This is a genomic window from uncultured Ramlibacter sp. (assembly GCF_936925435.1).
In the GTDB taxonomy this organism is placed as follows: Bacteria; Pseudomonadota; Gammaproteobacteria; order Burkholderiales; family Burkholderiaceae_C; genus Ramlibacter.
This window is the reverse complement of the sequence record NZ_CAKZHQ010000023.1, coordinates 55043-161138: the sequence shown is the minus strand read 5'-3', so window position 1 is coordinate 161138 and position 106096 is coordinate 55043. Positions and strand designations below refer to the sequence as shown.

Genomic DNA, 106096 nt, shown 5'->3' with positions numbered 1-106096 from the left:
CAGCCTGGCCTGCATCAGCGCGCCGTAAAGGTTGGCCATGCGGTACTCCAGTTCCACGCCGTGCAAGCCCAGGGTCTTGGTGGCGCGGATGTTGTTGCGGATGTCGCTCTGGATCAGGGTGTGGAAGCGCACCTGGCTGCGGATGCCGGCGAACTCGCTGCCGGCCAGTATGGCCTTGGCCCGCACCAAGTGGTTGTGGCGGCCGTCCATGAAGGCGCGCAAGAAGACCGGCCGGCCCGCCGCCGCATAGCCGCCGTCACGCACCGCGCGCAGCACGGCCAGCATCATGGTGTCGCTCAGGGCCGCGGTCGAATAGGCTTCCTTGACCTCCAGGAACAGCATGCGGTCGCTGGCCTGCAGGCTGGCGTTGGCCAGGGTGGCCGCCAGCGTGCCGTGGGCCAGTTCGCTGTCGTTGTGCTCCACATAGACCTGGCCGTTGCTGTGCAGGGTCAGGTCCATCTCCACCAGGTCGAAGCCGCGGGCCAGGGCGATGGCGACCTCGGCGTTGGTCTCGGCCACCGTGTCGCCGTAGCAGTTGTGGCAGGACACGGCGATGGTGTTGCCATGCGGGCTGACCGGCAGGGCCCGGTTCACGCCGGCCCAGTAGGTGCTGGGCGCCACTGCGGACTGCGGCGCCTCCCCGGCCATGGCCGTCTCTGCCGCCGGATCGCCACCGCCACACCCCACCAGGAATGCTGCCGCCAGCAGCGCCACACCCAAAACAGTCCTGTTCATGCGAGCTCCCGGCCCAGAATTGATGGAAGAACGCATTCTTCCGGCGGAATGTGACAGGACGCCCGGTGCGGGCGCCGCCCGGCCGGCCTATTCGGCCTTGGCGCCAGAGAACTGGACGATCTTGGCCCACTTCTCGGTTTCCATCCTGTGCAGGGCCCAGAACTGCTCGGGCGTGCCGGCGATGGGCACGCCGCCGAGTTCGGCCAGCTTGGCGCGCATGCCGGGGTCGGCCAGGGCGGCGTTGATCTCGCGGTTGAGGCGGGCGATGACGGCCGGCGGTGTGCCCTTGGGCGCGCCGGCGCCGAACCAGGCGCTGGCCTCGTAGCCGGCCACGGTGTCGGCCACGGTCGGCACGTCCGGCAGGGCCGGCGAGCGCTGGTCACTGGTCACGGCCAGGGCGCGCAGGCTGCCGCCGCGGATGTGGCCGATGATGGAGGGCATGTTGTCGAACAGCACGTCGACCTGGCCGGGGATGAGGTCGGTGATGGCCGGGCCGGCGCCGCGGTAGGGGATGTGCTTCATGTCGACGCCGGCCATGAACTTGAACAGCTCGCCCGAGAGGTGGACCGAGGTGCCGGCGCCCGACGAGGCCATGTTGACCTTGCCGGGGTTCTTCTTGGCGTAGTCGATGAACTCGGCGACGTTCTTGGCCGGGAAGTTCTTGGTCACCGTCATCACGTTGGGCACGCGGATGATGCCGGCCACCGGCGCCATGTCATTGAGGAAGTTGAACGACAGGTTCTTGTACAGCGAGGCGTTGATGGCGTTGGCCGGGTTGACCAGGAAGATGGTGTAGCCGTCGGCCGGCGCCTTGATGGCGAACTCGGTGCCGATGTTGTTGCCGCCGCCAGCCTTGTTCTCGACGATGACCTGCTGGCCCAGGCGCTGCGTCAGCCAGGTCCCCATCAGGCGGGCAATCAGGTCGGTGGAGCCGCCCGGAGGGTAGGCGACGATCCACTTGATGGGCTTGTTGGGGTAGTCGTCGGTCTGGGCCGTGGCAGCGAGGGCGCCGCAGGCGATGAGCAAGGCCGGAACCAGCTTGGACAGCAGGCGCATGGGTTGTCTCCTTCTATGCTGCACAGGCTAGCGGCAGCCCGATGCAGCGTCATTCAGGTTTGCCCTAGCCCGCCGTCCAGGCGGCACGAGCCCCTGTCAGGCCCTGCTTTGCATCACCTTGCGCAAGGCCAGCTGCGCCACCAGGCCGGCCACGGCCCAGCCCAGCATCTGCCAGGCCAGGTTCACCGGCCCAGCGTGCGGCACCAGGCCGACCACGAAGCCGCCGAGCGCACCGGTCAGTTGCTGCAGCAGACCCGCCACCGCGGCAGCCGAGCCCGCCAGCGCGGGCAGCAGGCCCACGGTGCCGGCCAAGGTGGGCGGCATCAGAAAGCCGTGGCCTATGCCCAGCAGCAGCAGCGGCAGCGACAGGGCCAGGGGCGAATGCACGCCGGCCAGGCCCAGGGCCAGCACACCGGCGATCCCCAGCACCGTCAGGCCGTGGCCCAGCAGCATCATGCTGGCGTCTCCCAGGCGGGAGATCAGGCGCGTGGTCAGCAGGTTGCCGGCGATGTAGGAGATCGGAATGACCATGATGTACAGGCCGATGCGCTCGGGCGGCACGCCGTAGCCGGCCAGCACCAGGGGGGCGCCGCCCAGGAACGCGTAGAAGGTGGCCGAGGTCACCGCCAGGATGGCCGCATAGAGCAGGAAGGCCGGTTCGCGCGCCAGCCGGCGGTAGCCGGCCGCGACCTGGCTCCAGCCGCTGACGGCCGGGTCACGCGGCGGCCGCGGTCCGGGCGCCGGCAGCCAGCGCCAGGCGGCCAGCAGCAGCAGCACGCCCAGCACCGCCATCATGATGAAGTTGGCCTGCCAGCCCAGACGCACGTGGATCTGGCCACCGATCAACAGGGCCGAAGGTGGGCACAGGCCCATGCTCATGCCGACAAAGGCCATCACGCGCGTGCGCTCCGGGCCGCTGAACAGGTCTTGCACCATGGCCCGTCCCACCGCCATGCCGGCGGCACTGCCTGCGCCCTGCAGCACGCGCGCCGTGGTCAGCACCCACAGCTCGGTGGCCAGGGCCGCCAGCACGCAGCCGGCGGTGGCCAGCGCCAGGCCGACCAGCAGCATGGGCTTGCGGCCCAGGCGGTCGGACAGCGCGCCGTAGACCAGTTGCAGGCAGCCATAGGCCGCAATAAAGCCGCTGAAAGTCAGCTGCACGCTGGCTTGGCTGGCGCCGAACAGGCGCGGCCAGTCCAGCATGGAGGGCAGGCAGATGGTCATGGCCAGCAGGCCGAAGGCCAGCTGGGCCACCAGGTTGGCCACCAGCCAGCCGTGGTGCTGGGGCGCCGGTGTGACGGGAATGGATGGCGTGGAAGGCAAGCGACCGATTCTAGGGGCCTGGCCGGCCCCCGCGCCTGCATTTTGAATGAAACTGCCCTCTAGCCCCCGTCGAATGGACCTGAGATGCTATCCAAACGATAGCGATTCAGGTCCCTCTGGTTTCAGTGCAGGCGCGGCTGGCCGGCCAGCAAGGCAAACAGCTGGTTGCGAAAGTGGATGCCCAGGCGGGCGAAGGCGCGGTTGCGGTAGGTCTTGACGGTGGGCAGGCCCAGGCCCAGGTCAGCGGCGATGCCCTCCTGCGTCATGCCGCGCAACAGGCGTGCGCAGACGTCCAGTTCGCGCCCGGTCAGGCCCGCCTCCAGCAGCGCCAGCTTGCGCCGCCAGGCCGCCAGCGGCTCTTCGGTCAGCAGCGGCGGCGCCAGCGCCACATGCTTTTGCACCAGGGCCAGCAAGGCCGGCGCCAGCGACTCGAACTGCGCGATCTGGCCGTCGCTGTACGGCCGCTGGTGCAGATGGCGGTAGAAGTTGACGGCGAACACCACCCCGCCCTGCTGGCGCACCACCGAAACCCGCTCGGCCACGCCATGCGCTTCGTAGACGCGGGCGCGGTGCTCGGCCGGCACTTCGCAGGCGGCGATGTGGCACAGCAGGGTCTCGTCGGCAGCCGCGCTTTCGCGCGCCAGCGTGCGGTCGCCCAGGTAAGGGCCCGAGAGATAGGCTTGCCAGCAGGCCCGGGTGGTGTCGGGCACGCCGCGGCTGGCCGACAGGAACAGGCGCGGCTCGCAGCCGGCGCCGACCTGGTAGACCGACCAGGAGGCGGCCGGCACCAGGGGATGGAGCTGTTCGAGCAGCGCGTCCTGGAACTGCGGCTGGCCCAGCTGCTCGATCATGCCGGCCAGTGCCTGGCCGGGCATGGCAGCCGCGCACGGGCCGCTGGCTGCGTTCCATTTCCTCATCGCACTGTCTCCTGCTGCATGCTTGCGGCTGTCATCTTCAGGGATGACAGCGCCACGGCGCCACGGGATTTACGCTAGCTGCGCCATGAGCACAGCCATCCTCCCCACCCCCGAACTGCTTTTCTTTGCCGACCTGCGCGTGAGCGTCGCCACGCCGCAGGAGGTCGGCGCCACGGTGCACGGCAGGCGCCGCCTCATCCCCATCACCGGCGGCGAGGCGGTGGGCGAGGGCTGGCGCGCGCGCGTGCTGCCCGGCGGCGCCGACTTCCAGCTGATCGTCAACGGCACGCTGGCCGAGCTCGATGCGCGCTACGTGCTCGAGACCGACGGCGGCGACCTCATCTACGTGCAGAACACCGCGGTGCGCAGCGGCCCGCCTGAGCTGATGGCCAGGCTGGCGCGCGGCGAGGTCGTGCCGCCCGAGCAGATTTACTTCCGCTGCTTCCCGCGCTTCGAGACCGCCGCGCCCTCGCTGGCCTGGATCAGCGAGCGCCTGTTCGTCGGCACCGGCGCTCGCCACCCCGACAGCGTGCAGATGCGCTTCTTCGAACTGAAATAACCAAGGAGACTTCCATGCCCTCTTCCACCCTCGGCCGCCGCGCCGCGCTGGTAGCAGCTGCCGCCATGCTCGCCGCGCCCTGCGCCTTCGCGCAAGGCGCGGACGCCTTTCCCGGCGGCAAGCCGGTGCGCATCATCGTCGGCTTCCCGGCCGGCACCGGCCCCGACATCGTGGCCCGCCTGCTGGCGCAAAAACTGTCCGAGGGCTGGAACAACACCGGCGTCATCGTCGACAACAAGGCCGGCGCCGGCGGCCTGATCGCCGCCAGCGAAGCCGCGCGCGCCGCGCCGGACGGCTACACCCTGATGCTGGGCGAGACCGGCCAGCTGAGCATCGCGCCCAGCACCTACAGCAAGCTGCCCTACGACCCGAAGAAGGACTTCGTGCCCGTGAGCCAGGTGGTCAGCGCCGATTTCGCCCTGCTGGTCAATCCGCAGAAGGTGCCGGCCAAGAACGTCAAGGAGTTCGTCGACTGGTCGCGCACGCAAAAGGGCTTGTTCATGGCCACCTTCGGCGCCGGCACGCCGGGCCACTTCGGCGCCTTCATGTTCGGCGACGCGCTCAAGCTCAAGCCTGAAGCCGTGCACTACAAGTCCACGGCCGATGCGCTGGGCGGCATGTTCAGCGGTGACGTGCAGGGCGTGTTCGCCAGCGTCGGCCTGGCCGCGCCCAACGTCAAGGCCGGCAAGCTGGCGGCCCTGGCCACCACCGGCCCCGCGCGCGCCGGCGCCCTGCCCGACGTCCCCACCTTCAAGGAGCAAGGCTATCCCGAGCTGGAGTTCAGCTCCTGGTTCGGCATCGTCGCGCCGGCCAAAACGCCGCCGGCCGTGGTGGCCAGAGTCAACGCCGACATCCTCAAGGCGCTCAAGGCGCCGGACTTCCGCGCCAAGCTGGAGGACGCGGGGTTCCGCGTCACCGGCACCAGCGCCGACGAGTTCAGCCACATCATCGCAGCCGACACCGTCAAGTGGGGCAAGGCGGTGGCGGCGACCGGCTTCAAGGCAGACTGAGGCGGCAGGCTGCGCTGAGCCTAGCCCCGGCGCACGGCCTCGGGGCTGAAGCCGGCCTCGGCCCAGGCCGCCGCGCTGGCGCGGTTGAGCTTGAAGCCCGGCGACACCTTGACCTGGGCCAGCAGCTCACCGGCGGCGTCCGTTGCGCTCAGCGTGGCGCTGGGGTTGTCCTCGTCGGGCTCGATGTCCAGTGCCACTGTCGCCCGGCTGCCGCCGTGCGCGATCTCGATCTGCTGGTGCAGCGTGGCGTGCAGCTGCTGCTCGTGGCGGCGCACGAACTCCGAGGCGGTCTTGACCAGGGTGTTGAAGGCCGCCGTGTCCAGCGGCTTGGGGTTTTTCTTGTCGCGGCCCATGGTCCAGGGGCCCACCAGGGCCGGCTCGGTCTTGCCCTCGGGCGTCATGGCCACGGCCCAGCCGTCGTCGTCCTCGTTCTTGATGACCTGGGCGGTCCAGCCGTTGTCGCGCCAGCGGCGGGGTTCCTGAATCTTTTCGTCGGTGTCGGGGGTGTCGGTCATGGGCTCGGAGGTCTTTAAACTAGGGCCCAAGGCTACAACACCAAGGAACACGGACATGGGCGCGCAATGGAAGGCAAAAGGCAAGGCGGCGGCAGCGGATGCCAGGGGCAAGCTGTTTGGCCGGCTGGCCAAGGACATCATGGTGGCGGCGCGCGGCGGCGCCGACCCGGGCAGCAACTCGCGCCTGCGTCTGGTGGTGGAACAGGCCCGCAAGGTCTCCATGCCCAAGGACACGCTGGACCGGGCCATCAAGAAGGGCGCAGGCCTGACCGGCGAGACGGTGAACTTCGAGCACGTGATTTATGAGGGCTTTGCGCCGCACCGCGTGCCGCTGATGGTCGAATGCCTGACCGACAACGTCAACCGCACGGCGCCGGAAATGCGCGTGCTGTTCCGCAAGGGCCAGCTGGGCACCTCGGGCTCAGTCTCCTGGGACTTCAATCACCTGGGCCTGATCGAGGCCGAGCCGGCCGCCGCCGGCGCCGACCCGGAGTTGGCCGCCATCGAGGCCGGCGCGCAGGACTTCGAGCCCGGCGAGGAAGAAGGCACGACGCTGTTCCTGACCGATGCCACCGACCTGGACCTGGTGAGCAAGGCCCTGCCGGCCCAGGGCTTCACCGTGCTGTCGGCCAAGCTGGGCTACCGGGCCAAGAACCCGGTCGACCCGGCCAGCCTGTCGCCCGAGCAGTTGGAGGAAGTGGAAAACTTCCTGGCCGCCATCGACGGCAACGACGACGTGCAGAACGTCTTCGTCGGCCTGGCGGGCTAGGCGCATTAACCTCCGGCTGTCTCGAAGTCCGTTCGCCTGCTGCTACCCGCAACCAAGGCGAGCCCACCTGACTGACATGGGGCGGCGCCTCGTCCTTGATTGCGTACCAGCTTGTCTGACGCCATTGCGCAACTTCTCACCCGTCTACCCCGCGGGGCGGCTCAGCCTGTCGACCGACCTGAAACGCTCGCGCGAATAGCCCTGCGTTCCGCTCAGTCCGCCGCGGCCACTGGCGCCTGGCGGGACAGGGCTCTCAACTCGGCGAGCGGCAGGTGGAACTCCTTGCTGTCCTTCAGGCGCTCCACCGCGAAATCGATGAACTTGCGCACCCGCCCTGGCATGTTGGTCCGCTTGGCGTAGTAGATATAGAAGCCCATCCGCTCGGAGATATGCCCCGTGAGCAGGGGCACCAGTTGCCCGGCGCGGATTGGCGCAGCGGCGTTGATGCTGTCGATCTGCCCGATGCCCATGCCCGCGGCCACGGCCTGCATCTCCGCATCGGGATCGCTGCAGCAGAAGAACGGCGCCATGGTGTGAAAGACGATCTCGCCCTTCACGTCGAATTCCCAGGGCATGGCCCGCCCCGTGCCCGGCTGACGATAGCCGGTGCAACGGTACCTGTTCAGCTGGGCCAGGCGCGTCGGGGCCCCGTGCACCGCCAGGTAGGAGGGCGATGCACAGACGATCTGCTGGATGGCGAACAGCCGGCGCGCGATGACCTGCACATTCGGCGCGTTGCCGGCGCGAAAACCAACGTCGATGCGCGCCCCCACCGCGTCCGTGACGCCGTCCTCGAGCAGGAGGTCGAAGACGACACCCGGATGGTGTGCAGAAAAATCCACCAGCAAGGGCATCAGCACCTTGCGCCCGGCCGAGCCGCCGGCGCTGATGCGGATGAGGCCTTCCTCGTCGTGCACCGCGCTGCGCGCCCGGTTCACGGCCGCCATCATCGCGTCCAGGTTGCCGCGGACTTCGTTGAACAGCCGCTCGCCTTCCTGCGTGAGCGAACTCTTGCGCGTCGTGCGGTGAAAAAGGCGCACACCCAGGTGTTGCTCGAGCTGGCGGATGGCCTTGCTCACCGCCTGCGGCGTGGTCCCCTGGTCCATGGCCGCCTTGTTGAAGCTGCCTGCCTCGGCAGCGCGCACAAAGGTGGTGATCGCTCGCAACTCGTCCATCGGCGCAATGGTAGCAACGAGGACGAGGAATTGACAACTTCCAGTTGTCAGTCTTGGTGCGGGAAACCGTCTACCCGCAGTCCTTCTCGCAGCCTAAAGTCCGCCCCATCGATTGACTCATTCACCCAGCAAGGAGAAAGCAAATGTCCCATCCACAAGACCTCACCGGCCGCGTTGCCGTGATCACCGGCGCATCCAGCGGCATGGGCCGCGCATCCGCCCTGCTGCTTGCATCGCGCGGAGCACGCGTGGCCCTGCTGGCGCGCCGCCAGTCTGCGCTGAACGACGTCGCCGCCGAAATCCGCCGCGCCGGAGGCAGCGCATTGCCGCTCGTCACGGATGTGACGGATGCCGAATCGGTAAAGGCGGCGGCCGCCGCTGTCCACAGCGAGCTTGGCAGTGCCGATCTCCTGTTCAACAACGCGGGCCTGATGCTGCCCGGCGCCATCGAGTCGCAGCCCTTTGCCGAGTGGCAGCAGCAGATCGACCTGAACATCACCGGGGCCATGCGCGTAATCCATGCCTTCCTGCCACAGCTGGAGTCCGCCGCTGCGAACGGCAAGGTCGTCGACCTGATCAACACCTCGTCGATCGCCGGGCAGTACGTCTACAGCTATTTCGCGGTGTACTCGGCAACCAAGGCCTACGTCAGCCATCTCACGCGGCAGCTGCGCATGGAACTCGGCCCCAGGAACATCCGCGTTTGCATGCTGGAGCCCGGTATCACCGACACCGAACTGCAAGGCCACTTCACCTTCCAGGGCGCGACCGACTGGATCGCCAACGCCCGTAAGAGCATCGACTTCCTGAAGCCGCAAGACATCGCGGCCGTCGTCGGCTTCCTGGCCGCGCAACCCAGGCACGTGAACCTGCAGCAGGTGGTGATAATGCCAACGAAAGAGGGAATGTAGACGCCCGCTGCGCGGCATTCCCGGCATGCATTCTGACCGCCTGCCGATGGGACGCGCTCATGGTGGCGAATGCGAACGTGACCTGCCGGGTCACGGGCTGCCGCTGGCTGCGGCTGGGGGCGCTCCCATCCGGGCGGAATCGAACACACGGGATTTTCAGACCGCCGGCGTGTCCTGCATCAGCACGCCCTGGCTGACCGCCTCGCGGTAGGCCGAGGCCGACTTGCCCACGGCACGGGCAAAAAACTTGCGGAAGTAGGCCGGGTCCTCGTAGCCCAGGCTGGCGGCGATGTCGGCCACCTTCATGGGCGTGTACACCAGCAGCCGGCGCGCCTCCAGCATCAATCGCTCGTGCACCAGCTCCAGCGCGCTGCGCCCGGTCACGCTGCGGCAGGTGCGGCTCAGGTGGTCGGGCGTCACCCGCAACGCATCGGCATAAAAGGCCAGCGGCCTGTGCTCGCGGTAGTGCGTTTCAACCAGGGCGCGCAGGCGCTGCACCAGGGTGTCACGCACCGCGCTGTGGCGCGCCCCGGCCTGCTGCGCGCCGCGGTGCCGCAAGAACCACAGGACGATGAGCGTGGCCTGGGCCTGCAAGGCCTGGGCACGGCCAGGCTGCTCCTGCTGGAACTCGGCGGCCAGGGCCTCGAACAGTGGCGCACAGCCGGCGGCATCTTCCAGCACGCAGGACTGGCCTAACAGCGCCTCGAGCTGGTCGGCGCCCTGCAGAGCCGCATGCAGCACGGCCAGGGGCACGGTGACCTGGTGGCCGGCGCTGTCGGGCGCATAGCGAAAGCCGTGGACCGAACCGGGCGCCAGCAGCAGCACGGCCGGCGCCTGCAAGGCATGCTCGCGGCCGTCGATGGTGGCACTGGCACTGCCCTGGGCCAGCAGCTGGAACTGCACCAGGCCCTCGTGGCGGTGCGCCGGAATCGTCCAGCCATGCAGGCGGCCGCGCACCGTCAGCGGCTCGTAGTGCAGGCAGTCGTCGGGCTGCCAGTGGCGCACCTCGCGGAAGGGAACGAGCAGCAAGGGAGCGGCAGCGGTCTTCATGGCGCCATTGTGGGCCCATGCCGGAAAAGCACCTGTCCATGCCCGCTTCGTGCCTGTTCAAGGCGCGCCGCGCCGGTCACCATGGCGGCATAAAACAAGGAGACAAGCATGCAGACCCGTCGCAGCCTCTTGCAGGGGGCATCCGCCCTCGCCGCCCTGAGCCTGGCCCGCCACGCCAGCGCGCAAAACCCCGGCAACGCCTTCCTGATTTCCGGCTTTCCGGCCGGCGGCATGGGCGACTACGTGGCCCGGCCGCTGGCCGAAAAACTGCGCGGCAAGTACGCCGCCAACGTGCTGGTCGAGGCCAGGCCCGGCGCCGGCGGCCGCATCGCGGTGGAGTACGTCAAGAAGGCCACGCCCGACGGCCTGACCATCCTGCAGATCCCCAGCTCGCCCATGGTGCTCTATCCCAGCATCTACAAGAAGCTCAACTACAACCCCGTCACGGATTTCATCCCCGTGACCACCATGGTCAGCTACGCCTTCTGCTTCACCGCCGGGCCCGGCCTGCCGGCCGAGATCAAGACCGTGGCCGACTACCTCAAGTGGGCCAAGGCCAACCCCAAGCTGGCCAACTACGGCGTCCCGGCGGCGGGCTCGGCCCTGCACTTCGCCGGCATGATGCTGCAAAAGGCCAGTGGCATCGAGTTCAACAGCGTGGCCTACCGCGGCGGCGCGCCCCTGCTGCAGGACCTGATGGGCGGCCAGGTGCCGGTGAGCTTCAACGTGCTGGGCGAGGTGCTGCCGCACATCAAATCCGGCAAGCTGCGCGCCCTGGCCGTGACCACACCGCAGCGCTCGGTCTTCCTGCCCGAGGTGGCGACGATGGTCGAGCAAGGCTACAAGGACATCGCGCTGATGGAGTACCTGGGCCTGTTCCTGCCGGCGAAGACGCCGGTCGACGTGGTGCAGCGCCTGAACTCACAGGTGCGCGAGGCCCTGTCCATGCCCGAGATCATCGAAGGCCTGGCCAAGAACGGGCTCCAGGCCGTGCACCAGTCGCCAGCGGACTTTGCCGTTCTGCTGCGCCAGGACACGGAGCGCTGGGCGGCCATCGCCAAGACCACCGGTTTCACCGCGGAGGAATAGAGCTTGCTGCAATTGACTGGCGCCCAGGCCCTGGTGCGCGCACTGACCGCCGAGGGCGTGCCCTATGCCTTCGGCATCGTCGGCGGCAAGCTGGCGCCGCTGCTGCACGCCATCGCCGCTGAGCCGTCCATCCGTTTTGTCGGCGTGCGTCATGAGGCGGCCGCTCCGATGATGGCCGCCGCCGTCCATGCCGGCAGCGGCCGCATGGCCCTGGCCCTGGGCGAGATGGGGCCTGGCGGCCTGAACCTGGCCTCAGGCCTGGGCGTGGCCTTCAACAACAACCTGCCCCTGCTGGCCATCACCACCAACCAGCACCGTGCGGCCAGCTATCCGCACAGCGGCATGTTCATGGACATGGACACCCGCGCCGTGATCGCGCCGCTGGTCAAGTGGAATGCGGTGGTCAACGACCCGCGGCGGATTCCCGAGCTGGTGCGCCGTGCCTTCAGGGAAGCGCTGGGTGGCCGCCCTGGACCGGTGCACCTGGACATCCCGCAGGACGTGCTGGGCGCGCCCTGCAGCTTTGCCGACGATGAGTTCGAGATCGCGCCCTCGCGCTACCGCGCGACCACGCCCTCGCGTCCCGCGGCCGCTGCGGTCGACGACGCCGTGGCCTTGCTGCGCGGCGCCAAGCGCCCCCTGATCGTGGCCGGCGGCGGCGTCATCGTCTCGGGCGCGGCCGCGCAGGTGCGCGAGATGGCGCAGCGCCTGGGCGCACCCGTCATTCCCACGCAGATGGCCTTGGGCGTGGTGGCCAGCGAGAGCCCGCACTTCATCGGCCACGGTGGCCTGATCGCCGGGGACTCGGTCAAAGAGGCCTTCGCGCAGGCCGACGTCATCCTCAGCCTGGGTTGCCGCTTCTCGTCCTGGATGTGGGACGCGCACGGGCCTTTCGCGCGCCGCAGCCACAGGTTGATCAACGTCAACACCGACCCCAGCGCCCTGGGCCAGCCGGCTCTGCACGAAGTGGCGATGGTGGCCGATGCCGGCCTGGCGCTGGCCGATCTGCTGCAGGCCCTGGGCCCTGAGCCCGCTCTGGCGGTGGAAGCCGACTGGTTGCCGCGCATGCGGGCCGTGCGCGCGGGCTACGACGCGAAGCTGGCCGCCATGGCGCAGGAAACGCAGGAGGTGATGCACCCGGCGGCGCTGGCCGCGGCCATCGGCGACGCCCTGCCGGCCGAAGCGCTGGCGGTCTACGACGGCGGCCACACCAGCTTCTGGAGCAACGACATGACGCCGGTGCAAGAGGTCCGCACCCGCTTTCACGATCCCGGCATGTGCCAGCTGGGTTTCGGCCTGCCTTATGCGCTGGCGCTGCAATTGCAGCATCCCGGCAAGGCGGTCTTCAACATCACCGGCGACGGCTCCTTCGGTTTCACTTTGAGCGAGCTGGACACGGCGCGCCGCGCCGGCCTGCCTGTCGTCAACATCATCCACAACAACGCGGCCTGGGGCATCATCCGCGCCGGCCAGCGCAAGCAATACGACTTCGAGATGGGCACAGGCCTGGAGGGCACGGACTACGCGGCCGTGGCGCGCGGCTTCGGCTGCCACGGCGAGCTCGTCAGCGACGCCGCCCAGGTGGGACCGGCGATTGCGCGCGCCCTGGCCTCGGGCCTGCCGGCGGTGCTGGACTGCCGCACACGCTTCGTGCCGCATCCGGCCGGCCCACTGTTCGGTAGCATGAACCAGTACGGCTTCGATGCACTGACCCAGCCCCCTTCTTCTTCCGCTTCCTGAGAGACCCCATGAGCACCCTGACCCTGGCCCAGGCTAACACCATCATCAGCGCGGCCCTGGCCGCATCCAAAACCGCCGGCTACAAGCCCATGGGCATCGCAGTGCTGGACGAAGGCGGCAACCTCAAGGCCTTTGCCCGCGAGGACGGCGCCAGCATGTTCCGCTTCGAGGTCGCCCAGGCCAAGGCCTGGGGCGCCATCGGCATGGGCGTGTCCAGCCGCACCCTGGGCCAGCGCGCCAAGGACAACCCCAACTTCTTCGTCTCGCTGGCAGCCACGGCCGGCGGCAAGTTCCTGCCGCAGACCGGCGCCGTGCTGGTCAAGGACGCGGCCGGCAATGTGATCGGCGCGGTGGGCGCCAGCGGCGGCACGGGCGACGAGGACGAGGCCATCTGCCTGGCCGGCGTCAGCGCGGCCGGCCTGGCCGCCGGCTAAAGACGGCTCAGTCCGGCAGCGGCGCCTGGCCGTCGCGCCGGTTGACGGCGTGGAAGACGCCGCGCAGCCACTTGTTGGCCGGGTCATGCTGCATGCGGCGGTGCCAGAACTGCTGGACCTCGATCACCGGAGGCCGGAACGGCAGGCCGATGCGGCGCAGCTGGATGTGGCGGCCCACCGCGGTGGCGATGTCGTCCGGCACGGTGGCGACCAGGTCGCTGCCCGGCAGGATGGCCAGCAGGCTCATGAAGTGCGACAGCTCCAGCATCACGCGCCGGTGGTGCCCTTTCTCCTCCAGCCAGCGGTCGAAGGCGTGCTCACGCCCCTCGGGCCGCACCACCACATGGCGCGCCGCCAGGAACTGGCGCAGCGTCATGCGCGCCGGCGCCTTGTGCTGGGCGCAGCTGATGCAGGCGTAGGAGGTCTTGAACAGGCCTTGCTGGAAAAAACCGGCCTTGCGCAGGTCGGGGAAAAAACCCACGGCCAGTTCGGCACCACCGGTTTCCAGGGCCTCGGCCGCCGCCTTGCGCGGCATGGACACCGTGTGCAGGCGCACGCCGGGCGCCTCCTCGCGCAGCCGGCGCAGCACGCCGGGCAGGAAGGCGATCTCACCGATGTCGGGCGTGAGGATGGTGAAGGCGCGCTCGGCATGGGCCGGGTCGAAGGACGCCTGCTGCAGGATGTCGGTGCTGATGGTCTCGACCACGCGGTGCACGGCGGGCGCCAGCTCCAGCGCGCGCGGCGTGGGCTTCATCTCCGAGCCGGCGCGCACGAACAGCGCATCGTCGAACAGGGTGCGCAGCCGCGCCAGGGCGGCGCTGGTGGCCGGCTGGGACAGGCCCACCGCTTCCCCGGTGCGGATCACGCTGCGGTGCCGCGCCATGGCGTCGAAGATCACCAGGAGGTTGAGGTCGACGCTGCGAATATCCATGGCGTGGATTCTAGCTATCCACACCATCGCCTTGGCAAATGGGGGCAGGCTGCCTAGCATCCGTTTTCCACAGGAGACAACGCCGCATTGACGGCGCCAACGGATGACAGCCACCCTCCAATGCCGATGCGGGACCGACGCCCACGCCCATGTGGTGCCGCATGACTTTCCGCGCTACCTGGGCACAGCCGTGCCGGCCGACTGGCCCTCGATGGCGCCGGCCCAGGCCTGCCACCGCAGCGTGATGATCGCCGGCAAGAACTACCGCACCGTCTCCGACAAATGCTGGGACACGGCCAAGCGGCTGGAGGACCTGCAAGCCATGGGCCTGGACCTGCAGGCCGTCTCGCCCATGCCGGAACTGCTGTCCTACTGGATGGGGCCCAAGGATGCCCAGCAGCTGCTGCGCTACATCAACGAGCAGATCGCCGCCATGGTGGCCGACTCCCAACGCAAGCTGATCGGCCTGGGCGCCGTGCCGCTGCAGGACATGGACCTGGCGCTGCGCGAGCTGGAATACTGCGTCAAGACCCTGGGCTTTGCCGGCGTGGAGGTCGGCAGCAACATCAACGGCAAGCCCATAGGCGCGCCCGAGTTCGACCCCTTCCTCGCGGCTTGCGAAGAGCTGGGGGCCGCGGTCTTTGTCCACGCCCTGCGGCCCGCCGGCATGGAACGCCTGGTCGGGCCAGCACCCTTGCAGCAGGTGCTGGGCTACCCCTCGGACGTGGGCCTGGCGGCTGCATCCGTGCTAACCACCAACCTGATGGAGCGCCGGCCCAAGCTGCGCATCGCCTTCAGCCATGGCGGCGGCACCCTGGCCTCGCTGCTGCCGCGCCTGCAGCAGGGCTGGGGCGTGTTCCCCGCGCTCAAGGACAGCATCAGCGCATCGCCGGTCGAACAGGCGCGCAAGCTGTTCTACGACACCCTGGTGTTCGACGCGCCCACCCTCGCCCACCTGGCCGGGCTGTTCGGCACGGGCCAGTTGCTGATCGGCACCGACTATCCCTTCAACTTCCACGAGCGCGCCCCGTTGGACGCCATCGCCGCCGCCGGCTTCGACGCAGCCACGCAGGACCTGCTGCTGTGGGGCAATGCACAACGTTTTCTGGGAGTGCCGCCATGACCAATCGCCGCCAGATGCTTGCAAGCCTTGCCATGCTGGGCGCAGCGGGCCAGGGCTTTGCCCAGTCCGCCTGGCCATCCCATCCAGTCAAGCTGATCGTGGCCAATGCACCGGGCAGCTCGGTGGACACCATAGGCCGCATCGTCGGCGCCAGCCTGGCAACCGTGCTGGGCCAGCCCCTGGTGGTGGACAACAAGGCCGGCGCGGCCGGCGCTGTGGGCATCGAGTCGGGCAAGGCGGCGCCGCCCGATGGCTACACCCTGATCGTGGCGTCGAGCAGTTCGCTGACGGTGGTGCCGCTGCTGCAAAAGGCGGCGCGCTACGACCCGCTGCAGGATTTCGACTTCGTCTCGCTGGTGGCGGTGCTGCCCAACGTGCTGGTGGTCAACGCCGCCCTGCCGGTCAACAGCGTCGCCGAGTTCGTGGCCTACGCGAAGGGGCAAGGCGGCAAGTTCAACATGGCCTCGGCCGGCGTGGGCTCGGTCAGCCACCTGGCCGGCGCGGCGCTGGCTGCGGCGGGCGGCTTCGAGGTCCTGCATGTGCCCTACAAGGGCGGCAGCCAGTCGGTCGGCTCGGTAGTGTCCGGCGAGACCCAGTGGACGCTGACGCCGGCGCCGGCCGCGATGGGCCTGGTCAAGGGCGGGCGGCTCAAGGCCCTGGGCCACAGCATGGCAAAGGGCACGCAACCGCTGGGCGCTCTGCCGGCGATAGCCGAGACGCTGCCTGGCTTCGAGTTTTCCGGCTGGATAGGCATCGTCGCGCCCAAGGGCCTGCCGCCAGCCATCTCGCAGCAGCTGCGGCGCGCCCTGGCCACAGCCTTGCAACAGAACGCGCTGCGCGACTCCTTCGAGCTCAATGGCGCCGTGCCCACCGCCAGCAGCGCCGACGAGTTCCGCAACTATCTGGCGCGCGACATCGACCAGAACCGCAAGGCCATCCGCGCGGCCGGCGTCCAACCCGAATAGGTCCTCTCATGGCAACTCCGTTTCTCTCCTCCCTGCGCAGCGTCGAGATCGGCCTGCCCGACGTCGCCGCCGCCGAAGCCTTTTTCACCGGCACCTGGAACCTGCGCGTGGCAGCGCGCCAGGGCGAGGTGGTCTACCTGCGCGGCACGGGCGCCGACCACCACCTGCTGGCCCTGCACCCCGCGGACAAGCCAGAGCTGCGCATGGTGACGCTGCGCGCACCCTCGCTGCGTGAGCTGGACCAACTGCTGGACGTCGTGCCGACCCACGGCGGCAGCGTGCTCAAGCCCCGCCACAGCGTCAGCGAACCCGGCGGCGGAGAGGCCATCATCGTGCGCGACCCCCAGGGCCGCGTGCTGCGCATCGTCACCGGCGATGCCCGCCACGCCGATACCGCGTCGCACAAGGACAGCCCCATCCGCCTGGCCCATGCGGTGCTTAACAGCCACGACGTGGCCCAGGCCCTGCCCTTCTACGAGAACGCCCTGGGCATGCGGCTGTCGGACCGCACGCGCATCATGGCCTTCATCCGCATTCCGACGCAGCCGCGCGGCGACCACCACAGCATCGCCCTGGCGGACGCCGACAACGACTGCCTGAACCACATCGCCTTCGTCATGCCCGACCTGGAGGCAGTGATGCGCGGCGGCGGCCGCATGAAGGACGCGGGCTACGGCATCGAATGGGGCCCCGGCCGCCATGGCCCCGGCAACAACAGCTTCAACTACTTCGTCGGCCCGGCCGGCTTCGTCATCGAGTACACGGCCGACGTCGAGCAGATCGACGACGCCTACCCGGTGCGCGGCCCCGAGGACTGGAAGTGGCCGGCCGGACGGGTCGACCACTGGGGCATCTCGGCCGCGCCTTCGGCGCGCCTCAAAGAAGCCCAGAAACAGATTGCATTTGCCAATTACCAAGGAGATTGATTCATGAAACTGGTGACTTACCGCCAACAGGGCGCCGTGCGCCTGGGCGTGCTCGATGGCGACAATGTCGTCGACGTTGCGGCTTCCGACCTGGGCGCCGCGCTGGAGCAAAGCGTGGACGTGCTGGCCGCCGCCAAGGCAGCCCTGGCCTCGGGCTCGGCGCGCCTGCCGCTGGCCGGCCTGGAACTGGCCGTCCCCGTGCTCAAGCCGGGCAAGATCGTCTGCCTGGGCCTGAACTACTACGACCACGCCAAGGAAGGAGGCCGCGAAAAGCCCGAGTACCCCTGGTTCTTCTACCGCGGCGCCTCCTCGCTGGTCGCCCATGGCCAAGCCGGCCTGCGGCCGCGCGTGTCGGAGCGCTTCGACTACGAGGCCGAGATGGCGGTGATCATTGGGAAGAAGGTCAAGCATCTGAGTCAGGACGAGGCACTCGATTGCGTCTTCGGCTACAGCGTCTTCAACGACATGTCGGTGCGTGACTACCAGAAGAAGACGCCGCAGTGGACCATAGGCAAGAACTTCGACGCCACCGGTGGCTTCGGCCCGGTGGTGGTGACAGCCGACGAGCTGGCGCCCGGTGCGACCGGCTTGCGCATCCAGAGCCGCCTCAACGGCAAGATCATGCAGGACGCCAACACCACCGACATGATCTGGGGCGTGGCCGAGACCATCAAGCTGCTGACCGAGTGCATGACGCTCGAGCCCGGTGACGTGATCGTCATGGGCACGCCGGCCGGCGTGGGCCAGGCCCGCACGCCGCCGGTGTGGATGAAGCACGGCGACACCATCGAGATCGAGATCGAGAAAGTCGGCCTGCTCTCCAATCCCATCCGCGACGAGGGCTGAGATGGCGCAGGGCGTGTACGACGTTGCCATTGCCGGTTTCGGCCCTTCGGGCGCGGTGGCCGCGGGCCTGCTGGGCGGCATGGGCTTGCGGGTCTTTGTCTGCGACCGCAGCCACGAGGTCTACGACAAGCCGCGCGCCTTCGCGCTGGACCACGAGATCATGCGGGTGTTCCAGCAGCTGGGCGTCGCCGAGCAGGTGCTGGAGTTCACCGAGCCTTTCACGCCCTCGGAGTTCTATGGCGTCGAAGGCCAGCTGATCAAGCGCTTCAGCACGGCGGAACCGCCCTACCCCCTGGGCTTCACGCCTTCGCTGGTGTTCAGCCAGCCCCATGTGGAACAGGTGGTGCGCGAGCACGTCGCCAGCCTGTCCAACGTGGACATCGCCCTGGGCACAACGCTGACCGGCATGGCGCAGGACGCGGATCAGGTGCGGCTGCAGCTGGCCGAGGAAGACGGCACGCAGCGCGAGGTCCGCGCGCGCTATGCCATTGGCTGCGACGGCGCCTCCAGCACGCTGCGCGGCCTGGCCGGCATCGCCCTGGAAGACCTGGGCTTCGACCAGCCCTGGCTGGTGGTGGACGTGCTGGCCAATGAACAAGGCCTGGCCAAGCTGCCCAAGGTCAGCATGCAGATCTGCGAGCCGCAGCGGCCCTGCACCTACCTGGTCGGCCCCAACAACCACAGGCGCTGGGAGATCTCGATCAACGAGGGCGAGGATCCCAAGGAAGTGGCCACGCCGGAAGGCACCTGGAAGCTGCTGTCACGCTGGATCACGCCGGAAGACGCCGTGCTGTGGCGCCAGGCCAGCTACCGCTTCCACGCCCTGGTGGCGGACCGCTGGCGCGCGGGCCGCGTCTTCGTGGCCGGCGATGCCGCCCACCAGCAGCCGCCCTTCCTGGGCCAGGGCATGTGCCAGGGGATCCGCGACGTCGCCAACCTGGCCTGGAAGCTCGACGCCGTGCTGCGCGGCCAGGCCGGCAATGCGCTGCTGGACAGCTATGGGACCGAGCGCAAGGACCATGTCACGGCCCTGACCACGCGCATCAAGGACATCGGCCAGCTGGTGGGCCAGCGCGACCTGGACAAGGCGCGGGCGCGCGATGCCAGGCTGCTCGAAGAGTGCGGCGGCACGGTGAAGTCGCAGCCGCGCCAGAGCGTGCAGCCGGCGCTGGCCGCCGGCCTGCTGTCGCCCCTGGCCCATGCCGCCGTCGGCAGCATCTTCCCGCAACCCTGGATCCTGCGCGGTGGCCGCAAGCACCGCATGGACGAACTGGCCGGCCGCGGCTGGCGCCTGGTGACGCTGGACGGCACGGCGCCGCCTGCAACGCAGGACCTGCGGACCGTGCGGATCGGCACGCCCGACTTCAACGAGGCCGAGGGCGTCGCCGCCCGCTGGTTCGCGCAGCAGGGCTGCACGGCCGCCATCGTGCGGCCCGACCACTACGTCTGGGGCGTGGCCCAGGACGCGGCCACTTTGCAAAAGCAGCTGGAAACGCTTTCACAACAACGACAGCCAGGAGACAAGACATGAAACGCAGAACCTTCACCCAGGCCGGCCTGCTGCTGGCCGCCGGAGCGCCCCAGTTCGCCAGGGCGCAAGCCTGGCCGGAGCGCCCGGTCAAATGGATACTGTCCCAGCCCGCGGGCTCGGGGCCGGACATCCTGGCGCGCTATGTCGCCGACCAGCTGGCGCGCGGCTGGAGCCAGCCCATCGTCATCGACAACCGGCCCGGCGGCCAGAACGTGATCGGCGCCCAGGCGGCGGCGCGCTCGTCGCCCGACGGCTACAGCTTCTACTACGCCACGACGGCAGCGATGGTGACCAACGCCTTCACCTTCAAGACCCTGCCCTACGACGCCGCCAAGGACTTCGTGCCGGTGCGCCTGATCGGGCGCAGCCCCTTCGTGCTGGCCGCGGCGGCGAACTTCCCGGTCAAGGACATGGCCGACCTGATCGCCCAGGCCAAGGCCAGCCCCGGCAAGATCGCCATCGGCACCGAGGGGCCCAAGACCTTCTCGGGCATGCTGGCCGATTCGGTCGCCTCCATGGCCGGCATCAAGCTCACCCATGTGCCTTACACCAAGGCGCCCGATGCCATCCAGGACGTGCTGGGTGGACGCGTGCAGCTGATCTGCCTGCCCGAAGCGGCGTTGATGGTCTACCTGAAGGCGGGCCAGATGAAGGCCCTGGCCGTGAGCTCGGCCGAGCGCCTGGCCGCCCTGCCGGCGGTGCCGCCGCTGGGCGACACCTTCAAGGGCTTCGAATACACGGGCTGGAATGGCCTGTTCGCGCCGGCGGGCACACCTGCCGACGTGGTGCAGCGCGTCAACCGCGACCTCGAGGCCCTGATGCAAAAGCCCGAGGTGGTTCAGCGCCTGCTGGCCCTGGGCTCCATCCCCGAGCCCAGCCAGACGACCGCTGGTTTCGACGCCTTCATGCGCTCGGAGCGCGAGCGCTGGGGCGGCATCGTCAAGGCCATCGGCATCACGCCGGAATAAGGCCTTGCCGCCGCGGGCTCAGACCCGCGGCTTGCTCTCGACCAGTTTGACCAGGGCCCAGAGCACGCGGTTGGCCGGCGTGGCGATGCCCAGCGCCTGGCCACGGCGCACGATCAGGCCATTGAGGTAGTCGATCTCGCTGCGCTTGCCGCGCGCCAGGTCCTGCGCCGTGGACGAAAACTGGCTGGGCATGGTCTGCGCGATCTTGCGCACAGCGGCATGCACATCGCCGGGGAGGGTGACGCCTTCGGCCGCGGCCACGGCCAGGCATTCCGCCACCACGTCGCCCATCACTTCCAGGATGCCCTCGCCCTGCACGTTCTCGCCGTAAGGCCGCTGGGCGATGGCCGAGACGGCGTTGTAGGCGCAGTTGAGGACCAGCTTGGCCCACAGGGCGCCGCGCACATTGTCCGAGATCTCGGTGGGCACGCCGGCGGCCTCCAGGGCCTGGGCGACGGCCCGGCTGCGCGCGGCAGGCTCGATCACCAGCTCGCCGCGGCCGTGGTGTTTGACGTGGCCGGGACCGGCCATCTCGGTGGCCACATAGACCACGGCGGCCGCCACGGCATGCTGCGGCAACACGCCGCGCAGGCGGTCGGCATTGTCCACACCGTTTTGCAGGCACAACACCAGGGTGTCCGGCGCCAGGAAAGGCAGGATCTGCGCGCCGGCAGCCTCGGTGTCGGTGGACTTGACGCAAAACAGCACCAGGTCGGCGCCCTGCACGGCAGACGGCTCGCTGCTGGCTGCCAGGCGCAGCTGCTCGTCGAAGGTCTTTGTCTCCATGCGCAGGCCGGCGGCCTCGATGGCCTGCACGTGCTGGGGTCGCGCAATCAGGGTGACGGCGTGGCCGGCACGGGCCAGCATGCCGCCGTAGTAGCAGCCGACGGCGCCGGCGCCCATGACTGCGACTTTGAGTTGGGATGGGGAGGATGCGCTCATGGGCAAATTCTAGGAGGGCGGCAAAATAGCGGGCTGACCATGGCCTTGCTGCCCACCCTCCTGTTTCTTGCCGTCGTCGCCCTGGCCACGGCGGCGCAAAGCCTCACCGGCTTTGCCTTCGCCCTCATCCTGGTGGGCCTGGCCGGCGTGTTCGAGCTGGCGCCGCTGCCCGATGCGGTCAACGTCGCCACCGTGCTGTCGCTGGCCAGCGCCTTTGTCGCCCTGCGAGGCGCGCGCAAGTGGATCGATCTGCAGATGCTGCGCGACACGTCGATGGGCAGTCTGCTGGGCGTCGTGGCCGGCGTGCTGCTGTTGGGGTGGTTGAGCACCAACGTGGTGGCGCTGCTGCGCGTGCTGCTGGGACTGACCGTGATCGGCTGCGCCCTGGTGGTGTTTCTGCGCAGCGAAGCGCTGGCGCAGCGCTCCCCGCGCCTGTCCTTTGCCGCCACCGGCCTGCTCTCGGGTGTGCTGGGCGGCATGTTCGCCAGCTCCGGCCCGCCCCTGGTCTGGCAGTTCTACCGCCAGCCCCTGGCCCTGCTCGCGATCCGCGAGACCCTGGTCGCCACCCTGGCCGTGGGCGGCGTGATGCGCCTGCTGCTGGTCGTTCCCGCCGGCGGCTTCAGCCGCAACGCGCTGATGTTGTCCCTGCTGGCTGCGCCCCTGGTCATGGGCCTGACCTGGCTGCTGCGCCGCCATCCGCCAGCCTGGTCGCCGTTGGCCATCCGCAAGCTGGTCTGCGTGCTGCTGCTGCTCACCGGCGCCGGCCTGGTGGCGCCGGCGCTGCGCGCGGCCCTCCCATAATCGGCCCCGATGGCCTATGTTGACCTTTCCCAGGACGCCGCAGCGCTGCGCCGCATCTTCGTGGCGCTGGGCCTGGCCAGCGCCGATGAGGATGTGCAGGCCACGGCCCTGACCGGTGGCGTCTCCTCGGGCATCTACCGCGTCGACCTGGCCAGCGGCCGCTACTGCCTGAAGCAGGCCCTGCCCCAATTGAAGGTCGCCAAGGAATGGAAGGTGCCGGTCGAGCGCGTCTTCCATGAGATCGCCTGGCTGCAGGCTGTGGACCGCATCGCGCCCGGCCATGTGCCGCGCGTGCTGGGCCAGGACGAAGCCAGCAAGAGTTTCGTCATGCCCTTCCTCGGCACTGAGTACCGCAACTGGAAGGCCGACATGCTGGCCGGGAACGTCGACGTGGCCACGGCGCAGGCGGTGGGCGATGTGCTGGGACGCATCCATGCGGCCACGGCCGACGATGCGGCGCTGGCCGCGCGCTTTGCCACCGACGCCAACTTCCATGCCATCCGCCTGGAGCCCTACCTGGTGGAGACGGCGCGCGTCCATCCCGCGCTGGCGGCCGGCCTGCTGGCCACCGTGGAGCGCACGGCGGCGACGCGCCGGGTGCTGGTGCACGGTGACGTCAGCCCCAAGAACATCCTGCTCGGCCCGCAAGGCCCGGTGCTGCTGGACGCAGAGTGCGCCTGGTTCGGCGACCCGGCCTTCGACATCGCCTTCTGCCTGAACCACTTCCTGCTCAAGACCGCCCACCTGCCGCAGCACGGCGCCGTGCTGATGGATGCCTACCGGGCCTTCCACCAGGCCTACTTCGCCCATGTGGGCTGGGAGCCGCCGGCTGCGCTGGAAACACGCGTCGCCACCTTGCTGCCCGGCCTGACGCTGGCGCGGGTGGACGGCAAATCGCCGGCCGAATACCTGGGCGCGCCGCAGCGCGATGCCGTGCGCGCCGCAGCCATCACTCTGCTGCAGGACGCGCCCACCACACTCGAAACCATCGCGGCCCGCTGGGCCAGGGAATTTGCAGCATGAAGATCAAGAGCCTCAACGCCCGCCGCATCTGGGATTCGCGCGGCCGGCCCACGGTGGAAGTGGAAGTGACGAATGAGGACGGCACATCGGGCAGCGGCATCGCCCCGGCCGGCGCCTCCATGGGCACGCGCGAGGCGGTGGAACTGCGCGACGGCGGCAGCGCCTTCGGTGGCCGCGACGTGCAACGGGCCCTGGCAGGGATAGAGCGCGAAATCGCGCCGCTGCTGGTGGGACGCGATGTGAGCGACCAGGCCGGCATCGACGCCGCCCTGATCGCGCTGGACGGCACGCCGACCAAGACGCGGCTGGGCGGCAATGCCCTGGTCGCCACCTCCCTGGCCGTGCTGCACGCCGCGGCGGCGCAGGCGCGTCAACCTCTTTGGCAGTACCTGGCCCAGGGCCGGACGGTGCAATTGCCGCTGCCGCAGATCCAGATCTTCGGCGGCGGCGCCCATGCGGGCCGGCGCGTCGACGTGCAGGACTTCATGGTCATCGCCACCGGCGCCAGCTCGTTTGCCCAGGCGCTGGAGATGACGGCCGAGGTCTACCGGGCGGCCGGCGAGATCATGGCGGCGCGCGGTGCCCTGGCCGGCGTGGCCGACGAAGGCGGCTGGTGGCCCAATTTCGCGCGCAACGAGGAGGCGCTGGACACCCTGGTCCAGGCCATCGAGAAGGCCGGCTACACACCGGGCAGCGAGGTCGCCATCGCGCTGGACATCGCCGCCTCCGAATTCGGCAGCAAGGGCCGCTACCGGCTGGCGCTGGAGAACCAGGAGCTGGACTCCGACGGCCTGTGCGAACGCCTGCTGCGCTGGCTGGAGCGCTACCCCATCGTGTCGATCGAGGACCCATTGGCCGAGGACGACGAGGCCGGCCTGGTGGCCTTCACCCGCGCCGCCGGCGACCGCGTGCAGGTGGTGGGCGACGACTACCTGGTGACGAATGCGCAGCGCGTGCGCCAGGCAGCGGCCATCGGCGCCTGCAACTGCGCGCTGATCAAACCCAACCAGGCCGGCACCGTGACCGAGACGCGCGCCGCGCTCGACGCGGCCCGGGCCGCCGGCTACGCCAGCATCGTCTCGGCGCGCTCGGGCGAGACCGAGGACGTGGCCATCGTGCACCTGGCCACCGGCTGGAACGCGGGCCAGCTCAAGGTCGGTTCCTTTGCGCGCTCGGAGCGCATGGCCAAATGGAACGAGGCCCTGCGCATCGAGTCGCGGCCGGGCGCCCCGGCGGGGTTTGCCGGCCGGGCGGCGCTGGCCGGCCGCGCCCCCTGAGCCCCAGGTTTTCGAAGGAAAAAAGAGGGCTAGCCCCCGTCCAATGGACCTGAGCCGCTATCAAAAACAGAGCGATCAGGCGCTGGCAGTGCGCAGAAGTGGCGGCAGCGGCGCCGCCTTTGCCATCTGCGGGAACAGGGCCTGGGCCAGGCGCTGCGACTCCAGGCCGAAGCATTCGGCAGCCGCGGTGGCCAGCAACTGGTCCAGCGCCAGAGTGGGTTGGAGGTCGCGCCCCTGGTACAGCGCAGATGGCCCCAGGCCCGGCCAGTCGGCGATCACGCGGCCGCCTTGCACCGCCCCGCCCAGCAGCATGGCGGCCGAGCCGGTACCGTGGTCGGTGCCGCCTGTGCCGTTGACGGCGGCCGTGCGGCCGAACTCGGTTGCCACCAGCACCACGGTCTGGTTCCAGTGTGGGCCAAAGCCATCGCGCAGCGCCGCCAGCATGGCGTCCAGGTTCTTCAGTTGTGCCGCCAGCCGGTTGTTCTGGCTGCTGTGCGTGTCCCAGCCATCAGTTTCAATCATGGCGATGCGCGGGCCCTTGGGCTGGGTCAGGAAACCGGCGGCCAGCTTGCCCAGGCTGGCGGCGTCCCGGCGCGGGCCGGCCCCAGCCATTCTGGCCAAGCCGCGCGCTTCCAGCGCCGCTGACCACAGGGCGTGCAACTGCGGGTCAGCCGCATACAGCTGCTGCACGCGCAGCAGCAGGTCGTCGCTGGCTTGCGGTAGCGACGACGGCGCATAGGAACTCACCTGCGCCGCGCCACGCAACGCCGCCGGGATGGTGGGCGCGAAGGCGATGGCCTCCCGGTCGCCCTGGGGCAGCAGCGCCACCAGCCGGTTCAGCCAGCCGTCCTTGAGCTGGTATGGCGAAGCGCCGCCGGTTTCCAACACGTTCTGGCCGTCGAAGTGCGAGCGGTTGCGGTAGGGCGAAGCCACCGCGTGCAGGAACAGGGCCTCGCCCGCGGTGAACAGCTTTCGGGTCTCCACCAGCGCCGGGTGCAGGGCAAAGCTGCCGTCCAGCCGTGTCGCCGTCGCCGGATCGATGGCCAGCGCACCGCGCAGGTGCGCATAGTGCGGATCGGCATACGGGATGACAGTGTTCAGGCCGTCGGCAGCGCCACGCTGGATGACGAAGACGAAGCGGCGTTCGGTGGCGGCCTGGGCCAGGGCCAGCTGCGGTGCGGCCAGAACCAGGCCACTGGCGGCAAGGAAGCTGCGTCGTGTGGTGAGCATGGCTACCTCCTGAGGAATTCGGGCGAGACCAGCAGCAGCGCGAGTCCGCTGGCCGGGCTTTCGGAACCTGCCACGGCCTGTGCCGTGGCCTCGCTGAGCGCACCGGGCAGCACCCGCGGTCCCAGGTTGCGGGCGTCGATCCCGACGTCTGCCTGCGCGGCGAAGCGCTGCGCTACTTCCACGCGCCGCAGCAGGGCATCGGGGGCAGCCCAATTGGCGGCGATGTCCTCGTACCCAGCCGGCGAGCCGGGGCGCCACACCGGCTGACCGAGCTGTTGCATCAGCGAGACCAGTTGAGGGCCCCCCAACTCGCGCGCATTCAGGGCGCGAAGGCTGGACACGCCCCACTCCCACGGCGTCTTGAATTTGCGGGCTTCGGCGCCCCAGGCCTCGGGCGAAGCAATCAGCGCACGGTAGACCGCGGGCAGGTCGCCGCCACTGCGCAAAAAGGTATCGGTCAGACGGTCCACCAAGGCCGGTGGCGGCTGGTCGGCGACGAAGTGGCGCGCCAGCTTGGTGGCGATGTGGCGGGCCGTCGCCGGCGCGGCCGCCAGGTCCTTGAGGATGGCCTCAGCCTGGGCCTGGCCACCTTCCGGATAGCTTTTTCCCAGCAGCTTGCGCGCGCCGGGTTCGTGCTGGGTGAGGCGGAAAGCGAACCCGTCGCCCTCATCCATCGGCTTCTCGGCGCCGTTGACGGGCGGACCTTCGGTGCCCCAACCTGTGAGCGCGCGGGCGAGTTCCGTCACGTCGGCCTGGGTATAGCCGCTGCGCACACCAAGGGTGTGCAATTCCATGATTTCACGCGCCAGGTTCTCGTTGAGTCCGCGGCGTTGAGAGGGCTTGCCCTGTGCTGTGCGCTCGCCCAGCTGGCTGTTCGGGCCGATGGAGCGGGTCTGGTCCAGGTACGCCAGCATGGCCGGGTGGCGCACCACCGCCAGCAGCAGGTCTTCGAAACGGGCCAGAACATGTGGTCGGATGGCCTCGGCCTCGAAGGCGCCCGTCAGAATGGCAACAAAGCGCGCCTTGTCGGCCGACAAGGCGAAATGGTTGGCCCAGAAATGAACCAGGCGTTCGACGAATGGCGCCGGCGTGTCCATCGCCACGCCCACGCGGGCCGCGACGGCAGCGACGTAGACCGAACGGACCGCGTCTTCCAGCGCCTTGATCGCCATCGGCCTGCGGTCCGCGCCGGCTTTGTCGACGGCGCTCTGTCGCTCCCTGTAGAGCGCCAACAACGCTGGCGCATTCTGTTGCGCCGCCCAGCCCGGCGACACCGCCGCGTAGCGTTGAAACTGGCTGAGCAGCCAGCCGCGCGGCTCAGCCGGCACGGCATCCTCCGGCCGGGCTCCGAGGCCGAAGCGGTTCAATGCAATAGCGGCGGCATTCATGGTCCGCAGTTTGCACCCTCTGGGCCGCCATGCGTGTCAAGCGCAAGTAAAAAAGGCTGCCAGCAATGGCAGCCTTTCCCGGTCAGGTGCAGGTCAGGCTCAGTCGCTGGAGATTTCTTCCGGCTCCGGCTTGGCCCGGCCTTCCTTCTTGGGCAGGGGCTGGATGTCCAGCAGGACTTCCGACGTTTCCACGCCCTTCTCATCGGTCTTGACCTCGACGTCCACCGTCAGGCGACCGCCGTCGGTCAGGCGGCCGAACAGAAGTTCGTCGGCCAGGGCCCGGCGGATCGTGTCCTGGATGAGGCGCTGCATCGGCCGCGCGCCCATCAGCGGGTCAAAGCCCTTCTTGGCCAGGTGCTTGCGCAACTTGTCGGTGAAGGTCACTTCCACCTTCTTCTCGGCCAGCTGGGTTTCCAGCTGCAGCAGGAACTTGTCGACCACCCGCAGGATGATGGTCTCGTCCAGCGCCTTGAAACTCACCGTGGCGTCCAGGCGGTTGCGGAACTCCGGCGTGAACAGGCGCTTGATGTCGGCCAGCTCGTCGCCCGCTTCGCGCGGGTTGGTGAAGCCTATGCTCGCCTTGTTCATGGTCTCGGCGCCCGCGTTGGTCGTCATGATGATGATGACGTTGCGGAAGTCGGCCTTGCGCCCGTTGTTGTCCGTCAGCGTGCCGTGGTCCATCACCTGCAGCAGCACGTTGAAGATGTCCGGGTGGGCCTTCTCGATTTCGTCGAGCAGCAGCACGCAGTGCGGCTTCTTGGTGACGGCCTCGGTCAGCAGGCCGCCCTGGTCGAAACCGACGTAGCCGGGCGGCGCGCCGATCAGGCGCGAGACGGCATGGCGCTCCATGTACTCGGACATGTCGAAGCGGATCAGGTCGATGCCCATGATGTAGGCCAGCTGCTTGGCCGCTTCGGTCTTGCCGACACCTGTGGGGCCGGAGAACAGGAAGCTGCCGATCGGCTTGTCGCCCCGGCCCAGGCCCGAGCGCGCCATCTTCACGGCGCCGGCCAGCACTTCCAGGGCTTTGTCCTGGCCAAACACGACGCTCTTGAGGTCACGCTCGAGCGTCTGCAGCTTGCCGCGGTCGTCGTTGGAGACGTTGGCCGGTGGAATGCGGGCGATCTTGGCGACGATCTCCTCGACCTCGGCCTTGGTGATGGTCTTCTTGCGCTTGCTCACCGGCAGGATGCGCTGGGCGGCGCCGGCCTCGTCGATCACGTCGATGGCCTTGTCCGGCAGATGCCGGTCGTTGATGTACTTGGCGCTGAGCTCGGCGGCGGCCTGCAAGGCGGCCACGGCGTACTTGACGCCATGGTGTTCCTCGAAGCGCGACTTCAGGCCCTTGAGGATGTCCACGGTCTCCTGCACCGTCGGCTCGACCACGTCGACCTTCTGGAAGCGCCGTGACAGGGCCGCGTCCTTCTCGAAGATGCCGCGGTACTCGGTGAAGGTGGTCGCGCCGATGCACTTGAGCTGGCCCGAGGACAGGGCCGGCTTGAGCAGGTTGGACGCGTCCAGCGTGCCGCCCGACGCCGCGCCGGCGCCGATCAGGGTGTGGATCTCGTCGATGAACAGGATGGCGTTGGGCTTGTCCTTGAGCGACTTGAGAACGCCCTTGAGGCGCTGCTCGAAATCGCCGCGGTACTTGGTGCCGGCCAGCAGCGCGCCCATGTCCAGCGAGTAGACGTTGGACTCGGCCAGGATCTCGGGGACTTCCTTCTGGACGATGCGCCAGGCCAGGCCCTCGGCGATGGCGGTCTTGCCGACACCGGCCTCGCCCACCAGCAGCGGGTTGTTCTTGCGCCGGCGGCACAGGATCTGGATGACGCGCTCGACCTCGTACTCACGGCCGATCAGCGGGTCGATCTTGCCGTCCTTGGCCGCCTGGTTCAGGTTCTGCGTGAACTGTTCCAGCGGAGAAGCCTTTTCGTTCTTCTCGCCGCCCTCTTCAGCCTCGCTGGAGGAGGCCTCGCCACCCTTGGCAGGCTCGGGCGGATCACTCTTCTTGATGCCGTGGGCGATGAAGTTGACCACGTCCAGGCGCGTCACGCCCTGCTGGTGCAGGTAGTAGACGGCGTGCGAGTCCTTTTCGCCGAAGATGGCGACCAGCACGTTGGCGCCGGTGACTTCTTTCTTGCCGTTGCCGGTGGACTGCACATGCATGATGGCGCGCTGGATCACGCGCTGGAAACCCAGCGTGGGCTGTGTATCGACGTCATCGGAGCCGGCGACCTGGGGTGTGTTGTCCTTGATGAAGTTGGACAAGGACTTGCGCAGGTCGTCGATGTTGGCCGAGCAGGCACGGAGCACTTCCGCCGCGCTGGGATTGTCCAGCAGGGCCAGCAGCAAATGCTCCACGGTGATGAACTCGTGGCGCTGCTGCCGCGCCTCCACAAATGCCATGTGGAGGCTGACTTCCAATTCCTGGGCAATCATGTGATTTCCTTTTTGCCTTTGCTACGCATACTAAATCGGTTCGATCCGGATTTATTCAACCGGTTCGCTCACACATTGCAGCGGATGCCCTGCTTGCCGCGCCGCTTCCTGCACCTGGTCGACCTTGGTGGCCGCGACGTCCCTCGAAAAAACGCCGCAGATGGCTTTTCCGTCCAGATGGATCTTGAGCATGATCTGGGTGGCCGTCTCCCTGTCCTTGTTGAAATACTCCTGGATCACCACCACCACGAACTCCATGGGGGTGTAGTCGTCATTGAGCATGACGACCTGGTACATCTGGGGAGGCTTGGTTTTCTGGGTGCGCCTCTCGAGCACCACGGACCCGCCGTCGTCGACTTTGGGCCGCGTCTTGGGCGCGACCGGGGCCGGGGTGGGTGGATTTGTTGCCATGAAATTCATTCTAGCGAGCGCGCTTTCGCTATGTGGTGCCAAGGTGAATTGGTGGCGGATTGGTCACATTCAAGCAACGCCCGCAACGGGCCCTCGGGGCATGGCCCGCCCGCACGCCTGGCGGCAATTGTCCCCGGGCTTGCGATAGCCCGGCCAGCGAAACTTAAGTTCTTGAAATTGTTGACAGCCCCTGCTGGATTCGTGACACTTCGCACAGACAGAGGGAATAAGCTGGGACGAACAAATGACAACGGCCACCGGGACAGTCAAATGGTTCAACGATGCCAAGGGCTTCGGCTTCATCGAGCCCGATGGCGGCGGGGCCGACGTTTTTGCGCATTTCTCGGCCATCGCCATGGAGGGCTTCAAAACCCTCAAGCAGGGCTCCCGGGTGACGTTCGAAGTCGCCGAGGGTCCCAAGGGCCAACTGGCCCAGAACATCCAGGCCGAGATCGGCCCTATCCGCACCGAGCAGGCAGCGCCGGTTGAGCGCCCCCTGCGGCACTCCAAGGTCCGCGCGCCACAGTTCCACGCCACCAGCCACGTGAACACCGGCGCCCAATAGCCGCCGGCCAGGGGGCCCCGCCGTTCGCAGGCGGGGCTTGCTCAGGCCTGCGCCGTGGCCAGCACCTCGTTGAAGGTCTGGCTCGGACGCATCACCGCGCTGACCTTCTGGCGGTCCGGGAAATAGTAGCCGCCGATGTCGACCGCTTGGCCTTGCACGGCGTTGAGCTCGTCCACGATCTTCTGCTCGTTGGCCGTGAGCGCCTTGGCCAGCGGTGCGAAGCGCTTGGCCAGCTCGGCGTCCTGCGTCTGCGCCGCCAGCGCCTGGGCCCAATACATCGTCAGGTAGAACTGGCTGCCGCGGTTGTCGAGTTGGCCGGTCTTGGGCGAAGGGCTCTTGTTGTTGTCCAGGAGCTTGCCTGTGGCCGCATCCAGCGCCGTGGCGAGAATCTTGGCCTTGCTGTTGCCTGTCTTGAGGCCCAGATCCTCCAGGCTCACGGCCAGCGCGAGGAATTCGCCCAGTGAATCCCAGCGCAGGTGGTTTTCTTCCACCAGTTGCTGCACGTGTTTGGGTGCCGAGCCGCCGGCGCCGGTCTCGTACATGCCGCCGCCCGCCATCAGCGGGACGATGGACAGCATCTTGGCGCTGGTGCCCAGCTCCATGATCGGGAACAGGTCGGTCAGGTAGTCGCGCAGGATGTTGCCGGTGACGCTGATGGTGTCAATGCCGCGGACGACACGCTCGAGCGTGTAGCGCATGGCGCGCACCTGGCTCATGATCTGGATGTCCAGGCCCTGGGTGTCGTGGTCCTTCAGGTAGGTGTTGACCTTCTTGATCACTTCCGCCTCGTGCGGGCGGTAGGCGTCGAGCCAGAACACGGCCGTCATGCCGGAGTTGCGGGCGCGCGTGACCGCGAGCTTGACCCAGTCGCGGATGGCGGCGTCCTTGACCTGGCACATGCGCCAGAGGTCGCCCTGCTCCACGTTCTGCGCCAGCAGCACCTCGCCGGTGGCGATATCGGTGATGTTGGCCACGCCGTCTTCCGCGATCTCGAATGTCTTGTCGTGCGAGCCGTATTCCTCGGCCTGCTGCGCCATCAGGCCGACATTGGGCACGGTGCCCATGGTCTTGGGGTCGAAGTTGCCGTGCCACTTGCAGAAGTTGATGATCTCCTGGTAGATGCGGGCAAAGGTCGACTCGGGGATGACCGCCTTGGCTTCCTTCAGGCGGCCGTCGGCGCCGTACATCTTGCCGCCCTGGCGGATCATGGCCGGCATCGACGCGTCCACGATGACGTCGTTGGGCGAATGGAAATTGGTGATGCCCTTGGCCGAGTCGACCATCGCCAGCGAGGGCCGGTCTTCCAGGCAGGCATGCAAGTCGCGCTTGATCTCGTCCTGCTGCGACTGCGGCAGCGTGGCGATCTTCTCGTACAGGTTGGCCATGCCGTTGTTGACGTTCACGCCCAGCTCGTCGAACAGCTTGCCGTGCTTTTCGAAGGCTTCCTTGTAGAACATGCGCACGCAGTGGCCGAAGACGATGGGGTGCGACACCTTCATCATCGTGGCCTTGACGTGCAGCGAGAACATCACGCCGGTGGCCTTCGCGTCCTCGATCTGCTGCTCGTAGAAGGCCAGCAGGGCCTTCTTGCTCATGAACATCGAGTCGATGATTTCGCCGGCCAGCAGCGAGACCTTGGGCTTGAGCACGATGGTCTTGCCGGACTTCGTGACCAGCTCCATCTTGACGTCGCGGGCCTTGTCCAGCGTGATCGACTTTTCGCCGTGGTAGAAGTCGCCGTGCGTCATGTGCGAGACATGGGTGCGCGATGCGGGGCTCCACTCACCCATGCTGTGCGGATGCTTGCGGGCGAATTCCTTGACGGCCTTCGGAGCGCGGCGGTCGGAATTGCCCTCGCGCAGCACCGGATTGACCGCCGAACCCAGCACCTTGGAGTAACGCAGGCGAATCGCCTTGTCTTCGTCGGTCTTCGGGTTCTCCGGGTACTCGGGAACCATGAAGCCGCGGCCGCGCAGTTCGCGGATGGCAGCCACCAGCTGGTTCTGCGAGGCGCTGATATTGGGCAGCTTGATGATGTTGGCATCAGCTTCCAGCGTCTTCTTTCCCAGCTCCGCCAAGGTGCTGGGCGTCTTTTGCTGGTCGTTCAGGAAGTCGGGGAATTCGCCAAGGATGCGGTTGGCCACGGAGATGTCGCTCTCGGCCACTTCGATGTCCGCAGCCGCCGCGAAGGTGCGCACGATGGGCAGGAAGGCGTGGGTCGCCAGGTACGGAGCTTCGTCCGTGAGCGTGTAGATGATCTTGGAAAGGTCGGCAGCCAAGGTGATGCCTCTCAGAAAAAGGTTGATCGGGCACCGCGCGGCAGCACGATGCGATGGCCCATTTTACGCTGTGAGACCTAGGATCTCCGGCCAAAAAAAAAGCCGCCTCGTGGGGCGGCTTTTTAGCAGCCCCGCCTGCGCGGGGATGCCATCGCATTCGTGACCTCACATGTGGTCGATCATCACCTGGCCAAAACCCGAGCACGAGACCTGGGTCGCACCATCCATCAGGCGGGCGAAGTCGTAGGTCACCTTCTTGGAGGCGATGGACTTTTCCAGCGAGCTGATGATCAGGTCGGCCGCCGCGGTCCAGCCCATGTGGCGCAGCATCATCTCGGCCGAGAGAATTTCCGAACCTGGGTTGACGTAGTCCTTGCCGGCGTACTTGGGCGCCGTGCCATGGGTGGCTTCAAACATGGCGACGGTGTCGCTCAGGTTGGCGCCAGGGGCGATGCCGATGCCACCGACCTGGGCCGCCAGGGCGTCGGAGATGTAGTCGCCGTTGAGGTTCAGGGTGGCAACCACGCTGTACTCGGCCGGGCGCAGCAGGATCTGCTGCAGGAAGGCGTCGGCGATCGAGTCCTTGATGACGATGTCCTTGCCGGTCTTGGGGTTCTTGAACTTGCACCACGGGCCGCCGTCAATCAGCTGGGCGCCGAACTCCTTTTGCGCCAGGGCGTAGGACCAATCACGGAAGCCCCCTTCGGTGAACTTCATGATGTTGCCCTTGTGAACGATGGTCACATTGGGCTTGTTGTTGTCGATGGCGTACTGGATGGCCTTGCGCACCAGGCGCTCCGTGCCTTCACGCGAGACCGGCTTGACGCCGATGCCCGAGGTGTCGGGAAAGCGGATCTTCTTGACGCCCATCTCGTCCTGCAGGAACTTGATGAGTTTCTTGGCCTTGTCGGACTCGGCTTCGAATTCGATGCCGGCGTAGATGTCTTCCGAGTTCTCGCGGAAGATCACCATGTTGGTCTTTTCGGGTTCCTTCAACGGCGAGGGAACGCCCTTGAAGTACTGCACCGGCCGCAGGCAGACGTACAAGTCCAGCTCCTGGCGCAGGGCCACGTTCAGCGAACGGATGCCACCGCCCACGGGCGTGGTCAGCGGGCCCTTGATGGAAACAACGTAGTCGCGCACGGCGTGCAGGGTTTCTTCGGGCATCCAGACGTCGGGCCCGTAGATCCTGGTCGACTTCTCGCCGGCGAAGACTTCCATCCAGTGGATTTTCTTCTTGCCGCCGTAGGCCTTGGCCACGGCCGCGTCCACCACCTTGAGCATCACCGGCGTGATGTCCGCGCCGGTGCCGTCGCCTTCGATGTACGGAATGATGGGCTCGTCCGGCACGTTCAGCGACGTGTCGGCATTGACCGTGATCTTCTGGCCCTGGGCGGGCACCTTGATGTGCTGGTACATGGAAAAAACGTCACCGGGTTGGGGGAACAGGATGCAAATGGCTTGCCTGTGGCGAAGCGTTTGAATTCTAGCGCGCAGCTGCTGCGCCGCCGGAGATGGGCGCCCACCCTGTCAACCCCAGGCGATCGGGCCGCGTTGGTTCAGGACCCGGTGGAGCTTGTTCATGGAAATAACCAAGCTCCCGCCGCAGCTACGGCCCCGGCCGCCAGACTGAAGTGAAGAAGGAAGAAGCCAGGAAGTAATTCTCTTGCTCTCCTGAAATGGCCCGCCTTTGGCGGGCTTTTCCGCTTTTGGGCCCGGTCAATCTTTGTGCAAACTCGTCGTCAGGACTGGACCTGCGCCCACCTGCAGGATTTCAACACATAGATTCACCCTGAAAGCCCCACCATGCACAAGCTTCTCGCAGCCCTGATCGCCTCGCTGTTCATCACGACCTCGTTCGCGCAAGCCCCCGCCCCGGCTGCGCCGGCGACCGTCATCAGCCCGGCTCCCGACGCCGCCGCGCCCAAGGCCGAAGCCAAGAAGAGCAGCAAGGCGAAGAAGAGCACCAAGGCCGAGAAGAACTGCAAGGCCAAGGCCGACAAGTCGGCCAAGAAAAAGTCCAAGAAGACCACGACGGCGAAGGCCACGACAAAGAAGGCCACGACGACGAAGACCACGGCCAAGAAGGCCGACAGCAGCGCCGCCAAGAAGGCCTGAGCGGCCAGCCAGCCAACAGATGCCCGCCGCGTGCGGGCATTTGCAATTCAGGGCGACAATTGCTCCATGCAAGTAGCCCACCGCTTTTTCACCGGCCTGGCCATCGCCGCCAGCATCGCCTTGCCTGCCCTGGCGCAGGACGCCCAGATGAACCTGCCGCGCGTCAAACTGTCCGCCGGCATGCACCAGATCGACGCCCAGGTCGCCCAGACCGGCGAGCAGCGCGCCACCGGACTGATGTTCCGCAAGGACATGCCCCAGCACGAGGGCATGCTGTTTGTCTTCGAGCAGCCGTCGATGCAGTGCTTCTGGATGAAGAACACCCTGCTGCCGCTGTCGGCTGCCTTCGTGGCTGACGATGGCAGCATCGTGAATGTCGAGGACATGAAGCCGCAGACCACCGATTCGCATTGCTCGCACAAGCCGGTGCGCTACGTGCTGGAGATGAACCAGGGCTGGTTTGCCAAAAAGGGCATCAAGCCGGGATTCAGGCTGGCCGGCGCGCCCTTTAAGTAACAGACAAAAAAAGGGCCGCACTTGCGGCCCTTTTCCTTGCTGCGCCTGCGGCGGGCGTCAGGCGAAGTTCTTTTCCGCAAATTCCCAGTTCACCAGCTTGTCCAGGAAGGTCTCGACGAACTTCGGACGCAGGTTGCGGTAGTCGATGTAATAAGCGTGTTCCCAGACGTCAACCGTCAGCAGCGCCTTGTCGGCGGTGGTCAGCGGCGTGCCGGCGGCGCCGGTGTTGACGATGTCAACGCTGCCGTCGGGCTTCTTGACCAGCCAGGTCCAGCCCGAGCCGAAGTTGCCGACGGCGGACTTGACGAAGGCTTCCTTGAACGCAGCGTAGCTGCTCCACTTCTTGTTGATGGCATCGGCCAGCGCGCCCGTGGGCTCGCCGCCGCCGGCAGGCTTCATGCAGTTCCAGAAGAAGGTGTGGTTCCAGATCTGGGCCGAGTTGTTGTAGATGCCGCCGGAGGACTTCTTGATGATCTCCTCCAGGGTCATGGCCTCAAACTCGGTGCCCTTTTGCAGGTTGTTGAGGTTGACCACGTACGCGTTGTGGTGCTTGCCGTGGTGGAACTCCAGCGTTTCCTTGGAGTACGCGGGCGCCAGCGAGTCGATCGGGTAAGGCAGCGGGGGAAGGGTATGTTCCATGGTGTTTTCCTCGTGGTTTGTCGCGGGTTGGTGTTGCTTTTGGACGGGCTGATTCTAGGCACTAAATCAGCCGCGGCGGTGTGACAACCAGATCGACCTCGCCGTCGGCAAGGGTGGCGCGCAGGGCCTGACCGGCATGGGTCTGGCCCACGCTGGTCACTGCATGCCCGTCGGCGTCGGCCAGCCAGGCATAGCCGCGCTGCAGGACCAGGCGCGGATCCAGCGCCTGCAGACTCAGCTGGTGGCGCTCCAACCTCTGCTGGGCTTTGTCCACGCGCTGGCGCACCCCATTGCCATGGGCGGAAGCGCTGGCCTCCAGCCGGGCCTGGGCCTGTTGCAGCCGCGTCTGCACCGCATAGCGCAGCCGGTGGACGGCCCGGCCCAGCCGCAACTGCTGCACACCCATGCGCGCCGAAGGCCGACCCAGCCGGGCCGCCGCGCTGTCCAGCCGCTGGCCCGCGGCATCCACGCGGCGCAGCACGGCCTGCCGCAGGCGCTCCTGCGCCAGGTCCAGAGCGCCCAGCCAAGCCTGTTGCGGCTGGGCCGCGAGCTCGGCCGCGGCCGTGGGCGTGGGCGCACGCAGGTCGGCGCAGAAGTCGGCGATGGTGAAGTCGGTCTCGTGGCCCACACCGCAAACCAGGGGCACCGGGCTTTGCACGATGGTGCGCGCCAGCTGTTCGTCGTTGAAAGCCCACAGGTCCTCGATGGCGCCGCCGCCGCGCACCAGCAGGATCACGTCCAGCTGGCCGGCTTGCGCCAGCGCATAGAGCGACTGCAGCGCCCGCACCAGTTCGGCCGGTGCCTGCGCGCCCTGCACCGAGGCAGGCGCAAGCACCACCGGCACATGGGGGGCGCGCCGGCGCAGCGCCGTGACCACGTCGTGCAGCGCTGCCGCGCCGGGCGAGGTCACCAGGCCGATGCCGCGCGGCAACAGCGGCAACGCACGCTTTCGGCCGGCGTCGAACAGGCCTTCGGCCTCCAGCTTGGCCTTCAGGCGCAGGAACTGCTCGAACAGCGCGCCCTGCCCGGCCCGGCTCAGGCTTTCGACGATCAGCTGCAGGTCGCCGCGCGGCTCGTAGACCCCCAGCCGGCCCAGCACCTCGACCACGTCACCGTCGCGCGGCGTGAAGTCCAGCAGGCCTGCGGCGCGGCGGAACATGGCGCAGCGGATCTGGCCCTGGGCGTCCTTGAGCGAGAAGTAGCAATGCCCGCTGGCAGCGCGCGAAAAGCCGGAAATCTCGCCGCGCACCGCGACAGGATTGAAGCGCGACTCCAGAGTCTCAGCAATGGCGCGGCATAACGCGCCAACCTGCCAGATGCGCGGCGCAAATGCTGGGGGTTCAGCTTCGGCCATCAGCAGCGGTGCGCTTTGCGCGCGGTTGACGGGGGCAATGTCATCCACAGTTGGCTTGTAAAGACCGGGTTGTCAGACGACTCGCGCCAAAGCCTGATTTCGTCGAGCAAGTGATTGATTCCATTGGATTTTTCTTTGCTCAATTTGTCATCGTTTTGTCATTGCGCAGCATTGGCGCGGCTTGGCGGGCAATGGGAGCAGGCTTGCGCACAAAGTTATCCACAAGTTCTGTGGGTCAGATCCTACGGTCGCGCAGTCTTCTCCTACAGGCTGAGGAGTACACGATAATCGCCGCACAACAACAGTCGCTTTGGCGCGGAGCCCCCCACTTGTTTTCGATCATACAAGCCGCAGGCTGGCCGATCTGGCCCCTGGTTGCCTGCTCCGTCCTCGCTCTGGCCCTGGTCATCGAGCGTTTCATCAGCCTGAAAACCGCCAAGATCGTGCCGCCGCGACTGCTTGATGAAGCGCTGGCGGTGTCGCGCACCGCGGTGCCCGCCCCCGACGTGGTGACGCAGCTGGAACAGAACTCCGCCCTGGGCGAGGTGCTGGCCAGCGGCTTCCGTGCCCTGAACTCCGACCCGCGCTGCAGCGAGAACGACCTGCGCGCCACCATGGAGAACACCGGCCGCGCAGTGGCGCACCGGCTCGAGCGCTATCTGAGCGCGCTGGCCACCATCGCCTCGGCGGCACCCCTGCTGGGCCTGCTGGGAACGGTGATCGGCATGATCGAGATCTTCGGCGCGCAGGCGCCCGGCGGCGGCGCGACCGGCGGCAACCCGGCCCAGCTGGCGCACGGCATCTCGGTGGCGCTCTACAACACGGCCTTCGGCCTGATCGTGGCGATCCCGGCCCTGATCTTCTGGCGCTACTTCCGCGCCCGCGTCGACGGCTACCTGCTGGCCCTCGAACTGGCCTCCGAGCGTTTCGTGCGCCACCTGCTGGCGCTGCGCAAGTGACGAGGGCGCGCGGCATGAACTTCAGGCCCAGGCGCACGGAGGAACCGGAGATCAACCTGATCCCCTTCATCGACGTGCTGCTGGTGGTGCTGATCTTCCTGATGCTGTCGACCACGTACAGCAAGTTCACCGAACTGCAGCTCAAACTCCCGGTGGCCGATGCCGATGTCCAGCGCGACTACCCGAAGGAAGTGATCGTCGGCGTGTCAGCCGATGGCCGCTACACCATCAACCGCACACCGGTGACCGGCCGCAGCGTCGAGGCCGTGGCGCAGGCCCTGACCGACGCCGCCAAGGCCGGCAAAGACAGCGTGGTCATCGTCAGCGCCGACGGCACGGCGCCCCACCAGGCGGTCATCACCGTGCTGGAAGGCGCGCGCCGCGCCGGACTGAACCAGATCACCTTCGCCGCCCAGTCCTCGGCCAACGGGAGCCGCTGAGTGCCGCTGGGCCGTCCCAAGGCACGAACGCCCCCTTGGAGGGCAGCGAGCCACACACAGTGGGCGAGCGTGGGGGCAGCATGAGCGCGATGGGCCAGACGCTGCAACAGGCCTGGTTGCGGCGCGGGATGGCGGCCCGGCTGCTGTGGCCGCTGGCCCAGCTGTTCGGTCTGCTGGCGGCCTTGCGCCGCCGCCTCTACCGCGCCGGCCTGTTCGCCAGCACACGCATGCCAGTGCCGGTGATGGTCGTGGGCAACGTGGTGGCCGGCGGCGCCGGCAAGACACCGGTGGTGCTGGCCCTGCTGGACCACCTGCGCCAGCGCGGGCTGCGCGCCGGCGTGGTCTCGCGCGGTTACGGCCGCGCCAGCAGCGGCTGCCGCGAGGTTCAGCCCGAAGACGAAGCGCATGCGGTGGGCGACGAGCCGCTGCTGATCCGCCGCAAGGCCGGCGTGCCGGTGGTCGTCGCCGCCTCGCGGGTGCAGGCAGCGCAGGCCTTGCTGGCCGCCCATCCCGCCACCCAGGTCATCGTCTGCGACGACGGCTTGCAGCACCTGGCACTGGCGCGCGACATCGAGATCTGCGTGTTCGACGAGCGCGGCACGGGCAACGGCTGGCTGCTGCCGGCCGGCCCCCTGCGCGAGACCTGGCCGCGTCCGGCGGACCTGGTGCTGCGGCCGCAGGCAGTGGCCGCAGCCATCGCCGGCTTCGGCCTGCGCCGCACGCTGGCCGACCACGCGCAGCGCGCCGACGGCACGCGCATCGCGCTGGCCAGCCTGCGCGGCCAGCCCTGCACCGCACTGGCCGGCATCGCCAGCCCACTGGCCTTTTTTGCCATGCTGCGCGAGCAAGGCCTGCAGTTGCACGAAGCTCTTTCGCTCCCAGATCACTATGATTTTGAGAGCACTCCAGGACCAAAGGACGGGGCCTACAGCCTGATTTGCACCGAAAAGGACGCAGTCAAGCTGTGGCGACTGCGGCCCGATGCCTGGGCCGTGCCGCTGGTGCTGGAGATCGCGCCGGACTTCTGGCAACAGCTCGATGTGCTGCTGGACGCAAAGCTATCATCGGGGCCATGAACCCCCACGCTCCGCACTACGTGTCGTCGCTGCCCCCCGAGGGGGCTTCAGCCTCCTTGAGGCGGCTCGGCGAAGGCTGATATGGATCCCAAACTCCTTGAGCTGCTGGTGTGCCCCGTGACAAAGGGCTTCCTGGACTACGACCGCGAGCGCCAGGAGCTGCTCTCGCGCGCCGCGCGCCTGGCCTACCCGGTGCGCGACGGCATGCCCATCCTGCTGGAAGAGGAAGCCCGCGCGCTCAGCGACGAGGAGCTCGAGAAGCTGCCCGCGCGCACGCCGCTGGCCGGGTGATGGCGGGCGTGGCCATGGCCTTCACCGTCCTGGTCCCGGCGCGGCTGGCCTCGACCCGCCTGCCCGACAAGCCCCTGGCCGACATCGGCGGCAAGCCCATGGTGGTGCGCGTGGCCGAGCGAGCCCGCCTGTCCGCGGCGTCGCGGGTGGTGGTCGCAACCGACAGCACACAGATCGCCCAGGCCTGCGCCCTGCACGGGGTCGAGACGGTGATGACGCGCGCCGACCATCCCTCGGGCAGCGACCGCCTGGCCGAAGCCTGCGCCCTGCTCGGGCTGGACGGCGATGCCACCGTGGTCAACGTCCAGGGCGATGAGCCGCTGATCGACCCGGCCCTGATCGACGCCGTCGCCGGCCTGCTGCAGCAGCGGCCCCAGGCCAGCATGAGCACCGCCGCCCACGCCATCGACAGCCCGGCCGACTTCGCCAACCCGAACGTGGTCAAGGTGGTGACCGACAACCAGGGCCTGGCCATGTACTTCAGCCGTGCCCCCATCCCCTGGTGGCGCGACGGCTTTGTCGATGGCATCGCCCAGCTGCCGCAGCCGCTACCGCTGCGCCACATCGGCATCTACGGCTACCGCGCCGCCTTCCTGCGGCTGTTCCCCACGCTGGCGCAGGCGCCGCTGGAGGTGACCGAGGCCCTGGAGCAGCTGCGCGCCATGTGGCACGGCCACCGCATCGCGGTGCATGTGACGGACGCGGCGCCCGGGCCGGGGGTGGACACGCAGCAGGATCTGGAGCGGGTGCGGGCCCTGTTTGCCGGGGGCGGCGCGTAAGCTCCCGCAAGGGGCGCATGCTATCCTTTGGGCCATGATGCGCAACGGTTGCACGCCAATGGCGGCGCGGCCCGCAGCGCCCGATCTCCCCAATCATCCGAGGACACCATGAGACTGATTTTGTTGGGCGCACCCGGCGCAGGCAAGGGCACGCAAGCGACCTTCCTCTGCCAGAAGTACGGCATCCCGCAAATCTCCACCGGCGACATGCTGCGCGCCGCCGTCAAGGCCGGCACGCCGCTGGGCCTGCAAGCCGACGCTGTGATGAAGTCCGGCGCCCTGGTCAGCGACGATCTCATCATCAATCTCGTCAAGGAACGCATCGCCCAGAGCGACTGCGCCAACGGTTTCCTGTTCGACGGCTTTCCGCGCACCATCCCGCAGGCCGACGCCATGAAGGCCGCCGGCGTCAAACTGGACTACGTGCTGGAAATCGACGTGCCCTTCGGGGCCATCATCGAGCGCATGAGCGGCCGCCGCTCGCACCCGGCCACCGGCCGCACCTACCACGTCAAGTTCAATCCGCCCAAGGTCGAAGGCCGGGACGACCTGACCGGCGAGCCGCTGATCCAGCGCGAGGACGACAAGGAAGAGACCGTCAAGAAGCGCCTGGACGTCTATGCCGCCCAGACGCGGCCCCTGGTGGCCTACTACTCCGGCTGGGCCAACACCGATCCCGCCAACGCGCCCAAGTACCGCATGATCAGCGGCATGGGCAGCGTCGAGGACATCACCGGCCGCGCCCTGAAGGCCTTGAGCGAGTAATCAGGCGGCCATTCACGCTGGACTCGAGCGCAAGGCATAGGCCTTGCCGTCGACAAACAGGTATTCCACCCGCAGCACGGCCTCGCCCTTCTCCTCGGGCAGGGTGAAGCCCACCAACGCCAGCTGGGCGCCGCGCTTGATCTCGGCGACCTTCCAGGCCTCCATGCGCGTCAGCGGCGCCAACTCGATTTCCCACTTGCGGTCCGTGCGCCGCGGCACCACGGCCTTGGACAGGATGGCCTTGGCGTCGACCGGCGCCGACTGCGCCGGCACGCTGCGCGACGCCAGATCGGCCGGCAGCTTCAGGCCGGAGGCCACCTCCAGCTCAAGCTCCGCATGCGGGTTGCGCCAGCGCACCTTGCTGACCTTGCCTTCCAGGTAGATCGGCCGCTCCTGGTCGAAGCTGCTCCAGCCGTGGTGGGCCAGGGCCAGCGAGGGAGCGGACAGCGCGGCGAGAGTGAATGTGCGGCGTTGCATGAGGCTTCTCCTTTGCTCATTGGTAGGCGATCCAGCGGCCGCAGGTGATGACGGCCAGCCAGATCGCGGTGGACAGCAGCATCTGCATTCTGGCGGTCGCATCGAGTCTTGTCAGCGAACCGCGGCCATGGAACCAGCCGGCGTTGCAGCCAGCGGCCAGCAGCAACAGCATCTTCAGGGTGAACGCGCGGTTGGCCAGCAGTTCGGCCGCCTGGCTGGCAAACATCAGCAAGCCCGAGGCCGCGGCCAGGCAAAAGCCAGCGCCGGCCAGGCCCAGGCTCAAGCGGGCCAGCTCGGCCACCGGCAGCGCGGCGCCGCGCCCGAACACACGCAGCTCCAGCAGCACCAGATTGCCCAGCAGCAGCGCGATGCCGCTGATGTGGACCACCTCCAGCGCGGGATAGGCCCAGGGGTGGGACTGCAGCGCGGCAAACATCAGGCCAGCAGTTCCAGCTGCAGGTCGATACGGGCCTTCACCGCTGAGCGCGCATGCATGCGGATGGGCCCGGCTGCATGGCGCACGATGCTGCCATTGGCGCAGCGGCTGGCCAGCAGCAAGGCGACGCCGCCGGCCTGCGCCGCCAGCAGCGCCGCCTCCAGGCCCTGGTGCAGCGTGCCGTTGCCGGTGCCGGCCACCACGATGCCGCGCACGCCGCCCGCCACCAGATCGCGCACCATGGCGCCGCTGGCGCCGGCATGGTTCAGCACAATCTCCACGCGCGGCAGCTGCTGCGCTTTCGCTATATTTTCAATAGCAGAAGGCGCAGTATTCACGGGCGCTACGGGCCAATTTCTCAACAAACGCAGGCGCCCTTCCTCGACATGGCCCAGGGGACCGGCGTCGCCCGAGCCAAAAGCGTCCAGGCGGTAGGGGTGGACCTTGGCCACATCGTCGGCCGCGTGCACGACACCGGCGCAGACCGCCACCACGCCTTGCGCACCCGGCCAGGCCGCCACCGCCAGCGCATCGACGATGTTCTGCGGGCCATCGGCCAGCAGCGCCGTGGCCGGCCGCATGGCGCAGGTCAGCACCACCGGCTTGGCCGGCGCCAGCACCTGCTGCAGGAAGTAGGCGGTCTCCTCCAGCGTGTCGGTGCCGTGGGTGATGACGATGCCCTGCACAGAGTCCTGCGCCAGCCAGTGCGCGCAGCGCTGGGCCAGAGCGCGCCAGACGTCCCAGTCCATGTCCTTGCTGTCGATCTGGGCCACCTGCTCGGCCAGCACCGGCAGGCCCTGCAAGGCGGGAATGCGCGCCAGCAGCTGCTCGATGCCGATCTGCGCGGCGCTGTAGCCCACGTTGTCGCCTGCGCTGGCGGCAGTGCCGGCGATGGTGCCGCCTGTGGCCAGAACCACGATTTTTCTTGCGCTCACTTGCACACTTTCAAAAACTGGTTAAAAATACAGCTACTGGATATGCAAACAGGAGCCGACATGATTGACGCGCCCAAGCTGACCGCCCGCCAGCAACAGATTCTGGACCTGATCCAGAGCGCCATCGCGCGCACAGGTGCCCCGCCCACCCGCGCCGAGATCGCCACCGAGCTGGGCTTCAAGTCGGCCAACGCCGCCGAGGAGCACCTGCAGGCGCTGGCCCGCAAGGGCGTGATCGAGCTGGTCAGCGGCACCTCGCGCGGCATCCGCCTGCAAAGCGAGACCCTGCGTTCCATCCACGAGTCACGCATCAAGCAGTTTTCCCTGCCCCTGCAAAGCCTGGCCCAGCTGGCCCTGCCCCTGATCGGCCGCGTTGCGGCCGGCTCGCCCATCCTGGCGCAGGAGCACGTCGATCAGACCTATTACGTCGAGAACAGCCTGTTCCAGCGCCGCCCCGACTACCTGCTCAAGGTGCGCGGCATGTCGATGCGCGACGCCGGCATCATGGACGGCGACCTGCTGGCCGTGCAGGCCACCAAGGAAGCCAAGAACGGCCAGATCGTCGTGGCGCGGCTGGGCGACGACGTCACCGTCAAGCGCTTCCGCCGCAACAAGCACCTGATCGAGCTGCACGCCGAGAACCCGGACTACCAGACCATCGTGGTCGAGCCGGGCGAGCCCTTCGAGATCGAAGGCCTGGCGGTCGGCCTGATCCGCAACACCATGCTGATGTAGCAAACCCATCGGGCCGCCGCAGGTGGCGGGCGTATGGCGCAAGGCGCCATCACCCTGCGGCATCCCCTTTGTCCAATCCTGCCTGTGTTTCAAGCTCTGAGACTCAAGGAGTTCACATGGGAATCGCACTGTTCACGTTCAACGGATTGTTCGCCCCGCTGCAGGGCCTGGCGGCCTGGCTGGCCGGCGCGGCATTGCCGCAGGCGGCCCCTCGCCAATGCCGCCGCGCTGCAAATTTGATAGCATCCCAAGCCCATTCCACGGGGGCTACAGGCCACAACTGTGCTCATAAGGCACTGACCAGGCCGCTGCGCGTGCTGCGGGTTCTCGACGAAGGCCAACCGCGCGCCGGCGCCGGCCGCATGGTCATCTCCGGCCGCATGGCCGATGTCTGCGCCGAGCTGGACCGGCTGGCCGCGCTGGAAGCCGCTGCCGGCTGAAGGGCCGGGCAGCTGCGGCGCTCAGGCGCCAGCGGCCGCACCCACCAGGTAGTCGGTCTTGCCGATCTCCACGCCGTTGTGGCGCAAGATGGCATAGGCCGTGACCACATGGAAGAAGAAGTTCGGCAGCATCCAGTGGCTGAGGTAGGCCTGGCCCTTCATGGTGCGGGTCTTCTCGCGACCCACCGGGAAGGTGATGTCCTTGTCTTCCCTGCCATCGAGCTTGTCGGCCGGCACCGTGGCCAGCCAGTCCAGCGTCTTGCGGATGCGCTCCTTGAGTTCGGCGAAGGTGGTTTCGGTGTCGTCGAATTTCGGCGCTTCCACGCCGGAAATGCGGGCCACACCGTTCTTGGCGGCGTCGCAGGCGATCAGCACCTGGCGCGTGAAGGGCAGCATGTCGGGCGCCAGCCTGAACTGGGTCAGGGCCGAGGCATCGAACTTGCGCGCGTCCGCATGGGCCTGGGCCTTGTCCAGGATGTGGGACAGATTGCCCAAGGTGGTCTGGAACAGCGGCAGGCAGGCCGAGGACATGGAAATCGTCATGGGGTTTCTCCTTTGTTGTGCGTCATGGCAAAGCCCCTGATGCTAGCGCCGCGCCGGCGGCGTTGCGCGGCGGCAGCGGCGCCCGAGGCACAATGGAGGCAATGAACATTGTGATCCTCGACGACTACCAGGATGCGGTGCGCAAGCTTGCCTGCGCATCCAAGCTCGAAGCCTATCCCGCCAAGGTCTTCACCAACACCGTCAAGGGCATCGGCCAGCTGTCGGTGCGCTTGCGCGACACCGACGCCATCGTCCTGATCCGCGAACGCACCCACATCACGCGCCAGCTGCTGGAAAAGCTGCCACGCCTGAAGCTGATCGCGCAGACCGGCAAGGTCGGCCCCCACGTCGACGTGGAAGCCTGCACCGAGCGCGGCGTCGTGGTCACCGAGGGCACAGGCTCGCCGGTGGCGCCGGCCGAACTGACCTGGGCCCTGATCATGGCGGCGATGCGGCGCCTGCCGCACTACATCTCCACGCTCAAGCACGGTGGCTGGCAGCAGTCGGGCCTCAAATCCACTTCCATGCCGCCCAACTTCGGCGTTGGCATGGTGCTGCGCGGCAAGACCCTGGGCATCTGGGGCTATGGCCGCATCGGCCAGCTGGTGGCCGGCTACGGCAAGGCCTTCGGCATGAACGTGCTGGTCTGGGCGCGCGAAGACTCGCGCCAGAGGGCGGCGCAGGACGGCTACGAGCTGGCCGAGAGCCGGCAGGACCTGTTCAGCCGCAGCGACGTGCTCAGCCTGCACCTGCGCCTGAACGCCGAGACCGAGGGTCTGGTCACGCTCGAAGACCTGGGCCGCATGAAGCCCACCTCGCTGCTGGTCAACACCTCGCGGGCCGAACTGCTCGAGCCCGATGCCCTGATCGCCGCCCTCAACCGCGGCCGCCCCGGCATGGCGGCAGTGGACGTGTTCGAGAGCGAGCCCATCCTGCAAGGCCATGCGCTGCTGCGCCTGGAGAACTGCATCTGCACGCCGCACATTGGCTACGTCGAGCAGGACAGCTACGAGCGTTACTTCGGCGCGGCTTTCGACAACGTGGTCAACTTCATCCGGGGCACGCCGACCAACGTGGTCAATCCGGGCGCGCTGCAGGTGCGGCGCTGACCGGCTGGCGCCTGCCCCACCGCCAATTCCTGGCCTGAGCGCGCAGGCCCCGTCCATGACAAGCACCGCTGCCGGCGACCGCGTCGCCCTGCCCCGCGTCCTGTGGCCCCTGCTGTTCGGCAACTTCGTCATCGGCACGGGGGTGATGATCGTGCCGGGCACGCTCAACGAGATCAGCGCCTCGCTGCAGGTGCCGGTGGCCACCGCCGGCCAGCTGATCTCGGCTGGCGCCCTGCTGATGTGCCTGGGCGCGCCGCTGTTTGCCGCCGTCGTGGCCGGCTGGGACCGGCGCCGCCTGCTGGCCCTGTCCATGGTCTGGTACGCCGTGGCGCACCTGGCCTGCGCTCTGGCGCCCGGCTTTGCCAGCCTGCTGCCGCTGCGGGTGCTGGCCCTGGTCTCGCCGGCCATCTTCACGCCGCAGGCCGCGGCCTGTGTCGGTCTGCTGGTGCCGCCCGCGCAGCGCGGCCGCGCCATCACCTTCGTCTTCCTGGGCTGGTCGGTGGCCTCGGTGCTGGGCATGCCCATCGGCGCCTTCATCGGCGGGGTGCTGGACTGGCGCGCCGCCTTCGCCCTGGTGGGCCTGCTCAGTCTGGCCAGCGCGCTGTGGGTCTGGCGCGCCATGCCCGACGGCGTCAAGCCGCCGGCGCTGTCGGCGGCGGCCTGGCGCGAAACCCTGCGCTCGCGGCCGCTGATGCTGTGCCTGGCCGTGACCCTGCTGTACTCGGCCGGCCAGTTCGTGCTGTTCTCGTATTTCGCGCCTTATTACAAGCAGACCCTGGCCATCACGCCGGGCCAGCTGAGCCTGCTGTTCATGTGGTTTGGCGCTTTCGGCTTCCTGGGCAACATGCTGATGTCGCGCCACATCGACCGCATCGGCGCCGACCGTGCCGTCATGGCCGGCGTCGCCCTGATGGCCCTGAGCCTGCTGTTCTGGCCACTGGGCAGCACCCTGGTGCTGGCTGCCATCGTCTCCATTCCCTGGGCGCTGGGCTGCTTTTCCTCCAACTCGGCGCAACAGGCCCGGCTGGTGGGCATCGCGCCGGCACTGGCATCGGCCTCGATCGCGCTGAACAGTTCGGCCATGTACGCCGGCCAGGCCATCGGGGCGGCCAGTGGCGGCTGGCTGATCGTGCAGCACGGCATGGGTGTGCTGCATTGGGCGGGCTTTGCCGGCCTGGTGCTGGCCATGGGCATGAGCCTGCTGGCCAGCCGCGGCAGGGCCGGTCGGCGGCCCTGAATCAGCTGCGCGGCTTGCGCGGCGCGACCGACTGGGTGTCGACGTCCGGCAGGTCGAAGTCGACCAGATTGGAATGCGAGAAGGCCGGGCCGCTGTCGGCGATCTCGGCGAAGTCGGGCGAATCGGGCGGCGGTTCGTCCAGGTTGATGTCCAGCCCCAGTGAGGGGAAATCGGCGAAGGCCATGTTGCCGTCATCGCTGAAACCGGGACCGGCGACGGGACGCGGGGCCGGCGCGGCCGGCCGCAAGGCCACCGTCGCCAGCGAGGCCGACAGCGGCTGGATCGAGGTGTGGCTGAAGTCCGGCTGCGGCGCTTCCCGGGCAAAATCGAAACGGGGCGCGCTGTCGCTCGCCTCGATCACTTCCTTGCCCACGTTGTGCAGCAGCAGCAGCTCGCGGTAGGCCTCCAGGCTGAAGGCCTCGCCGCCACCCTGGCCGGGCCGGCGGAAGATCGATTCCTCGATGATGTCCAGCACCCGGGGTGAGGGCCACAGGGCGACGATGCGCGACAGGGCCTGCGGATAGCCCTCCAGGCTCTGGCTCTGGTCGCCGTAGGCCTCGAAGGCCGGCACCTCGGCGTTGAAGGCCTCCAGGAACTCCTGGCGGGTGGATTCGTAGTCTTCCCGGCGCTTCAGGCTGTGATAGATCTCCAGCAGGTCCAGCCAGGCGACGGCGCTGGTGCCGGGAAAGATGTTGATGTGGCTGCGCAGCACGTCGATGGCGCGCTCGTGTTCGCCCAGCGACACGAAGAAGTCGGCCTGCTGCTGGATGTCATGGACTTCTTCGGCCTTGACCGCACGCAGGCTGGAGGGCAGGCTGGCCTGGAAGTCGCTGTGCCCGCTGGTGCGCGACCCCGACCGGCTGGGCGGCCCGCTGCGCGCGCTCAGGCTGTTGAGGACGGAGTCGCTGACCCGCAGGTCCAGGTCGGGCGGCCCGGACTTCGGGCCGGGCGTCGATTTGGGAGCCTTGCTCGGCCTGGGCGGTGGCGGCCGGGTCGGCGGCCCCGCGCGGTCGGCATCGAGCACGCTCTGGCCGACGCCCGGGCGCCACCAGTCGCCGCCGTCAGCTGATCGCCTCGAGCGGCCGCGCCGCACCCCATAGACCGCGGCCGCGATGACGGCCAGCAGCAGGCCGGCCAGCGCATAGACCAGGGGATTGGCATAGCGCTCGGACTGGGCCTTCTCGAGCTGGCCGCGCAGGTCGGTCAGGCTGGCATTGTTCTTGTGGACCGCAGCGCGCAGGCTGCTGACGTCGCCCTCCAGCGTCTGCAGGCGCTGCACATTGCGCAGCAATTCTTCCGGCGGGGCATTGAGCGCGGCCCAGAGCGCGGCGGCTTGCGCCCGCTGCTGCGCCGTGGCTTCGGCGGCGGCCGCCAGTTCCGCCGTCGCCTTCAATGTGGGATCGCGCTCGATGCTCAGGTCCAGCGGCTCGAGCTTCAGGCGGGCCCGCTCGCGCGCCGAGGGCGCCTTCGCCGCACGCGCAGCCGCCGGCGCACTGGCAGCTGCGGCAGCGGCCTCCCTGGCCTCCCGCGCCTGGGCCCGGGCTGCACGGCGTGCTTCGCGCTCTTGCGCGGCAGCGGCCGCATCCGGCGTGGACAGGGACGCCGGCGCAGGTTTGGGCCGCGCCGCTGCAGCGGGTGCGGCAACGGGCGCCTGGCCGGGGACCGGGATGGGCAGTTGGGGGCGGGCTGCCGGCGTCTCGGCGGCCCCGTCCCCCGGCTGCTCGGACAACACCACGTAGCGGCGCGTGGTGGCCTGGCCGCAGCCCACACGCAGATAGACCGTGACCACCGGTTCGTCGACCGGCGCGGTCGAGCGCACGCGGGCCATGCGGTTGGCCCCGCTGCCGCCTTCGAGCATGGCGCTGACCCGCGAGCCATCGATCCGGGTGTCGCCGTAGAAGACGTCCGCCTCCAGGCACAACAGGGTCGGGTCCGTCCCGGCATCGAGCGCGAGCTGCACGCCCAGGTCGAGCGGGCGCCCGATCAGGGCCAGGCCCTGGGATCGGCCGAGAGTGAGGGCTGAGCTGCCGAAGGCAGCCACCAGGACAAGTGCACCTACTGCGAGGCGCTGCATCTGAAGGACAGGCTTCATGGGATGCCTGATTCTTGCACAGCATGGGCCTGCGGTGTACGCCGACGCTGCCGGATAATGCCGCCATGCAAACCATCTACAAGACCGTCGGCGTGGTGGGCGCCGGCGCCATGGGCCGCGGCATCGCACAGATCGCCGCACAGGCCGGCAGCACCGTCAGGCTGTACGACGCCCAGGCCGAGGCAGTGGCCAAGGCCATCGAGGAGATCGGCGCCCAATGGGATCGCCTGCAGGACAAGGGCCGCATGGACGCGGATGCGGTCCAGGCCTGCAAGGCGCGCCTGCACAGCGCAGCCGACCTGCAGGCGCTGGCCGGCTGCGAGCTGGTGATCGAGGCCGTGGTCGAAAGGCTGGACGTCAAGAAAAGCCTGTTCGCCCAGCTCGAAGGCGTGGTCGGCGCGCACGCCGTGCTGGCCACCAACACATCCTCGCTGTCGGTGACGGCCATCGCCGCAGGCCTGCAGCGGCCGCAGCGCTTTGCCGGCTACCACTTCTTCAACCCGGTGCCGCTGATGAAGGTGGTCGAGGTCATCGCCGGACTGAAAACCGAGGCCGCCGTGTGCGAGAGCCTGGCGGCCTATGCCCGCCAGATGGGCCACACGCCAGTGCAGGCAGCCGACACCCCTGGCTTCATCGTCAACCATGCCGGCCGCGGCTACGGCACCGAGGCACTGCGCATCGTCAGCGAGGGCGTGGCAGACTTCGCCACCATCGACCGCATCCTGCGCGACCAGGTGGGCTTCAAGCTGGGCCCCTTCGAACTGATGGACCTGACGGCGCTGGACGTCTCGCACCCGGTGATGGAGTCGATCTACACCCAGTACTACGACGAGCCGCGCTACCGGCCCAGCGTCATCACCGCCCAGCGCCTGGCTGGCGGCATGGTCGGGCGCAAGGTGGGCGAAGGCTTCTACAAGTACGTCGAGGGCAAGGCCCAGGTCGCCGCGGAAGCGCCGGCGCCGCAGGTCGCGGACATGCCGCCGGTCTGGGTCTCGAGCCGGGCGGCGCGCCGCTCCGAGTTGTACCAGCTGCTCAAGGATCTGGGCGCGAAGATCGAGACCGGCCAGTCGCCCTCGCCCACTGCGCTGACCCTGGTGGCGCCGCTGGGCTTTGACATCACCACGGTGGCCGTGGTCGAGCGGCTGGACCCGGCGCGCACCGTGGGCATCGACATGCTGATCGACGATGCCGCCACCAGGCGCCGCGTCATCGCCACCAACCCCGCCACCCGCGCCGACATGCGCGATGCCGCCCACGCGCTGCTGGCGCGCGACGGCAAACCCGTGAGCGTGATCCGCGACTCCGGCGGCTTCGTCACCCAGCGGGTGGTCGCCACCATCGTCAACATCGCCTCCGACATCTGCCAGCAGCGCATCTGCAGCCCGGCCGACCTGGAGACGGCCGTCACCCTGGGCCTGGGCTATCCCCTGGGCCCGCTGGCCATGGGCAACCTCTGGGGCCCGACCAACATCCTGGAGGTGCTGTTCAACATGCAGACCGTCTACGGCGACCCGCGCTACCGCCCCAGCCCCTGGTTGCGCCGGCGCGGCGCCATCGGCCTGTCGCTGCTGCAGGAAGAATCGTGAAACTTTGCGGGACAGACCTTTAGCTCTGTCCTCAACTGACTATGACCGCAGAACTCAAAAGCACCAGCCAGGGCGCCACCATGGTGCTGACCCTGTCCAACCCCGAGCACCGCAATGCACTGGGTCCGGAAATTTATGCCGCCGGTGTCGAGGCGCTGAACGTGGCCGAAAGCAACCCCGAGGTGCGCAGCGTGGTCCTGACCGGTGAAGGCGCGCTGTTTTGCGCCGGCGGCAACCTGCAGCGCCTGCAGGCCAACCGCCAGCAGCCGGCCGAGGTCCAGGCCCAGAGCATCGAGGGCCTGCACAGCTGGATCGAGGCCATCCGCACCTTCCCCAAGCCGGTGATCGCCGCGGTCGAGGGCGCGGCGGCCGGCGCCGGCTTCTCGCTGGCCCTGGCCTGCGATTTCATCGTGGCCGCCGACGACGCGGTCTTCGTCATGGCCTACAGCAACGTCGCGCTGTCGCCCGACGGCGGCGCCAGCTGGGCCCTGTCCCAGGCCTTGCCGCGCCAGCTGGTGAGCGAACTGCTGATGGGCGGCGAGCGCATCAGCGCCCAGCGCCTGCATGGGCTGGGCTTGGTCAACCGGGTGGTGGCCACCGGCGATGCGCTCACGCAGGCCCTGGCCCTGGCCGACAAGCTCAATGCCAAGGCGCCCAACGCGCTGGCCAGCATCAAGGAACTCATCAACGACGCCGGCGGCACCGGGCTGAACCGCCAGCTGGCCAGCGAGCGCGACCATTTCGTGCGCAACCTGCACCACGCCAACGGCGGCATCGGCATCGCCGCCTTCCTGGCCAAGCAAACCCCGCGCTACGAATAGAGCGGACGCAGGCAGTCCGGACTGCCGCCGGGCCGCCCCAAGGCAGGCCAGCCCCCTCGGGGGGCAGCGAGGACACGCAGTGCCGAGCGTGGGGGCTCTATGTCCTTCAGGTGACAACCCTGAGCACGGGCCGTGGTCCCGCACGTGACAATGGGGTGCACCTCCAGTCACTCATACGACAGGCCATGGACGACCCCATTCTTACCATCGAGGAACGCGAGGCGATCAATTCCGGTCGCTGGTTCTCCTCCCTTTCCCCATCGCTGCGGCACGACATACTCCGATGCGCCTTCGTCAAACGCTACAAGGACGGCGAGCTGATCGCCGCCCGCGGCGACCCGCCCGACCAGTGGATCGCCTGCGCGCGCGGCGCGGTGCGGGTGAGTTCGACGGCGATCTCGGGCAAGCAGATCACCCTGACCTATGTGGAGCCGGGCATCTGGTTCGGCGACGTGGCGATCTTCGACGGCGACCGCCGCACGCACGATGCCTATGCGCACGGCGACACCACCATCCTGTGCGTGGCCAAGGCCGATTTCAAGAAGATCCTGGCCACCCACGTCGAGCTGTACGAGGCCATGCTGCGCCTGCACGCCCGGCGCATCCGCCAGCTGTTCGGCCTGGTGGAAGACCTCAACACCCTGCCGCTGCGGGCCCGACTGGCCAAGCAGCTGGTGCACCTGGTGCGCAGCTACGGCGTGCCCTCGCTGTCCCATGGCGCCGAGATGCGCATCAGCCTGCAGCTGGCGCAAGAGGAACTGGCCCAGCTGCTGGGTGCTTCCCGCCAGCGCGTCAACCAGGAACTCAAGGCCATGGAGCGAGAAGAAGTGATCCGCATCGAGCCCGGCGGCCTGGTGGTGCGCGACCGTGAGGCGCTGATGCGCATCATCGACACCGAAACCCACTGAGAGCCATGAGCGACAACTACGATCATTTCGTCGGCACCCGCGCGGTTTCCGACAAGCACGCCTTCGACAACGCCGCCCTCACCGCCTGGCTGGAGAGCAATCTGGAAGGCTTTGCCGGACCACTGACGGTGGAGATGTTCAAGGGCGGCCAGTCCAACCCCACCTACAAGCTGATCACGCCGGGCAAGAGCTATGTGATGCGCTCCAAGCCGGGGCCGGTCGCCAGGCTGCTGCCCTCGGCCCATGCCGTGGAGCGCGAGTTCGCCGTCATGCGCGGGCTGGCCGGCACCGGCGTGCCCGTGCCACAGATGCATTGCCTGTGTGAGGACGAGTCGGTGATCGGCCGCGCCTTCTACATCATGGAGTTCATGCAGGGCCGCGTGCTCTGGGACCAGAGCCTGCCGGGCATGGGCAATGCCCAGCGCGGCGAGATCTACGGTGAAATGAACCGCGTCATCGCTGCCCTGCACACTGTGAAGTTCGCCGAGCGCGGCCTGGCCGGTTACGGCAAGCCCGGCAACTACTTCGACCGCCAGATCGGCCGCTGGAGCAAGCAGTACCTGGCCTCCGTCACGCAGCCCATCCCCGAGATGGACAGGCTGATCGAATGGCTGCCGGCCCACATCCCGGCCGGCGCGCGCGATGAAGCCATGGTGTCCATCGTGCACGGCGACTACCGGCTCGACAACCTGATGTTCCACCCCAGCGAGCCGCGCGTGATCGCCGTGCTGGACTGGGAGCTGTCGACCCTGGGCCATCCGCTGGCGGACTTCAGCTACCACTGCATGGCCTGGCACATCCCGCACGGCATGTCGCGCGGCATCGGCGGCGTCGACCTTGCCGGCCTGGGCATCCCCTCGGAAGAGGCCTACATCCGCAGCTACTGCGAGCGCACCGGCCTGGCCACGCCCGAGCAGTTGAAAGCCGACTGGAATTTCTACCTGGCCTACAACATGTTCCGCATCGCCGCCATCCTGCAAGGCATCGCCAAACGTGTGGAGGCCGGCACGGCCTCGAGCGCCCAGGCTGTGAGCTCAGGCGCCGGCGCCCGTCCCATGGCCGAACTGGCCTGGAAGTTCGCCCAGCAGGCCGCCTGACACGTTCCCAAGACCAACCACGAGAGACAGCATGGACTTCGACTACTCCCCCAAGACCAAGGACCTGCAGGCCCGCCTGCTCAAGTTCATGGATGACCACATCTACCCGAACGAGAAGGCCTACAAGGAGGAGCTCGAAGCCAACACCGTGGCCGGCAAGCGCTGGAGCGCGCTGCAGACCATCGAGAAGCTCAAGCCCAAGGCCAAGGCCGCCGGCCTGTGGAACCTGTTCCTGCCGGTGGACAGCGCCTCTGCCTCGGGCTACGAGGGCGCCGGCCTGACCAACCAGGAGTACGCGCCGCTGGCCGAGATCATGGGCCGGGTGCAGTGGTCCAGCGAGGTTTTCAACTGCTCGGCGCCCGACACCGGCAACATGGAGACCATCGCCCGCTACGGCGACGAGGCCAACAAGGCGCGCTGGCTCAAGCCCCTGCTGGACGGCGAGATCCGTTCGGCCTTCGCCATGACCGAACCCGACGTGGCCTCGTCGGACGCCACCAACATCGCCACGCGCATCGAACGCCAGGGCGACGAGTACGTCATCAACGGCCACAAGTGGTGGATCTCCGGCGCCGCCGACCCGCGCTGCGCCGTCTTCATCACCATGGGCAAGACCGACCCGGAAGCGCCCAGGCATTCCCAGCAGAGCATGGTGCTGGTGCCGGCCGACGCCAAGGGCATCCGCATCGTGCGGCCGCTCAACGTCATGGGCTACGACGACGCGCCCCACGGCCACGTCGAGATGTACTTCGACAACGTGCGCGTGCCGGTGTCCAACATCCTGCTGGGCGAGGGCCGCGGCTTCGAGATCGCCCAGGGCCGCCTGGGGCCGGGACGCATCCACCACTGCATGCGCCTGGTCGGCCTGGCCGAGCGCGCGCTGGAGCTGATGTGCAAGCGCGCCTCTTCGCGCATCGCCTTCGGCAAGAGCGTCGCCCAGCAGACCGTGACGCAGGAGCGCATCGCCGAGGCCCGCTGCAAGATCGACATGGCGCGTCTGCTCACGCTCAAGGCCGCCTGGATGATGGACGTGGCCGGCAACAAGGTGGCGCGCACCGAGATCGCCATGATCAAGGTGGTGGCGCCCAGCATGGCCTGCCAGGTGATCGACTGGGCCATGCAGGTGCACGGCGGCGGCGGCATGTGCGACGACTTCCCGCTGGCCCACGCCTATGCCAGCGCCCGCACCCTGCGTTTTGCCGACGGCCCGGACGAGGTCCACCGCAACGCCATCGCCAAATGGGAGTTGGGCAAGTACGGCAGCTACGGCCGCGACGCCCAGGTCCCCGTCACGCGCGGCAGCTGATCACGAAGGGATGTCCGTGTGCAGGCCGCCGATGGCGGTCTCGCAGGCATGGGTGAAGATGGCGGCCGCATGTTGCAGGGTGGGCATGTCGGCCGGCAGGTATTGCATGCGCAGATAGGCCTTGCCGCGCAGCAGCATCAGCATGAAAGGCGTGTCTGCTGCCGGCGCCGGCAGGGGCCAGCGCAGCAGCAGCTGCGCCAGCTGCGGGTCAAGCCAGGCCAGGGCGTGCTCGCGCTGGTCGGCCAGCACGGCGTAACGGCTCCAGAACTCCCGCGGCAGGCTGTCCCAGCCGACCTCGGCGTACATCGCCAGCCAGCGCATCTCCTCGGGCAGGTTGGGATCGGCCGTGGTCTGCAGGTTGTCGGTGTACATGGCGTAGGCCTGCTTCTCCAGCGCCTCCTTGAGCGGCCGGTTCATCAGCAGCACGGCCACGTCCTCGTTGATGCCCAGTTCGGCGCGGGCGCGCAGTTCCTCGCCGCGGATGAACTTGCGGGTCGGCTTGCCCAGCTCCATGCGCCAGCGCTTGTCGCTGACCCGGCCTTCGAGCTGCAAGGTGCCGCCGGCGGCCTGGGTCGAGAAGCCGAAGCCCTGCGTCGCGGCCCATTCGGACAGCGCGCCGCCCAGCTGCGACGGCGCGACGGACTCGGGTTGCGGCGCGGCCTCCCTGGAAAAAGCCTTTTTGATGCGATCGAACATGGAGCGGAGTTTCGCCCTAAAGTCCCATTATTCCCCAACCCAAGTGAAGGACGCGAAGCAATGATCGAGGTGTATTCATGGCCCACGCCCAACGGCCACAAAGTTCACATCATGCTGGAGGAGTGTGGCCTGGCGTACAAGGCCACGCCAGTCAACATCGGCGCCGGCGAGCAGTTCCAGCCGCCGTTCCTGGCCATCAGCCCGAACAACAAGATCCCCGCCATCACCGATCCGCAGGGGCCCGACGGCCAGCCGATCTCGCTGTTCGAATCGGGCGCCATCTTGCTGTACCTGGCGGCCAAGACCGGCCGCTTCCTGCCCCGCACCGACCGCGAGAAGTACGAGGTGCTGCAATGGCTGATGTTCCAGATGGGGGGTGTCGGCCCCATGCTGGGGCAGGCGCACCATTTCCGGATGTACGCGCCCGAGAAGATCGCCTACGCCATCGACCGCTACAGCAATGAGGCCAAGCGCCTGTACGGCGTCATCGACAAGCGGCTGGCGCAGTCGCCCTGGCTGGGTGGCAAGGACTACTCCATCGCCGACATCGCCACCTTCCCCTGGCTGCGCAGCTGGCAGAACCAGGGCATCGTGCTGTCGGACTACCCGCACCTGGAAAAATGGTTCCACACCATCGAGGCACGGCCGGCGGTGCAGCGCGGCGTCCAGGTGATGGCCAGCTTGCGCAAGCCGGTGCGCACCGAGGCGGAGCGCGAAGTGCTGTTCGGCAAGACCCAGTACGAAAGGCGATAAGGGGGCGCGAAGCCTCAGGCCGCCAGGCTGAAGCGAAAGCAGGCGCCCTCGCCCTGCACGCCCTCGGCGCGGATGCTGCCGCCGTGGCGGTGCACCACCCGTTCGATCAGCGCCAGGCCGATGCCCACGCCCGGAAACTCCTCGCTGGTGTGCAGCCGGTGGAACACGCCGAAGATCTGCTGGGCGTAGGCTGGATCGAAGCCGATGCCGTTGTCGCGCACCTCGAAGCTTTGGGCCGCACCCGGCTGCGCCGGGCAGCGGCGCACGCTGATCCGGGTCAGCGCACGGTGGGCGGTGAACTTCCAGGCATTGGCCAGCAGCGCCTCCATCGCCGTGAGCAGCAGCGGCGGATCGGCCAGCACGGTCATGCCGTCCTCGATGTCGAACTCCACCTGGCGCTGCGGCTGCTGCGTGCGCAGGCCTTCGGCGATTTCCCGGGCCACGGCGCTCAGGTCCACCGCCACACGGCGCAGCGAAGCCTGGTTGACGCCAGCGAGCCGGACCAGGCCCTCGCAGACGCTCTCCATCTGCAGGGACGAGGCCATGATGCGGTCCAGGTGGCCGCGCAAGCTGGACCCGGCCACGCCCTGGGCCAGCTTGCGGGCCAGCAGGTTGCTCTGGCCGTTGATGGCGATGATGGGCTGGCGAAAATCATGGGCAACCGAGTGGGCAAAGGCCTGCAGCTGGCTGTTCCACTCCTGCAATTCGGCGTTCTTGGCCTGCAGCTGCGTCGTGCGCTCAACCACCCGGTGCTCCAGATCCTCGTTCAGTGTCCGGAAGCGCCGGTTCAGGTCCAGCAACTGGCCACGGGTCCTGCTGCCCAGATAGCCCACAAAGGCACAGCGCGCCACGATCAGCGAGTAAGTGAGCCAGACCAGCAGCCGCTCCAGCGGTGTCGCGGCCGGCGGGCTGAGGTTGATCTTGGCCGAGGCGATCGCCAGCGCGGTGACGGCGCACAGCGCCAGCCACTCGAAGGTCAGCTGGCGCCAGCCCATGCGCGGCTGATGGTAGCTGAAGCCGAACACCACCAGCAGCATGCTCAGGAAGAAGAACGACAGCTGCGGGAAGATCCAGAGGAAGACCAGCTGCAGGACCACCGCCAGGGCCCGCTGCACGCGGTCGATGTAGGGATCCGCCATCTCCTGCTGGACGCCATTCCAGACCATCCACAGGAACACGCTGCTCATTGCCGCACCGGCCAGGCCGTAGGCCAGGGGCAAGGTGAACGGCACGGTGCCGGCCCAGGCGAACAGGGACAGCAGGACGGTGTCGAGCAGGCGGCTGGCGGCGACGTAGCCCTCCATCCACAAGCGGCGCCGACGCAGACGCGGACCGCGCTCGCCCAGGGGGGCATCGGCCAACGCAGGCGTGACAGGCAGACCCGGCTGCACCAAGGGCATCTCCTTGAAGGGGGCCCCGAAGGTACAGCCGGCCCGGCGCTCAGGCTTAGGCAATTTTCTTAAGCTGAACAGTTGGGAGCCGGTTAGGCAAATGGATGCGTTGGCCTGCCCGACAGGGATCGAACCTGTGACAACCGGCTTAGAAGGCCGGTGCTCTATCCAACTGAGCTACGGGCAGACAGGCAAAAGGCCCCATGGGGGCCTTTTTGGAAATGGTCGGAGCGAAAGGATTCGAACCTTCGACCCTCTGGTCCCAAACCAGTCTGGATGGATAGTGTAGCTGTGAAATCAACGACTTACGGGCGTCCAATCTTTCCGTCGTGCATCACAGTGCCTATGGCAGCGCGGAACACTCGCGCAAAAGTCGCGCAACTTGCTCGCGTTAGCCGTGCCGCCACCAAGCGGAGAAACGCGCCGCAACATAGAGCACGAACCCCAGCGTCCACAGGAGGGCGCTAGCCGGAATCTCCTTCGCCACGCACGAGACAGTTCCTGCCGCGCAGAGCAGCACGGCCACCAGCTGCAGGCCTTTGTACTTTTTTGCAGTCTGCTGGGTTGTAACGACACCTGGCAGGTCAGCTGCCTGCCCGCGCGGCGCGCCACATTTAATGCACGTCGGCGCTTTGTCACTGATCTGGGCACCGCAGTCGGTGCATGCCACGAGAGCCATGTTCTTCTCCTCAACCTCATCTTTATGCGGGGCCGGCCATTGAAGCACGACCAGACGGATAAGTCATCCTTCGTCAAAATGCGGGCATGTGCAACCTGTACGAGTCGACCCCGCGCGACAAGATCAACCTGCGCCACCTGGTCAAGCTGCCGGAGAAGCCCTACCCCGTCACCATCGCCCCGCTCAAGCCGGGCCCGTTCGTGAAGGCCGCCGGCGCCAGCGACGTGGGCCAATGGGGCCTGATCCCGGACGGTTCGCCCAGCCAGCGGCCCATGCGCACGGTGCGCACCGCCGGCGTCGCCAAGCTGGTCCCGATGTCGACCAACAACACCAGGCAGGACAAGCTGACCAACCGCTTTTCCATCGCGGCGCCGATTTGGGCCCGCGGCCAGCGCTGCCTGATCCCGGCCAATACCTTCCAGGAGCCGTACTGGGGGCCGCTCGAGTCGCCCTTTGCGAAGTCCATCGCGCGGCATTTCCGGCGCGCTGATGGCCAGCCCTGGGCCCTGGCCGGCATCTGGAACGACTGGACCGACGCGGAGACCGGCGAGGTGGTGGGCAGCTATTCCATGATCACGCAGAACTGCGACGCCCACCCGCTGCTGCGGCTGATGCACCGGCCCGAGGTCGATCCGAAGACCAAGGCGATCCTTCCGGCCGACCAGCAGGACAAGCGCGCCGTGGTGCCGCTGGAGGAAAGGGACTGGGATGCCTGGCTGCACGGGACCATCGACCAAGCCGCAGCGCTGATCCAGCTGCCAGCGCTGGAAGTCTTCCTGGATAGTCCGACCGACCCAGAGAAACAGGTGGCTCTGCTGCTGTAGTGCTGGACACCCCGCAAGGCTGGCGGGTAAAGGCTGCGCCGGGTTGCGGAGTGTACTGTATGCTTTGACAGTGCAATTGGAGACCAGCATGAAGCAACCCAAGGATCTGAGGATCGTGCAACTGACCGGCGTCGGTATCCTCGACGCAAACACGTGCGAGGTCGGCTATGCCGTTGCCAAGACAGCGGCCGGCACCGAGTGCTCCATCATGGTCCCGGCGCAGATGGCGCGCCATGTGGCCCAGGGCTTCACCATGATGGCCGAGGCGCTGGAGTCCGAAGGTGCCAAGCGCGGCCTGCGGCCTGCCGGTCCGCCCCAGTCACCCCCATCGCTGGTCTATGCCGAAGACCTGACCAACCGGCAAGGCAAGCTGCAGGTCTCGAATTCGGATGGCACCAGCACCGGAATCCCGCTGACCGAGAAAGTGATGCGCGACCTGGTGGCGAAGATGTCGGCCACGCTGCTGGCCCTGGACGCCGAACCCAAGCACTGAGGGCGCCGTGGGCAATGCAGAGATACGGGGTGGCCACCTCCCGGCCGGCTTCCCCATTCCGCCGCCGGCGCACCGCGTGCTGTGGGAGGTCTACAGGCTGCGTGACGACGGCGAGAAGATGCCCGCCGGCATGGCGGCGTTCCCGCCCAAGGTCGGAATGCTGGAGTTCTGGCGCTCGCCCGACGCACCGCACGAGCTCAATGCGAAGCTGTGGGACCCATCCGGCTACCCGGCACTGGAAAGCCTCGAAGACGTGGGGATCGTGCGCAGCCCGCGCGCCGGCGGCCTGCTACTGCACGGCCGCGTGCTCAATGTGAAGTCGGGCAATATCACCACCCAGCCCCAGGCGTGGTGGTGCGTTGTGCACGCGCTGCGGCCCGTCAGCGTTGACCCTGGATGATCCGAAGCCTGTTCGCCATCTTCCTGGTCCTGGCCAGCTGTAGCGCCGGCGCGCGCATCGAGCGCAGCCAGGCCGAGGTCAGGGCCTTCCGGGCTGACAACCCCTGCCCTGCCACCGGCCGCCGGTCGGGCGCCTGCGCCGGCTGGGCCGTGGATCATGTTCTGCCGCTCTGTGCCGGCGGCCCCGACAAGCCGGCCAACATGCAGTGGATCACCGATGCCGACCACCGCTTCAAGACCCTGGTCGACGAGCGTGAGTGTCGGAAATTGCGGCGAGCAATAATCCAACCTGCCGTCCACCGTCAAGGCGATCCGAACCTGCCAGAGCAAATATGAGCATCCTTAACCCTCCACCACCCCGGCCCGTCGCGTTTGAGCACGCGATGGTGTTCATGGATGGCTCAAACATTTTCCCTGACGTTGCCGACAAAGAGCTGGTGGTTCCTAGCTTCCACAAGATTGCGGCCGCCATCATCCACCCTCGGATGCTGACGCGCGCGTACATCTACACCACCGAGCGGAAGGCCGATGATGCAAGAAAAGTTCACGGTGCGTCGTGTTTCGACGGCTGCCGCCTCGTCTATGGACATGTGTCCACGCGAGCCAACGGCTCCGAGACCGAGAAAGGCGTCGACACGTTATTGGCATCGGACCTGATCTACCACGCGGCCATGAAAAACATCAAATACGCAGTAGTCGTCTCCAACGACACTGACTTTGTGTGGCCACTCAAGCGTGTTGAGGACTTCGGCTGCGGAACGGGGGTATTGAGCCTCATCAAGAAGGGGAATGATGTCTTGCAGAACGCCTGCGACGTGTACACGTTCTGGGACGTCGATCAGCTCATTCAAAACGGACTTGCCGAGCGGGCCCAGTAGCAAACAAAAAAAGCCCCTGAGCCCGCGAGGGCCCAGGGGATGAAGTCTTGGCTTTCGGCCAAGAGGAGACAACTGCAATTCAGGGTGGTGTCGTGGCCAGGGTGGCCCGCAGGCTCAGCGAGTCGACACGGCAGGCAATGTAGGCCCGGTTGATGTCGTCGGCGGCGCCGGTGAGCTCGAGAAGTAGTCGTTCAAGCGGCGCTGAAAGTAGCCCGCTGGCTTGGGCTCCGTCTTCACCACCACGGCCGGCGGTTCCGGGATCTTGGGCTTGGGCGCCACCACCACCGCCCCGACATCCGGCTGCATGAGGGTCGCGCAGCCCGCCACCACCGCCAGCGCGAGACTTGCGCAGCAGATCTGCGCGCAGGCCATCGATCGTTTCAGCATTTTTCGCATCCTGTGCCTCCAGTTGAATCTTGGCCGCGCCCAGCTCGCGCTCCAGGCGCAGCACGTTGGCCGTCTCGGTCGCCAGCTTCTTGGCCGCCTCGGCCTTTTGGGCCAGCACAGCCTGCTGCAGCTGCGCCAGGCTGCGCTGGGCGCTGTCCCGGTCGCCAGCTGCGTCCCAGGCCCACCAGGCCAGCACCAGGGCCAGCACAGCCCACACGGCGCCGGGGATGGCGTTGCAAACTCTGATCAGCACCTGCAGGCAGGCCCAGGCTGCGGCGAGCACAGGGCCCAAGCCTGGGATGGCGAAAAGCCAGGCACTCATGCCATCACCTTCCGGCACAGCAGCGCGAGGTTTGCGCAGTGGTCCATGCCGATCAGGCCGCCATTGACGCGCCGGCGCAGCTTCACCTGGGAGCCCAGCATGGAGTCAGGCACCCTGCCCTCCCACCAGGCAATGGCGGCCTCCAAGCCGTAGATCGGGCCCTCGATGAGGTGCGGCATGCCCACCAGGTCCTGCCCCATCTGGTCGCCTAGCAGGATGTAGGCGTCCTTGCCCGTGGCCATGATCGGGCAGCGGCCGCGGTACAGCCAGCCGTCGCCGGGCTCGGTGTTGCCCATGCGGCCGCCGTACACCTTGTTGGCCAAGGCCTCGGGGTTGCGGGCGTAAGGCGCGGCATCGCTCTCACGCTGGAACCGGCCTGGCCACACCTGGCAGATGCGTTCTGCGCTGTAGTTCAGGTTCTCCTGCAGCTTCTCCAGCATCGCGCATTCGTGCAGGATCTGCGGCAGCCAGTCGACGATGTCGGCCATGCCCGCGCTGAACTTGGCCGGCTGGACGGCATTGGCGAACGGCGCCGCCCACTTTGCCGCGGTAAATGGCCGCACGCCCAGCTCGGCCAGGATGCGAAGCCAGTCAGTTTCGGAAATCATGGTTGCTCCCGATTGAAGGAGGACGGTGTGCCGGCCCGCCAATGCCGCGCGGTCGCCAGCTGCACGGAAGCGAACGAAGCGAGCATCAGGACCGTGGCGGCGTGCGGCCGGTAGCGCGGGAACCATGGCCACAGGCCCGATGCCCACGGCGCGATGGCCAGCACGAGGGATGCGGTCGCGGCGAGCACGAACGCCATGCGGATCACGGGGAAGGTGTGCCGCTCGGTCGTTTTGACGAGGCGGCACCAGGCTGTGCCGAAAAGCACAGCGCACAGCACGGTGTGGACCGAGAGCAGGACGATGGTCATTGGCCACCTCCCTGCGCCCCGCGGCCCAACCGGGCAGCAATTGCCTCACCCGCAGCAGCCACCCAGCCTGGCCACTTGTCGGCCAGGAACGTGATCCCGAAGGCGATCACGCCAGGCCATCGGTCGGCCGGGAAGCCCGTGTAGTGCACGATCAGCGCTGCGACGAAGGCCGTCAGCACCACGGCCGCGCCCATCCAGCGCACCATGTAGAAGGCTGCTTTGATCTTCGGCCCACCCATGCCTGCCAGGGTGTCGAAATTGACCTTGGCAACGGAATGCATGGTCCCGATCAGCGCGCCAAACAGGATCAACGCATAAGTCCCGACCTCAGGGCCGAGGATCAGGATGAGCGCGGCAACGATTCCCGTCGCGGCTTCAGCTGGGGTTGCGGGTGCCATCAGTGTTTCCTTTCGAAGATGGTGATGGCCTACGCGCCCGCCAGGGTGACCCCCAGCTGCGGCGCTTTCAGTGAGTAGTAGTCGTACACATCCTGCAGATCGGCCAAAGACAAGCCCCTATGCCAGATAGCGGCTCCGGTAATTTCCCCGCTACCCGCAAGTGACGCCCCGGCTATTCCGGTATAGGTGCCGATCTGGATATTGCGGGGCACGGTTTCAGTAGATGGGGTGGTGTTGGAAGCAGTTGTTGGGGTGCGCCCAACATCGAAAAGATAGGTCTTCACAGCGAACCCGATGCGCGTCATCGCCATCAGGTAGTGTTTCGTCGGATCGAATACGGTCACCGGGATCGTTGCGGAAACAATGGTGCTCGATCCAAACTGCGCGAAGTAGCCGGCGACGCCGCGATTGCCAACAATGGTGCTCGCTCGGTATCCCAAGTGGTTTCCGTTTGAAGCGCTCGTTGACCCACCGTTATTGAGTTCATTGACAAACAGGACCCCGTTCGTTTCGAAGATCGGAACATCGGCCCCCCTTACGAGGGCCGCGTAAGAGAAATCACCAACAGGGCGCGCATAACCGGTATCGAAACCATTTGTGCGACTCACGATTACGCCAGTGTCCACATAAGTCGGCGAACCAGTAACGACCAGGTCGGTTACGCCAGCTTTGTTTCGGGTGGGGGTGGGGCCACGAAACTCGTATAGGCCCAGAAGATCCGTGGCTTGCAGGAACGACACATCAATGAACTTGGTGAAAGTGGCATCGGCCACACGATTGGAAAGTGACATGGCGCCCCCTTATTCGGTGAAAATTTCTTCAAACATCACGCACCAGTTGTGCGCGGCATAGTTCAGACCGGCAGGGTCGAAGACAATGCTGTCTCCCTGTTGATCGCGCAGGTTGCCGCGAGGCCCATCAGTGAGGCCGCTTTCGCCAGATCCGTAGAAGGCGTATTGCAGCTTTGCTCCAGCAGGGATGGTTTCCGCTGCCACGATGCGGATCGTGTCGGGCCCAGTGATGACGACCGAGCTGATGGTGATCTCGGTTCCATCGGCCTTGAAGATGTTGAAGCCCTTGTTGGTGTTCTCAACCACCAACGTGGTGTCAAACATCAGCTTGCCGACAGGGACATGAAAACGCACGGTTGCAACAGCACCCTGCTTGATCTTGCTGATTGGCATCAGAGGGCGCCAGCGCACCCCGTCAACGATGACCCGCTTGTACGCAAGGCCGTAATGGAAGCCAAGCTTCTTCGACGACGCGGGCGTCAGGTGGACGTGATCCACCGCGTAGTACTCCATGTGGTACATCGGAGTGGCGAGAAAAATGTTCTCGTGATCCTTCGACGCCTGTAGCTGCGCCAGCGCGATATTCGGATAGGCAAGCCCGTAGTGCTTGTGGCTCGCCGTTTGGTAGCAGATCATCGACAGCTCGTTGGCGATCCCGGTGATTGCTTGAACTGAGGCCGTAGCATCCGACCGGAGTTGCTCCATCGCGGCCTCGTACACTGCAGATGCCGTTTCAATCGCGTAGTCAGCCTCGCCCTGCGTCCACGTCATTACCGGGCAGGAATAGGTCTTCCCGGCGGCCTGCGCCAGGTTAAACCCAGCCTGAATGCTGGTCACCATGCGGGTGTAGTAGGTGGTGCCTTCGGAGAGTTCAGCGATGGTCCGCCCGCCTTGCCCATCCGCACTCAGGAGCAATTGATATGACTGGTCCGTGTGCGCGATCCCGTCTTCGGACAGGATCAGTTGCTTGACCGCGTGAGCGGTGCCGGCGCTTGGGGTTTCACCGATAGGACCGGAAACGGCGGTTTCGGTCAGAGGGACCAGACTTGTCCTTGGACCACTACCTGTGTCATCAGGTCGCACGCCACCATTGAATTTCAGGCTGTCGTAGGGCTGCGTGGTGCTGATTACGGGTGTCGCCTTCTCTCCCCGGCTCAGAGATTGCCCGTAAGTCAGGATGTGTGCGATGTCCGTGGCGAACCCTTGGGCAACATACGTGCTTAGGACATAGTCGCTCACCGACACTCCATTCAACGTATCCGCACTCAGATCAGTTGCGACCACGGTAATGGCGCTGGCGGAGACAGTGGTGAGTGTCTCCGACGCTATGTCGGTGGCCTCGAAAGTCCCATCGTTGCGAACCCCAATAGCCGCGCGGCCATCTTGGTCCACAACGGACCAGGCAAATCCCAAGGGCGCCTCCGGAACCGTCGCGCTAAGCATGAGTGCAAGGTTCTCGGCGTCCTCTCCGTTGATGGATTCGACGTGCAACTCATCGACATACGCTTCGGGCGCTTCAAAGGCCCCGTCGGTTCGCACGCCGATAGCGGAACGACCCGCAGCGTCATCCACCGACCATGCATAGCCCGGGTGCAGCGTTGTAGGAACCGCTGAATCAAATTCGGACGCAGGAAGCAACGTGTAAAGGGCTTCCTGGGTTGAGGTCCCGGTGCGCTGGTACATCGTCTGGCGAACCAGGATGTTTACGCCGTCTGCATCCAGGCCGCCCTTCTTCACCTGGTAGAAGGATTGCGGGCCGGTGTAAGTGCTTGGGTAGGCGGCCTGCCCAAGAGCAACGCTGTCATAGACGCCCGCCCCGCTCGCGGCGGCTTCGGCGGCCGTGGCGGCGTCGACTGCTACCGTCGCTGAGATGGCAGCTTCATCGGAAGCCGTCTCCGCGAGGTCCTTGGCCTCAATGGCAGCAGCAGCGGCTGGGGCTGCTTCCAATGTGGAGGTATCCAGGGCATTGAGCTGCTCGATGTAGTCTGGCTGGCGCGGGTAGAACTTTTGAGAAGTGGCCATCAGATTTCCTCAATCGAGAGCGCGGTGTTGTAGACAGCGAAGGTCGGCAGGCCCAGCACGCCAGCGCGTGCCAGCTTTCCGTACAGCTGGTAGCTCTGCTCGACAGATGGATCGCCGTCTTCGGGGAAAAGCGAGATGAAGAACGGCCGCGACAGGCCGTTGCCGCGCAGGATTTCGTACATGCGCTGCCGGTCGGCGGGCTCCAGACGGTCAAGCTGGAAAGTCAGCGAGCGCCATGTGCCGCCGCGCGTGGTGCGCAAGTCGCTGGCATCGCTGCGCTCGTGCTTCGACTGGTCATTGAGGCCAAGCTCGACGCCATACGAGGCGTTGAACTGCGGCGACCAGTAGCTGCCGGTCACGACGCGCGCGGCCTCGATGTAGCCGGACGGGTTGTCGGTGTCCACGATGTCCAGCACCAGCTTGCGGATCACCGAGGCGGTGAAGTACACCCGGCCATAGACCCCGCCGGAGTAGCTGAAGGCGTTCACGCCAAGCGCCGCGCCCCATTCCCACAGGCCGAAGGGCTGGTATGCCGAAGCCAGCACCTCACCGGTGTCGACAATGGGGTCGACGTCGTCCACGTTCGTGTAGCCACGCAGGCGGAAAGTCGCCGTGCTGGTCAGGTTGCAAAACGGCAGCGCCAGCATGCTGCACAGTTCCGCGTCGTCGAACTCCAGAGTCAGGGCCGCCGTGGTGCCGGTGGAGCGCCACACCTCGGACTTGATGTCTGTCAGGAGGTTGTCGGCGGCAAGCGTCCCGGAGGTCGTCGACGCGGTGACCGTGCAGCGGTCGGCGGCGTTGTCGTAGAGAAGGCGAAGTTTCGGCATGGATTACCCGCAGACGTAGATGCAAGCCACGGTCTTGATGTCGCCTGGACCGGAGAAGGTGACGGCCTCGCGGCAGCGGGCCACGGTGTTGGCGCGCACGATGTCGTCGGCCTGCTTCATGCCGGTGCCCGCCGTGGAGCTGGTGACGATCAGGTCGCCGATTGCCAGATCACCGCCTTCGTTGCAGACCAGCACCTGGCCCTCGCCTACTGCGTTGATTGCCAGGTGTTCGTAGGTAAAGCAGGCCGCCAGATAGGAAGACTTCGGCGAGGGGTTGCCGTTGGCGTCCGTCCCAGCGGTGAAGTCGATGAAGGCGTTGGGGATCAGCTCGTTGAGCGCCCGCGGCACGATGGAGGCCACGCCGATTGCGCCGGGCTGCCCCGCAGTGGTGGACAGGGCCACTTCGCAGATCGTGCTGCTGATGCCGCCCCTTTCGACCACCGCCACGTCGACAAGGATCTGGCCGACCTGGACGGCCGTCCCGATAGGCACCAGCGCATCGTGCGAGCCGGTGAAGGGGCCGTAGTTCGTGCCGGAGCCTTCGGCGTAGAAGTCGTAACCGTTGGCCGGCCCCACCAAACCGGAGGACCCGTTGGCGTTCTCGCCGCGGACGCCGTGGCCATTGCCGGAGGTGTAGCTGCTGTAACCGTGCACGCCCGGGGCCGATGGGCCTGTGTTGGTGCCCTTGACGGCGCTAGATGCCGTTGAGGCAAGAGCATCGCCGTTGTAGAAGTCCCCGTTTCCGCCTGAAAGCTGAGCGGCATAGGCCAGGCCAAGGCCAGTGACCAGGAAGGCGCCGCTGCCGATGCTGATAGAGGATGCGCCCGTGATGGCGCCAACCACGCTCAGAGTCGACCCGTTCCAGGTCAGCTTGTTACCTGAGGAATTGCCAATCGAAAAACGGTAGGTCGACGAGCTGTAGCCCAGGAAAAACCCAGTCCCGGTGTCGTAGGCTGTTTGCCCGCCCTTGATCGCCCCGCCACCCGAAAGCGTGATGCCGCCGCCGGTGACTGAGATCGAGCCGTTGATGGCGGTGACCGTCACGTCGGCGTTGTTCGCCGGCCTGGTGCCTCCGATGACGTTGGAGAAGTCCACCGGCATGTTCGCTGGCAGCGTGGCCGTGTTCAGCCGGCTGACGGCCGCCTGCAGCAGCACATCCCGCGCGTTGACGATGGTGGCCACTAGACGAGCACTTCCACAGTGACGGTCCCGGTCAGCCAGTTCTTGACCAGCCCGACGATCTGCCCGGTCACGCCCTCGGCCATGCCGAAGCGGTAGTGCGTGATCGTCTGCGCGCCGCCCAGCTCTTCGAGCATCAGCTCAGCGAAGGCCTTATAGCTGTAGATCGTGCGGGGGACGCCGCGCAGCGCAAGGCGGCGCACTGCCTCGGCCTGGGCGTCTGCCGTGACCTGCAGGCAGGTTTCCTGGGCCACGGGAGCCTCGCTGATGCGATAGGCCGCCGCAACGGCGCTGTCGGCCGCGTTGGCAAAGAGCCAGGGCTGCAGGTACAGGTCCTTGTGCTCTGCCGGGATTCCGGTCTGCAGGTTCGCCTGGACCGTGTAGTTCTGGCAATAGGCCAGCTTGACGGCGGCCTGGACCGGCAGGCGCTCGGCCACTTCGAGGCTGTGCTCCTTCATGTTCGCGTCATTCACCTCGGTGGGCGTGCCCGGCGGCGGCAATTCGATCTTGACCAGCCGCAGCTTGCCCAGAGCCGTCATCACGACCGATGCACCGAGGCTCCCGGCCAGCAGCTGGCAGACGGCCAGGACGTTGGCCCGGTCGGACAGGTAGACGCCCACCGGCTGGGTGTTGGCCGCGTCGAAAGCGTCGAAATTGGCGTCGTCGATCTCGGTGGCGTCGTCCAGGGGGTCGGCGCCGTAGGCGGTGGCGATGCGCCGCACGAGGCCGGCGATGGTGTTGCCGTAGGTGGTCGGCTTGTCGCCCTGGACGCTGTTGGTGATCTGGCCGACCGGGGCCTGGTTCAGCACATAGGTGCCGGCCGCCAGGGTGTTGGTCGTGGCAACGACCACCCCGTTATCGCGGGTCTCGATCACGCGCTCGATGGCCCCCTGGTGCACCTGGAACTTCAGGAGCGCCGGGTCGGCCAGCAGCGGCTCGATGTTGTGGACCTCACCGAAGCACAGCGGCTTGAGGCGTTCGGCGTTGGCCGTGGCCCCGCCCAGCTTCGTCTCGGTCAGCGGCGTGTTCAGGCGCTGGCTCTTGTCGCGGACCTTGAGGTTCAGGCGGTCACGGTTGCGCGTGCCGATGTCCTCGGTGATGCCGTCGAACACCAGCCGGAAGTCCTCGCGCGCCCACTGCATGTCGCCGATGTAGACGCGGATCTCGCGGTTGGCCCAGATGTCATCCAGCCAGGTGTCCCTCTCGCCGTCGACGTTGAAAAGCTCGATGTCGCCGAAGGACAGCGAGGGCGTGCCGTCCAGGGAAAGCCGCTCGGTGATTTCCATGCCGGTGGCGATGGCCGGGTGGTAGCAGGTGCTGGCCGGGGTGTCCGTGGGAGCCGTGACATACCCGAGGTTGCTCATGTAGACGGTGGTTTCGACCCCCTCGACCGACGCGACCGCCTCGACCAGGGCGCACCGCAGCGCGCTCGGCGACTTCAGCCAAGCCAGGAATTCGGCGTCGGTCATGCGAGGGCCGGCGCAGCGTTGCGCGTAAAGGTGGCCCGGCTGGCCGCGTCAGTCGTGCCGGCCACGATGGTCTCGGCGCTTTGCTGGGCACTGGCGACGATCCCGGTGACGATGGCGCCGGCGTCCTGGCGGTTCTCCTGGCGCAGCAGTTCGACTTCCTTGCACAGGGCGTCGATCCTGGCCAGCAAAGCGGCATTGCCCTCCCCGCCCATGCTGCTGCGCCAGGCCTGGGCCGCGTCCCGGTTCAGGACAGCCTCGTCGGCGTGCAAGGTGGCGGCGTACCCGTCATAGGGGATGCGGTCCATGCCAGTCGCCAGCGGGATGCCGCGCAGGCGCTTGTACTCCGGCGAATTCATGATGCTGGCGCGGATGTCAGCTTCCGACCGGCCCACGGCCAGCATGCCGCGGAAATACGCCCCGCCCTCTGCATCAGGCGCGCGGCCCAGCAGGTCCTGGTAGGCCTGCGTGACCGGGTCGATTGTCCCGCCGCCCCCGGCGCCGGCCAGCTGGCGCACGGCCTCGGCCACGGTCAGGATCGCCGGCTTCAGGTCGATCAGGCCGGCGACCATCAGGTCCAGCCGGGACAGCTGGTCGCGCGAGGTTTCCAGCTGCAGCTCGGCCAGCGTCTGCATGTTTTCGCTGTCGGCCAGCACCATGGCGAAATCGCGCTGGTATTCGGCCCCGCTGGCGTTGTAGGTTCGGCTGGCCTCCAGGAAGGCCTCGGAGATTTGCGGCAGCTTTTCCAGCGCGCCGACGTCGCCGGCCTGGGCCTGGGCGCGGGTGGTGGCATAGCTGCTGGCCGCCTCGGCGTACTTCTGGCCGGGCGTGAGCGGCGACAGCGAGCCCAGCAGGAGGCCATCGCGGAATGACCTGATCGACTTGGTCAGAGTCTCCAGGCGGGACTTGGTCGACTCGATGGCCTGGCGCTCAGCGTCGTAGGCCGTCTGCAGGTTCGTGCGGGCGCCGCCGACAGCGCGCTGCAGGTCTTCCTGGGCTGCGACCTGGTCGTACAGGGCGCGGTTGCTTTCGTCGATGGCCGCGCGCTCGGCCTCGCGGGCCTTGGTCAGTTTCTGCAGGTCGGTCGCCGTGGTGGCGAAGAGTCGGTCTTCCAGAGATGCGCGCTCGGTCAGGGCCTTGTTCAGCCGGCCCAGGGCCGCATCCAGGGCGCCGCCGCTCAGGGCGTCAATGTCGCCCAGCTCGCGCAGGTAGTCGCCAAGCAGGCCGGGGACGTTGGCGGCCTGCAGGGCCTGGAGGGTGGCCTGCTTCAGTTCTTCGCTGAAGGCGGCATTGGCCTGCTCCGTGGTCATCGAGCCGCGGCGGTTCTGCCAGCCGAAGCCGTCCGCGCCTTGCCCGAATGCGGCGCCGCTGGTCAGCGTGCCGCCGGCGAAGGCGAAGCCCTTGCCCTTCTCGCTGGACTCAAGGCCGGAAACCAGGCCGGCCAGTTGCGCATTGCTTCCCAGCGCCTTGAGCGTGGCGTTGATGGATTCCATCGTGCCGCCGATGGCTTGACGAACCGCCTCACTGCCGATCTCCCCGCCGCTGGGGCCGACCTGGAACTGGGTGCCGTGGTAGACACCGCCCGAGCGCGTCTCGCCCTTGAAGGCGTCCTTCAACAGGGATGCGACCAGCAGCGCGCCCCCGACATAAGGCAGCGCCGAGCCAACGCCGGACAGCGCGCCGCCAGCCGGGATGAATGCGCTGGGGTTGTTGCCAGCGACGGCCGCCGCATTGCTCAGGCCGAAGGCCTGGCCCAGGGAAGAGGAAGCAAGGCCACCGAAGCCGCTACCGCCGGTCAAGCCACTGGTCAGCTGGGAAGCCGCGCCGCTCACGGGGGCCAGCACAGCCTGGATGACCGGGCGCAGCACCAGCGTGCTGAACATGTTCTTCAGCGTGTCGGCGAAGTTCTCGGCGAAGTCCTTGCCATCTTCGAAGCCGCGCAGCAGCGCGTCGGTCAGGCTGGCGTTGATGCTGTCCGTGGTGCGCTGCCACTCGTCCAGGACAGCCTTCTGCGCGACGTTATTCGCCTCGACGAAGGCATTGGCGCGGGCCTGGGAGCGCAGTTCGTCGCGCAGCAGGTCCGCCTCCTTCTTGTCGTCACCCAGGTTCCGCTTCTCGATGTCGGCCAGTTCTTCGGCGAGTTTCAGCTCGACCCGGCGCTGGCCGACGATCTGCTCGCGCGCTTGCTGGGTCTGGCCCAGCAGGCTCAATTCCAGCTGCAGCATCTCGCTGTCGGCGGCCAAGCCCCGGCCGGTTTCGGCCAGCTGCAATTGCTTCTGGCGGAATTCCGATTGCTGCAGGCTCTTGACGTACCGCTCCTGCCACACCACGGCGTTCTGCAGGCCGGCCACGTATGTGGCGCGGAAGCTGTCGCTGTCACTCTCGGCCAGCTTGCTGCGCATCTGCGCCAGCGTGGTCTGCTCGATGGCAGTCTTGCTCTTGCCGAAGGCGGCGTTGACAGCTTCCTGGCCCAGGGCGGCATCGCGCGTGCGCTCGGCTTCCCGGGCGACTGATTCGTCTTGCTTGTCCAGCAAGGCGGCGTGCTCGCGAATGCCCTTCAGTTGCTGCTCCAGCCCGCGGCCTTCCTGCTGCTGGACGACTAGGCCCTCGGCCGCCGCCAGGGACAGCTGCTTCTGCGCGCGCGCCTGACCCGTGATCGTGGTGGTCAGCTCCTGGCGCAGCTTCAGAACCAGCTTCTCGGCCTCGGTGCTCTGCACGTTGTCGGCGAGGTCGCCGCCGGCGATCTGGGCCTGGAGCCGCTGATTCAGCGCGAGCTGCTCCTTGACCTTGGCATTGATGCCAGCGACCTCGCTTTCGCCGACACCGGCCGCGCCGCTTTCCTTGTACTTTTCGCGGATATTGGCCAGGCGCTGATCCAGTTCCTCCTGCGTGATCTTGCTAGCCTTCAGCAGTTCCAGTCCGCGCGCGCGCTCCTTGTTCAGGTCGCGCTCCATTTGCGCGCGCTTCGAGAGGTACTGGTCGCCGTCTTTCTCAAACGCGAACAGGGATTTATTCAGGCGGAGCTGTTCGGCGACGGCTTCTGCATTCGCCTGGTTTGCGGCTTCCGTCCCGCGCAGGGCGGCCAGCGCTGCGCCATCCTGCTGGGTCGCGAGCCCGCCCTTGATCCCCAGGCTGGCATTGCGCGCCTGGCGGTCCTGGAGGACCCGCTCGGCGATCTTGATTTGCTCGCCGAGCGATTGCTCGCGGCCGATGCCGAGCAGCGCATCCCCGGCGCCCTTGATCGCGCCCTTCACGCCGTTCCAGCCGCGCTCGATCAGGCCCAGGTTCTGGATGATCTGCGCGGCGCGCGAGTCCAGCGTGTCGGCGAAGGCTTTCTGGGCAACGTTGGCCGCGTCGGTGGTCCTGCCCTGCTCTTCCAGCGCCTTGATCTGGCGGTAGACCGCTTCCGTCAGGAAGTTGTATTTCTCGTTCAGCTTGACGGTCGCGTCCAGGGGCGACTTGGCCAACTCGGCGAACTGGTCCACGGTCTTGCCCACGGCCTGGCCGGTGGCTTTCTCGAACTTCAGCGCCGCGCCGGCGAAGGCTTCCAGGTTCGTGCGCCCGACCTGGCCGGCCTCGACGAATTCGGCCAGCGCGGCGGCAGCGGCCGACTGCGTGCCCTGGACCGTGGACAGGCTCGCAGCCATGTCCTGCAGCTGGCTGGAGGTGACGCCGGCGGCATTGCCCGAAAGGATGATCGCCTTGGCGTAGTTCTGGGCTTCCTTGCCGCCCTGCATGAAGGCGTAGGTGAGCCCGCCGACCGCCACGGCGGTGACCGTGAGCGGGTTGACCAGGCCGAGCAGGTAGCCGCCCATGGCGCGGAAGGCCGGGCCCACGCCGCCGAAGGTGTCTTTCAGCTGGCCGCCCTGCTGCAGCAGCACGGTCAGGGGCGCCTGACCGGCCTGCAGGCTGGTGATGATGTCAGTGAACTGGGCCGGGACCTGGCGCAGCGCGGCCGACGTAGCCTTCGCGGACATGCCGAGGTTCGTCTGCGCCTGCTCGGCCTGCTTGAGCTTGGCGATGTAGGGTGCGGCGGCGTCACTGATGCCGGCCATAGCAGCGCGCTGCGCCTGGAATGCTGCCTGCCCCTCGGTCGCGATCACAGACCGACGCTTGATGGACTCCAGGATTGAGATCTGCTGCTTGTCCAGCTTCTCGACGGCCGTGTTGAGCCCTTCAACACCCTTGGCCGCGGTGGCGCCTGCCTGCACAACGGCCGTAGCCATCTTGCCGGCGCGCACCTCCACCCGGCCCAAAGCCTCATCGGCCTTGGTCGTGTCGAAGCTAACTTCGCCCTTGATGCTGCCAAGTTCGGACATTGAGGCCCTAGCGTTTCGTGTGGATTTCTTCGAGCGCGGCGGCTTCCATGGCTCGGATGTCGTGCTTCATCCGTTGTCGGTCATCGCCCGACAGGCCAAGGTCGTCTAGTTCGCGGTGCAGGACGCTGAAGTCCAGACCGACCGGCCCGCTCATGCCGTAGCGCCACTGCGTGCCCAGAAAGGCAAACAGGCAGTAGGCTTCCCAGTTCTCTGGCCAGAGCTCCACCTGCTCGTGGGCGAAGTCCTCGGGCTCCAACCCGGCTGCGCGAAGCTCCGCCAGCGAGGGCTGGGGGGCGTACCGCGCGCGCGCAGCCTCGGTCAGTTTCCCAGGCGGCCTTGCTGGGCGGCGACAGAGAACGCCCCCATCAGCGCGGCCGATGCGGCCGGGATCGTGTCGCACAGTTCCTGCAGCGACTTCAGCGAGAGCTCGGCGTCCAGGTCCCAGGCGTGCAGCGCGGCCAGCAGATGCTCGGCGTTCTTGTCGGCGGTCTCGGCAAAAATCTTCGCGTAGTCCAGGGCGCCCTCGACCTGCGCGTCCTTGCTGGCGACCGCGAAGATCTTGTTGAGCATCGCGCCGAATTCCGTGCGCGTGCAGTAGTTGAACGTGGCCTGGATGACGCCCTCGGTGCCGTCGGGCATCTCAAACTTGACAGGGAAAGGCTTGAAGGTTTCAGGGCGCTTGCCCAGGACGATCTTGGTCATGTGGTTCTTTCGCAGGGGGTGGAAATGCCCTTGCCCAGCCCCGCCGCCCTGCGAAGAGCGAACGGAGCCGGGTAGGTGCTAGGGGTGGCCTGGCGGCCGGGGATCAGGAGGCGTAGCGCGTCAGACGGTTGTTGCCGTTGAAGCTGGCCGTGTTGCGATTGATCTGGCCGTCTTGCAGGTTCACCGACTCGTTCAGGGCGACCGTGCAGGGGATGAAGACCAGGGAGCCGGAGCGCATGACCATCTTCAGGCAGGTGTCGGTCTGTACGTCGGTCAGCGTCTTCAGCGCGGTGTAGCCGGCCGAGCCGATGGAGTCGGCGTCCAGCTGCATCGTGTAGCTGGTGGCGGTGAAGCCGTCGTTGATCGAGTACTCGACATCGGACTCGATGAACTTGTAGGTGACGGTCTTGGGTTCGCCGCCGCTGGAAGCCGGCGACATCACACTAGTGATCTGCGTGAAGGCCGTGATCTTGCGGACGCTGCCGATGCCGGTGCCGGCCGGGAAGAACGTGGTGCTGGAGGTGTCGGCGCCTTCCAGGACGAAGGTGTCGGTGGTGACCGTCTTGATGCGGAAGTTGCGGCGATGCAGCCGGCCCCAGCCCGAGGTCACTTCGACGATGTCGCCGTTCGTGAAGCCGTGGGTCGCGCTGGTGACGACGGCCTCGGCCGCGTTGGTCACGATGGTGGTGGTCTTCGCCGCGCCGTAGGTCGACGCGATGAAGAACGTGGTTCCGGTTGGTACTTGAGCCATGGTGAGGGCCTTCTTTCGTAAAAAAGCCCGCATCGCGGGCATTGAGGTTCGCCCTCTCGGGCATGAAAAAGCCGCCTTGGATTGCTCCGCGGCGGCTTGTTTGGGGCGGCGCTATCAGCGCGCGCTGTAGATCGAGAATCTCTGGGTGCAGCCGTACCTCTTGGTTTCCGGCTCGTGGCTGCTGATCGGCTCTGATTGGGGGCTCGCCGTGAAGAGATCTGATGCGCAAAGCGCCTCTTCAACTGCTCGCGCCATTGCCAGCGACGTTTCCCGGTCGAATGCCCAGGAGGCCACTTGCATCAGCGTGTTTCGCTTGTCGGCCGGGGTGTTCTCGACGTAGCGCAGAGACTGGCCGCCCGCGCCTTGATAGACTAGGTAGTCGCCCGTTGTGCCAACCGGCGCAACGTCAGGGAAGACCTTTGGCCGGACCGTCTTCAGAACGGTGGTGAGGTCGGCTTCAAAGGTCATGCTTTCCTCACGCGGCGGAAGAACTCTTCACCCATGGCGTTTTGCGCTTTGCCCGCCTGGCTGTGCAGAGCCGGGCCAAGGAAAGGCTGGGCCGCGGCGCGGGAGGTGCCAAGCTCCACCATGTGCCCGTAAGGCGCCTTCGACCGGTTCCAGCTGATCGAATAGGACGCGAACCCGTCGCCGCTCTTCTTCTCGTTAAAGGCTTGGTAGATGGCGTCCCGCAGGTTTCCTGGCTGGAAAAGGTACTTCTGGCCCGTCGTCTTGAACGATTTGCCGTGAAAAAAGTGCTCGTGCTCGGAAACGGGGGCGTTTGCGCGCGTCACCTCGTAGATCACCTGCATCCCTGCCTGCGCGGCGGGGCGGGCCGCCTGCCTGACCTCCTCCCGTGTGGACGCGATGGAGGCTGCAAAAGACCGCGTGTCCATCTTGATGGTCATGCCAGCACTACCTTGCAGTCCAGGTCCGTGTGCTCCTTGCGCTGTTCGTCGGGCAAAACGGCCAGGATCTCGAAAACCGTCGCCCCCAGCTGCACCCGCATGGCCGTGGTCACGTCGGCGCGGTAGCCGATGCGGATCGAGGCGCGCGCCGTCGGCGTCACTGCATTGGCCTTGATCGACTCGGTGCCGGACAGGTAGCGGACATTGGCCCAGGGGCTCAGGAACGTGGCCCAGGCGCCATTCGGCTGGCCGAGGCCGTCCGTCCCCGCCGCCTGGGCCAGGATCAGCACCTTGCGATTGCGCCGGCGCGTGTCCATCAGAAGCCGTAAATCTTGATGTTGTTCAACATGGAATCCCGGGCCTTCTCGTAGGCCTCCCGCTCGGCCGGCGTGTGCGGGTTCAGCGGGGATTCCAGCTCGATGTGGATCAGCATAGCCTGCTTGGCCGCCTTGGGCAGCAGTTCGGCCGTGTAGCCGCAGACCTGCACGATCCGCACGGAATCCATGACGTCCTGCGTCACCGGCCAGTAGTTGCCGAAGCTTGGCGCCAGGTTGCGCGCCAAGCCGTAGGGGCTCAGGGCGTACTTGATGCTGGCAAAGGTCTGCTCATTGCCGTCCGTGTCCGTGTACTTGATGCTGGTGACCTCGCTCACCGGGCACTTGGGAAGCTCGATCACGCCGTCGTCGCCGGGAAAGCAGTCCAGGGCCGCCTCCAGCGTCTGCGGCGCCAGGCCGTGGCCGGTGTAGTGCTCGGCGTACTCGCGGGCGGTGGTGATCAGGGCCTTCAGGGCGTCGTCGTGGCTCGTGTCGTCGTCATCGACCTTGCATTGCAGACGAGCTTCCGCCAGGCTGACCGGCTCATCTTCGAAATCGACGGGGACGGTGATCTTGAATTGCATGTGCAGTCCTATGCAAAAAGCCCTCCGGAGAGGGCTCTTCACGCAGAAGCCTGGTGATCAGGCGGGCGGGTTGGCGGTCGGCGCGGCTTGGGGGCCGGACAGGACGGCAACCGCAGCCAGGACCGCGGCCGAGGCGTTGGCCACCGGCGTGATGGTCAGGCGCGTGTAACGCTTGCTGCCCTTGTAGCCCAGCTTGCGACATTCGTTGTCATCATCGAACTGGAAGGCCGCCAGGACTTCCGTGCCGATCAGGTCGGCGTCGGCAACCGCGGCCGCGTCGCTCAGGTTGGCGACGTCGCCCTCTTCCAGCAGCACCGTGAAGGTGGCGTCGGCGTCGGCGATGGAGCCCGTGGCGATCAGGTAGGTCAGGCCATCGAAGCCCTTGCGGTCGATGATCTGGCCCACCTGGGCGGTGGTGTCCGCGACGGACACGGGGCTGATGACGCGCTTGACGTCGATCAGGTTCATGAGGTCTTTCATGGCGAATTCCTTGAAAAATTGAGTGTGGGGAGCGCCGCCGGAGAACCCGGCGGCGTGGCCTGATGGATCAGGAGGTGGCGATCTTGAACAGCTTGACGGCCTCGAACTTCGCCACTCCGCCACCGACGCGGCGGCGAGCGAGGAAGCGAACGTGCGGGAAAGCCGTGGCCGGGTCACGCAGGACAGCGATGCCCTTGCGCTCGATCACGTAGTAGGCCTGCTTGAAGTCGCCGAAGGCGATGGGGAAGGCGTTGGCACCGATGTCGGCCATGAAGTCGTCGGTGACGACGTTGTAGCCCAGCAGGGTGCCCACAGCGCCGGCCATAAACGAGTCTTTCGTCATGCCCCAGAGGTAGTTGCCCTGGCCGTCCTTCAGCTTGCGGATCGAGCCCAGCGTGGCGTCGTTCATCAGGAACGAGGCGCCGGCACGGTACTGGCGCTTCAGGCCATGCACCAGGTCGATCAGGTAGTCGGACGGGTTGGCCGCAGCCCAGCTGGAGGCGTGGCCGGAAGCCACGTAGCCGATCTTGCCCCAGGCGTAGGACGCATTGGCGACGTTCTCGTAGTCGGTCAGACCACGGGGGCCGTTGATGCCGTTGCCACCGATGAAGTCAGTGCCTTCCATCTCGGCGAACTCGATGCCCATTTCCATTTCCAGGTCGGCGCCGACGTCTTGCGTGGCGTCTTCCAGGGCTTCGCTGGTGATGCGCTGCTCGGACACGTAGGTGCCCGGCTTGAACTCCAGCTCGGCCCATTGCGGCGAGCCGCCATTGCTGGGCGTGGTGTTCTCGCCGCCGCGCGAGGCGCCGGAGGTGCCGGAGGTCTTCACCAGCTTCTTGTAGCTCGCCGAGCCGATGGGGATCACGCGGGCCACCTGGCGCATGGCGCTGTAGCGGTGCACGACACGGTCGATGCCGGCTTCCATCTCTTCACCGACCAGGAAGCCGCCCTGCGTGGAGGTGCCCACATTGATCGTCTTCTTTTCGGCTTCGGTCAGGCCGTCGATGCCCTTGCGGACATAGGAGCCCCAGGCCGCCTTGTATTCGGCGTACTGGTCGGCCGTGACGGGCGCGAACGACTTGCCGGCTTCCATCGCGTTGGCCTGCAGGCGCAGGTTGAAAGACTTCAGGGAGGCTTCGGCGGCCTCGGCCTTTTCCGGGGAAGCGCCGGGGCGGCCAGCCTTGAGGGCGGCGGCCTTGACTTCATCGGTCAGGCGGGTGATTTCGGCGTTGATCGGGGCCAGTTTGGCCTCGAAGTCGCTGGCGCTGGCGCCGGTTTCGACGGCCTTCAGGCGCTCGTCGTTGGTGGTCTTGAACGTTTCCCAGGCTTTCGCCAGGTCGTCGATCGTCTTGATGTCGGACATGATGGATTTCCTTTACTTGGAGGTGAGTACTGCGATCGCTTGCTGGATCGCCTTGGACTGACCGTCCGAGCCAGGCTCCCCCTGGGCAGACAGCGTTTTGAAGCGCGCAATGAGCGCCTCGGCCTGCGACCGGCTGAAACGACCTGCATCCCGCAGGTAGGTCTCGGCATCTCGCACGGTTTGGATGGACTGGATCGTCTTGATCTCGTCCGGAATTTCGGCGCCGGTTGCAACGGCAAGGGAGCGACTGCGAGGGAACACCTCGAACAGCGACTTGGCCGCAGACATGACGTTTTCCGTCAGCATCCGGGGCTCCATGGGGGTCAGCGTCAGCGTGTCGCGCTTGAGCGGCCACAGCGTGATCTCGCCGTCCCGCTTGCGCATGGTCTTGCCGCGCACCGCCTCGCTGGAATTGCCGACCAGGCCGGCCTCGATCATTTCCACCAGCAGGTCGACGTATTTCGCGCGGCGATTGAGCACGCGCTCGACGAAGACGCCCTTGTCGTCGGCCTTCGCGCTCTTCCAGTCGACCACGCCGAGGACGTGCGAGTCGTCGATGCCCATGTTGTCGGGATCGAGACCGTGCTCGAAGTCGACGTACAGCAGGCCGGAATCGGTGTAGCCGCTCTCAAGGCGGGTGCTTTTGGTGAAAAACTCGCCCGCGAGGTCTTTCCCGCCGAAAAGCACGATGTAGTTGCCGACGACGAGGTCGTTTTCCGTCTTCGACAGGGTCTTCAGGTGGTTGTCCATGGCGGCCTTTCGGGCGTAAAAAAGCCCGCAAAAGCGGGCTCAGAACGTCGTTTTGGGGGCGATTTACGCCGTTTGCGGGGCCGGTTTGGCCTGGTTTTGCAGCGGCGGCAGCTTGGCAGCCTCGCCACCGAACGGATCGAGGTCGTCCAGCGCGCGGACCTCGTCTTGGGACATCCAGGCCGGCGATCCGCCAGAGCCCAGGGCCTTCGCGTAGAAGTCGCCGCGGTCTTTGGCCGACGACGCCATCAGCGCATTCGTGATGAACTTGAAGTAGTGCCCGCTGTCGCGGTCGGCATCGGTGAGCAGGTGCAAGTTGGCCGAGTCCTGCACGCGCTTGTACCAGCGGCCCAGAGTACGCACCTTGTGCGCGTTTTCCATGATTTCGGCGCTTGCGTAGGTGTTCGCTTTGTCGCCGGTGAAGCCCACGATGGTGGGCAGCACGCCGAAAAACCGACAAACGTCCTCCACCTGGTCCTGACGCATCTCGCGGTGCTGAGCATCCACGCTCGTCATGGCCGTGGACAACCATTTCGCAGCCCGATCCAGCACCAAAGGGGTGCCGGTGTTGTTGGCGCCGGCCTCCTTCTTCAGCCAGGCTGTCAGCTGCTTCTGTTGCGTGTCGTTCAGCGTGCCCTCGACCGAGTACACCCCGCTCGGGCGCACACCGTTGGCATGCAACGAAGCCGCACTTTCTTCCAGTGCCATCGACAGGCCCAGCGACTCACGCGCCAGATTCAGCACATCCAGGCCCAGCACCCCATTCCAACTTGGCCCGCGCAGGTGCCAGATCTGGCTGGCTGGAATTTCCTGCTCTTCGCCGGACTTTCCGCGCACAAAGTAGCGAACGCTCCAGTCCTCCTGTTGTTCCGCGCGGCAGCGAGCCGGGTCCAGAAGGAAAACCTCGCCGAGTTTGCCGCGATACATGCCCTTGAAGGCATACGCATTGCCCAGGCTCGCGTGCAGTCCCATTGTTTCGATGAACTCGAAGGAGGTCAGGCGACCGTCCGGGCTGACCGTCATCAGCTTGTATGCCGGATGCTTTCTGGCCGCGCGCTTGCGCTCCAGGCCGCCCTCTTCGTAGTCCTGCATCAGCTTGAACGGAACCTGGGCAAGCCCTTGCGAGATTTCTCGCATGCAAGCCAGTGCGGCCGACACCCTGAAGGCGGAATCCAGCGTGACCGATGGGCCCGCCTTGGACTGGCGGCCCAGGTCCATCAGCTGCACCCAGCGCTCCCAGACATTGCCGGCGCTCTTCTGCTCGGCGACAGCGTCGGCCAGGAACCCCATTACTTGGCGCTCCGCGCGGCCATCCAGCCAGCCACCAGCGAGAACAACCCCGCCACGATCCATCCGGCGGGCACGTACACCAGCCCTGCACCGTAGGAAACGCCCGCGGCGCCCCCCACCATCAGCGCATCAGGCCCCCAGGTGGCCGCCTTCGCTGCGAATTTCTGCAGTTTTTGCTTCATCAGGCGGTTTCCCAGAAGGATTTGCCGGTGGACACCGGATTCAGGGCCATCAGCGTCACGGCATCGACGGCCGCCATGAACGGGTCGATCTTTGCCGTCCCGCTGGCCTGCTTCGTGATCGAAATGGCGTTGCCCTGCTGCACTGTGCGAGCGTTGGCGACGCACCAGGCCATCAAGTCCAGCGCGCCGTGCATCAATTCGCCGCCGGCGACCTTGCGCTCCATGGTCTTGATTGCGCCATTGAGGCGCCAGCCCTGCGAAATGGCGACGATCTGGTCAGTCGTGAATTCCCGGCCCGTCAGCGCGTCCACGATGTCGGCAATGCCGGCGCCGTCAACGCCGATTCCTTGCTTTTCAGGCAGCAGGCCGGCGTCGCGCACACGGCAAACGATGTCCGCAACCCCGTCGACGTCGTCGCCCGGCCTGGCCACTAGGGTCAGCTCGCGCGCCCTGGCGAAGTCCTGCAGCCTCGGGGCGATCTCCTGGCGGCGCTTCAGCACAATCTCATGTGCCCAGGCGTGAGCCCACAGCAGCCACCGCCGGGTGTCGCGCTCGCGCCCTATGACTGCGAGGCCCAGCAAATCGTCCAGGCCGCCGCCGTCGATGCCAATCACCGCCACTTCGCAGTGATCGAGGATGTAGTCCAGCGTGATCTTGCGGTCGCCGGCCGCTTCCCAAAAGTCCACGCCCGCCCACCTGTCCGTCCGCAGGTTCAGCCCGATCTCGACGTTCAGGTGCTTGGCCAGGAACTGCTGGAAGGCGCCGTCCTGCTTGGACTGGTTCTTCCTGAGGTTGTCCTCCAGCCATTCGGCGCTCACGGACCGCCCGATGTTCGGGTTCGTGAGGTGGAAGTTCTTCGGGTCCAGGTAGCCCTTGGCCTGGATGATCTCGTCGGGGAACTCATAGAGCACGCCCAGCGATTTCGGGTCCAGGATCTTGCCGTCGCGCACGTCGCGGAAATACTGGAGCTTTTCCTTGAATACTCCGGCCGGCGGCTCGTCGCTCTGGGTGGTCAGGAAAATGACCCAGCCTTCGTCGCGCGAGACCTGGCCGCCCAGGGCTTCCATGAACATGGCTTCGGCGTTCGCCCGCTTGCCGAAGACCCACAGCTCGTCGACCAGGACCCGGCCGGACTTCTTGCCAGAGACCGTTTCCGTGTCGGCCGCCACCACTTTCAGGGAGGCGTTCGTGATCCGATGGGTGATGGTCCGCAGGTGGTCCTGCACATGGAACAACTCGGCCAGTTCTTCGTCCGCCCGGACCATCGCCGCGGCCGGCTTGAAGCTGTTGTCGGCGACCTCCTTCGTGGGCGCCAGGATCAGGTGCTCTTCCTCGTCGCGCCAGCAGACCATGACCGCGGTCAGCATGATCCCGGCCGCGATGGTCGATTTGGTGTTCTTCTTGCTGATCAGGAGGAAGAACTCCCGGATCAGCTGGTTGCCGGTGTCGGGATCGTTGGCGCCGAAGATGGCCGCCACGAAGTCGAATACCCACTGGTCGGAGCACTCGCCGAAAGTGGGCTTGCCGGGCAGGTCCGTGACCCTCAAGGCCTTGAAAATGTCCAGCGCGCGCGCCGCCTGGTCGACATAGATCGGCGCCGGGATGATGCTTTTGCCGGCCAGCAGCCGTTCTGCCCAGTCCGGGCATGCCGTCGACCAGTCCACCGTCAGCCCTTCTTACCGCCGACGACCGCCAGGCGGGGCGGCACGGCCGGCGCAAACTTGCTGGCCGCCTTCTTGGCCGCGTCCTTCTGGCCTTCCTTCTTGCCCAGCGGCGCCGGCTTGGCGTGCATGTAGGGCGCCGCCTGGATGGCCGCCTGGAGCCTGGCGCTTTTCGATGCACCAGGGCTGCGCATGACCGCCAGCAGGTAATCGAGCGGCGCCAGGCCGGCCCGCTGTTCGTCGGTCAGGCCGTCTTCGGAATCCGGGTCGACAGGCTTGACAGGTTCGGGGGCCGGCGCAGGTGCGGGGGCCTCAGGCGCGCGGCCGAAGGGCCAGTTCTCAGGCGCGTCAGCCGTCTTCGTGCCGTCCGCAGCCGTGAAGGCCTTCTTCTTCCGGGGCCGCTTGGCCTCGACCCCATCTTTTGGCTTGCGACCAGCCCCTGGGCGGGCTCCACCTCGTGCCATGTTTGAATTTCCCTATTGAATTCGCCCTCTGTTCAATTCAAACGGAGGGAAATAATCTGCGCGTGAGGAACCATGTGGTTTCCGGGTCGGAAGGTCGGGAAGATTCGACCCCCCTCCCCCTTTGCGCCAGCGTGGTGCGTCAGGTTGCGCGGTGCTGCCCGCAGTTGCAGGCCCTTGCCATCCAGCCCCCTGCCGCCCTCATGGCCGCCTCGCATGCGCTTTTGGCGTCGTGGTGCGGGGTCTGGCACAGCGTCTGCAGGTTGGCCTCTTCGTCCTTGCCTCCTGCCCACAGGGGCAGCGTGTGGTCGGCGATGCAGCCCTTGGCTGTGACCAGCCCTTCCTTCTCGCACTCCACGCACAGGGGCTGGCGGGCGAGGTGGGCAGCCCTGCGGTTCACTGCCTTGCGGCCCCTCATGCGGTTGTCGCCGGCGGCCGGCAGGCCCTGCAGTGTGGAGCGAAGGCGGGGCAGCGTGCTCTTGAGGGTGGTGAGCTTCACCGGGGGCCTGGCGTCTTGGCGCCACAGCTCGGGCAACCGTCGGCGCGGTAGAAGTGATTGCCGCAGCCGAAGGTGTTGTCCGCCATCTCGTGCGGCTGGCCGTGGTCCAGGATGGACTCAGGGCCTGGCATCGGCACGTCGAACGGGTCAGCCAGGGCGGGGCCGCACCAGCTGGCCACCATGGCAGCGCACAGAGCAAGCACCGATACAGCAAGGCAGGCGGTGTTTGCTTCCATGGCGCGTCCTTGTGGGTGTCCCTGCCCGCCCGCCTGTCCTGGGGAGAGCCAGAACCGCGCTGAGCTACGTCAGGGAATGCAGCCGTTATCTCTGTGCCACTGGAGCTGCGAAGGCTGTAGCCACTTCACCCTATGCCTAGAGGCCTGACGGCCCATGAAGCGGCGTGCTGGGTGAGAGGTGGCGGGATAGGTCGGCGGCCTGCAGTGCAGGAGGCGGCCAGGGCTGGGGCAGTCGGCCGCGAATCCGCAACCCGGGGTTTGCAGGGCTTCCGCCCAATCCCTTGCCATCACCTGACCGGCTACTTCCACCGGAAACGAAAAAGCCCGCGCAGTGGCGGGCTTGGGATTCTTCAGGGCGAGTTCGTCTATCGCAGGTCGACCCGGAATTGCGCCGGCGTCTAGTGTTCGACAGGTTCTGCCCTCATAAGGCGGACACCGGCTCGCGGTGTTGGGCGCGATTGTGCCCCTGTCCGTCAAGCTCTGCAAGCCTTTTGTTGCTGTGCCGTCACGGCTTCTCCACCATGCTCTCGCTCCACCCGTAGGCCGCGCCCGTCTTCACGTCCTGAACGTCAATCGCTCCATTCCCGTGCACGTAGCAGATCTCTGCATCCGTCCAGGTCAGCCTCGCGGCCGTGTGGTACTGGCGGACGATGTCGCCCACCTTGAAGCGCGGCGCGGGCGGCGGCGGCTGCTCGGTCATGTCATCGATGCCCGCTGCGTGGATCGGCTCACGGTCCTCCGGCTTTCGGTCCCAGACCTGCATGCCGTCATAGCCGGAGGTGGTCAGCATGACGCCGTGGCGCTCGCACAGGGCGGCCAATTCAGTGATGAAGGCCAGCGCCTTGGGGGACGCTGGGCCGGTGAAAAGCTGTTGAGTCATGGCCCGATTTTCCTCGGCTTGTAGACGTTGTCCATGCTCTCCCGCGCCACCGCTGCAATGGCCTCGGCCACCTTGATGGACTGCTCCGGCTCGATCTCCCCGCGCAGCCTGTCGGCCATGGGGGTGACTTCGGCCCGGCCGTACATCAGGTTTCCGCGCTGGGCCTTGGCCTTGCCGGCGCAGGCCTTGAGCCAGCTCATGACCCGATCACCGCCGAGCGCCACGGCATAGACGCCGGACCCGTTGCAGGCCGGGCACTGCTTGCAGAGCGCCGGGGCATCCGGCAGTTTCATGTTGCCCAGGCCATCGCACACGGGGCACGCCGGGGCAAGGTAGCGGTACAGCGTGGGGCTCAGGAGGTCGGGGTCGACGTCCCGGCGGATGGCCCACTCGCCCATGATGGCCAGGGCGGCGCCACGGCTGGTCAGGGTCAGGTAGCACTCGCGCAGCGCCCGCGCGCGGCCCGCGATGGCCTGGGCCCGCGCGCGCTTCATGTCCAGCTTCCCCTTGCCATTGAGCCGGGGCAGCTGCTCCGCGATGGCGACGATCTCCTGCTCGCCCAGCTTCGGGGGCTTGTCCGCTGCGGCCCACTCTCCCACCAGGTGGATCAGGATGGATCCCATGCGGTTTCCCACCAGGCCGGCCGCGATCAGGTGGTCAGCCGGGCCCGTGCGGTCAGGATCGACGGTCAGGTCGCTGGCGTTGGTGGCCATGATGTACTGCTCATCGAGGCCTGGGCGGTCTGTGTTTTCCAGCATGGTGAGTCCCGTTTTGTTATAGCTGCTGTGCGTTCTTCGCTATGGTTTTGCTAGCGACTCCAGACCTTCGACCAGAAGCCGGCGAGGCCGGACCAGCGGCGGCCTGCAATCCACGCCAAGGTGGAGAGCGCAGTCCAGATGCAGGCCTGCAGCCTGTCGCCAGCGGCCATCCAGATGTTGGCGACGATCAAACAGGCCCAGAAGGCGGTATTGAGTTGGTTCACAGGTTGCCTTTCTCGGCCTCTTGGGCCAGTAGTTGTTCGGTCTCCGCAAGGAACATCGCCGCGAACTCCTGCTGCTGGCGCAGGATCGCGCGCGCCACCGCCATGTAGGCCCTATCGCAGGCGCGCTGCACCATCCGCAACACGATGCGGCTGCAAAAGCGGCGCATGAAGTGTTCTTGCTTGTTGCGCCCGTAGGCGCGGCGCTTGATCTGGCGCAGGTTCATGGCCGGCCTTCCTTGAGCGCCTTCAGCTTGGCGCGGTAGGTGACCTTCAGCTGCTCGAAGTCGTCTTGCGAGCGCATGGCGGGCGGGTGCGGCCCCTTGAGCGCAGCCAATCGATCGGCACCGATGCGGGCCAGCAAATTCACCTCATAAGCCTGGCTGACGGTGCGGGCCTTGTGCGAGAACTTGCCGCTTCCTGCATTGCAGGACTTGCATTGCTTGTGGCAGTTGTCCTCGTTGAAGGCCAGTTCTGGGTATGCCCCACGGCTCAGGAAGTGCCCGGCATCCCACTGCCCGCCCGGCTTCATCGGCGGGTTTACCGTGCCACAGGAGATGCACGGCAGGAACGCATCGCGGGCGCGCACCCACTTGTTGAACTCATCCTGCGCCTCTGCCTTGGACTTGCTCGGCTTCTTGATGGCCTCCTTGCGGGCGCGGGTTTCTGCCGCCTCCTGCTTTCGCTGGATGACAGGCACCTTCCTTGCGCAGACCATCCCGCAGACCCGCTGCATGGGGCGGGCAGGGACAAATGGCCCATGGCAAACCGCGCAGGGCTTGGTGGCCTGCATGACGGACTTGAAGGCCGTGCGGTTCATTGGGGTGCGGCGAAGCATCAGGGGCTGTCCTTGAATGGGCGGTGGTGCCGGTCCCAGTTCAGCGCCGCCTGCACCACGCTGTGCACTCCCATCTGCTCTCTGACGAGGTGCATGTGCTTTTCAACTGAGTGAAAGCTCAGACCCAGAACCCTGGCTGCGGTCTTAGCGCTGTTTCCAGCGACGATCAGCGCGATCACCTCGCACTGGCGGGCAGTCAGGCCCCAGGGGTTAGGGGTGGTGGGTTTGGTCATTGCTGCTCTCCAAGTGAGGTCTTCGACCAATTGACGCCCTTGTCCGCCCCAAAGGCGTGGCAAAGGTCAATCACTGCGGTCATTCCGCGATGGTCATGTCGCTGGTGTGGCGGCCTTTGGTTAGGCTGATGAAGCCAGTGCCGTCCATGTTGGGCACCAGCTCCTGGCCGTTCAGATGGCCGGTGATGAAGTCCTTCCAGCCTTCCGGGTCCAGCGTCTTTCCGAACCACTGGACTTGCTTGGACAAGTCGGTCAGGCAGGACCACATCAGGGCGTTCTGCTTGATGGAGCGTGTTTCACGGCGAACAACCAGAACCAGCCGATGGCCAGCGGCCAGCATGGACTTGGCCCAGGCCCAGGCTTGCAGGACGGCTTGGTAGCCTTGCTGCTGGTTCCACAGCGGCAACGTGATGCGGTCGTTGCTCATTCCCCGCACCCTTTCCCGATGGAGCCCTTGTCGCGTGCATCGGTGAATTCCTGCCACGGGACCCAACGCTTGGGGCAATGAAAGCCCCAGGTGCGCACCACAGGGCCAGTGATGAAGACGGTCCAGCACGGCTTGCAGATGCCTGAAACGAACGGGGCGGCGTCGAACAACTCAACCCGGTGCGGTGCGCGGCCCCAGCGAAACTTCCAATCCCCGGCCACGCGGACATGCTCATGGCGCACGCCGCCCGCCGCGATGGTGTGCTCCATGTACATGCCGTCGATCAGCCAAGAGGCATTGAAAAGCCACGGGTGGTCGTGCAGCGCCCTGTCGTCATCGCTGCGCAGGAACTCATGAACGTAGATGTTGAAGAAGCGGTTGCGCGGCAGCAGCCAGTGGCGGCGCAGGTACGGCGCGTCCTGCCCGCCGATCACAAAGTCTGGCTGGCGGCCACGGGCCCAACGAAGGATGCTGCGTGCGATTGCATTGCCTCGGTCAGCCGCGCCGGCAGATCCCCGAACATCGGGTCGAGCTTCGCCAGTTCCTGCGCTCGGTGCCATGCGTGCGCCTTCGCCCCCGGCATCCTCGCCATCCAGGCCAGATGCGCCAGCACCTCGGTGAGATAGTCCATTGGTCATCGCGCCCCCAGGCCAGAGAACACCGTGACCAGCGGCGCCCACGACACGCTGTTGCGCATCTTGCTGATGGTCTGCGGGCTCTTGTTGAAGCGCGCGGCCAGGGCCAGGCCGGTCTCGGCCGATTCCCGGACCGCCTTGGCGATGGCGAAGTTTTCCGGCGATTCCTCTGCCCAACGGCGGCGCACAGCAGCGCGGCGCCGGGGGTTGTTCTTCATGACGCCGGCCTGGCGGCACCATGCACCCCACTGCTTGGTGGTGCCGGTTTCGACATGCTCCGGGTTGACGCAGGTCTTGCAGCCGCAAGTCATCCAGGCGCGCCAGCCCTTGTGCATCGCAAGGCCGCCAATCAGCGCGGCGCCGCGCGGCCCACTTACCACGCGAGTTTTGCCGTAGCGGTGATCCCAGATCCACATGCGGGGGTGGCCGTCGCTCAATGCTCCGGTCCAGTGCCAGCAATCCGTGACCTCGTTCACATCGCAGCGGGCCTGCAGGTCAGCAGCCGTCTGCACGCCAGATCCTTTTGCGGGCATTACGCTGCCACTCCCTTGCGCGCCAGCGCCTCTTGCGCCATCTTGAGCGGCAGCGCGTTGACCTTCATGCCCGCATCCTTCTTCGCCACGATGCGGCGGGCCCAGTCCAGGTTCGCATTGCCACCAACAGCCCGAGCGGCCGCAATCAACGGGCGCAGCTTTTCCAGTTCGCTGCGGATGCGGGCCGGGTCGGCCGGCGGCGCCGGCAGTGCCACCGTGTCGGTCGTGGGCGCCTTGCGGCACAGGTTGCGGAACTCGATGGCGTTGGGCGCGCGCTCGGGCAGGTTCTCCAGCGCCCAGGCCACATCCGCCAGCCGGGTGGTGTAGCCGGACAGCTCGTGCGCCCAGGAGGTCTTGATGGCGTTGCTGTCCAGGCCCTCGTACAGGTCCAGGAACTGACGGCCATAGGTGGCGGTCAGGCGGGTAAACAGCCGGTCAACGGCTTGCAAGGGCAACGACATTGCCAGCTCCTTCGTCGATGGTGATGGGATGCGCCGGGGCGCCGGGGGCCTGTCGGGCAATGCCGGGCGCCAGGTCAGCGACCCGCTCGCGCCGGTTGCGCTGCCACGCCGTTTCCCCGGTCTGCTGCGGCCGGCCGCGTTCCTCGGGCTTGAGCCAATCGGCAAACAGGCCCTGCGATCCGCGCAGGCACCAGACCCGCAGGAATTGCTCCAAGGTGAGGAAGGCAAGCGCCGCCTGCTCCCGCGCGCCAGCAACAACCGTCTCCGAGACGTTGGCCTTCTTGCGTTTGCGCAGGTCCAGCCAGTCGGTCCAGGTCTGCTGCTCAACGTCATCGGGGCATGACAGGGGCGATGAGCGCTTGTCGCTCTTACCTACTTTGGCAGAAGTAGGTATCTGGCTTTGGCTTTGGGTAGCTTTCGAGCTGGGTTCGCTCTGGGTTTCCGCTGGGTTATTTTTAGAAACCGGCTGGGTTTCGTCTGGGTTCTGTTTCTTGGGCCTTCCGCCCTTCTTCCCGTTCGCCCTGGCGGCCTCGATCAGAGGCAGAGCTTTGGCGATCACCTCGTCGGCCTTGCTCTGCGTGTAGCCCTCGTGTGAGAGGGACCAGAAGCGAGCCAGGACATGATCTACGTCAGTCCGCTCCTGCTTGTTCATGGCGCGGCAGATGCTGTAAACCTCATCGGGCGCGATGGGTTGCTCGGTGGAAAAGTAGTGATCCAGCAAGCGGTCGTAGGCGCCCATTCGTGACATGGAAAGCCCGCCAGTTTTGGCCGTAATATCGCCAATAAAACGCTTGTAGAAGTTCACGCCCGCACCGCCTCCAGGATCTCGCAGCCGTCGTGCGTCATCGTGGCGCCGTCGTCGGCCTTCTTGATGCGCACCAGGCCGGCCCGGATAAGTTCAAGGCGGCGGCGGTCGATCTGGACAACGCTCAGGCCGGTGAAGTCGAAAAGCCGCTTCGGGCTCATCGGCCCGTGCTGCTGCAGCGCAAGCAGGATGCGGCCGGCGTGGCTGGTGGCGAAGTGCACCGTGCGCCGTGCTGCTGCCTTGCTGGTCTCAGGGTCGCTGTTGCGGGCCTTGTGGTCGGCGTCGAAGTTGGTCGACAGCTGGGCCACTGTTTCAGGGTGTGGCTGGGCTGTTTGGGCGCGGCTGGGCGCGGCGGCGTGGGCGGCGGCGGTCATACCGTCCCCAGGGGCTTGCCCACCAGCCGCGCCCGCTTGTCTGCATCCTTCTGCGCCTGTGCGCCGCTCGGGATGCTGATGGAGCCGCGGTGGCTGGTCGGCGTTGTCATGGGGAAGGCGCGCCAGTTGCGGGGCTTGGGGTGCTTGCTCATGCGACCCTCTGCAGCTTGGCCTTGCCGGCGTCGTGCTTGGCGCGGATGTTGGCGATCATTCGCTGGCCGGCGGCGATGTGCTCACCCCAGGCGCGCTCGATGCGCTGCACCTCATTGGCCGAAAACTCGCCGTCCACAGAATCAGCGCTGATCTCCTGGATCACCTCACCGAACTCGCGCACGGTGTCGCCCAGGTCCTGCATGGTCCCGTTGCCTTCGACCTTCAGGGTTTCAGGCAGCGGGAACACCATGCAGCCGGCCTCGGAGGCGAAGGCATTGAGGATGCGCAGGTCCTTGCTGCGCAGGGTCATCTTCACGGCAGTGCGCAGGCCCAGGACCGCGCCGCCGGTCTCGCTCAGCTGGTGGGCGAACGTCGTGCCGTTCTTGTCGATGTCGGCGGCCAAGGCCTTTGCGCCACTGCCGCCGGCGCCCTTGTAATCCTCGGCCACGTTCTGCGCTGCTGTTTGGACATCCATAGCGAGACTCCTCAATAGTTGTGAAAGACAGGCGGGGGTTCAGCCTGCAAACTGCTTGGCATGAACTCGAAAAGGCGCCCGCCCTCCCCGACTTACGATGGAGGTCTTCACACGACCATCAGCGGAAGGGGCAGACATGGAAAAGGAAGAATTGCCTTTGGCACCAGTCACAGGCTGGGAGCTGGCGCCGATCAGCGCGTATGGGGTTGTCATGTGCCGGCTTTCGTATCTGACGCACCAGACGCAGCGCGTGGAAGACGCCCACCAGTCGCCGCGATATGCCCTGACGTTGCAACAGGCCCGAGAGCTGATCGAGGCACTGCAAAAACAGGTGCGGTATCTGGAGTCCGGACCACAAGAGGGGACGGGCATGCCGAAGCACTGACCATGAAGGGCCAAGGGCGGGCTTCAGCCATGTGCGGCCTGCCCTTCGACCTGCGCGGGGGCAGGCTCGGGCGCGCCGTCGGTGCCGATCAGTTCGGGCCAGATCAGGTGCCAGTCCGCCGGCCGGAAGTGCCAGCGGCGGTATTCGCCCTTGCACTCAGCCTCGACGCCCGCGCAGTACGGGATGGGAATGCCCTTGGTGGGCCATTCGTTGATGGTCTGCCGAGAGAGCGCCAGGCGGCGGCCAAGCCGTGCCTGGAACCCGTCGCGGCGCTCGAATAGGACATTCCATGAGGTCATCTGTGCAGTATGGTTCAACCGGACATTTAATGTCAAGTTGTGCCATACAACCGTTTTTTCATTTGGCCGAGCCTGCTTATGCTCCCCGAATGGCAACTGCCGACTCACAGCTGTCAAACGACACCACGCAAAACAAGAAGCTCGGCTTTGGCGCCAGGCTGAAAGAGGCGCGGGAGGCCGCTGGGCTGTCCGGGACCGCCTTGGGCACGGACCTTGGTGAAACGGCCGGCAAGCACGCTTCCCGCCAGACCATCTCGGACTGGGAATCGGAGCGCCACTTCCCATCCGTTCGCCAGCTCTACCTCTTATGCCTAAAACTTGGAAAGAGCGCGGACGAGCTGCTGTTTGGGTCTAAAGACCCGTTCGGCAATGCGCGGGTCGTCGCCGCAGCCAAAGCGGTGGGCCAGCTGGACGAGCAGCAGCGCGCCGACCTGCTTGCCTTGCTGATGCGGCCAGTGCCACGGGTTCTTCACGATCCGGGCAGCAACCGCAAGCCGGTCAAACAGTAGAGGTAGGAATGGCCATGCTCATTCGCTCAATCGCCGCCACTGTCACCGTGGCGGCCGTCGCCGGCGCCGCTGTGGCCGGCCCACTGGATGACTTCAAGCCAATCCTCCAGCGTTGCAAGACGGCATTCGAGTCGCAATCCCTTGAGCGCGTTTTCTACAATGAGCGCGTGAAAGCATGGGTCAAGGTGGTCTCAGCCCCGAGCGAACTATCCTATGACGTCCGCAAAACAGACTCCCTCGTGTCACCATTTTCAGCATTTGTGCAGATCATTGAGGTAACGGCGAACAGCCGAGCGGAAACCGAAAGCGAGGCCGGCGCGCTCAAGGTTGACATTGCTGAGCGTTCGACACGCTTCACCAGCCGTATTGAGTACCGGTTTCAAGAGGGAAAGTGGGTTACGACAGGAGGGACCGGAAAGGGCGAGTTCAAAGCCAGCGCCAATACCGGCTACGACAAGCCAACCATCTTCCCGTTGGACAAAGACAGCTTCGCCCCCAATAGGGGCCCAATCGCCGCTTGCTCTGCGCCCTAGCTCGCCAACTCAACCCGCTGCGGCGGGTTTTTTGTTGCCCAAATGGATGGGCTATCACGGCCCAGGTACACCGCGCCGGGCGAACAACGCCCACATCATCAGGCACCTGTCTCGCAAGGCCGGCGGCATCACGTCGAAGTACTGCCGCACGCCCACCGCCAGGTCAATGTCCCCAATGCCAAAAATCAGGTAGTCCGTGGACACCCCGTAGAGGGTGGCCAGTTCCCCCAATCGCACCGCGCTGATGCTGGCTCTTCCAGCTTCCCAGCCGGACACCGCTTGATGACTCACTCTGCACTCGGTTGCTACTTCAGTTTGCGAAAGGCGATTTTCTAGTCTGGCTAGGCGCAGGCGTACACCCAATGCCCTGCGCTTGGCTCTTTGGGGCATGAGTAGGACTGTATCCCGGCCGGCTTACGGCCATCGTCAGCCTGCAACTGAGGCTTGCAACGGCGTAAAAACACGATGCCCGCGTTGCAAGTGTCCATTGCAGAGCGCCGGCGCCTCCCACAAACGGGGGTTGGGGTTACCGCCAGTAACACTACTCACTTGTGATGAGGAAATGTCGCCGCTCGCAGCGCGTGGCGACACTGGAGCTTCCTTATTCAGTTTTGTCCGGTTGCGCCGTACAACTTCATGAAAACTTGTTCTAAGCCGAATGTATGGTTTAACTTGACGCTATTGTCTTGTTGAACCAGACTCCCCTCCAAGCCCAATCCCGGGCGCTTGGAGGAAAGATGGCACACAGCGAAGCGACCAGCGGCCAGCCAGGCCCTGTTTACTGCCCCGACGAGTCCGGCCGCATCCAGTGGTCGCAGCCGAACTCGAATACGGTTGAGAACTGGACGACCTTCGGGGGCGGCACTCTCTACTTCGACGGCCTGCGCATCAGCCGCCACGACAAGATCGACCGGTCCATCGACTCGCGGTACACCGAACTCATTGTGATGGGCGCGGCAGCGGCGTTGATGGCAGAAGCTGGCGTGGGCCGCCGCCTCCACAAGGCCGTCACTGACGACTTCGGCTCCCTGGTGGTGGTGCAGTGATGGCCGCGCAGCACACGCCGGCTCCGTGGCGCGTTGAGGCCGACAGCCTTGTTGCCGGCGACCCTGCCGGCTTCTCCATCGTCGGCGGTTGCGGCTGCTGCGGTAGCCCGCGGATCAACGGTGAAGGCGAAGGGGTTGATCAGGCAAACGCCCTGCTGATCGCGGCGGCGCCGGACCTGCTGGCCGCCCTGCAGATCGTCATCGAGCAATGCCATCGTGAAGGCTGCGATGCGCCGGTCGAGGTCGTCGCTGCCATCGCCAAGGCAACCGGGAGCGCAAACCCGCATCCCTCGGGCTCCATGCGGGAGGGCTGGCAGCGCGGCTATGAGGGCCGCCCCATGCTGGCCGCCAAGGGCAGCGACTACGCCCGCGCCTACGCCGACGGCCAGCGTGCCAAGGCCACCGGAGCCGCAGCGTGAGCCCCGCCGACCTCGCCCTGGCGGGCCTGTGCCAGGAAGCCGCTGACGGCATCGGCATCCCGCATGGCCGTCCTTGCGTCGCCAAGGGCAACCACAGAATCGCTCAAAACGACGAGCCGGAGCCCGGCCGCCACCTTGCCATCGTCCGCAAGGCCATTGCTGCGCGATCGCATGAGCAGTCCGCCATTGCCGCCCACCACGCCGAAGAACGGGCGGCGGGGCTGGATTCCTCGCCGAGGTTCGCATGAGCGCCAGCCCTTCTTACGGCGCCACGGTGCGCGCGGCCGGCGGCAGCTGGGACAACGACGTCATCACCTTGACGCCCGACGCGCTGATCCGCCTGTCTGCCGCATTGCAGCGGCCGGCGAATGACCGGGCATGGCTTGCCGCCTCGCGCTTCAACTGCCTCGCCATCGACCGGCCCGCGCTGCCCGAGCGCGCCGCCTTTGCCAGCAATGCCGACTACCTCAAGGCCTGCGAACAGATCGCGGACGAGACCATGGGCCGCGCCCTTGCCCAGTACGAAAGCGCCCGGAAGGCGAGGCGCGCATGAGCCTGCACCTCATCCCCAACAACGCCCCGCCCTGCGTCCCGCCGCCGGTCACGGAAGAGGGCTTCCGCCGCGTCGAGTTCGAGCAGCGCCGGCCCATGCCCATCCAGTTTGCGGAGAGCGAGCCGGAGCCCTACGAGGGCGAGCCCTGGGCATGGATCGACGCGCAGCTCTCCAAGGTGATCTACGCCTGCCTCGCCATGGCCATTTTTGTGACGGCCTGCGCGATTGCGGGATACCTCTGGGCGAGGCTCGGATGATCGCCCGCCGCCCCTCCCTCCCCTGCATCACAGACAGCCCGAAGGCCGCTTTCCTCAATGGATGGTGGTCTGGCATTGGCGTGGGCGCCGTCATTGGCTTCGGCGCGGCCGTGGCCCTGTTTGTCCGCTGACCTCTCAACTTGAAGGAGAAACCCGTGAGCAATGAAGCTGTCCTAGACCTCGTGCCGGTCGCCGAGCGCCCCGCCGCCCCACAACCCTCCGCCGCGCTGGCCCTGCCGCAAAACTCGCCCGCCGGGATGATGCTGGCAGCCATGGCCCAGGGCGCCAGCCTGGAGCAGGTCGAAAAGATGATGGACCTGCAGGACCGCTGGGAGAAGCGCGAAGCCGAGAAGGCTTTCAACCAGGCCATGGCCGACTTCAAGGGCGAGGCCGTGGAGATCATCAAGCGCAAGCAGGTGGACTACCCGTCCAGCAAGGGCGGCCGGGTGAACTACAAGCACGCCGAGCTGGCCGACGTGATCGACGCCGCCGCGCCGGCCCTGTCAAAGCACGGCTTCAGCTGGTCCTGGAAGGCCAAGCAGGACAGGGGCTTTATCGAGGTCGCCTGCATCCTGAAGCACAAGCAGGGCCACAGCGAGAGCGTCACCCTGACCGGGCCCTACGACGATAGCGGCGGTAAGAACGCCATCCAGGCCATCATCAGCGCGAAGACGTACCTGGAGCGCCACACGCTCAAGGCGGTCTGCGGCTTGGCCGAGAAGTCCGAAGACGACGACGGCGCAGGCGCCGGAAATCCCGCCCAAACGACCGCCCAGGACGAGGCCCGGGAAACCGAGCTGCAGGCCGGGCGCGAAGCGGCAATGAAAGGGATGGAAGCCCTGCTGGCCTGGTGGGGCAACCTGGACGGCAAGGCGCGCGGCAAGCTCCAGCGCGACTACCCCGGCCTGCGCAAGGCGGCCGAGACCGCGGACACGGGGGCGGCCGGTGGATGAGCTTCTCTTTCGCTGCAGCTCCATCGGCAAGCTGATGACCGAGCCGCGCAGCAAGTCCGAGGGCCCGCTGTCGGCCGGCGCCAAGACCCATGTGCGCGAGCTGGCCGCCCAGGCGATCTTTGGCGTGGATTTCACGTTCTCCAGCAAGGAGACCGAGAAGGGCATCCAGTGTGAAGACGACTCCATCGCCTTGCTGAACCAGGTGCGCGGCCTGTCTCTGGTCAAGAACACCGAGCGCCGCGCCAACGGCCTGTGGACGGGCGAGTGCGACCTGTTTAACGCGCCCGGCCGCCGTGGCCATGACCTGAAGACTTCCTGGTCGGTCAAGACGTTCCCGATCTGCACCGAGGCATGCGAGGACAAGCTCTACGAATGGCAGATGCGCGGCTACATGGCCCTGTGGGATGCCGACGAGTGGAGCGTCGACTACTGCCTGGTCAACACGCCCGAGCACCTGATCGGCTATGAGCCGCAAACGCTGCACTACGTCGACCACATCCCCGCCCACCAGCGCATCACCAGCTGGGCCCTGCGCCGTGATGCCTCCCTTGAGGCCGCAATGGCAGAGAAGGTGCGCCTGGCGCGCGGCTACTTCCGCGAAGTGATCGAGGAATTCGACCGCACCCACCGCGCTGGCGAACCGTTGCCCATCCCCAGCGCAGCGCCGCGCGTCTTCGTGGCGCCTGCCGCCCTCCCTGAATCCATTTTCTGAGGCACCCATGACCACCGAACTGATCGACACCGCCGAAGTCCGCGACGGCAAAGCCATCGTCACCTACAGCCGCACCGAAGCCGCTCTGGCTGACCTGCGCGACAAGTACGCCGGCGCGACCTATGACCTGACCACCACGGCCGGCGACAAGGCCGCGCGCGCCGGCCGGCTGGAGCTGAAAACCCTGCGCACCTCCCTGGAGGACAAGCGCAAGGAACTGAAAGCGCCCGCGCTGGAGTTCGGCAAGAAGATCGACAGCGAGGCCGCGCGCCTGACCGCCGAGATCATGGCTCTGGAGCAGCCCATCGACAACCAGATCAAGGCTGACGAAATCCGCCGCGAGAACGAACGCCGCGCCAAGGAGGAAGCGGAGGCCGCCCGCCGCAAGGTCCACACCGACGCCATCGCCAAGATTGCCGGCTACGTGGCCCTGGCGACCGACCTGCAGGCCGAGCGCATTGCAAACGGCATCGGCTACCTGGAAGGCCTCGATCTGGCCGGCTTCGAGGAATACCAGACGGAGGCTACCGAGGCCCGCGCGCGGACCATTGAAGCGCTGCGCGCCCTGCATGCGAAGGCTGTCGCGCGCGAGGATGAAGCAGCCCGCCTGGAGGTTGAGCGCGCCGAGCAGGCCCGCGTGGCCGCAGAGCAGGCCGAAACAGCGCGCAAGCTGAAGGCGCAACAGGACGACCTCGACCGCCAGCGCGCCGAGCTTGCCGCCCAGCAGGCTGCAGCCACGCCGGCGCCCGTCGCAGCCACCCCGCCCCCGCCTGCCCCAGCCGCCGCCCCTGTCGTGGTCCCCATGGCCCGCAAGCCCGCCGCCGCGCCAGCCGCTGAAGCGCCGCCCATCCGCCTGGGCCTGATCAGCGAGCGCCTGGGCTTCACCGTCACCGCCGACTTCCTGCACCTGCTCGGCTTCGATCCCGTCGCCACCGAGAAGGCCGCAAAGCTGTACCGCGCTGCCGACTTCCCTCTGATCTGCGCCGCCCTGGTGGACCACATCCAGCAGGTTCAAGAACGGGCAGCCGCCTGAAATGCACCCCACCCCCAGCCAGTTAGAGGCTGAACAACTCATTACAGCGGCCTAGAGAGGCTGGAACAACATGAACGCAGTTGATCTTTTTGCGGGTGCTGGCGGCTTTTCCACGGGGGCGAAGCAGGCCGGGTGCAATGTCGTCTGGGCGGGCAACCACTGGCCCGAGGCGGTGGAAATCCACAGGCAGAACCACCCGGAGGCCATCCATGCCTGCCAGGACTTGCAGCAGACCGACTGGCGCGACGTTCCGGCCCATGACCTCCTGCTGGCTTCCCCGGCCTGCCAGGGCCACAGCAACGCCCGCGGCAAGGAAAAGCCCCATCACGACGCCCTGCGCAGCACCGCCTGGGCAGTGGTGACGGCTGCGGAATGCCACCGCCCGCCCGTCATCGTGGTGGAGAACGTCAAGCAGTTCGCCACCAAGTGGGTCCTGTACCCGGCATGGTGCGCGGCGATGACGGCGCTGGGCTATGCCATTTCGCCCAACGTGATCGACTCGGCTGACCACGGCGTACCTCAGGAGCGCAAGCGCCTGTTTATCGTGCTGACGCGCAGCAAGCACCCGCTGGAGCTGAAGCTGTCCCGCTGCCCGCATGTTGCCGCCCGCAGCGTCATCGACTTCGACGGCGGAACGTGGTCCCGGGTGGCGGACAAGGTGCCAGCAACGCGGGCCCGGGTGCTGCGCGGCCGGCGCGAGCTGGGAGCCAGGTTCGTGATGCCCTACTACGGCGGCGGCTCCGGCCTCACCGGGCGCAGCCTGGACCGGCCCATCGGGACTATCACCACAAAGAACCGCTGGGGCATCGTTGACGGCGACCGGATGCGCATGGCCAGCCGGGAGGAAAACCGCGCCTTCATGGGCTTTGACGCCGACGCCATCCTGCCCGAAGACGTGACCACTGCGACTTTCATGCTGGGCAATGCAGTCGTGCCCAAGGTCGCCAAGGACCTGATCACTTTCATCCGGGAAGCCGCATGACCCCCTCCCTCCATCAGGGCGGTCGAATCAACTGTTCTATCAAGGAAAACCATGCCTGAACGTATTCAGCTTTCACGGGCGAAGGGTTGGAAGATGCCGCCCAACACCGTGAAGGTGGACCGCACCACGCGCTACGGCAACCCGTTCAAGGTGACGGAGGACCGCACCGAATCCGACTGCGCGATGGCCTTTCACACATGGCTCACGGTCGATACGTGCACGGCCGGAATTCGTGAACAAAAGGACGCGTTGCTGGCCGCGCTGCCTGATCTTCGCGGCAAGAACCTCGCCTGCTGGTGCAAGCCTGGCAAGTTCTGCCACGCGGACGTGCTGCTGGAGCTGGCGAATCCCATCCCCACCACCCAGGACCACTTCCATGAATGAACAAGCCGACAAACTGCACGCCGCAATCATGAATCTGCGCGGCAACGCATCCTTCGGCGGTGCGCCCCACTCACCCGAGCACCGTGCATACAGGATCGGCCACCGTGACGCCCGCCACGCTGCCGCCGAATTGGTCAGCGCCTCACTCTCCGCTTCTCCTGCCAGCAATGCAGGGGGAGCGAGTGTGGAAACGGTGATGGCGCTGCACAAAGCCGTGCGCGTGGCCGTCACAGCGCAGTGCATCGACCCGAGCGAGGCGAACATCGCCAAACTGGCGGACGCTGAAAACGCTCTCCGCGCCGAAGTCTCCAGGCTGGCTGCATCTACTCCCTCAGAACAGGGGTGGCAGACCATCGATTCAGCGCCGAAGGATGGTCTTCCGCTGCGCCTGTTCTGCGAAGCCTTCATTGACCCCGACTTCAACCCTGGCGGCTCGGTCGAGGGGCAATGGTGCGACGACCTCGGCTGGGTCGGCGCGGTCTGGAATCCAGAGCAGGACGTTTGGGACACGAACCAGATCGTGCCGACACATTGGCAACCCATTCCCAGCGCCCCAGTCGCCCATCAGGAGAACACATGACCACCAGCAACAGCGGAGAAGATGACCGCGCAGCGTTTGAAGCGTGGGCCCTCCAAGAATTTTCTATTGGCTATCCAGCCGAAGACGCCATTCTGCTCAACCGGTCGGGTGATGGCTACGACGACTCGGAAGTGGATGGCGCGTGGCGCGGCCTACTCTACGCTCGCCGCGCTGCAGTGCCGAGCGTGCAGGCGGCAAGCGAGGTGCTGGTGGACACAGGCTCGTCTGAGCTGAGTCTGCTGTGGAATACGCTGCGCTTTTTCGCCAGTGAAACCAGTTATCAAGGCGAGCGCACAGGCGGCGTCCTGCAAGGGTGCCCGCGTGGCGCACCGCCGTCAGACGCTGAGCTGGCACTGTACGGCCGCAGGGGCTGGGAAGCTCTACATCGCGTGTTGGGTCGTGAGCCGGAAGACTGGCTACTCGGCGGCGCAACGGCCCCCCTCGCCGCTCCTGGCGCTGCTGTAGCGGCAGAGCTGCCGAAGGAACTGCCTGACGATGAGGAAACCCGCTTCATCCTGGGCTTCATGTGCTTCCAGGCAATCCCCATCGTGCAGGTGTTCCGGGCGGCTGGCCACGAAATCGCCACGAAGGCCGAAGCCGAACAGGCGTTCGTGATGCGCAGGATGCTGAACTGCTACCTCGCCCACGGCACGGACTGGCGCAAGGCATTTATTGCCGAACTGGACGCAGCCCGCGCTGCCGCCCCTTCGGGTGGTGCTGGGGAGGCAGCATGAGCGAAGACCGATGCGGCGGCTGCGAGCTGCGCGACAACGACAGCCAGCGATGCCTTGACTGCCCGGACCGCGCAGCCGGTGAAGCGCCAGCAGTGGTGCAGCCGATTGTTCGCCTTGGCGACGCAGGGATGCCGCCGCCTGTCTGGGATGGGCCAGCCGTCGCAGCACCAGCACAAGAGGCGAGCCTGCGTAATGCAATCCTGGTGGATTGGAAAATGGAGCCAGTCAAGCCGGAGGAAGCGCTGGCGCTGATGGACGCCATCGACGCCGAGTACGAAAAGACCAAAGGCAAGCCAGCGCCCGACGCTGAGATGGCCCGGTCCATGAGCAAGGTGCAGATGATGCTGTTCAGCCTGTGGGCAGCGCAGCGCGAGACCATCCGTGCCGCCCTTGCTGCCCTTGCTGCGCCACCAGCACCAGCAGGGGAGGCGGTGCGGTGGCTGCAGCCCGATGACCTCGCCGCCCTGCGCCGGTTCTATGAGACCTGCGAGGACAACCAGCCCTATGACGTTGACGCCGACCAGATGAAGCGGCTGGCCGAACTGGGTGCGGCGAATTTCGAGGGGCGCAGCCGCTACAGCGTCACGGCCTTCGGCGGATGGCTGCTGGACCTGCTGCCGGAAGACTGGCCCAGGCTGCCGCTCAAGACGCACGCCGACCACGACGCCTACTCACGCGAACAGTTCGCCGCCCTCTCCACCAACAAGGACGGCCATGACTGAAACACAAGAGGCGAAGCCTTACCCGGACCTCCTTCCCTGCCCGTTCTGCGGCAACTCACACGCCCTCAGCATTGAGGCGGCCAGCGCCTTGTTCTGGGATGAGGATGACGGCCCCTACCCACACACGGAAAGCTACGCCGTGATCTGCGATGCCCACAAGCCCGCAGGCCCGGGCGGCTGCGGCGGCCAAAGCGGCTTCAAGGCAACCGAGGAATTGGCAGTCGCGGAATGGAATCGCCGCCCTGACGCTACCGTAGCTCTGCGGGCTGCGGCTCCCGATGAAGACGCCATTGAGGCTTTGGTGCAAATCGCCCTGTATGGCGACCGGGGCAACTCACGCGGCATCCGTGCGCAGATCAAGGAAACTCTCGCCGCTATCAGCCAGTCCTCTGGCAAGGAGGGGTGAGCCGTGGCTGAAATGTTGCTGCAGCCCCGATTTGTCCGGCACAAGGATGCGCCGGGCTACGTGGGGGTGGACCGCAACAAGTTCGACGCCGAGTGGCGGCCGCAGCTGACCGAGATCCCGCTGGGCCCAAAAAGCCTGGCCTTCGACCGCCTGGACCTGGACCGGCTGGCGGACGCGTATAAAGAGGCCCATGGACGCCCGGGTCGCAAACCGAAGAAAGGAGAACAACCATGCGAACTCGGACAAGAGGGATCCAGCTCGCCGATGACGGCAGCCGGGTCGTCAACAAGCAGTACCTCGGAGAGCGAATCTTTGAACGGCTCGGGAAGGTCAGCCAGGACGCTGCGGAAGCGTGGCTCAGGAACCAACAGGCAGGAATCGACGCCGAACGGGCAAACAGCCTTCGACGTGGCGATGAACGCCTGTGGGCGGATGCTGCAAAAAAGTACCTGAGCGAGTGCGAGAAGCGCAAGGTGCGCACGCTGGGCATGATCAGCCGGCACGTCGTTGACCTGCTGCCCTTCATCGGCACCCTGCCGATGCGGGACGTCTGCAACGATGCGCTGGAGGGCTTCAAGCTCGACCGGCAGGACGATGGGGTGAAGAACTCGACCATCAACCGCTCGCTGGAGGTGGTGCGCACGACGGTGATCCGGGCCGCGCGGGTGTGGCGCGACGGCGGAAAGCCCTGGTTGGCGACGGCGCCGTTGATCGAGATGCTGGACGAGAAGGCGCGCAAACGGGAGCCTCACCCCATCAACAGGCAGGAACAGGCCCAGCTGCTCAAAAGGCTGCCAGGTCACCTGCAGGCGATGGTGGAGTTCGCCCTGAACACCGGCGCGCGCGATGAGAACGTGTGTGGCCTCCGCTGGGAATGGGAGGTCCAGGTGCCTGAGCTGAAGCGCAGCGTGTTCGTGATCCCGGCCGAGGTCTTCAAATCCGGCCGGCGCCACGTCCTGGTGCTCAATGACGTCGCCTGGGCCATCGTGCAGCGGCAGCGGGACCGGCATGGTGAATTCGTGTTCGTCTACCGCAAGGAGCGCGTGAAGAACCTCGACCTGGCACCGGTGATGCCCTATCGCCGCGTCGGTTCGATGAACAACACGGCGTTCCAGGAGGCGCGGACGGCGGTGGGGTTGCAGCAGGTGCGGGTGCACGACCTGCGGCACACGTTCGGCCAGCGCTTGCGCGACGCCGGGGTGCCGGAGGAAGACCGGAGCTTGCTGCTGGGGCACGCGGTCGAGGGGATGGCCCAGCACTACGCCACGGCCACCCTGGAGCGTTTGCTGAAGGCCGCCAACAGCGTGACGAAGGCGAAGGACCGGACGATGGTCCTGCGCGTGGTCAACGGGTAGAGAAGTGGAAAAAGTCGCGCAAATAGTCGCGCAAAAGAGAAAGGGTTAGCTGGCACTTACCGGCTAACCCTTGTGAAATGGTCGGAGCGAAAGGATTCGAACCTTCGACCCTCTGGTCCCAAACCAGATGCGCTACCAGGCTGCGCTACGCTCCGAAGTGACGCATTCTACGCTGTGAGCCCAGACCAGCCCGACCTTCGTTGTCAGAAGTCGGCGAGGCCTATACTTTTGCCATCACATCCACCCCGGAAAAGACCATGCGCCGACTTCTTTGCCTCAGCAGCCTCACCTGCGTCCTGATCGGCGGCTGCGCCTATCCTTACTACCCGTACTACGCGCCCACTGGCACGACCCTGCCGGCCGACTTCGACCGCTCCTGGGATGCCGCCCTGGGCGCGCTGAACGACACCGGCGTGCAGGTGACGCGGGCCGACCGCAGCCAGGGCCGCATCAGCGGCAGCAAGGCCGGCGCGGCGGTAACGGTGGACCTGCAGCAGCAGGCAGACAAGAGCCTGAAGGTGGCCTTCAACGCGCCGGACTCCAAGGAGGCCAACCCGACGCTGGCCGAGCGCTGGACCTCGGCCTACAACCGGCGCATGGGCCGCTAGAAAACGGCCACCCCGCCGGCCGGCGGGACGCGCGTCTTACAGCTTCACGTACTCGTATTCGACCGGGTTGGCATTGATGCCGCGGTCGGGCGGCGCGATCCAGGCCGCCATCTTGCCCGCCTCGGTGACGCGGTTCATCAAGCTCTTGACGAAGGCCGTGTCGGCCGGCGTCGGCAGCCACTGGTCCTTCTTCGCGTCGAACTCGGCCTGGGGGATGGGATTGCCCTCGGGGTTGGTCGGCACACCCGACCAGACGCCGACGGCCCGGCGAAAGCGCGTGGACGGCAGCTTGAGCTCGAAATCCACGCCGGCGCGCTTGATGGCCATGTTCCAGCGGGTCACGCCGATGTTGCAGTCCTTGACGTACTCCAGGCGGGTGATCTCGTTCATGCCGTTGCGGGTGGAGACGGTCTGGCTCTTGAAGCCGCCCTGGCCATCGGGCACCTGGATCTGCATCTCGGTGTCGGCTTCCACGTGGTCGGCGAACTTCGCTTCATCGGGCCGGCCCTTGATGCCGTTGCTGAAGTAGTTGGCGGCATTGGACGAGGACTCCGAGCCGAACAGGTCCAGCGAGCTGGTGAACCAGAAGTTCATGAACTTCTGGATGGTGGCCAGGTCGATCACGCCGGCATTGCGCAGCGTGGCGGCATCGTCGGTGTCCAGCTCCTTCATCACTTCCAGGGTACGCTTGATGACGCGGCCGACGCCGGTCTCGCCCACGAACATGTGGTGCGCCTCTTCGGTCAGCATGAAGCGCGTGGTGCGCGCCAGCGGGTCGAAGGCCGATTCGGCAAAGGACTTGAGCTGGAACTTGCCGTCGCGGTCGGTGAAGTAGGTGAACATGAAGAAAGACAGCCAGTTGTCCATGGGCTCGTTGAAGGTGCCCAGGATGCGCGGCTTGTCGGCGTCGCCGCTGTGGCGCATCAGCAGTTCCTCGGCCTCCTCGCGGCCGTCGCGGCCGAAGTGGGCGTGCAGCAGGTAGACCATGGCCCAGAGGTGGCGGCCCTCCTCCACGTTGACCTGGAACAGGTTGCGCAGGTCATACAGGGACGGCGCGGTGTGGCCCAGCAGGCGCTGCTGTTCCACCGAAGCCGGCTCGGTGTCGCCCTGCGTCACGATGAGGCGACGGAAGGTGGAACGGTATTCGCCGGGCACCTCCTGCCAGACGTCCTGGCCCATGTGGTCGCCAAAGCCGATCTTGCGGCCCTCTTCCTTGTCGGCCAGGAAGATGCCCCAGCGGTAGTCGGGCATGGGGGTGTAGCCGTAGCTGGCCCAGCCCTGGGCATCGACGCCGACGGCGGTGCGCAGGTAGACCTCCTTGGCCTTGAAGTCGCTGGGGCCCATCTCGTCCCACCAGTTGAGGAAGGCCGGTTGCCAGTGCTCCAGGGCGCGCTGCAGCTGGCGGTTCTCGCCCAGGTGCACGTTGTTGGGAATCAGGGCTTGCAGGTCGATCGTGCTCATACGCGCTTCCAATCAAATTTGGCTTTCTTGCCGGTGCCGAAGAGTTTCAGTGCGCCGTCCTCGCCCACGGCGTTCGGGCGGATGAAGATCCAGTTCTGCCAAGCCGAGAGGCGGCCGAAGATGCGCGTCTCCATGGTCTCCTTGCCGGGAAAGCGCAGCGAGGCTTCCAGGCCGGTCATGGCGTCGGGCGAGAGCGAGGCGCGCTCCTCCAGCATGATGCGGATCTCATCGTCCCAATCGATGTCGTCGGGCGTCAGCGTCACCAGGCCCAGGCCCAGGGCCTGGTCGGCGCGCAGCGCGCTGTCCTGCAGGCCTTGCAGTTGGGCGATGGTGGCGGCGTCTTCACAAAAGCGCGTCTGCAAGCGCGTCAGGCCATTGACCACCGGGTAGCGGCCGAAGTTGGCGGCGTTCAGTTGCAGCGCCGGTGCAGCGTCGGGCGCGTCAGGCAGGTCCAGCATGTAGATGCGGTCGCAGGCCAGGGCCAGTTCATAAAACGTCCCGGCAAAGCAGGAGCCGGCGTCGACCAGGGCGATCAGCGAGCGGCTGGTCACGTCCAGGCGGGCCAGCGTGCGGCGCAAAGCGCCTATGGTTTCCTTGACCAGCCAATGGTCCTTGTGGGCTTCAAGGACCGCATCGGCCTGCACCACGCGCTTGGCATCACCGCGGGTCTGGATGACCCAGGTGCCGGTTTCCAGCTCGTTGGTGCGCAGGTTCAGGATCAGGTCGTCCAGTTCGCGCGCCAGGGTCAAAGGCCACCAGTTGGCGCCGACGGCCTCGATGGCCTGCGGCGTGGATTCGACGGCCGCCGTGGGTGCGCTCACCGTGATGGTGGCGACGCGGGCCGCGCGGTCGACCTTGGCGTCCACCGTG

129 protein-coding genes and 2 tRNA genes (2 of these 131 cut by a window edge) are annotated in these 106096 nt (G+C 66.7%); 59 read left to right on the top strand and 72 right to left on the bottom strand.

What is annotated here, in order from left to right; all coding sequences use genetic code 11:
* From Q0632_RS11910 to Q0632_RS11895, 4 genes are all read right to left on the bottom strand, one after another.
* On the bottom strand, positions 1-735 hold the 5' portion of the coding sequence (locus Q0632_RS11910; protein WP_298929558.1) for a LamG-like jellyroll fold domain-containing protein. Its footprint begins 774 nt before the window's first position; the window shows 735 of its 1509 coding nt (coding positions 1-735); its start codon is at positions 733-735; its stop codon lies off the left edge, out of view.
* A gap of 87 nt (positions 736-822) precedes the next feature.
* On the bottom strand, positions 823-1791 hold the full coding sequence (locus Q0632_RS11905; protein WP_298929553.1) for a tripartite tricarboxylate transporter substrate binding protein: 969 nt from the start codon (positions 1789-1791) through the stop codon (positions 823-825).
* 96 nt (positions 1792-1887) lie between these two features.
* Positions 1888-3114, bottom strand: a complete 1227-nt coding sequence (locus tag Q0632_RS11900) for an MFS transporter (RefSeq protein WP_298929549.1) — start codon at positions 3112-3114, stop codon at positions 1888-1890.
* Positions 3115-3236: 122 nt separating this feature from the next.
* Positions 3237-4031, bottom strand: coding sequence for a helix-turn-helix transcriptional regulator (locus Q0632_RS11895; RefSeq protein ID WP_298929544.1), 795 nt, complete (start codon positions 4029-4031; stop codon positions 3237-3239).
* 85 nt (positions 4032-4116) lie between these two features.
* On the opposite strand from Q0632_RS11895, the gene Q0632_RS11890 reads away from it, so the two are divergent.
* Complete coding sequence (locus Q0632_RS11890; RefSeq protein ID WP_298929539.1) at positions 4117-4590, top strand: DUF3237 domain-containing protein; 474 nt, start codon at positions 4117-4119, stop codon at positions 4588-4590.
* Positions 4591-4604: 14 nt separating this feature from the next.
* Positions 4605-5600: a tripartite tricarboxylate transporter substrate binding protein gene (locus tag Q0632_RS11885; RefSeq protein ID WP_298929536.1), complete on the top strand. Its 996-nt coding sequence runs from the start codon at positions 4605-4607 to the stop codon at positions 5598-5600.
* Positions 5601-5620: 20 nt separating this feature from the next.
* Here the strand turns inward: Q0632_RS11885 and Q0632_RS11880 are convergent, their stop codons facing one another.
* Positions 5621-6115 (bottom strand): hypothetical protein, encoded by a 495-nt coding sequence (locus Q0632_RS11880; protein WP_298929532.1) that lies wholly within the window; start codon positions 6113-6115, stop codon positions 5621-5623.
* Positions 6116-6170: 55 nt separating this feature from the next.
* On the opposite strand from Q0632_RS11880, the gene Q0632_RS11875 reads away from it, so the two are divergent.
* Positions 6171-6884, top strand: a complete 714-nt coding sequence (locus Q0632_RS11875; protein WP_298929527.1) for a YebC/PmpR family DNA-binding transcriptional regulator — start codon at positions 6171-6173, stop codon at positions 6882-6884.
* Between the two features lie 212 nt (positions 6885-7096).
* Here Q0632_RS11875 and Q0632_RS11870 read toward each other — a convergent pair whose 3' ends face one another.
* Entirely contained in the window at positions 7097-8059 is a 963-nt protein-coding gene (locus Q0632_RS11870) for a LysR family transcriptional regulator (protein ID WP_298929523.1), read from the bottom strand.
* A 143-nt stretch (positions 8060-8202) separates the two neighbouring features.
* Here Q0632_RS11870 and Q0632_RS11865 point away from each other — a divergent pair, with 143 nt between their 5' ends.
* On the top strand, positions 8203-8970 hold the full coding sequence (locus tag Q0632_RS11865; RefSeq protein WP_298929518.1) for an SDR family oxidoreductase: 768 nt from the start codon (positions 8203-8205) through the stop codon (positions 8968-8970).
* 156 nt (positions 8971-9126) lie between these two features.
* Here Q0632_RS11865 and Q0632_RS11860 read toward each other — a convergent pair whose 3' ends face one another.
* On the bottom strand, positions 9127-10020 hold the full coding sequence (locus Q0632_RS11860; protein ID WP_298929513.1) for a helix-turn-helix domain-containing protein: 894 nt from the start codon (positions 10018-10020) through the stop codon (positions 9127-9129).
* Positions 10021-10128: 108 nt separating this feature from the next.
* Here Q0632_RS11860 and Q0632_RS11855 point away from each other — a divergent pair, with 108 nt between their 5' ends.
* The 3 genes from Q0632_RS11855 to Q0632_RS11845 are packed head-to-tail and all read left to right on the top strand — an operon-like array spanning position 10129 to position 13283.
* Entirely contained in the window at positions 10129-11109 is a 981-nt protein-coding gene (locus Q0632_RS11855) for a Bug family tripartite tricarboxylate transporter substrate binding protein (RefSeq protein ID WP_298929508.1), read from the top strand.
* Between the two features lie 3 nt (positions 11110-11112).
* Entirely contained in the window at positions 11113-12849 is a 1737-nt protein-coding gene (locus tag Q0632_RS11850; protein ID WP_298929503.1) for a thiamine pyrophosphate-binding protein, read from the top strand.
* An 8-nt stretch (positions 12850-12857) separates the two neighbouring features.
* The gene (locus tag Q0632_RS11845) at positions 12858-13283 is read left to right on the top strand and encodes a heme-binding protein (RefSeq protein WP_298929499.1); all 426 of its coding nucleotides are present in this window, start codon (positions 12858-12860) and stop codon (positions 13281-13283) included.
* Positions 13284-13290: 7 nt separating this feature from the next.
* Here Q0632_RS11845 and Q0632_RS11840 read toward each other — a convergent pair whose 3' ends face one another.
* Positions 13291-14214, bottom strand: a complete 924-nt coding sequence (locus Q0632_RS11840) for a LysR family transcriptional regulator (RefSeq protein ID WP_298929494.1) — start codon at positions 14212-14214, stop codon at positions 13291-13293.
* Between the two features lie 103 nt (positions 14215-14317).
* On the opposite strand from Q0632_RS11840, the gene Q0632_RS11835 reads away from it, so the two are divergent.
* From Q0632_RS11835 to Q0632_RS11810, 6 genes are read left to right on the top strand one after another with little or no spacing between them, the layout of a single operon-like run.
* Positions 14318-15337, top strand: coding sequence for an amidohydrolase family protein (locus tag Q0632_RS11835; protein WP_298929490.1), 1020 nt, complete (start codon positions 14318-14320; stop codon positions 15335-15337).
* Positions 15334-16302 carry a tripartite tricarboxylate transporter substrate binding protein gene (locus tag Q0632_RS11830; protein WP_298929486.1) on the top strand — a complete coding sequence of 323 codons (969 nt, stop codon included), beginning with the start codon at positions 15334-15336 and terminating at the stop codon, positions 16300-16302. Before Q0632_RS11835 ends, Q0632_RS11830 begins: the two co-directional genes overlap by 4 nt.
* Positions 16303-16310: 8 nt before the next feature.
* On the top strand, positions 16311-17228 hold the full coding sequence (locus tag Q0632_RS11825) for a VOC family protein (protein WP_298929481.1): 918 nt from the start codon (positions 16311-16313) through the stop codon (positions 17226-17228).
* A 3-nt stretch (positions 17229-17231) separates the two neighbouring features.
* Positions 17232-18074, top strand: a complete 843-nt coding sequence (locus Q0632_RS11820) for a fumarylacetoacetate hydrolase family protein (RefSeq protein WP_298929476.1) — start codon at positions 17232-17234, stop codon at positions 18072-18074.
* A gap of 1 nt (position 18075) precedes the next feature.
* Positions 18076-19605, top strand: a complete 1530-nt coding sequence (locus Q0632_RS11815) for a bifunctional 3-(3-hydroxy-phenyl)propionate/3-hydroxycinnamic acid hydroxylase (RefSeq protein WP_298929469.1) — start codon at positions 18076-18078, stop codon at positions 19603-19605.
* Positions 19602-20573, top strand: coding sequence for a tripartite tricarboxylate transporter substrate binding protein (locus tag Q0632_RS11810; protein WP_298929464.1), 972 nt, complete (start codon positions 19602-19604; stop codon positions 20571-20573). Before Q0632_RS11815 ends, Q0632_RS11810 begins: the two co-directional genes overlap by 4 nt.
* A gap of 18 nt (positions 20574-20591) precedes the next feature.
* Here Q0632_RS11810 and Q0632_RS11805 read toward each other — a convergent pair whose 3' ends face one another.
* The gene (locus Q0632_RS11805) at positions 20592-21515 is read right to left on the bottom strand and encodes a 2-dehydropantoate 2-reductase (RefSeq protein WP_298929458.1); all 924 of its coding nucleotides are present in this window, start codon (positions 21513-21515) and stop codon (positions 20592-20594) included.
* 39 nt (positions 21516-21554) lie between these two features.
* Between Q0632_RS11805 and Q0632_RS11800 the strand changes: the two genes are divergently transcribed.
* From Q0632_RS11800 to eno, 3 genes are read left to right on the top strand one after another with little or no spacing between them, the layout of a single operon-like run.
* Complete coding sequence (locus tag Q0632_RS11800) at positions 21555-22316, top strand: TSUP family transporter (RefSeq protein WP_298929453.1); 762 nt, start codon at positions 21555-21557, stop codon at positions 22314-22316.
* 9 nt (positions 22317-22325) lie between these two features.
* A complete protein-coding gene (locus Q0632_RS11795) occupies positions 22326-23339 on the top strand; it encodes an aminoglycoside phosphotransferase family protein (RefSeq protein WP_298929448.1) in 1014 nt (337 codons plus the stop codon).
* The gene (eno, locus tag Q0632_RS11790) at positions 23336-24616 is read left to right on the top strand and encodes a phosphopyruvate hydratase (protein ID WP_298929442.1); all 1281 of its coding nucleotides are present in this window, start codon (positions 23336-23338) and stop codon (positions 24614-24616) included. Before Q0632_RS11795 ends, eno begins: the two co-directional genes overlap by 4 nt.
* A gap of 75 nt (positions 24617-24691) precedes the next feature.
* Here the strand turns inward: eno and Q0632_RS11785 are convergent, their stop codons facing one another.
* The 4 genes from Q0632_RS11785 to clpS all read right to left on the bottom strand — a co-directional run bounded on the left by Q0632_RS11785 (position 24692) and on the right by clpS (position 30093).
* Positions 24692-25846: a DUF1501 domain-containing protein gene (locus tag Q0632_RS11785; RefSeq protein ID WP_298929436.1), complete on the bottom strand. Its 1155-nt coding sequence runs from the start codon at positions 25844-25846 to the stop codon at positions 24692-24694.
* 2 nt (positions 25847-25848) lie between these two features.
* Positions 25849-27234: a DUF1800 domain-containing protein gene (locus tag Q0632_RS11780; protein ID WP_298929432.1), complete on the bottom strand. Its 1386-nt coding sequence runs from the start codon at positions 27232-27234 to the stop codon at positions 25849-25851.
* 99 nt (positions 27235-27333) lie between these two features.
* Positions 27334-29673: an ATP-dependent Clp protease ATP-binding subunit ClpA gene (clpA, locus tag Q0632_RS11775; RefSeq protein ID WP_298929427.1), complete on the bottom strand. Its 2340-nt coding sequence runs from the start codon at positions 29671-29673 to the stop codon at positions 27334-27336.
* Positions 29674-29724: 51 nt separating this feature from the next.
* Positions 29725-30093: an ATP-dependent Clp protease adapter ClpS gene (gene clpS / locus Q0632_RS11770; RefSeq protein ID WP_298929424.1), complete on the bottom strand. Its 369-nt coding sequence runs from the start codon at positions 30091-30093 to the stop codon at positions 29725-29727.
* A gap of 235 nt (positions 30094-30328) precedes the next feature.
* On the opposite strand from clpS, the gene Q0632_RS11765 reads away from it, so the two are divergent.
* Positions 30329-30649, top strand: coding sequence for a cold-shock protein (locus tag Q0632_RS11765; RefSeq protein WP_298929419.1), 321 nt, complete (start codon positions 30329-30331; stop codon positions 30647-30649).
* Between the two features lie 41 nt (positions 30650-30690).
* Here Q0632_RS11765 and Q0632_RS11760 read toward each other — a convergent pair whose 3' ends face one another.
* Positions 30691-32928, bottom strand: coding sequence for an NADP-dependent isocitrate dehydrogenase (locus Q0632_RS11760; protein ID WP_298929416.1), 2238 nt, complete (start codon positions 32926-32928; stop codon positions 30691-30693).
* 165 nt (positions 32929-33093) lie between these two features.
* The gene (gene icd, locus Q0632_RS11755) at positions 33094-34347 is read right to left on the bottom strand and encodes an NADP-dependent isocitrate dehydrogenase (protein ID WP_298929413.1); all 1254 of its coding nucleotides are present in this window, start codon (positions 34345-34347) and stop codon (positions 33094-33096) included.
* Between the two features lie 387 nt (positions 34348-34734).
* Here icd and Q0632_RS11750 point away from each other — a divergent pair, with 387 nt between their 5' ends.
* Positions 34735-35046: a hypothetical protein gene (locus Q0632_RS11750; protein WP_298929411.1), complete on the top strand. Its 312-nt coding sequence runs from the start codon at positions 34735-34737 to the stop codon at positions 35044-35046.
* Between the two features lie 66 nt (positions 35047-35112).
* A complete protein-coding gene (locus Q0632_RS11745) occupies positions 35113-35562 on the top strand; it encodes a DUF192 domain-containing protein (RefSeq protein WP_298929406.1) in 450 nt (149 codons plus the stop codon).
* 57 nt (positions 35563-35619) lie between these two features.
* Here the strand turns inward: Q0632_RS11745 and Q0632_RS11740 are convergent, their stop codons facing one another.
* Positions 35620-36201 carry a Fe-Mn family superoxide dismutase gene (locus Q0632_RS11740; protein WP_298929401.1) on the bottom strand — a complete coding sequence of 194 codons (582 nt, stop codon included), beginning with the start codon at positions 36199-36201 and terminating at the stop codon, positions 35620-35622.
* A 61-nt stretch (positions 36202-36262) separates the two neighbouring features.
* A complete protein-coding gene (gene xseA / locus Q0632_RS11735) occupies positions 36263-37555 on the bottom strand; it encodes an exodeoxyribonuclease VII large subunit (protein ID WP_298929909.1) in 1293 nt (430 codons plus the stop codon).
* A 329-nt stretch (positions 37556-37884) separates the two neighbouring features.
* Here xseA and Q0632_RS11730 point away from each other — a divergent pair, with 329 nt between their 5' ends.
* From Q0632_RS11730 to adk, 6 genes are all read left to right on the top strand, one after another.
* The gene (locus tag Q0632_RS11730; protein WP_298929396.1) at positions 37885-38514 is read left to right on the top strand and encodes a MotA/TolQ/ExbB proton channel family protein; all 630 of its coding nucleotides are present in this window, start codon (positions 37885-37887) and stop codon (positions 38512-38514) included.
* Between the two features lie 14 nt (positions 38515-38528).
* Positions 38529-38954 (top strand): biopolymer transporter ExbD, encoded by a 426-nt coding sequence (locus Q0632_RS11725; RefSeq protein ID WP_298929393.1) that lies wholly within the window; start codon positions 38529-38531, stop codon positions 38952-38954.
* A gap of 80 nt (positions 38955-39034) precedes the next feature.
* Positions 39035-40030, top strand: a complete 996-nt coding sequence (gene lpxK / locus Q0632_RS11720; RefSeq protein ID WP_298929390.1) for a tetraacyldisaccharide 4'-kinase — start codon at positions 39035-39037, stop codon at positions 40028-40030.
* 81 nt (positions 40031-40111) lie between these two features.
* Positions 40112-40321 (top strand): Trm112 family protein, encoded by a 210-nt coding sequence (locus tag Q0632_RS11715; protein ID WP_298929387.1) that lies wholly within the window; start codon positions 40112-40114, stop codon positions 40319-40321.
* Between the two features lie 14 nt (positions 40322-40335).
* Entirely contained in the window at positions 40336-41100 is a 765-nt protein-coding gene (kdsB, locus tag Q0632_RS11710) for a 3-deoxy-manno-octulosonate cytidylyltransferase (protein ID WP_298929384.1), read from the top strand.
* Positions 41101-41208: 108 nt separating this feature from the next.
* A complete protein-coding gene (gene adk / locus Q0632_RS11705) occupies positions 41209-41865 on the top strand; it encodes an adenylate kinase (RefSeq protein ID WP_298929380.1) in 657 nt (218 codons plus the stop codon).
* A gap of 12 nt (positions 41866-41877) precedes the next feature.
* Here adk and Q0632_RS11700 read toward each other — a convergent pair whose 3' ends face one another.
* Genes Q0632_RS11700 through Q0632_RS11690 form a run of 3 tightly spaced genes read right to left on the bottom strand, consistent with a single transcriptional unit; the run spans position 41878 to position 43713 of the window.
* Positions 41878-42342 (bottom strand): DUF6152 family protein, encoded by a 465-nt coding sequence (locus Q0632_RS11700; RefSeq protein ID WP_298929377.1) that lies wholly within the window; start codon positions 42340-42342, stop codon positions 41878-41880.
* A 16-nt stretch (positions 42343-42358) separates the two neighbouring features.
* Positions 42359-42778, bottom strand: coding sequence for a hypothetical protein (locus Q0632_RS11695; protein ID WP_298929374.1), 420 nt, complete (start codon positions 42776-42778; stop codon positions 42359-42361).
* Positions 42778-43713 carry an asparaginase gene (locus Q0632_RS11690; protein WP_298929371.1) on the bottom strand — a complete coding sequence of 312 codons (936 nt, stop codon included), beginning with the start codon at positions 43711-43713 and terminating at the stop codon, positions 42778-42780. Before Q0632_RS11690 ends, Q0632_RS11695 begins: the two co-directional genes overlap by 1 nt.
* Before the next feature lie 60 nt (positions 43714-43773).
* On the opposite strand from Q0632_RS11690, the gene lexA reads away from it, so the two are divergent.
* A complete protein-coding gene (gene lexA, locus Q0632_RS11685; protein WP_298929367.1) occupies positions 43774-44448 on the top strand; it encodes a transcriptional repressor LexA in 675 nt (224 codons plus the stop codon).
* A 116-nt stretch (positions 44449-44564) separates the two neighbouring features.
* Positions 44565-44888 carry a hypothetical protein gene (locus Q0632_RS11680; protein WP_298929363.1) on the top strand — a complete coding sequence of 108 codons (324 nt, stop codon included), beginning with the start codon at positions 44565-44567 and terminating at the stop codon, positions 44886-44888.
* A gap of 21 nt (positions 44889-44909) precedes the next feature.
* Here Q0632_RS11680 and Q0632_RS11675 read toward each other — a convergent pair whose 3' ends face one another.
* A complete protein-coding gene (locus tag Q0632_RS11675; RefSeq protein WP_298929360.1) occupies positions 44910-45431 on the bottom strand; it encodes a DUF1993 family protein in 522 nt (173 codons plus the stop codon).
* Between the two features lie 101 nt (positions 45432-45532).
* On the opposite strand from Q0632_RS11675, the gene Q0632_RS11670 reads away from it, so the two are divergent.
* Together Q0632_RS11670 and Q0632_RS11665 are read left to right on the top strand one after the other, a co-directional pair.
* The gene (locus tag Q0632_RS11670; RefSeq protein ID WP_298929356.1) at positions 45533-46540 is read left to right on the top strand and encodes a D-2-hydroxyacid dehydrogenase family protein; all 1008 of its coding nucleotides are present in this window, start codon (positions 45533-45535) and stop codon (positions 46538-46540) included.
* Between the two features lie 55 nt (positions 46541-46595).
* A complete protein-coding gene (locus Q0632_RS11665; protein WP_298929349.1) occupies positions 46596-47777 on the top strand; it encodes an MFS transporter in 1182 nt (393 codons plus the stop codon).
* A 1-nt stretch (position 47778) separates the two neighbouring features.
* On the opposite strand, the gene Q0632_RS11660 is transcribed toward Q0632_RS11665, so the two are convergent.
* Positions 47779-49869: a hypothetical protein gene (locus Q0632_RS11660; protein ID WP_298929344.1), complete on the bottom strand. Its 2091-nt coding sequence runs from the start codon at positions 49867-49869 to the stop codon at positions 47779-47781.
* A gap of 65 nt (positions 49870-49934) precedes the next feature.
* Here Q0632_RS11660 and Q0632_RS11655 point away from each other — a divergent pair, with 65 nt between their 5' ends.
* The 5 genes from Q0632_RS11655 (at position 49935) to Q0632_RS11635 (ending at position 55587) form a co-directional block, all read left to right on the top strand.
* Positions 49935-51455, top strand: coding sequence for a 3-hydroxyacyl-CoA dehydrogenase (locus Q0632_RS11655; RefSeq protein ID WP_298929339.1), 1521 nt, complete (start codon positions 49935-49937; stop codon positions 51453-51455).
* 41 nt (positions 51456-51496) lie between these two features.
* Positions 51497-52276 (top strand): oxepin-CoA hydrolase, alternative type, encoded by a 780-nt coding sequence (locus tag Q0632_RS11650; protein ID WP_298929334.1) that lies wholly within the window; start codon positions 51497-51499, stop codon positions 52274-52276.
* Between the two features lie 185 nt (positions 52277-52461).
* Positions 52462-53184 (top strand): Crp/Fnr family transcriptional regulator, encoded by a 723-nt coding sequence (locus Q0632_RS11645; RefSeq protein ID WP_298929329.1) that lies wholly within the window; start codon positions 52462-52464, stop codon positions 53182-53184.
* A 5-nt stretch (positions 53185-53189) separates the two neighbouring features.
* A complete protein-coding gene (locus Q0632_RS11640; RefSeq protein WP_298929319.1) occupies positions 53190-54281 on the top strand; it encodes a phosphotransferase in 1092 nt (363 codons plus the stop codon).
* 31 nt (positions 54282-54312) lie between these two features.
* The gene (locus tag Q0632_RS11635; RefSeq protein ID WP_298929314.1) at positions 54313-55587 is read left to right on the top strand and encodes an acyl-CoA dehydrogenase family protein; all 1275 of its coding nucleotides are present in this window, start codon (positions 54313-54315) and stop codon (positions 55585-55587) included.
* Here the strand turns inward: Q0632_RS11635 and Q0632_RS11630 are convergent, their stop codons facing one another.
* Positions 55588-56283 carry a hypothetical protein gene (locus tag Q0632_RS11630; RefSeq protein WP_298929308.1) on the bottom strand — a complete coding sequence of 232 codons (696 nt, stop codon included), beginning with the start codon at positions 56281-56283 and terminating at the stop codon, positions 55588-55590. It lies immediately after the preceding gene.
* A 60-nt stretch (positions 56284-56343) separates the two neighbouring features.
* Between Q0632_RS11630 and Q0632_RS11625 the strand changes: the two genes are divergently transcribed.
* Complete coding sequence (locus Q0632_RS11625; RefSeq protein WP_298929304.1) at positions 56344-57036, top strand: glutathione binding-like protein; 693 nt, start codon at positions 56344-56346, stop codon at positions 57034-57036.
* A 14-nt stretch (positions 57037-57050) separates the two neighbouring features.
* Here the strand turns inward: Q0632_RS11625 and Q0632_RS11620 are convergent, their stop codons facing one another.
* From Q0632_RS11620 to Q0632_RS11610, 3 genes are all read right to left on the bottom strand, one after another.
* Positions 57051-58427, bottom strand: coding sequence for an ATP-binding protein (locus Q0632_RS11620; RefSeq protein ID WP_298929905.1), 1377 nt, complete (start codon positions 58425-58427; stop codon positions 57051-57053).
* A gap of 110 nt (positions 58428-58537) precedes the next feature.
* Positions 58538-58614: transfer RNA gene (locus Q0632_RS11615), tRNA-Arg, on the bottom strand.
* A gap of 204 nt (positions 58615-58818) precedes the next feature.
* On the bottom strand, positions 58819-59106 hold the full coding sequence (locus tag Q0632_RS11610; RefSeq protein WP_298929300.1) for a zinc-ribbon domain-containing protein: 288 nt from the start codon (positions 59104-59106) through the stop codon (positions 58819-58821).
* Between the two features lie 86 nt (positions 59107-59192).
* On the opposite strand from Q0632_RS11610, the gene Q0632_RS11605 reads away from it, so the two are divergent.
* The 5 genes from Q0632_RS11605 to Q0632_RS11585 all read left to right on the top strand — a co-directional run bounded on the left by Q0632_RS11605 (position 59193) and on the right by Q0632_RS11585 (position 61700).
* Positions 59193-59930 (top strand): SOS response-associated peptidase family protein, encoded by a 738-nt coding sequence (locus Q0632_RS11605; protein WP_298929295.1) that lies wholly within the window; start codon positions 59193-59195, stop codon positions 59928-59930.
* An 88-nt stretch (positions 59931-60018) separates the two neighbouring features.
* Positions 60019-60423: a hypothetical protein gene (locus tag Q0632_RS11600; protein ID WP_298929290.1), complete on the top strand. Its 405-nt coding sequence runs from the start codon at positions 60019-60021 to the stop codon at positions 60421-60423.
* Between the two features lie 7 nt (positions 60424-60430).
* On the top strand, positions 60431-60823 hold the full coding sequence (locus Q0632_RS11595) for a hypothetical protein (RefSeq protein WP_298929285.1): 393 nt from the start codon (positions 60431-60433) through the stop codon (positions 60821-60823).
* Complete coding sequence (locus Q0632_RS11590) at positions 60820-61158, top strand: HNH endonuclease signature motif containing protein (protein ID WP_298929282.1); 339 nt, start codon at positions 60820-60822, stop codon at positions 61156-61158. The genes Q0632_RS11595 and Q0632_RS11590 overlap by 4 nt, the downstream gene beginning before the upstream one ends.
* Positions 61155-61700, top strand: a complete 546-nt coding sequence (locus tag Q0632_RS11585) for an NYN domain-containing protein (RefSeq protein ID WP_298929279.1) — start codon at positions 61155-61157, stop codon at positions 61698-61700. Before Q0632_RS11590 ends, Q0632_RS11585 begins: the two co-directional genes overlap by 4 nt.
* A 79-nt stretch (positions 61701-61779) precedes the next feature.
* On the opposite strand, the gene Q0632_RS11580 is transcribed toward Q0632_RS11585, so the two are convergent.
* The 41 genes from Q0632_RS11580 to Q0632_RS11380 form a co-directional block, all read right to left on the bottom strand.
* A complete protein-coding gene (locus tag Q0632_RS11580) occupies positions 61780-62409 on the bottom strand; it encodes a hypothetical protein (RefSeq protein WP_298929276.1) in 630 nt (209 codons plus the stop codon).
* On the bottom strand, positions 62406-63017 hold the full coding sequence (locus Q0632_RS11575; protein WP_298929273.1) for a hypothetical protein: 612 nt from the start codon (positions 63015-63017) through the stop codon (positions 62406-62408). Before Q0632_RS11575 ends, Q0632_RS11580 begins: the two co-directional genes overlap by 4 nt.
* Positions 63014-63325: a hypothetical protein gene (locus Q0632_RS11570; protein ID WP_298929270.1), complete on the bottom strand. Its 312-nt coding sequence runs from the start codon at positions 63323-63325 to the stop codon at positions 63014-63016. Before Q0632_RS11570 ends, Q0632_RS11575 begins: the two co-directional genes overlap by 4 nt.
* Positions 63322-63723: a hypothetical protein gene (locus Q0632_RS11565; protein WP_298929267.1), complete on the bottom strand. Its 402-nt coding sequence runs from the start codon at positions 63721-63723 to the stop codon at positions 63322-63324. The genes Q0632_RS11570 and Q0632_RS11565 overlap by 4 nt, the downstream gene beginning before the upstream one ends.
* A 29-nt stretch (positions 63724-63752) precedes the next feature.
* A complete protein-coding gene (locus tag Q0632_RS11560) occupies positions 63753-64514 on the bottom strand; it encodes a hypothetical protein (protein ID WP_298929265.1) in 762 nt (253 codons plus the stop codon).
* A gap of 9 nt (positions 64515-64523) precedes the next feature.
* Entirely contained in the window at positions 64524-66536 is a 2013-nt protein-coding gene (locus tag Q0632_RS11555; RefSeq protein ID WP_298929262.1) for a sialate O-acetylesterase, read from the bottom strand.
* On the bottom strand, positions 66536-67363 hold the full coding sequence (locus Q0632_RS11550) for a hypothetical protein (protein ID WP_298929260.1): 828 nt from the start codon (positions 67361-67363) through the stop codon (positions 66536-66538). The genes Q0632_RS11555 and Q0632_RS11550 overlap by 1 nt, the downstream gene beginning before the upstream one ends.
* A gap of 3 nt (positions 67364-67366) precedes the next feature.
* Entirely contained in the window at positions 67367-68545 is a 1179-nt protein-coding gene (locus Q0632_RS11545; protein WP_298929257.1) for a hypothetical protein, read from the bottom strand.
* Positions 68545-70011, bottom strand: a complete 1467-nt coding sequence (locus Q0632_RS11540; RefSeq protein WP_298929253.1) for a hypothetical protein — start codon at positions 70009-70011, stop codon at positions 68545-68547. Before Q0632_RS11540 ends, Q0632_RS11545 begins: the two co-directional genes overlap by 1 nt.
* Positions 70008-74327, bottom strand: coding sequence for a phage tail length tape measure family protein (locus Q0632_RS11535; protein ID WP_298929250.1), 4320 nt, complete (start codon positions 74325-74327; stop codon positions 70008-70010). The genes Q0632_RS11540 and Q0632_RS11535 overlap by 4 nt, the downstream gene beginning before the upstream one ends.
* Before the next feature lie 7 nt (positions 74328-74334).
* Entirely contained in the window at positions 74335-74583 is a 249-nt protein-coding gene (locus tag Q0632_RS11530) for a DUF1799 domain-containing protein (RefSeq protein WP_298929248.1), read from the bottom strand.
* 62 nt (positions 74584-74645) lie between these two features.
* The gene (locus Q0632_RS11525) at positions 74646-75029 is read right to left on the bottom strand and encodes a phage tail assembly chaperone (RefSeq protein WP_298929245.1); all 384 of its coding nucleotides are present in this window, start codon (positions 75027-75029) and stop codon (positions 74646-74648) included.
* Positions 75030-75132: 103 nt separating this feature from the next.
* Entirely contained in the window at positions 75133-75780 is a 648-nt protein-coding gene (locus Q0632_RS11520) for a phage tail tube protein (protein ID WP_298929242.1), read from the bottom strand.
* Positions 75781-75894: 114 nt separating this feature from the next.
* Positions 75895-76248, bottom strand: a complete 354-nt coding sequence (locus Q0632_RS11515) for a DUF3168 domain-containing protein (RefSeq protein WP_298929239.1) — start codon at positions 76246-76248, stop codon at positions 75895-75897.
* Positions 76245-76685, bottom strand: a complete 441-nt coding sequence (locus tag Q0632_RS11510; RefSeq protein WP_298929236.1) for an HK97-gp10 family putative phage morphogenesis protein — start codon at positions 76683-76685, stop codon at positions 76245-76247. The genes Q0632_RS11515 and Q0632_RS11510 overlap by 4 nt, the downstream gene beginning before the upstream one ends.
* Positions 76682-77002, bottom strand: coding sequence for a phage head closure protein (locus tag Q0632_RS11505; RefSeq protein ID WP_298929233.1), 321 nt, complete (start codon positions 77000-77002; stop codon positions 76682-76684). Before Q0632_RS11505 ends, Q0632_RS11510 begins: the two co-directional genes overlap by 4 nt.
* Positions 77002-77583 (bottom strand): phage head-tail connector protein, encoded by a 582-nt coding sequence (locus Q0632_RS11500; protein WP_298929230.1) that lies wholly within the window; start codon positions 77581-77583, stop codon positions 77002-77004. Before Q0632_RS11500 ends, Q0632_RS11505 begins: the two co-directional genes overlap by 1 nt.
* Positions 77584-77640: 57 nt before the next feature.
* Positions 77641-78063: a hypothetical protein gene (locus tag Q0632_RS11495; RefSeq protein WP_298929228.1), complete on the bottom strand. Its 423-nt coding sequence runs from the start codon at positions 78061-78063 to the stop codon at positions 77641-77643.
* A gap of 67 nt (positions 78064-78130) precedes the next feature.
* On the bottom strand, positions 78131-79426 hold the full coding sequence (locus Q0632_RS11490) for a phage major capsid protein (protein WP_298929226.1): 1296 nt from the start codon (positions 79424-79426) through the stop codon (positions 78131-78133).
* A gap of 12 nt (positions 79427-79438) precedes the next feature.
* Complete coding sequence (locus Q0632_RS11485) at positions 79439-80176, bottom strand: hypothetical protein (RefSeq protein WP_298929224.1); 738 nt, start codon at positions 80174-80176, stop codon at positions 79439-79441.
* A 63-nt stretch (positions 80177-80239) separates the two neighbouring features.
* Positions 80240-81463 (bottom strand): phage portal protein, encoded by a 1224-nt coding sequence (locus Q0632_RS11480; protein WP_298929222.1) that lies wholly within the window; start codon positions 81461-81463, stop codon positions 80240-80242.
* Positions 81463-81645: a hypothetical protein gene (locus Q0632_RS11475; protein ID WP_298929219.1), complete on the bottom strand. Its 183-nt coding sequence runs from the start codon at positions 81643-81645 to the stop codon at positions 81463-81465. Before Q0632_RS11475 ends, Q0632_RS11480 begins: the two co-directional genes overlap by 1 nt.
* Positions 81645-83309 carry a terminase large subunit gene (locus tag Q0632_RS11470; RefSeq protein WP_298929216.1) on the bottom strand — a complete coding sequence of 555 codons (1665 nt, stop codon included), beginning with the start codon at positions 83307-83309 and terminating at the stop codon, positions 81645-81647. Before Q0632_RS11470 ends, Q0632_RS11475 begins: the two co-directional genes overlap by 1 nt.
* A 2-nt stretch (positions 83310-83311) precedes the next feature.
* Positions 83312-83770, bottom strand: a complete 459-nt coding sequence (locus Q0632_RS11465; protein ID WP_298929213.1) for a hypothetical protein — start codon at positions 83768-83770, stop codon at positions 83312-83314.
* Between the two features lie 139 nt (positions 83771-83909).
* Complete coding sequence (locus Q0632_RS11460; RefSeq protein ID WP_298929208.1) at positions 83910-84266, bottom strand: HNH endonuclease signature motif containing protein; 357 nt, start codon at positions 84264-84266, stop codon at positions 83910-83912.
* Positions 84263-84502: a hypothetical protein gene (locus Q0632_RS11455; protein ID WP_298929206.1), complete on the bottom strand. Its 240-nt coding sequence runs from the start codon at positions 84500-84502 to the stop codon at positions 84263-84265. The genes Q0632_RS11460 and Q0632_RS11455 overlap by 4 nt, the downstream gene beginning before the upstream one ends.
* Positions 84503-85007: 505 nt before the next feature.
* Entirely contained in the window at positions 85008-85382 is a 375-nt protein-coding gene (locus Q0632_RS11450; RefSeq protein ID WP_298929202.1) for a hypothetical protein, read from the bottom strand.
* The gene (locus Q0632_RS11445) at positions 85379-86140 is read right to left on the bottom strand and encodes a hypothetical protein (protein WP_298929200.1); all 762 of its coding nucleotides are present in this window, start codon (positions 86138-86140) and stop codon (positions 85379-85381) included. Before Q0632_RS11445 ends, Q0632_RS11450 begins: the two co-directional genes overlap by 4 nt.
* A 50-nt stretch (positions 86141-86190) precedes the next feature.
* On the bottom strand, positions 86191-86364 hold the full coding sequence (locus tag Q0632_RS11440; protein ID WP_298929198.1) for a hypothetical protein: 174 nt from the start codon (positions 86362-86364) through the stop codon (positions 86191-86193).
* Entirely contained in the window at positions 86361-86588 is a 228-nt protein-coding gene (locus Q0632_RS11435) for a hypothetical protein (protein WP_298929196.1), read from the bottom strand. Before Q0632_RS11435 ends, Q0632_RS11440 begins: the two co-directional genes overlap by 4 nt.
* Complete coding sequence (locus Q0632_RS11430) at positions 86585-87199, bottom strand: recombination protein NinG (RefSeq protein ID WP_298929192.1); 615 nt, start codon at positions 87197-87199, stop codon at positions 86585-86587. The genes Q0632_RS11435 and Q0632_RS11430 overlap by 4 nt, the downstream gene beginning before the upstream one ends.
* Positions 87199-87432 (bottom strand): response regulator transcription factor, encoded by a 234-nt coding sequence (locus Q0632_RS11425; protein ID WP_298929189.1) that lies wholly within the window; start codon positions 87430-87432, stop codon positions 87199-87201. Before Q0632_RS11425 ends, Q0632_RS11430 begins: the two co-directional genes overlap by 1 nt.
* Before the next feature lie 79 nt (positions 87433-87511).
* Positions 87512-87859 carry a recombination protein NinB gene (locus Q0632_RS11420; RefSeq protein ID WP_298929186.1) on the bottom strand — a complete coding sequence of 116 codons (348 nt, stop codon included), beginning with the start codon at positions 87857-87859 and terminating at the stop codon, positions 87512-87514.
* Positions 87856-88293 carry a hypothetical protein gene (locus tag Q0632_RS11415; RefSeq protein WP_298929183.1) on the bottom strand — a complete coding sequence of 146 codons (438 nt, stop codon included), beginning with the start codon at positions 88291-88293 and terminating at the stop codon, positions 87856-87858. The genes Q0632_RS11420 and Q0632_RS11415 overlap by 4 nt, the downstream gene beginning before the upstream one ends.
* Entirely contained in the window at positions 88290-88490 is a 201-nt protein-coding gene (locus Q0632_RS11410) for a hypothetical protein (protein ID WP_298929180.1), read from the bottom strand. Before Q0632_RS11410 ends, Q0632_RS11415 begins: the two co-directional genes overlap by 4 nt.
* A gap of 3 nt (positions 88491-88493) precedes the next feature.
* The gene (locus tag Q0632_RS11405) at positions 88494-88931 is read right to left on the bottom strand and encodes a hypothetical protein (protein WP_298929177.1); all 438 of its coding nucleotides are present in this window, start codon (positions 88929-88931) and stop codon (positions 88494-88496) included.
* A 95-nt stretch (positions 88932-89026) separates the two neighbouring features.
* Positions 89027-89488, bottom strand: a complete 462-nt coding sequence (locus Q0632_RS11400; RefSeq protein ID WP_298929174.1) for a hypothetical protein — start codon at positions 89486-89488, stop codon at positions 89027-89029.
* Positions 89463-90293, bottom strand: a complete 831-nt coding sequence (locus Q0632_RS11395) for a YdaU family protein (RefSeq protein ID WP_298929171.1) — start codon at positions 90291-90293, stop codon at positions 89463-89465. Before Q0632_RS11395 ends, Q0632_RS11400 begins: the two co-directional genes overlap by 26 nt.
* Entirely contained in the window at positions 90290-90667 is a 378-nt protein-coding gene (locus Q0632_RS11390) for a hypothetical protein (protein WP_298929168.1), read from the bottom strand. Before Q0632_RS11390 ends, Q0632_RS11395 begins: the two co-directional genes overlap by 4 nt.
* Positions 90664-90819, bottom strand: coding sequence for a hypothetical protein (locus tag Q0632_RS11385; RefSeq protein ID WP_298929165.1), 156 nt, complete (start codon positions 90817-90819; stop codon positions 90664-90666). The genes Q0632_RS11390 and Q0632_RS11385 overlap by 4 nt, the downstream gene beginning before the upstream one ends.
* Complete coding sequence (locus Q0632_RS11380; RefSeq protein ID WP_298929163.1) at positions 90816-91295, bottom strand: phage regulatory CII family protein; 480 nt, start codon at positions 91293-91295, stop codon at positions 90816-90818. Before Q0632_RS11380 ends, Q0632_RS11385 begins: the two co-directional genes overlap by 4 nt.
* Positions 91296-91431: 136 nt before the next feature.
* Here Q0632_RS11380 and Q0632_RS11375 point away from each other — a divergent pair, with 136 nt between their 5' ends.
* The gene (locus tag Q0632_RS11375; RefSeq protein WP_298929161.1) at positions 91432-91680 is read left to right on the top strand and encodes a hypothetical protein; all 249 of its coding nucleotides are present in this window, start codon (positions 91432-91434) and stop codon (positions 91678-91680) included.
* Positions 91681-91703: 23 nt separating this feature from the next.
* Here Q0632_RS11375 and Q0632_RS11370 read toward each other — a convergent pair whose 3' ends face one another.
* Complete coding sequence (locus Q0632_RS11370) at positions 91704-91979, bottom strand: YdaS family helix-turn-helix protein (RefSeq protein WP_298929159.1); 276 nt, start codon at positions 91977-91979, stop codon at positions 91704-91706.
* Between the two features lie 89 nt (positions 91980-92068).
* Between Q0632_RS11370 and Q0632_RS11365 the strand changes: the two genes are divergently transcribed.
* Positions 92069-92488: a helix-turn-helix transcriptional regulator gene (locus Q0632_RS11365; protein WP_298929157.1), complete on the top strand. Its 420-nt coding sequence runs from the start codon at positions 92069-92071 to the stop codon at positions 92486-92488.
* A 14-nt stretch (positions 92489-92502) separates the two neighbouring features.
* Entirely contained in the window at positions 92503-93021 is a 519-nt protein-coding gene (locus tag Q0632_RS11360; protein WP_298929154.1) for a hypothetical protein, read from the top strand.
* 54 nt (positions 93022-93075) lie between these two features.
* On the opposite strand, the gene Q0632_RS22375 is transcribed toward Q0632_RS11360, so the two are convergent.
* Entirely contained in the window at positions 93076-93411 is a 336-nt protein-coding gene (locus Q0632_RS22375) for a helix-turn-helix domain-containing protein (RefSeq protein ID WP_367181190.1), read from the bottom strand.
* A gap of 347 nt (positions 93412-93758) precedes the next feature.
* Between Q0632_RS22375 and Q0632_RS11355 the strand changes: the two genes are divergently transcribed.
* From Q0632_RS11355 to Q0632_RS11285, 15 genes are all read left to right on the top strand, one after another.
* A complete protein-coding gene (locus Q0632_RS11355; RefSeq protein ID WP_298929150.1) occupies positions 93759-94067 on the top strand; it encodes a hypothetical protein in 309 nt (102 codons plus the stop codon).
* Positions 94067-94486, top strand: coding sequence for a hypothetical protein (locus Q0632_RS11350; protein WP_298929147.1), 420 nt, complete (start codon positions 94067-94069; stop codon positions 94484-94486). The genes Q0632_RS11355 and Q0632_RS11350 overlap by 1 nt, the downstream gene beginning before the upstream one ends.
* Entirely contained in the window at positions 94483-94734 is a 252-nt protein-coding gene (locus Q0632_RS11345) for a hypothetical protein (RefSeq protein ID WP_298929144.1), read from the top strand. The genes Q0632_RS11350 and Q0632_RS11345 overlap by 4 nt, the downstream gene beginning before the upstream one ends.
* Entirely contained in the window at positions 94731-95039 is a 309-nt protein-coding gene (locus Q0632_RS11340) for a hypothetical protein (protein ID WP_298929141.1), read from the top strand. The genes Q0632_RS11345 and Q0632_RS11340 overlap by 4 nt, the downstream gene beginning before the upstream one ends.
* Positions 95036-95296, top strand: coding sequence for a hypothetical protein (locus Q0632_RS11335; protein ID WP_298929136.1), 261 nt, complete (start codon positions 95036-95038; stop codon positions 95294-95296). Before Q0632_RS11340 ends, Q0632_RS11335 begins: the two co-directional genes overlap by 4 nt.
* A gap of 155 nt (positions 95297-95451) precedes the next feature.
* Positions 95452-96249 carry an ERF family protein gene (locus Q0632_RS11330; protein WP_298929133.1) on the top strand — a complete coding sequence of 266 codons (798 nt, stop codon included), beginning with the start codon at positions 95452-95454 and terminating at the stop codon, positions 96247-96249.
* A complete protein-coding gene (locus Q0632_RS11325; protein WP_298929130.1) occupies positions 96242-96961 on the top strand; it encodes a hypothetical protein in 720 nt (239 codons plus the stop codon). Before Q0632_RS11330 ends, Q0632_RS11325 begins: the two co-directional genes overlap by 8 nt.
* A gap of 7 nt (positions 96962-96968) precedes the next feature.
* Positions 96969-97994 (top strand): DUF1351 domain-containing protein, encoded by a 1026-nt coding sequence (locus Q0632_RS11320; protein ID WP_298929127.1) that lies wholly within the window; start codon positions 96969-96971, stop codon positions 97992-97994.
* A gap of 70 nt (positions 97995-98064) precedes the next feature.
* Positions 98065-98976 carry a DNA cytosine methyltransferase gene (locus Q0632_RS11315; RefSeq protein ID WP_298929124.1) on the top strand — a complete coding sequence of 304 codons (912 nt, stop codon included), beginning with the start codon at positions 98065-98067 and terminating at the stop codon, positions 98974-98976.
* Between the two features lie 51 nt (positions 98977-99027).
* On the top strand, positions 99028-99360 hold the full coding sequence (locus Q0632_RS11310; RefSeq protein ID WP_298929121.1) for a DUF4326 domain-containing protein: 333 nt from the start codon (positions 99028-99030) through the stop codon (positions 99358-99360).
* Positions 99353-99940: a hypothetical protein gene (locus Q0632_RS11305; protein WP_298929118.1), complete on the top strand. Its 588-nt coding sequence runs from the start codon at positions 99353-99355 to the stop codon at positions 99938-99940. The genes Q0632_RS11310 and Q0632_RS11305 overlap by 8 nt, the downstream gene beginning before the upstream one ends.
* On the top strand, positions 99937-100674 hold the full coding sequence (locus Q0632_RS11300) for a hypothetical protein (protein ID WP_298929115.1): 738 nt from the start codon (positions 99937-99939) through the stop codon (positions 100672-100674). The genes Q0632_RS11305 and Q0632_RS11300 overlap by 4 nt, the downstream gene beginning before the upstream one ends.
* On the top strand, positions 100671-101396 hold the full coding sequence (locus Q0632_RS11295) for a hypothetical protein (protein WP_298929110.1): 726 nt from the start codon (positions 100671-100673) through the stop codon (positions 101394-101396). The genes Q0632_RS11300 and Q0632_RS11295 overlap by 4 nt, the downstream gene beginning before the upstream one ends.
* Positions 101389-101802 carry a hypothetical protein gene (locus Q0632_RS11290; RefSeq protein WP_298929107.1) on the top strand — a complete coding sequence of 138 codons (414 nt, stop codon included), beginning with the start codon at positions 101389-101391 and terminating at the stop codon, positions 101800-101802. Before Q0632_RS11295 ends, Q0632_RS11290 begins: the two co-directional genes overlap by 8 nt.
* A gap of 230 nt (positions 101803-102032) precedes the next feature.
* Positions 102033-103157, top strand: a complete 1125-nt coding sequence (locus tag Q0632_RS11285) for a tyrosine-type recombinase/integrase (protein ID WP_298929104.1) — start codon at positions 102033-102035, stop codon at positions 103155-103157.
* A gap of 78 nt (positions 103158-103235) precedes the next feature.
* Here the strand turns inward: Q0632_RS11285 and Q0632_RS11280 are convergent.
* A tRNA-Pro gene (locus Q0632_RS11280) sits at positions 103236-103312 on the bottom strand.
* Between the two features lie 102 nt (positions 103313-103414).
* On the opposite strand from Q0632_RS11280, the gene Q0632_RS11275 reads away from it, so the two are divergent.
* Positions 103415-103765 carry a hypothetical protein gene (locus Q0632_RS11275; RefSeq protein WP_298929101.1) on the top strand — a complete coding sequence of 117 codons (351 nt, stop codon included), beginning with the start codon at positions 103415-103417 and terminating at the stop codon, positions 103763-103765.
* 36 nt (positions 103766-103801) lie between these two features.
* Here the strand turns inward: Q0632_RS11275 and boxB are convergent, their stop codons facing one another.
* Both boxB and boxC read right to left on the bottom strand, forming a co-directional pair.
* Complete coding sequence (gene boxB, locus Q0632_RS11270; protein WP_298929098.1) at positions 103802-105226, bottom strand: benzoyl-CoA 2,3-epoxidase subunit BoxB; 1425 nt, start codon at positions 105224-105226, stop codon at positions 103802-103804.
* On the bottom strand, positions 105223-106096 hold the 3' portion of the coding sequence (gene boxC, locus Q0632_RS11265; RefSeq protein WP_298929092.1) for a 2,3-epoxybenzoyl-CoA dihydrolase. Its footprint extends 818 nt past the window's final position; the window shows 874 of its 1692 coding nt (coding positions 819-1692); the start codon falls outside the window, past its right edge; the stop codon is at positions 105223-105225. The genes boxB and boxC overlap by 4 nt, the downstream gene beginning before the upstream one ends.

Excerpts from the sequence above, each read along its gene's own strand:
- Q0632_RS11285 (WP_298929104.1), top strand. The coding sequence starts at position 102,033 with ATGCGAACTCGGACAAGAGGGATCCAGCTCGCCGATGACGGCAGCCGG.
- Q0632_RS11540 (WP_298929253.1), bottom strand. The coding sequence starts at position 70,011 with ATGACCGACGCCGAATTCCTGGCTTGGCTGAAGTCGCCGAGCGCGCTG.
- adk (WP_298929380.1), top strand. The coding sequence starts at position 41,209 with ATGAGACTGATTTTGTTGGGCGCACCCGGCGCAGGCAAGGGCACGCAA.
- Q0632_RS11625 (WP_298929304.1), top strand. The coding sequence starts at position 56,344 with ATGATCGAGGTGTATTCATGGCCCACGCCCAACGGCCACAAAGTTCAC.
- Q0632_RS11420 (WP_298929186.1), bottom strand. The coding sequence starts at position 87,859 with ATGAGCAACGACCGCATCACGTTGCCGCTGTGGAACCAGCAGCAAGGC.
- Q0632_RS11315 (WP_298929124.1), top strand. The coding sequence starts at position 98,065 with ATGAACGCAGTTGATCTTTTTGCGGGTGCTGGCGGCTTTTCCACGGGG.
- Q0632_RS11290 (WP_298929107.1), top strand. The coding sequence starts at position 101,389 with ATGACTGAAACACAAGAGGCGAAGCCTTACCCGGACCTCCTTCCCTGC.
- Q0632_RS11305 (WP_298929118.1), top strand. The coding sequence starts at position 99,353 with ATGAATGAACAAGCCGACAAACTGCACGCCGCAATCATGAATCTGCGC.
- Q0632_RS11845 (WP_298929499.1), top strand. The coding sequence starts at position 12,858 with ATGAGCACCCTGACCCTGGCCCAGGCTAACACCATCATCAGCGCGGCC.
- Q0632_RS11370 (WP_298929159.1), bottom strand. The coding sequence starts at position 91,979 with ATGACCTCATGGAATGTCCTATTCGAGCGCCGCGACGGGTTCCAGGCA.
- Q0632_RS11335 (WP_298929136.1), top strand. The coding sequence starts at position 95,036 with ATGAGCCTGCACCTCATCCCCAACAACGCCCCGCCCTGCGTCCCGCCG.
- Q0632_RS11680 (WP_298929363.1), top strand. The coding sequence starts at position 44,565 with ATGGGAATCGCACTGTTCACGTTCAACGGATTGTTCGCCCCGCTGCAG.
- Q0632_RS11555 (WP_298929262.1), bottom strand. The coding sequence starts at position 66,536 with ATGGCCACTTCTCAAAAGTTCTACCCGCGCCAGCCAGACTACATCGAG.
- Q0632_RS11750 (WP_298929411.1), top strand. The coding sequence starts at position 34,735 with ATGCACAAGCTTCTCGCAGCCCTGATCGCCTCGCTGTTCATCACGACC.
- Q0632_RS11830 (WP_298929486.1), top strand. The coding sequence starts at position 15,334 with ATGACCAATCGCCGCCAGATGCTTGCAAGCCTTGCCATGCTGGGCGCA.
- Q0632_RS11650 (WP_298929334.1), top strand. The coding sequence starts at position 51,497 with ATGACCGCAGAACTCAAAAGCACCAGCCAGGGCGCCACCATGGTGCTG.
- Q0632_RS11500 (WP_298929230.1), bottom strand. The coding sequence starts at position 77,583 with ATGCAATTCAAGATCACCGTCCCCGTCGATTTCGAAGATGAGCCGGTC.
- Q0632_RS11490 (WP_298929226.1), bottom strand. The coding sequence starts at position 79,426 with ATGTCCGACATCAAGACGATCGACGACCTGGCGAAAGCCTGGGAAACG.
- Q0632_RS11610 (WP_298929300.1), bottom strand. The coding sequence starts at position 59,106 with ATGGCTCTCGTGGCATGCACCGACTGCGGTGCCCAGATCAGTGACAAA.
- Q0632_RS11785 (WP_298929436.1), bottom strand. The coding sequence starts at position 25,846 with ATGCTCACCACACGACGCAGCTTCCTTGCCGCCAGTGGCCTGGTTCTG.
- Q0632_RS11450 (WP_298929202.1), bottom strand. The coding sequence starts at position 85,382 with ATGACTCAACAGCTTTTCACCGGCCCAGCGTCCCCCAAGGCGCTGGCC.
- Q0632_RS11510 (WP_298929236.1), bottom strand. The coding sequence starts at position 76,685 with ATGACCATCAAGATGGACACGCGGTCTTTTGCAGCCTCCATCGCGTCC.
- Q0632_RS11355 (WP_298929150.1), top strand. The coding sequence starts at position 93,759 with ATGGCACACAGCGAAGCGACCAGCGGCCAGCCAGGCCCTGTTTACTGC.
- Q0632_RS11715 (WP_298929387.1), top strand. The coding sequence starts at position 40,112 with ATGGATCCCAAACTCCTTGAGCTGCTGGTGTGCCCCGTGACAAAGGGC.
- Q0632_RS11820 (WP_298929476.1), top strand. The coding sequence starts at position 17,232 with ATGAAACTGGTGACTTACCGCCAACAGGGCGCCGTGCGCCTGGGCGTG.
- Q0632_RS11565 (WP_298929267.1), bottom strand. The coding sequence starts at position 63,723 with ATGGCACCCGCAACCCCAGCTGAAGCCGCGACGGGAATCGTTGCCGCG.
- Q0632_RS11430 (WP_298929192.1), bottom strand. The coding sequence starts at position 87,199 with ATGCTTCGCCGCACCCCAATGAACCGCACGGCCTTCAAGTCCGTCATG.
- Q0632_RS11340 (WP_298929141.1), top strand. The coding sequence starts at position 94,731 with ATGAGCGCCAGCCCTTCTTACGGCGCCACGGTGCGCGCGGCCGGCGGC.
- Q0632_RS11885 (WP_298929536.1), top strand. The coding sequence starts at position 4,605 with ATGCCCTCTTCCACCCTCGGCCGCCGCGCCGCGCTGGTAGCAGCTGCC.
- clpA (WP_298929427.1), bottom strand. The coding sequence starts at position 29,673 with ATGATTGCCCAGGAATTGGAAGTCAGCCTCCACATGGCATTTGTGGAG.
- Q0632_RS11725 (WP_298929393.1), top strand. The coding sequence starts at position 38,529 with ATGAACTTCAGGCCCAGGCGCACGGAGGAACCGGAGATCAACCTGATC.
- Q0632_RS11780 (WP_298929432.1), bottom strand. The coding sequence starts at position 27,234 with ATGAATGCCGCCGCTATTGCATTGAACCGCTTCGGCCTCGGAGCCCGG.
- Q0632_RS11635 (WP_298929314.1), top strand. The coding sequence starts at position 54,313 with ATGGACTTCGACTACTCCCCCAAGACCAAGGACCTGCAGGCCCGCCTG.
- Q0632_RS11350 (WP_298929147.1), top strand. The coding sequence starts at position 94,067 with ATGGCCGCGCAGCACACGCCGGCTCCGTGGCGCGTTGAGGCCGACAGC.
- Q0632_RS11740 (WP_298929401.1), bottom strand. The coding sequence starts at position 36,201 with ATGGAACATACCCTTCCCCCGCTGCCTTACCCGATCGACTCGCTGGCG.
- Q0632_RS11485 (WP_298929224.1), bottom strand. The coding sequence starts at position 80,176 with ATGGACAACCACCTGAAGACCCTGTCGAAGACGGAAAACGACCTCGTC.
- Q0632_RS11385 (WP_298929165.1), bottom strand. The coding sequence starts at position 90,819 with ATGAGCAAGCACCCCAAGCCCCGCAACTGGCGCGCCTTCCCCATGACA.
- Q0632_RS11665 (WP_298929349.1), top strand. The coding sequence starts at position 46,596 with ATGACAAGCACCGCTGCCGGCGACCGCGTCGCCCTGCCCCGCGTCCTG.
- Q0632_RS11840 (WP_298929494.1), bottom strand. The coding sequence starts at position 14,214 with ATGGATATTCGCAGCGTCGACCTCAACCTCCTGGTGATCTTCGACGCC.
- Q0632_RS11880 (WP_298929532.1), bottom strand. The coding sequence starts at position 6,115 with ATGACCGACACCCCCGACACCGACGAAAAGATTCAGGAACCCCGCCGC.
- Q0632_RS11550 (WP_298929260.1), bottom strand. The coding sequence starts at position 67,363 with ATGCCGAAACTTCGCCTTCTCTACGACAACGCCGCCGACCGCTGCACG.
- Q0632_RS11855 (WP_298929508.1), top strand. The coding sequence starts at position 10,129 with ATGCAGACCCGTCGCAGCCTCTTGCAGGGGGCATCCGCCCTCGCCGCC.
- Q0632_RS11445 (WP_298929200.1), bottom strand. The coding sequence starts at position 86,140 with ATGCTGGAAAACACAGACCGCCCAGGCCTCGATGAGCAGTACATCATG.
- Q0632_RS11400 (WP_298929174.1), bottom strand. The coding sequence starts at position 89,488 with ATGTCGTTGCCCTTGCAAGCCGTTGACCGGCTGTTTACCCGCCTGACC.
- Q0632_RS11875 (WP_298929527.1), top strand. The coding sequence starts at position 6,171 with ATGGGCGCGCAATGGAAGGCAAAAGGCAAGGCGGCGGCAGCGGATGCC.
- Q0632_RS11275 (WP_298929101.1), top strand. The coding sequence starts at position 103,415 with ATGCGCCGACTTCTTTGCCTCAGCAGCCTCACCTGCGTCCTGATCGGC.
- Q0632_RS11655 (WP_298929339.1), top strand. The coding sequence starts at position 49,935 with ATGCAAACCATCTACAAGACCGTCGGCGTGGTGGGCGCCGGCGCCATG.
- Q0632_RS11905 (WP_298929553.1), bottom strand. The coding sequence starts at position 1,791 with ATGCGCCTGCTGTCCAAGCTGGTTCCGGCCTTGCTCATCGCCTGCGGC.
- Q0632_RS11560 (WP_298929265.1), bottom strand. The coding sequence starts at position 64,514 with ATGTCACTTTCCAATCGTGTGGCCGATGCCACTTTCACCAAGTTCATT.
- xseA (WP_298929909.1), bottom strand. The coding sequence starts at position 37,555 with ATGGCCGAAGCTGAACCCCCAGCATTTGCGCCGCGCATCTGGCAGGTT.
- Q0632_RS11295 (WP_298929110.1), top strand. The coding sequence starts at position 100,671 with ATGAGCGAAGACCGATGCGGCGGCTGCGAGCTGCGCGACAACGACAGC.
- Q0632_RS11570 (WP_298929270.1), bottom strand. The coding sequence starts at position 63,325 with ATGACCATCGTCCTGCTCTCGGTCCACACCGTGCTGTGCGCTGTGCTT.
- clpS (WP_298929424.1), bottom strand. The coding sequence starts at position 30,093 with ATGAATTTCATGGCAACAAATCCACCCACCCCGGCCCCGGTCGCGCCC.
- Q0632_RS11700 (WP_298929377.1), bottom strand. The coding sequence starts at position 42,342 with ATGCAACGCCGCACATTCACTCTCGCCGCGCTGTCCGCTCCCTCGCTG.
- Q0632_RS11360 (WP_298929154.1), top strand. The coding sequence starts at position 92,503 with ATGCTCATTCGCTCAATCGCCGCCACTGTCACCGTGGCGGCCGTCGCC.
- Q0632_RS11525 (WP_298929245.1), bottom strand. The coding sequence starts at position 75,029 with ATGACCAAGATCGTCCTGGGCAAGCGCCCTGAAACCTTCAAGCCTTTC.
- Q0632_RS11870 (WP_298929523.1), bottom strand. The coding sequence starts at position 8,059 with ATGGACGAGTTGCGAGCGATCACCACCTTTGTGCGCGCTGCCGAGGCA.
- Q0632_RS22375 (WP_367181190.1), bottom strand. The coding sequence starts at position 93,411 with ATGCCCCAAAGAGCCAAGCGCAGGGCATTGGGTGTACGCCTGCGCCTA.
- Q0632_RS11465 (WP_298929213.1), bottom strand. The coding sequence starts at position 83,770 with ATGGCACGAGGTGGAGCCCGCCCAGGGGCTGGTCGCAAGCCAAAAGAT.
- Q0632_RS11860 (WP_298929513.1), bottom strand. The coding sequence starts at position 10,020 with ATGAAGACCGCTGCCGCTCCCTTGCTGCTCGTTCCCTTCCGCGAGGTG.
- Q0632_RS11375 (WP_298929161.1), top strand. The coding sequence starts at position 91,432 with ATGGAAAAGGAAGAATTGCCTTTGGCACCAGTCACAGGCTGGGAGCTG.
- Q0632_RS11640 (WP_298929319.1), top strand. The coding sequence starts at position 53,190 with ATGAGCGACAACTACGATCATTTCGTCGGCACCCGCGCGGTTTCCGAC.
- Q0632_RS11425 (WP_298929189.1), bottom strand. The coding sequence starts at position 87,432 with ATGACCAAACCCACCACCCCTAACCCCTGGGGCCTGACTGCCCGCCAG.
- Q0632_RS11695 (WP_298929374.1), bottom strand. The coding sequence starts at position 42,778 with ATGTTTGCCGCGCTGCAGTCCCACCCCTGGGCCTATCCCGCGCTGGAG.
- Q0632_RS11600 (WP_298929290.1), top strand. The coding sequence starts at position 60,019 with ATGAAGCAACCCAAGGATCTGAGGATCGTGCAACTGACCGGCGTCGGT.
- Q0632_RS11890 (WP_298929539.1), top strand. The coding sequence starts at position 4,117 with ATGAGCACAGCCATCCTCCCCACCCCCGAACTGCTTTTCTTTGCCGAC.
- Q0632_RS11475 (WP_298929219.1), bottom strand. The coding sequence starts at position 81,645 with ATGAAGCAAAAACTGCAGAAATTCGCAGCGAAGGCGGCCACCTGGGGG.
- Q0632_RS11575 (WP_298929273.1), bottom strand. The coding sequence starts at position 63,017 with ATGATTTCCGAAACTGACTGGCTTCGCATCCTGGCCGAGCTGGGCGTG.
- Q0632_RS11390 (WP_298929168.1), bottom strand. The coding sequence starts at position 90,667 with ATGACCGCCGCCGCCCACGCCGCCGCGCCCAGCCGCGCCCAAACAGCC.
- Q0632_RS11800 (WP_298929453.1), top strand. The coding sequence starts at position 21,555 with ATGGCCTTGCTGCCCACCCTCCTGTTTCTTGCCGTCGTCGCCCTGGCC.
- eno (WP_298929442.1), top strand. The coding sequence starts at position 23,336 with ATGAAGATCAAGAGCCTCAACGCCCGCCGCATCTGGGATTCGCGCGGC.
- Q0632_RS11310 (WP_298929121.1), top strand. The coding sequence starts at position 99,028 with ATGCCTGAACGTATTCAGCTTTCACGGGCGAAGGGTTGGAAGATGCCG.
- Q0632_RS11630 (WP_298929308.1), bottom strand. The coding sequence starts at position 56,283 with ATGTTCGATCGCATCAAAAAGGCTTTTTCCAGGGAGGCCGCGCCGCAA.
- Q0632_RS11660 (WP_298929344.1), bottom strand. The coding sequence starts at position 49,869 with ATGAAGCCTGTCCTTCAGATGCAGCGCCTCGCAGTAGGTGCACTTGTC.
- kdsB (WP_298929384.1), top strand. The coding sequence starts at position 40,336 with ATGGCCTTCACCGTCCTGGTCCCGGCGCGGCTGGCCTCGACCCGCCTG.
- Q0632_RS11825 (WP_298929481.1), top strand. The coding sequence starts at position 16,311 with ATGGCAACTCCGTTTCTCTCCTCCCTGCGCAGCGTCGAGATCGGCCTG.
- Q0632_RS11895 (WP_298929544.1), bottom strand. The coding sequence starts at position 4,031 with ATGAGGAAATGGAACGCAGCCAGCGGCCCGTGCGCGGCTGCCATGCCC.
- Q0632_RS11645 (WP_298929329.1), top strand. The coding sequence starts at position 52,462 with ATGGACGACCCCATTCTTACCATCGAGGAACGCGAGGCGATCAATTCC.
- Q0632_RS11805 (WP_298929458.1), bottom strand. The coding sequence starts at position 21,515 with ATGAGCGCATCCTCCCCATCCCAACTCAAAGTCGCAGTCATGGGCGCC.
- Q0632_RS11320 (WP_298929127.1), top strand. The coding sequence starts at position 96,969 with ATGACCACCGAACTGATCGACACCGCCGAAGTCCGCGACGGCAAAGCC.
- Q0632_RS11795 (WP_298929448.1), top strand. The coding sequence starts at position 22,326 with ATGGCCTATGTTGACCTTTCCCAGGACGCCGCAGCGCTGCGCCGCATC.
- Q0632_RS11505 (WP_298929233.1), bottom strand. The coding sequence starts at position 77,002 with ATGGACACGCGCCGGCGCAATCGCAAGGTGCTGATCCTGGCCCAGGCG.
- Q0632_RS11480 (WP_298929222.1), bottom strand. The coding sequence starts at position 81,463 with ATGGGGTTCCTGGCCGACGCTGTCGCCGAGCAGAAGAGCGCCGGCAAT.
- Q0632_RS11810 (WP_298929464.1), top strand. The coding sequence starts at position 19,602 with ATGAAACGCAGAACCTTCACCCAGGCCGGCCTGCTGCTGGCCGCCGGA.
- Q0632_RS11865 (WP_298929518.1), top strand. The coding sequence starts at position 8,203 with ATGTCCCATCCACAAGACCTCACCGGCCGCGTTGCCGTGATCACCGGC.
- Q0632_RS11520 (WP_298929242.1), bottom strand. The coding sequence starts at position 75,780 with ATGGCTCAAGTACCAACCGGAACCACGTTCTTCATCGCGTCGACCTAC.
- lexA (WP_298929367.1), top strand. The coding sequence starts at position 43,774 with ATGATTGACGCGCCCAAGCTGACCGCCCGCCAGCAACAGATTCTGGAC.
- Q0632_RS11300 (WP_298929115.1), top strand. The coding sequence starts at position 99,937 with ATGACCACCAGCAACAGCGGAGAAGATGACCGCGCAGCGTTTGAAGCG.
- Q0632_RS11380 (WP_298929163.1), bottom strand. The coding sequence starts at position 91,295 with ATGGATGTCCAAACAGCAGCGCAGAACGTGGCCGAGGATTACAAGGGC.
- Q0632_RS11410 (WP_298929180.1), bottom strand. The coding sequence starts at position 88,490 with ATGGACTATCTCACCGAGGTGCTGGCGCATCTGGCCTGGATGGCGAGG.
- icd (WP_298929413.1), bottom strand. The coding sequence starts at position 34,347 with ATGTACCAGCACATCAAGGTGCCCGCCCAGGGCCAGAAGATCACGGTC.
- Q0632_RS11675 (WP_298929360.1), bottom strand. The coding sequence starts at position 45,431 with ATGACGATTTCCATGTCCTCGGCCTGCCTGCCGCTGTTCCAGACCACC.
- Q0632_RS11435 (WP_298929196.1), bottom strand. The coding sequence starts at position 86,588 with ATGAACCTGCGCCAGATCAAGCGCCGCGCCTACGGGCGCAACAAGCAA.
- Q0632_RS11590 (WP_298929282.1), top strand. The coding sequence starts at position 60,820 with ATGATCCGAAGCCTGTTCGCCATCTTCCTGGTCCTGGCCAGCTGTAGC.
- Q0632_RS11580 (WP_298929276.1), bottom strand. The coding sequence starts at position 62,409 with ATGAGTGCCTGGCTTTTCGCCATCCCAGGCTTGGGCCCTGTGCTCGCC.
- Q0632_RS11515 (WP_298929239.1), bottom strand. The coding sequence starts at position 76,248 with ATGACCTTTGAAGCCGACCTCACCACCGTTCTGAAGACGGTCCGGCCA.
- boxB (WP_298929098.1), bottom strand. The coding sequence starts at position 105,226 with ATGAGCACGATCGACCTGCAAGCCCTGATTCCCAACAACGTGCACCTG.
- Q0632_RS11670 (WP_298929356.1), top strand. The coding sequence starts at position 45,533 with ATGAACATTGTGATCCTCGACGACTACCAGGATGCGGTGCGCAAGCTT.
- Q0632_RS11605 (WP_298929295.1), top strand. The coding sequence starts at position 59,193 with ATGTGCAACCTGTACGAGTCGACCCCGCGCGACAAGATCAACCTGCGC.
- Q0632_RS11765 (WP_298929419.1), top strand. The coding sequence starts at position 30,329 with ATGACAACGGCCACCGGGACAGTCAAATGGTTCAACGATGCCAAGGGC.
- Q0632_RS11535 (WP_298929250.1), bottom strand. The coding sequence starts at position 74,327 with ATGTCCGAACTTGGCAGCATCAAGGGCGAAGTTAGCTTCGACACGACC.
- Q0632_RS11835 (WP_298929490.1), top strand. The coding sequence starts at position 14,318 with ATGACAGCCACCCTCCAATGCCGATGCGGGACCGACGCCCACGCCCAT.
- Q0632_RS11815 (WP_298929469.1), top strand. The coding sequence starts at position 18,076 with ATGGCGCAGGGCGTGTACGACGTTGCCATTGCCGGTTTCGGCCCTTCG.
- Q0632_RS11495 (WP_298929228.1), bottom strand. The coding sequence starts at position 78,063 with ATGAAAGACCTCATGAACCTGATCGACGTCAAGCGCGTCATCAGCCCC.
- Q0632_RS11365 (WP_298929157.1), top strand. The coding sequence starts at position 92,069 with ATGGCAACTGCCGACTCACAGCTGTCAAACGACACCACGCAAAACAAG.
- Q0632_RS11455 (WP_298929206.1), bottom strand. The coding sequence starts at position 84,502 with ATGGAAGCAAACACCGCCTGCCTTGCTGTATCGGTGCTTGCTCTGTGC.
- Q0632_RS11745 (WP_298929406.1), top strand. The coding sequence starts at position 35,113 with ATGCAAGTAGCCCACCGCTTTTTCACCGGCCTGGCCATCGCCGCCAGC.
- lpxK (WP_298929390.1), top strand. The coding sequence starts at position 39,035 with ATGAGCGCGATGGGCCAGACGCTGCAACAGGCCTGGTTGCGGCGCGGG.
- Q0632_RS11585 (WP_298929279.1), top strand. The coding sequence starts at position 61,155 with ATGAGCATCCTTAACCCTCCACCACCCCGGCCCGTCGCGTTTGAGCAC.